The 114332-nt window shown below is 72.5% G+C and carries 110 protein-coding genes and 1 riboswitch (1 of these 111 running past the window's edge); of the genes, 73 read left to right on the top strand and 37 right to left on the bottom strand.

The genetic code is table 11. The annotated features are described in order from the left end of the window. A protein-coding gene (locus tag AB0M16_RS27045; RefSeq protein WP_365347299.1) for a hypothetical protein crosses the window boundary here: on the top strand, positions 1 to 714 show its 3' portion. 510 nt of this gene lie to the left of the window's left edge; the window shows 714 of its 1224 coding nt (coding positions 511-1224); its start codon lies beyond the left edge, outside the window; its stop codon occupies positions 712 to 714. Here the strand turns inward: AB0M16_RS27045 and AB0M16_RS27040 are convergent. Further along, the gene (locus AB0M16_RS27040) at positions 711 to 1316 is read right to left on the bottom strand and encodes a PadR family transcriptional regulator (protein WP_365347297.1); all 606 of its coding nucleotides are present in this window, start codon (positions 1314 to 1316) and stop codon (positions 711 to 713) included. The genes AB0M16_RS27045 and AB0M16_RS27040 overlap by 4 nt on opposite strands. 93 nt (positions 1317 to 1409) lie before the next feature. On the opposite strand from AB0M16_RS27040, the gene AB0M16_RS27035 reads away from it, so the two are divergent. Beyond that, the gene (locus tag AB0M16_RS27035) at positions 1410 to 2768 is read left to right on the top strand and encodes an MATE family efflux transporter (RefSeq protein ID WP_365347295.1); all 1359 of its coding nucleotides are present in this window, start codon (positions 1410 to 1412) and stop codon (positions 2766 to 2768) included. On the opposite strand, the gene AB0M16_RS27030 is transcribed toward AB0M16_RS27035, so the two are convergent. Next, entirely contained in the window at positions 2726 to 4000 is a 1275-nt protein-coding gene (locus AB0M16_RS27030) for a glycosyltransferase 87 family protein (RefSeq protein WP_365347293.1), read from the bottom strand. The two genes, AB0M16_RS27035 and AB0M16_RS27030, sit on opposite strands and share 43 nt — an antisense overlap. A gap of 87 nt (positions 4001 to 4087) precedes the next feature. Here AB0M16_RS27030 and AB0M16_RS27025 point away from each other — a divergent pair, with 87 nt between their 5' ends. Next, positions 4088 to 5230, top strand: a complete 1143-nt coding sequence (locus tag AB0M16_RS27025) for a glycosyltransferase family 4 protein (RefSeq protein WP_365347291.1) — start codon at positions 4088 to 4090, stop codon at positions 5228 to 5230. Between the two features lie 16 nt (positions 5231 to 5246). On the opposite strand, the gene AB0M16_RS27020 is transcribed toward AB0M16_RS27025, so the two are convergent. Together AB0M16_RS27020 and AB0M16_RS27015 are read right to left on the bottom strand one after the other, a co-directional pair. After that, positions 5247 to 5771, bottom strand: a complete 525-nt coding sequence (locus AB0M16_RS27020) for a hypothetical protein (RefSeq protein ID WP_365347289.1) — start codon at positions 5769 to 5771, stop codon at positions 5247 to 5249. A gap of 127 nt (positions 5772 to 5898) precedes the next feature. Further along, positions 5899 to 7695 (bottom strand): AMP-dependent synthetase/ligase, encoded by a 1797-nt coding sequence (locus AB0M16_RS27015; RefSeq protein ID WP_365347287.1) that lies wholly within the window; start codon positions 7693 to 7695, stop codon positions 5899 to 5901. 271 nt (positions 7696 to 7966) lie between these two features. Between AB0M16_RS27015 and AB0M16_RS27010 the strand changes: the two genes are divergently transcribed. The 6 genes from AB0M16_RS27010 to AB0M16_RS26985 all read left to right on the top strand — a co-directional run bounded on the left by AB0M16_RS27010 (position 7967) and on the right by AB0M16_RS26985 (position 12879). Further along, positions 7967 to 8722, top strand: a complete 756-nt coding sequence (locus AB0M16_RS27010; protein WP_365347401.1) for a metallophosphoesterase — start codon at positions 7967 to 7969, stop codon at positions 8720 to 8722. A gap of 69 nt (positions 8723 to 8791) precedes the next feature. After that, positions 8792 to 9235, top strand: a complete 444-nt coding sequence (locus AB0M16_RS27005; protein ID WP_365347285.1) for an SRPBCC family protein — start codon at positions 8792 to 8794, stop codon at positions 9233 to 9235. Between the two features lie 105 nt (positions 9236 to 9340). Next, positions 9341 to 10468 carry an ArsA-related P-loop ATPase gene (locus tag AB0M16_RS27000; protein ID WP_365347283.1) on the top strand — a complete coding sequence of 376 codons (1128 nt, stop codon included), beginning with the start codon at positions 9341 to 9343 and terminating at the stop codon, positions 10466 to 10468. Positions 10469 to 10519: 51 nt separating this feature from the next. After that, positions 10520 to 10984, top strand: a complete 465-nt coding sequence (locus AB0M16_RS26995; protein WP_365347281.1) for a DUF5304 domain-containing protein — start codon at positions 10520 to 10522, stop codon at positions 10982 to 10984. 66 nt (positions 10985 to 11050) lie between these two features. Next, positions 11051 to 11992: an ROK family glucokinase gene (locus AB0M16_RS26990; RefSeq protein ID WP_365347279.1), complete on the top strand. Its 942-nt coding sequence runs from the start codon at positions 11051 to 11053 to the stop codon at positions 11990 to 11992. Between the two features lie 101 nt (positions 11993 to 12093). Then, positions 12094 to 12879 carry an endonuclease/exonuclease/phosphatase family protein gene (locus tag AB0M16_RS26985; protein WP_365347277.1) on the top strand — a complete coding sequence of 262 codons (786 nt, stop codon included), beginning with the start codon at positions 12094 to 12096 and terminating at the stop codon, positions 12877 to 12879. Positions 12880 to 12896: 17 nt separating this feature from the next. On the opposite strand, the gene AB0M16_RS26980 is transcribed toward AB0M16_RS26985, so the two are convergent. Both AB0M16_RS26980 and AB0M16_RS26975 read right to left on the bottom strand, forming a co-directional pair. Continuing rightward, a complete protein-coding gene (locus AB0M16_RS26980; RefSeq protein ID WP_365347275.1) occupies positions 12897 to 13601 on the bottom strand; it encodes a hypothetical protein in 705 nt (234 codons plus the stop codon). Then, on the bottom strand, positions 13594 to 14394 hold the full coding sequence (locus tag AB0M16_RS26975) for an alpha/beta fold hydrolase (protein WP_365347273.1): 801 nt from the start codon (positions 14392 to 14394) through the stop codon (positions 13594 to 13596). Before AB0M16_RS26975 ends, AB0M16_RS26980 begins: the two co-directional genes overlap by 8 nt. A gap of 234 nt (positions 14395 to 14628) precedes the next feature. Here AB0M16_RS26975 and AB0M16_RS26970 point away from each other — a divergent pair, with 234 nt between their 5' ends. The 5 genes from AB0M16_RS26970 (at position 14629) to AB0M16_RS26950 (ending at position 19492) form a co-directional block, all read left to right on the top strand. After that, positions 14629 to 15375: a lysophospholipid acyltransferase family protein gene (locus tag AB0M16_RS26970; RefSeq protein ID WP_365347271.1), complete on the top strand. Its 747-nt coding sequence runs from the start codon at positions 14629 to 14631 to the stop codon at positions 15373 to 15375. Between the two features lie 30 nt (positions 15376 to 15405). After that, positions 15406 to 16638, top strand: coding sequence for a DUF5931 domain-containing protein (locus AB0M16_RS26965; protein ID WP_365347269.1), 1233 nt, complete (start codon positions 15406 to 15408; stop codon positions 16636 to 16638). After that, entirely contained in the window at positions 16635 to 17321 is a 687-nt protein-coding gene (locus AB0M16_RS26960) for a response regulator transcription factor (RefSeq protein WP_365347267.1), read from the top strand. The genes AB0M16_RS26965 and AB0M16_RS26960 overlap by 4 nt, the downstream gene beginning before the upstream one ends. Before the next feature lie 104 nt (positions 17322 to 17425). Further along, positions 17426 to 18424 carry an ATP-dependent 6-phosphofructokinase gene (locus AB0M16_RS26955; protein ID WP_365347265.1) on the top strand — a complete coding sequence of 333 codons (999 nt, stop codon included), beginning with the start codon at positions 17426 to 17428 and terminating at the stop codon, positions 18422 to 18424. A 72-nt stretch (positions 18425 to 18496) separates the two neighbouring features. Continuing rightward, complete coding sequence (locus tag AB0M16_RS26950; protein ID WP_365347263.1) at positions 18497 to 19492, top strand: 2-hydroxyacid dehydrogenase; 996 nt, start codon at positions 18497 to 18499, stop codon at positions 19490 to 19492. 14 nt (positions 19493 to 19506) lie between these two features. On the opposite strand, the gene AB0M16_RS26945 is transcribed toward AB0M16_RS26950, so the two are convergent. Both AB0M16_RS26945 and AB0M16_RS26940 read right to left on the bottom strand, forming a co-directional pair. Continuing rightward, complete coding sequence (locus AB0M16_RS26945; RefSeq protein WP_365347261.1) at positions 19507 to 21375, bottom strand: anthranilate synthase family protein; 1869 nt, start codon at positions 21373 to 21375, stop codon at positions 19507 to 19509. A gap of 111 nt (positions 21376 to 21486) precedes the next feature. Then, on the bottom strand, positions 21487 to 21546 hold the full coding sequence (locus tag AB0M16_RS26940; protein WP_365347399.1) for a trp operon leader peptide: 60 nt from the start codon (positions 21544 to 21546) through the stop codon (positions 21487 to 21489). A gap of 399 nt (positions 21547 to 21945) precedes the next feature. On the opposite strand from AB0M16_RS26940, the gene AB0M16_RS26935 reads away from it, so the two are divergent. Together AB0M16_RS26935 and AB0M16_RS26930 are read left to right on the top strand one after the other, a co-directional pair. Next, the gene (locus AB0M16_RS26935; protein ID WP_365347259.1) at positions 21946 to 23298 is read left to right on the top strand and encodes a class II 3-deoxy-7-phosphoheptulonate synthase; all 1353 of its coding nucleotides are present in this window, start codon (positions 21946 to 21948) and stop codon (positions 23296 to 23298) included. A gap of 122 nt (positions 23299 to 23420) precedes the next feature. Further along, the gene (locus AB0M16_RS26930; RefSeq protein ID WP_365347257.1) at positions 23421 to 23684 is read left to right on the top strand and encodes a (2Fe-2S)-binding protein; all 264 of its coding nucleotides are present in this window, start codon (positions 23421 to 23423) and stop codon (positions 23682 to 23684) included. Between the two features lie 31 nt (positions 23685 to 23715). Here AB0M16_RS26930 and bfr read toward each other — a convergent pair whose 3' ends face one another. Continuing rightward, positions 23716 to 24192: a bacterioferritin gene (gene bfr / locus AB0M16_RS26925; RefSeq protein WP_365347255.1), complete on the bottom strand. Its 477-nt coding sequence runs from the start codon at positions 24190 to 24192 to the stop codon at positions 23716 to 23718. A gap of 178 nt (positions 24193 to 24370) precedes the next feature. Between bfr and AB0M16_RS26920 the strand changes: the two genes are divergently transcribed. Continuing rightward, positions 24371 to 25018, top strand: a complete 648-nt coding sequence (locus AB0M16_RS26920) for a sulfite oxidase-like oxidoreductase (RefSeq protein ID WP_365347253.1) — start codon at positions 24371 to 24373, stop codon at positions 25016 to 25018. A gap of 25 nt (positions 25019 to 25043) precedes the next feature. On the opposite strand, the gene AB0M16_RS26915 is transcribed toward AB0M16_RS26920, so the two are convergent. The 6 genes from AB0M16_RS26915 to thiO all read right to left on the bottom strand — a co-directional run bounded on the left by AB0M16_RS26915 (position 25044) and on the right by thiO (position 30821). After that, positions 25044 to 25673 carry a DUF4396 domain-containing protein gene (locus AB0M16_RS26915; protein WP_365347251.1) on the bottom strand — a complete coding sequence of 210 codons (630 nt, stop codon included), beginning with the start codon at positions 25671 to 25673 and terminating at the stop codon, positions 25044 to 25046. 70 nt (positions 25674 to 25743) lie between these two features. Beyond that, positions 25744 to 26604, bottom strand: coding sequence for a deoxyribonuclease IV (locus AB0M16_RS26910; protein ID WP_365347249.1), 861 nt, complete (start codon positions 26602 to 26604; stop codon positions 25744 to 25746). Between the two features lie 6 nt (positions 26605 to 26610). Next, the gene (gene pknB, locus AB0M16_RS26905; RefSeq protein WP_365347247.1) at positions 26611 to 28500 is read right to left on the bottom strand and encodes a Stk1 family PASTA domain-containing Ser/Thr kinase; all 1890 of its coding nucleotides are present in this window, start codon (positions 28498 to 28500) and stop codon (positions 26611 to 26613) included. A gap of 100 nt (positions 28501 to 28600) precedes the next feature. Continuing rightward, entirely contained in the window at positions 28601 to 29395 is a 795-nt protein-coding gene (locus AB0M16_RS26900) for a thiazole synthase (protein ID WP_365347245.1), read from the bottom strand. A gap of 5 nt (positions 29396 to 29400) precedes the next feature. Next, the gene (gene thiS / locus AB0M16_RS26895) at positions 29401 to 29661 is read right to left on the bottom strand and encodes a sulfur carrier protein ThiS (RefSeq protein ID WP_365347243.1); all 261 of its coding nucleotides are present in this window, start codon (positions 29659 to 29661) and stop codon (positions 29401 to 29403) included. Then, positions 29658 to 30821, bottom strand: a complete 1164-nt coding sequence (thiO, locus tag AB0M16_RS26890) for a glycine oxidase ThiO (protein WP_365347241.1) — start codon at positions 30819 to 30821, stop codon at positions 29658 to 29660. Before thiO ends, thiS begins: the two co-directional genes overlap by 4 nt. Further along, positions 30819 to 30930: riboswitch (TPP riboswitch) on the bottom strand. It overlaps the preceding gene by 3 nt. A 190-nt stretch (positions 30931 to 31120) precedes the next feature. Here thiO and AB0M16_RS26885 point away from each other — a divergent pair. The 5 genes from AB0M16_RS26885 to AB0M16_RS26865 all read left to right on the top strand — a co-directional run bounded on the left by AB0M16_RS26885 (position 31121) and on the right by AB0M16_RS26865 (position 35541). Continuing rightward, entirely contained in the window at positions 31121 to 32314 is a 1194-nt protein-coding gene (locus tag AB0M16_RS26885; RefSeq protein WP_365347397.1) for an FAD-dependent oxidoreductase, read from the top strand. Between the two features lie 42 nt (positions 32315 to 32356). Beyond that, a complete protein-coding gene (locus AB0M16_RS26880) occupies positions 32357 to 32722 on the top strand; it encodes an Rv2175c family DNA-binding protein (protein WP_365347239.1) in 366 nt (121 codons plus the stop codon). A 95-nt stretch (positions 32723 to 32817) separates the two neighbouring features. Beyond that, positions 32818 to 33468 (top strand): thiamine phosphate synthase, encoded by a 651-nt coding sequence (gene thiE, locus AB0M16_RS26875; RefSeq protein WP_365347237.1) that lies wholly within the window; start codon positions 32818 to 32820, stop codon positions 33466 to 33468. Between the two features lie 339 nt (positions 33469 to 33807). Next, positions 33808 to 34725, top strand: coding sequence for a methylenetetrahydrofolate reductase [NAD(P)H] (metF, locus tag AB0M16_RS26870; RefSeq protein ID WP_365347235.1), 918 nt, complete (start codon positions 33808 to 33810; stop codon positions 34723 to 34725). A gap of 51 nt (positions 34726 to 34776) precedes the next feature. After that, positions 34777 to 35541, top strand: coding sequence for a hypothetical protein (locus tag AB0M16_RS26865; RefSeq protein WP_365347233.1), 765 nt, complete (start codon positions 34777 to 34779; stop codon positions 35539 to 35541). A gap of 92 nt (positions 35542 to 35633) precedes the next feature. On the opposite strand, the gene AB0M16_RS26860 is transcribed toward AB0M16_RS26865, so the two are convergent. From AB0M16_RS26860 to AB0M16_RS26840, 5 genes are all read right to left on the bottom strand, one after another. Then, positions 35634 to 37067, bottom strand: coding sequence for an NAD(P)/FAD-dependent oxidoreductase (locus AB0M16_RS26860; RefSeq protein WP_365347231.1), 1434 nt, complete (start codon positions 37065 to 37067; stop codon positions 35634 to 35636). A gap of 22 nt (positions 37068 to 37089) precedes the next feature. Further along, complete coding sequence (locus AB0M16_RS26855; RefSeq protein ID WP_365347229.1) at positions 37090 to 37728, bottom strand: DUF4126 domain-containing protein; 639 nt, start codon at positions 37726 to 37728, stop codon at positions 37090 to 37092. 294 nt (positions 37729 to 38022) lie between these two features. Then, positions 38023 to 38631, bottom strand: coding sequence for a TetR/AcrR family transcriptional regulator (locus AB0M16_RS26850; protein WP_365347227.1), 609 nt, complete (start codon positions 38629 to 38631; stop codon positions 38023 to 38025). A gap of 19 nt (positions 38632 to 38650) precedes the next feature. Beyond that, on the bottom strand, positions 38651 to 40738 hold the full coding sequence (locus AB0M16_RS26845; RefSeq protein WP_365347225.1) for a YhgE/Pip domain-containing protein: 2088 nt from the start codon (positions 40736 to 40738) through the stop codon (positions 38651 to 38653). Beyond that, positions 40710 to 41648, bottom strand: a complete 939-nt coding sequence (locus AB0M16_RS26840) for an ATP-binding cassette domain-containing protein (protein WP_365347223.1) — start codon at positions 41646 to 41648, stop codon at positions 40710 to 40712. Before AB0M16_RS26840 ends, AB0M16_RS26845 begins: the two co-directional genes overlap by 29 nt. Positions 41649 to 41818: 170 nt before the next feature. On the opposite strand from AB0M16_RS26840, the gene AB0M16_RS26835 reads away from it, so the two are divergent. The 3 genes from AB0M16_RS26835 (at position 41819) to AB0M16_RS26825 (ending at position 43927) form a co-directional block, all read left to right on the top strand. Next, a complete protein-coding gene (locus AB0M16_RS26835) occupies positions 41819 to 42349 on the top strand; it encodes an SAV_6107 family HEPN domain-containing protein (protein ID WP_365347221.1) in 531 nt (176 codons plus the stop codon). 72 nt (positions 42350 to 42421) lie between these two features. Then, a complete protein-coding gene (locus AB0M16_RS26830) occupies positions 42422 to 43210 on the top strand; it encodes a methyltransferase (RefSeq protein ID WP_365347219.1) in 789 nt (262 codons plus the stop codon). 321 nt (positions 43211 to 43531) lie between these two features. Further along, on the top strand, positions 43532 to 43927 hold the full coding sequence (locus tag AB0M16_RS26825) for a DUF3040 domain-containing protein (protein WP_365347217.1): 396 nt from the start codon (positions 43532 to 43534) through the stop codon (positions 43925 to 43927). A 480-nt stretch (positions 43928 to 44407) separates the two neighbouring features. Here AB0M16_RS26825 and AB0M16_RS26820 read toward each other — a convergent pair whose 3' ends face one another. The 4 genes from AB0M16_RS26820 to AB0M16_RS26805 form a co-directional block, all read right to left on the bottom strand. Continuing rightward, entirely contained in the window at positions 44408 to 46813 is a 2406-nt protein-coding gene (locus AB0M16_RS26820) for a DUF3488 and transglutaminase-like domain-containing protein (protein WP_365347215.1), read from the bottom strand. Then, the gene (locus AB0M16_RS26815; RefSeq protein WP_365347213.1) at positions 46810 to 48186 is read right to left on the bottom strand and encodes a DUF58 domain-containing protein; all 1377 of its coding nucleotides are present in this window, start codon (positions 48184 to 48186) and stop codon (positions 46810 to 46812) included. The genes AB0M16_RS26820 and AB0M16_RS26815 overlap by 4 nt, the downstream gene beginning before the upstream one ends. Continuing rightward, complete coding sequence (locus AB0M16_RS26810) at positions 48186 to 49214, bottom strand: MoxR family ATPase (RefSeq protein WP_365347211.1); 1029 nt, start codon at positions 49212 to 49214, stop codon at positions 48186 to 48188. Before AB0M16_RS26810 ends, AB0M16_RS26815 begins: the two co-directional genes overlap by 1 nt. A 212-nt stretch (positions 49215 to 49426) precedes the next feature. After that, positions 49427 to 50041, bottom strand: a complete 615-nt coding sequence (locus AB0M16_RS26805; protein ID WP_365347209.1) for a carbonic anhydrase — start codon at positions 50039 to 50041, stop codon at positions 49427 to 49429. 263 nt (positions 50042 to 50304) lie between these two features. Here AB0M16_RS26805 and rsmH point away from each other — a divergent pair, with 263 nt between their 5' ends. The 16 genes from rsmH to AB0M16_RS26725 all read left to right on the top strand — a co-directional run bounded on the left by rsmH (position 50305) and on the right by AB0M16_RS26725 (position 67950). Then, a complete protein-coding gene (gene rsmH, locus AB0M16_RS26800) occupies positions 50305 to 51264 on the top strand; it encodes a 16S rRNA (cytosine(1402)-N(4))-methyltransferase RsmH (protein ID WP_365347207.1) in 960 nt (319 codons plus the stop codon). After that, a complete protein-coding gene (locus AB0M16_RS26795) occupies positions 51261 to 51791 on the top strand; it encodes a cell division protein FtsL (protein WP_365347205.1) in 531 nt (176 codons plus the stop codon). Before rsmH ends, AB0M16_RS26795 begins: the two co-directional genes overlap by 4 nt. A 3-nt stretch (positions 51792 to 51794) precedes the next feature. Continuing rightward, complete coding sequence (locus tag AB0M16_RS26790) at positions 51795 to 53759, top strand: penicillin-binding protein 2 (RefSeq protein WP_365347203.1); 1965 nt, start codon at positions 51795 to 51797, stop codon at positions 53757 to 53759. Positions 53760 to 53913: 154 nt separating this feature from the next. Further along, positions 53914 to 55494, top strand: a complete 1581-nt coding sequence (locus AB0M16_RS26785) for a UDP-N-acetylmuramoyl-L-alanyl-D-glutamate--2,6-diaminopimelate ligase (protein WP_365347201.1) — start codon at positions 53914 to 53916, stop codon at positions 55492 to 55494. A gap of 4 nt (positions 55495 to 55498) precedes the next feature. Then, complete coding sequence (murF, locus tag AB0M16_RS26780; RefSeq protein WP_365347199.1) at positions 55499 to 56926, top strand: UDP-N-acetylmuramoyl-tripeptide--D-alanyl-D-alanine ligase; 1428 nt, start codon at positions 55499 to 55501, stop codon at positions 56924 to 56926. Beyond that, a complete protein-coding gene (gene mraY / locus AB0M16_RS26775; RefSeq protein ID WP_365347197.1) occupies positions 56923 to 57993 on the top strand; it encodes a phospho-N-acetylmuramoyl-pentapeptide-transferase in 1071 nt (356 codons plus the stop codon). The genes murF and mraY overlap by 4 nt, the downstream gene beginning before the upstream one ends. Beyond that, a complete protein-coding gene (gene murD, locus AB0M16_RS26770) occupies positions 57975 to 59411 on the top strand; it encodes a UDP-N-acetylmuramoyl-L-alanine--D-glutamate ligase (protein ID WP_365347195.1) in 1437 nt (478 codons plus the stop codon). Before mraY ends, murD begins: the two co-directional genes overlap by 19 nt. 55 nt (positions 59412 to 59466) lie before the next feature. Continuing rightward, complete coding sequence (gene ftsW / locus AB0M16_RS26765) at positions 59467 to 60807, top strand: putative lipid II flippase FtsW (RefSeq protein ID WP_365347192.1); 1341 nt, start codon at positions 59467 to 59469, stop codon at positions 60805 to 60807. Between the two features lie 6 nt (positions 60808 to 60813). After that, the gene (gene murG, locus AB0M16_RS26760; RefSeq protein WP_365347190.1) at positions 60814 to 61908 is read left to right on the top strand and encodes an undecaprenyldiphospho-muramoylpentapeptide beta-N-acetylglucosaminyltransferase; all 1095 of its coding nucleotides are present in this window, start codon (positions 60814 to 60816) and stop codon (positions 61906 to 61908) included. 27 nt (positions 61909 to 61935) lie between these two features. Continuing rightward, positions 61936 to 62733, top strand: coding sequence for an FtsQ-type POTRA domain-containing protein (locus AB0M16_RS26755; protein ID WP_365347188.1), 798 nt, complete (start codon positions 61936 to 61938; stop codon positions 62731 to 62733). A gap of 279 nt (positions 62734 to 63012) precedes the next feature. Further along, positions 63013 to 64227: a cell division protein FtsZ gene (gene ftsZ / locus AB0M16_RS26750; RefSeq protein WP_365347186.1), complete on the top strand. Its 1215-nt coding sequence runs from the start codon at positions 63013 to 63015 to the stop codon at positions 64225 to 64227. Continuing rightward, a complete protein-coding gene (gene pgeF / locus AB0M16_RS26745; RefSeq protein ID WP_365347184.1) occupies positions 64224 to 64952 on the top strand; it encodes a peptidoglycan editing factor PgeF in 729 nt (242 codons plus the stop codon). The genes ftsZ and pgeF overlap by 4 nt, the downstream gene beginning before the upstream one ends. An 8-nt stretch (positions 64953 to 64960) precedes the next feature. Then, positions 64961 to 65680: a YggS family pyridoxal phosphate-dependent enzyme gene (locus AB0M16_RS26740; RefSeq protein WP_365347182.1), complete on the top strand. Its 720-nt coding sequence runs from the start codon at positions 64961 to 64963 to the stop codon at positions 65678 to 65680. Between the two features lie 137 nt (positions 65681 to 65817). Then, the gene (sepF, locus tag AB0M16_RS26735) at positions 65818 to 66441 is read left to right on the top strand and encodes a cell division protein SepF (RefSeq protein ID WP_365347180.1); all 624 of its coding nucleotides are present in this window, start codon (positions 65818 to 65820) and stop codon (positions 66439 to 66441) included. Positions 66442 to 66524: 83 nt separating this feature from the next. Continuing rightward, on the top strand, positions 66525 to 66815 hold the full coding sequence (locus tag AB0M16_RS26730; protein ID WP_046907005.1) for a YggT family protein: 291 nt from the start codon (positions 66525 to 66527) through the stop codon (positions 66813 to 66815). Positions 66816 to 66882: 67 nt separating this feature from the next. Then, positions 66883 to 67950, top strand: a complete 1068-nt coding sequence (locus AB0M16_RS26725; protein ID WP_365347177.1) for a DivIVA domain-containing protein — start codon at positions 66883 to 66885, stop codon at positions 67948 to 67950. 281 nt (positions 67951 to 68231) lie between these two features. Here the strand turns inward: AB0M16_RS26725 and ileS are convergent, their stop codons facing one another. Both ileS and AB0M16_RS26715 read right to left on the bottom strand, forming a co-directional pair. Further along, positions 68232 to 71372: an isoleucine--tRNA ligase gene (ileS, locus tag AB0M16_RS26720; protein ID WP_365347175.1), complete on the bottom strand. Its 3141-nt coding sequence runs from the start codon at positions 71370 to 71372 to the stop codon at positions 68232 to 68234. Between the two features lie 517 nt (positions 71373 to 71889). Next, positions 71890 to 72336, bottom strand: coding sequence for a hypothetical protein (locus AB0M16_RS26715; protein WP_365347173.1), 447 nt, complete (start codon positions 72334 to 72336; stop codon positions 71890 to 71892). On the opposite strand from AB0M16_RS26715, the gene AB0M16_RS26710 reads away from it, so the two are divergent. From AB0M16_RS26710 to AB0M16_RS26685, 6 genes are all read left to right on the top strand, one after another. Beyond that, positions 72305 to 72772: a TraR/DksA C4-type zinc finger protein gene (locus AB0M16_RS26710; RefSeq protein ID WP_365347171.1), complete on the top strand. Its 468-nt coding sequence runs from the start codon at positions 72305 to 72307 to the stop codon at positions 72770 to 72772. The genes AB0M16_RS26715 and AB0M16_RS26710 overlap by 32 nt on opposite strands. A 63-nt stretch (positions 72773 to 72835) precedes the next feature. Further along, complete coding sequence (gene lspA / locus AB0M16_RS26705) at positions 72836 to 73417, top strand: signal peptidase II (RefSeq protein WP_365347169.1); 582 nt, start codon at positions 72836 to 72838, stop codon at positions 73415 to 73417. A gap of 73 nt (positions 73418 to 73490) precedes the next feature. Next, positions 73491 to 74432 (top strand): RluA family pseudouridine synthase, encoded by a 942-nt coding sequence (locus tag AB0M16_RS26700; protein WP_365347167.1) that lies wholly within the window; start codon positions 73491 to 73493, stop codon positions 74430 to 74432. Next, positions 74429 to 74896, top strand: coding sequence for a GNAT family N-acetyltransferase (locus tag AB0M16_RS26695; protein ID WP_365347165.1), 468 nt, complete (start codon positions 74429 to 74431; stop codon positions 74894 to 74896). The genes AB0M16_RS26700 and AB0M16_RS26695 overlap by 4 nt, the downstream gene beginning before the upstream one ends. 56 nt (positions 74897 to 74952) lie before the next feature. Then, positions 74953 to 76539 carry a Na+/H+ antiporter gene (locus AB0M16_RS26690; RefSeq protein WP_365347163.1) on the top strand — a complete coding sequence of 529 codons (1587 nt, stop codon included), beginning with the start codon at positions 74953 to 74955 and terminating at the stop codon, positions 76537 to 76539. Positions 76540 to 76577: 38 nt separating this feature from the next. Further along, positions 76578 to 77147, top strand: a complete 570-nt coding sequence (locus tag AB0M16_RS26685) for a dienelactone hydrolase family protein (protein ID WP_365347161.1) — start codon at positions 76578 to 76580, stop codon at positions 77145 to 77147. Positions 77148 to 77219: 72 nt separating this feature from the next. Here the strand turns inward: AB0M16_RS26685 and AB0M16_RS26680 are convergent, their stop codons facing one another. The 5 genes from AB0M16_RS26680 to AB0M16_RS26660 all read right to left on the bottom strand — a co-directional run bounded on the left by AB0M16_RS26680 (position 77220) and on the right by AB0M16_RS26660 (position 83338). After that, positions 77220 to 78173 (bottom strand): zinc metalloprotease, encoded by a 954-nt coding sequence (locus AB0M16_RS26680; protein ID WP_365347159.1) that lies wholly within the window; start codon positions 78171 to 78173, stop codon positions 77220 to 77222. 350 nt (positions 78174 to 78523) lie between these two features. Next, positions 78524 to 80173 carry an alkaline phosphatase D family protein gene (locus tag AB0M16_RS26675; protein WP_365347157.1) on the bottom strand — a complete coding sequence of 550 codons (1650 nt, stop codon included), beginning with the start codon at positions 80171 to 80173 and terminating at the stop codon, positions 78524 to 78526. Between the two features lie 164 nt (positions 80174 to 80337). Then, positions 80338 to 81153, bottom strand: a complete 816-nt coding sequence (locus AB0M16_RS26670) for a thioredoxin domain-containing protein (RefSeq protein ID WP_365347155.1) — start codon at positions 81151 to 81153, stop codon at positions 80338 to 80340. Between the two features lie 49 nt (positions 81154 to 81202). After that, on the bottom strand, positions 81203 to 81931 hold the full coding sequence (locus tag AB0M16_RS26665) for a hypothetical protein (RefSeq protein WP_365347153.1): 729 nt from the start codon (positions 81929 to 81931) through the stop codon (positions 81203 to 81205). A 72-nt stretch (positions 81932 to 82003) separates the two neighbouring features. Further along, entirely contained in the window at positions 82004 to 83338 is a 1335-nt protein-coding gene (locus AB0M16_RS26660; protein WP_365347151.1) for a DUF2252 domain-containing protein, read from the bottom strand. 194 nt (positions 83339 to 83532) lie between these two features. Between AB0M16_RS26660 and dnaE the strand changes: the two genes are divergently transcribed. After that, positions 83533 to 87072 carry a DNA polymerase III subunit alpha gene (dnaE, locus tag AB0M16_RS26655; RefSeq protein WP_365347149.1) on the top strand — a complete coding sequence of 1180 codons (3540 nt, stop codon included), beginning with the start codon at positions 83533 to 83535 and terminating at the stop codon, positions 87070 to 87072. 63 nt (positions 87073 to 87135) lie between these two features. On the opposite strand, the gene AB0M16_RS26650 is transcribed toward dnaE, so the two are convergent. After that, complete coding sequence (locus AB0M16_RS26650; RefSeq protein WP_365347147.1) at positions 87136 to 87312, bottom strand: hypothetical protein; 177 nt, start codon at positions 87310 to 87312, stop codon at positions 87136 to 87138. Between the two features lie 229 nt (positions 87313 to 87541). Here AB0M16_RS26650 and AB0M16_RS26645 point away from each other — a divergent pair, with 229 nt between their 5' ends. From AB0M16_RS26645 to AB0M16_RS26630, 4 genes are all read left to right on the top strand, one after another. Beyond that, positions 87542 to 88846 (top strand): NYN domain-containing protein, encoded by a 1305-nt coding sequence (locus AB0M16_RS26645; RefSeq protein ID WP_365347145.1) that lies wholly within the window; start codon positions 87542 to 87544, stop codon positions 88844 to 88846. Between the two features lie 20 nt (positions 88847 to 88866). Then, positions 88867 to 89838 carry an ABC transporter ATP-binding protein gene (locus tag AB0M16_RS26640; RefSeq protein WP_365347395.1) on the top strand — a complete coding sequence of 324 codons (972 nt, stop codon included), beginning with the start codon at positions 88867 to 88869 and terminating at the stop codon, positions 89836 to 89838. Between the two features lie 91 nt (positions 89839 to 89929). Beyond that, complete coding sequence (locus tag AB0M16_RS26635; protein WP_365347393.1) at positions 89930 to 90739, top strand: ABC transporter permease; 810 nt, start codon at positions 89930 to 89932, stop codon at positions 90737 to 90739. 62 nt (positions 90740 to 90801) lie between these two features. Then, a complete protein-coding gene (locus tag AB0M16_RS26630) occupies positions 90802 to 91434 on the top strand; it encodes a DUF2567 domain-containing protein (protein ID WP_365347143.1) in 633 nt (210 codons plus the stop codon). A 132-nt stretch (positions 91435 to 91566) separates the two neighbouring features. Here the strand turns inward: AB0M16_RS26630 and ybaK are convergent, their stop codons facing one another. From ybaK to AB0M16_RS26610, 4 genes are all read right to left on the bottom strand, one after another. Beyond that, positions 91567 to 92073, bottom strand: coding sequence for a Cys-tRNA(Pro) deacylase (ybaK, locus tag AB0M16_RS26625; protein WP_365347141.1), 507 nt, complete (start codon positions 92071 to 92073; stop codon positions 91567 to 91569). A gap of 28 nt (positions 92074 to 92101) precedes the next feature. Further along, positions 92102 to 92839 (bottom strand): LON peptidase substrate-binding domain-containing protein, encoded by a 738-nt coding sequence (locus AB0M16_RS26620; RefSeq protein WP_365347139.1) that lies wholly within the window; start codon positions 92837 to 92839, stop codon positions 92102 to 92104. Between the two features lie 5 nt (positions 92840 to 92844). Continuing rightward, complete coding sequence (locus AB0M16_RS26615) at positions 92845 to 93933, bottom strand: hypothetical protein (RefSeq protein ID WP_365347137.1); 1089 nt, start codon at positions 93931 to 93933, stop codon at positions 92845 to 92847. A 173-nt stretch (positions 93934 to 94106) separates the two neighbouring features. After that, positions 94107 to 95711 (bottom strand): oxidoreductase, encoded by a 1605-nt coding sequence (locus AB0M16_RS26610; RefSeq protein ID WP_365347135.1) that lies wholly within the window; start codon positions 95709 to 95711, stop codon positions 94107 to 94109. Positions 95712 to 95882: 171 nt separating this feature from the next. On the opposite strand from AB0M16_RS26610, the gene hisD reads away from it, so the two are divergent. From hisD to AB0M16_RS26560, 10 genes are all read left to right on the top strand, one after another. Next, positions 95883 to 97226, top strand: coding sequence for a histidinol dehydrogenase (gene hisD, locus AB0M16_RS26605; RefSeq protein ID WP_365347133.1), 1344 nt, complete (start codon positions 95883 to 95885; stop codon positions 97224 to 97226). Beyond that, positions 97223 to 98356, top strand: coding sequence for a histidinol-phosphate transaminase (locus AB0M16_RS26600; protein WP_365347131.1), 1134 nt, complete (start codon positions 97223 to 97225; stop codon positions 98354 to 98356). Before hisD ends, AB0M16_RS26600 begins: the two co-directional genes overlap by 4 nt. Beyond that, positions 98353 to 98946 carry an imidazoleglycerol-phosphate dehydratase HisB gene (gene hisB / locus AB0M16_RS26595; RefSeq protein WP_030492957.1) on the top strand — a complete coding sequence of 198 codons (594 nt, stop codon included), beginning with the start codon at positions 98353 to 98355 and terminating at the stop codon, positions 98944 to 98946. Before AB0M16_RS26600 ends, hisB begins: the two co-directional genes overlap by 4 nt. A 2-nt stretch (positions 98947 to 98948) precedes the next feature. Further along, positions 98949 to 99113 (top strand): hypothetical protein, encoded by a 165-nt coding sequence (locus AB0M16_RS26590; protein ID WP_365347129.1) that lies wholly within the window; start codon positions 98949 to 98951, stop codon positions 99111 to 99113. Continuing rightward, positions 99110 to 99757 carry an imidazole glycerol phosphate synthase subunit HisH gene (gene hisH, locus AB0M16_RS26585; protein ID WP_365347127.1) on the top strand — a complete coding sequence of 216 codons (648 nt, stop codon included), beginning with the start codon at positions 99110 to 99112 and terminating at the stop codon, positions 99755 to 99757. Before AB0M16_RS26590 ends, hisH begins: the two co-directional genes overlap by 4 nt. Positions 99758 to 99759: 2 nt before the next feature. Further along, entirely contained in the window at positions 99760 to 100497 is a 738-nt protein-coding gene (gene priA, locus AB0M16_RS26580; RefSeq protein ID WP_365347125.1) for a bifunctional 1-(5-phosphoribosyl)-5-((5-phosphoribosylamino)methylideneamino)imidazole-4-carboxamide isomerase/phosphoribosylanthranilate isomerase PriA, read from the top strand. Then, positions 100494 to 100919: a RidA family protein gene (locus AB0M16_RS26575; protein WP_365347123.1), complete on the top strand. Its 426-nt coding sequence runs from the start codon at positions 100494 to 100496 to the stop codon at positions 100917 to 100919. Before priA ends, AB0M16_RS26575 begins: the two co-directional genes overlap by 4 nt. Next, entirely contained in the window at positions 100919 to 101674 is a 756-nt protein-coding gene (hisF, locus tag AB0M16_RS26570) for an imidazole glycerol phosphate synthase subunit HisF (protein ID WP_365347121.1), read from the top strand. The genes AB0M16_RS26575 and hisF overlap by 1 nt, the downstream gene beginning before the upstream one ends. Positions 101675 to 101801: 127 nt before the next feature. Next, a complete protein-coding gene (locus tag AB0M16_RS26565) occupies positions 101802 to 102389 on the top strand; it encodes a helix-turn-helix domain-containing protein (protein WP_365347119.1) in 588 nt (195 codons plus the stop codon). Between the two features lie 5 nt (positions 102390 to 102394). Beyond that, complete coding sequence (locus AB0M16_RS26560) at positions 102395 to 103636, top strand: MFS transporter (protein ID WP_365347117.1); 1242 nt, start codon at positions 102395 to 102397, stop codon at positions 103634 to 103636. Between the two features lie 9 nt (positions 103637 to 103645). Here AB0M16_RS26560 and AB0M16_RS26555 read toward each other — a convergent pair whose 3' ends face one another. Further along, the gene (locus AB0M16_RS26555) at positions 103646 to 104287 is read right to left on the bottom strand and encodes a TIGR03085 family metal-binding protein (RefSeq protein WP_365347115.1); all 642 of its coding nucleotides are present in this window, start codon (positions 104285 to 104287) and stop codon (positions 103646 to 103648) included. A gap of 133 nt (positions 104288 to 104420) precedes the next feature. Here AB0M16_RS26555 and hisI point away from each other — a divergent pair, with 133 nt between their 5' ends. The 11 genes from hisI (at position 104421) to lgt (ending at position 114204) form a co-directional block, all read left to right on the top strand. Next, a complete protein-coding gene (gene hisI, locus AB0M16_RS26550; RefSeq protein WP_365347113.1) occupies positions 104421 to 104789 on the top strand; it encodes a phosphoribosyl-AMP cyclohydrolase in 369 nt (122 codons plus the stop codon). Positions 104790 to 104800: 11 nt separating this feature from the next. Next, on the top strand, positions 104801 to 106300 hold the full coding sequence (locus tag AB0M16_RS26545) for an anthranilate synthase component I (RefSeq protein ID WP_365347111.1): 1500 nt from the start codon (positions 104801 to 104803) through the stop codon (positions 106298 to 106300). A gap of 64 nt (positions 106301 to 106364) precedes the next feature. Next, positions 106365 to 107021 carry a TIGR02234 family membrane protein gene (locus tag AB0M16_RS26540; protein ID WP_365347110.1) on the top strand — a complete coding sequence of 219 codons (657 nt, stop codon included), beginning with the start codon at positions 106365 to 106367 and terminating at the stop codon, positions 107019 to 107021. Positions 107022 to 107134: 113 nt separating this feature from the next. After that, on the top strand, positions 107135 to 107395 hold the full coding sequence (locus AB0M16_RS26535; RefSeq protein ID WP_365347108.1) for an HGxxPAAW family protein: 261 nt from the start codon (positions 107135 to 107137) through the stop codon (positions 107393 to 107395). Positions 107396 to 107916: 521 nt separating this feature from the next. Then, a complete protein-coding gene (locus tag AB0M16_RS26530; protein ID WP_365347106.1) occupies positions 107917 to 108336 on the top strand; it encodes a DUF2752 domain-containing protein in 420 nt (139 codons plus the stop codon). A 111-nt stretch (positions 108337 to 108447) separates the two neighbouring features. After that, positions 108448 to 109257, top strand: a complete 810-nt coding sequence (gene trpC / locus AB0M16_RS26525) for an indole-3-glycerol phosphate synthase TrpC (RefSeq protein ID WP_365347104.1) — start codon at positions 108448 to 108450, stop codon at positions 109255 to 109257. Between the two features lie 109 nt (positions 109258 to 109366). Continuing rightward, the gene (locus AB0M16_RS26520; RefSeq protein WP_365347391.1) at positions 109367 to 109555 is read left to right on the top strand and encodes a tryptophan synthase subunit(beta); all 189 of its coding nucleotides are present in this window, start codon (positions 109367 to 109369) and stop codon (positions 109553 to 109555) included. 521 nt (positions 109556 to 110076) lie between these two features. Next, complete coding sequence (gene trpB / locus AB0M16_RS26515; RefSeq protein WP_365347102.1) at positions 110077 to 111360, top strand: tryptophan synthase subunit beta; 1284 nt, start codon at positions 110077 to 110079, stop codon at positions 111358 to 111360. Beyond that, the gene (trpA, locus tag AB0M16_RS26510) at positions 111357 to 112175 is read left to right on the top strand and encodes a tryptophan synthase subunit alpha (protein ID WP_365347100.1); all 819 of its coding nucleotides are present in this window, start codon (positions 111357 to 111359) and stop codon (positions 112173 to 112175) included. Before trpB ends, trpA begins: the two co-directional genes overlap by 4 nt. A gap of 64 nt (positions 112176 to 112239) precedes the next feature. Then, positions 112240 to 113076 carry a thioredoxin domain-containing protein gene (locus tag AB0M16_RS26505; protein WP_365347098.1) on the top strand — a complete coding sequence of 279 codons (837 nt, stop codon included), beginning with the start codon at positions 112240 to 112242 and terminating at the stop codon, positions 113074 to 113076. A gap of 75 nt (positions 113077 to 113151) precedes the next feature. Beyond that, complete coding sequence (lgt, locus tag AB0M16_RS26500; protein ID WP_365347096.1) at positions 113152 to 114204, top strand: prolipoprotein diacylglyceryl transferase; 1053 nt, start codon at positions 113152 to 113154, stop codon at positions 114202 to 114204. The last annotated feature ends 128 nt before the right edge of the window (positions 114205 to 114332 follow it).

Below are 114332 nucleotides of genomic sequence, written 5' to 3'. Positions count from 1 at the left end.
CCGGAGCGGCTGAAGGAGATCGCGGACGCGGCGGACCGGGCGGTGCCCGCCGTCGGCGACGCCTGGCCGTCGCCCTGGGCGGGCCGGGTCGTGGTCCTGGTCCCGGCGTCCGTGGACGCGATGGGCAGACTGCTCGGCGCGCCCGCGGCCTCGTACCGGGGGATCGCCGCGGTCACCACCGGCGCGGTCGGCGGCGGCGCCGAGGCGCCCGCGGACCGGGTGATCGTCAACCCGGACGCGTACGGCGTGCTCGGCTCGTTCGGCCGGAGCTTCGTGCTCACCCACGAGACCACCCATGTCGCCACCCGGACCCAGACCACCACGGCCACCCCGGTCTGGCTCTCCGAGGGCTTCGCCGACTGGGCCGCCTACCGCGGCACCGGCCGCACCGCCGAGCAGGCCGCCCCCGAACTGGCCCGCGCGGTCCGGGCCGGCCAGGGGCCGACGGCGCTGCCGGGCGACGAGGAGTTCGCCTTCGGCGGCGACGCGGACGCGATGGCCCGGGCCTACGAGAGCGGCTGGCTGGCCTGCGCGCTGATCGCCGACCGGTGGGGGGAAGCGAAGCTGACCGCGTTCTACCGTGCCGTCGGCGCCCATCCGGGGCGCGAGGGAGCGTTGGAGAAGGCCCTCGCGGACGTCCTGGGCACCACGCCGGAGGAGTTCACCGCGCGCTGGCGGGCGTATCTGGCCGAGCGGCTCGGCGAGACCCCTTAGGGCTTAGGGCCCGCCTTCCGGATCACCGGGCTCGCGGCGTCCGCTCCGTGGGACCGGCCCCGGTCCGCCGCCCCGGCACGCCGGTCCAGGTCGGCCAGCGTCTCGGTGAGCCACGCCTTCTCCTCCGTGCCCGTGGCGCGGGCGATCCGGAGCATCCCGCGCCGGAACGGGTCGGGCTCGTCCTCGGCGCGGACGGGCGCCCCGTCCGCGTAGAAGAAGCTGGCCGGCGCCTCCAGGAAGGCCTGGCGGCGGCGGAGGACCGCGGCCTGCTCGGCCGGATCGGGGAGCAGGCCCAGGAAGGCGAGCAGGGTGAAGAAGCGCTGGCCGTCGGTGATCTCGCCGTCCTTGGGGGAGCGCAGCCGGGCGAACAGCTCCGCGCGGCCGGCGTCCGTCAGCGAGAGGGTGCGGCGCGGGGCGGCGCCCGCGCCGGGCTCCGTCTGGCTGTCGACCAGGCCGTTCCTCACCAGCCGGGTGATCGCGGGGTAGAGCGCGCCGTCGCTGACCGGGCGGACGTGGCCGCTCAGGCCCTGGATGCGCTCCTTGAGCTCGTAGCCGTGCAGCGCTCCCCCGTAGAGGAAGCCGAGGATCGACAGCTCCAGCACCGTTCCGCTCCTTCGCGCTTGTCGGGGCCCGCTCCGCATGCTATCTCTTTTCGACATACCTCGAATCGAGGTACAGCGAAACGAGGGGGATCCATGAGTGCCGTCACCATCACCGCCGCCGCGCACCGCCGCACGCTCGTCCGGCTCGCGGGGCCCGTCTACCTCGAACTCCTCGCCGGGGTCGCCGCCGGAGTCATCAACATGGTCTGGGTCGCCCGGCTCGGCGGGGACGCCGTCGCCGCCGTGGCCGTCGCCACCCACGTCGAGAACCTGCTCCTCGGCGTCGTCCTCATGGCGGCCTCCGGCACCACCGTGCTCGTCGCCCGGGCCAGAGGGGCGGACGACCCCGGCGCGCTGCGCTCCGCCGCACGGGGCGGCGCCGCCCTCTGCGCCCTGCTCGTCCCGCCCGTCGCCCTCGGCGGGTTCCTGCTGCGCGACCAGCTCGCCGCGCTGCTGCTCGGCGGCTCCGGCCACCCCGCGCACGGCCTCGCGACCGCCTACTTCGCGATCTCGCTCCCGGGCACGGCCGTGTTCTTCGCGACGACGGTCCTCGACGGCGTCCTCAAGGGCACCGGCGACACCCGCACCCCCATGCGGCTCGCCTTCCTCGCCAACGGGCTGATCCTCGTCCTCGACCCGTTCCTCGTCCACGCCCACGGAGTGGAGGGCGCCGCCGTCGCCACCGTCGTCGGACGCACCGCGGCCCTCGCCGCGGGACTGCTCGCGCTGCGTCGCAACGCGCACCTGAAGGCCGCCCGCACGGCCCGCCCGGCCGGCGGCACCGCCGCCGCCCTGCGCCGCACGGCCGCCCTCGGCCTGCCCATGTCCGTCGACTTCGTGGTCCGCATGGCCGGCGCGCTCGCCCTCGTCTCCGTCGTCGCCCGGCTCGGCGTCACCGAGATCGCCGCCTACGGCATCGCCACCAAGGCCATGTACGTCGCCACCATGTCCTTCTACGCCGTCCGCCAGGCCGCCGCCATCCACACCGCGCACCTCCTGGGCGGCGGAGACGACCGGCGCGGGGCCGTCGGACGGCAGGCCCTCGTCCTCGGCGGGCTGCTCGGGGCGGCGGCCGGCGCCCTGCTGCTGCTCGCCGCGGGGCCGGTGATGCGGGGCTTCGGCGCCGAGCCGGCCGTCGCCGCGGCGGGCGCCCTGTTCCTGCGCTGCCTCGGCCCGTACCTGCTGCTCATGGCCGGGTTCATCGCCCTCGCCGGGGTCTTCGAGGGCAGCGGCGACTCACCGAAGCTCGCCCGGATCACGGTCGCCGGGGTGCTGCTCCAGCTGCCGCTCGCGCACGCGCTCTCGGCCGCCCTCGGCCTCGCCGGGATCTGCCTCGCCATGGCCCTCGCGATGGCCGCCCAGTGCACGGCCCTCGGCGTGCTGCGCCGCCGGACCGCACGGGCCGCGGCTCAGGACGAGACCGGGACCCGGACCTTCTCCCTGTCCGCCTGAGCCGGGATCCGCACCGGGCCGGCGGCCTCGAGCCGCGGCTCCGTGACCGTCTGGCGCCACAGGATCCGGCAGGCGGAGACGGACGCGGCGACGAGCAGCCCGTTCCGCACCAGCAGCAGCGCGATGCCCAGCGGGTCGCTGTGCGAGACGTGCGAGAACCACACGGGGAACTCGAACTGCGTCACCGCCGTCGCCCACAGCACCAGATACGCGGGCCGGCGCATCCGGCTCGCCCGGTACACCAGGCACACCGCGCCGAGCCCCACGAGCCAGATCATGTACTGCGGGCTGATCACCCGGCTCGTCGTCGTGAACAGCAGGACCGCCACGAAGGCCGCGTCCGCCGTGGTCGTCGTCGTATGGCGGCGGGCCCGCAGCCGCCACACGAGCAGCCAGCCGAAGGCGGCGATCGTCAGCAGCAGCGCCGCCGTGGACACCGCGGGGACGCCCGGGCCGAGGAACTCGATCGAGCCGTAGTTCATCCGTGCCTCGCCCGGCCAGCCGAAGTGCCGGGCCACGTGGAAGACCAGGGCGCCGAGCGACTCGACCTCGGTGCCCCGGTCCCGCTGGAAGCCCAGGAAGGCCAGCGCGCCCGGCGCGGCCAGGACGCACAGCGCGAGCACGCCGGCGGCCGCGCCCACAGCCGTGGTCCAGGAGCGGAGGGTGGCCCGGCCGCGCGCGGTGCCCGCGAGCACCAGCACCGGCCAGACCTTCAGCGTCGCCCCGAACCCGGCGAGCGCGCCGAGCACGGCCGGACTGCGCAGCGCCGCGAGCAGGCCCGCCACCGCCACGGCCGTCACCATCAGGTCGTAGCGGGAGTACGCGGTCGGGCCGAGCAGCGGCACCCCCGCGAGCCACAGCCACGCCCCGCGCATCGAGCGGCTGGGGCGCCGCCCCGTGTACACGAGGAGACCGAAGACGAACGCGTCGCAGAGCAGCGCGAGCACGAAGAAGGCCGACGAGTAGCCGAGGAAGGGCATCAGGGCGGGGGCGAGGATCGCCAGCGCGGCGGCCGGCGGGTACTGCCAGGTGACGTCGTCCAGCGGATACGTGCCGGTCCTCAGGACCTCGTACCAGCCCTGGTAGATCTGCTCGACGTCGCTGGTCACGTCCGGGCCGGGAATGACCACGATCTTGAAGACGCACAGCAGTATCAGCGCCCGGGTGAGGGCCCACAGTGCTATCGGCTTGCGCAGGCCGTCGTGCGACACCGTCCCCACCGCGCCCGTCATACCTGTCCTGTTCCTGTCCTGTCGGTCCGCCGGAGCGGAGGGTGGTGGTGCCGGGCTGGAGGCGCGACCACGGTACTGTCGGCCACGATGCACAAGACCCTGATCGTAACGAACGACTTTCCGCCACGTCCCGGCGGAATCCAGGCCTTCCTGCACAACATGGCGCTGCGCCTGGATCCCGAGCGGGTCGTGGTCTACGCCTCCACGTGGAAGCGCAGCCGCGAAGGGATCGAGGCGACCGCCGCGTTCGACGCGGAACAGCCTTTCACGGTGGTCCGCGACCGCACCACCATGCTGCTGCCCACTCCTCGGGTCACCGCCCGGGCGACGGCGCTGCTGCGCGAGCACGGCTGCGAGTCGGTGTGGTTCGGCGCGGCGGCCCCGCTCGGCCTGATGGCACCCGCGCTCCGCCGGGCCGGCGCCCGGCGGCTGGTCGCCACCACGCACGGCCATGAGGCCGGCTGGGCCCAGCTGCCCGCCGCCCGGCAGCTGCTGCGGCGGATCGGCGAGGGCACGGACACCCTCACCTACCTCGGCGAGTACACCCGCTCCCGGATCGCGAGCGCCCTCAGCCCGGCCGCCGCCGCGCGGATGACGCAGCTCCCGCCCGGGGTCGACGAGAAGACCTTCCACCCGGACTCGGGTGGCGCCGAGGTGCGCGAGCGGCTCGGGCTGAGCGACCGCCCGGTCGTCGTGTGCGTCTCCCGGCTCGTGCCGCGCAAGGGCCAGGACACCCTGATCCTCGCCATGCCGGAGATCCTGCGCCGGGTGCCCGAAGCGGTCCTGCTGATCGTCGGCGGCGGCCCGTACGAGCAGGAGCTGCGCAAGCTCGCGGTCTCGACCGGGGTGGCCGGATCCGTACGGTTCACCGGCGCCGTGCCGTGGTCGGAGCTGCCCGCGCACTACGGGGCGGGCGACGTCTTCGCCATGCCCTGCCGCACCCGACGCGGCGGCCTCGACGTCGAGGGACTCGGCATCGTCTACCTGGAGGCCTCCGCGACCGGTCTCCCGGTCGTCGCGGGCGACTCGGGCGGCGCGCCCGACGCCGTCCTCGACGGCGAGACCGGCTGGGTGGTGCGCGGCGGGGTCCCCGAGGAGACCGCCGACCGGGTCGCCACCCTGCTCCTCGACCCGGAGCTGCGCGCCCGCATGGGCGAGCGCGGCCGGCGGTGGGTCGAGGAGCGCTGGCGCTGGGACCTGCTGGCCGAGCGCCTCAGGGAGCTGCTCTGAGAAGCCGCTCCGGGGCTCAGCCCGGCAGGTAGTCGGTCAGCGCGCAGCCGTCGACGAGGAGCTTCTCGTTGCGGTAGCCGTCGGGCACCTTGAAGCCCTTCTCGCAGGTAAAGAGCAGCACGTCCGACTTCAGCAGGGCCTTGGCGGTGGACTCGTCGTGCGCGACGAGCGCGAAGTCCTGGCCCAGCAGGAAGCGGGTGCCGTTTCCGCCCGCCGCGGCCCGCCGGGCGGTCTGCTGGAACTTCTCCATGTCGGAGACGGACAGCAGCGTGACGGTGTCGCGGGCGTCGTCGCCGCACACCCCGCGCTCCTTGATCGCCCAGGCCGGGTCCTTCGCCTCGGAGCCCATCGCGCCGCTGTCGCCCACACCCGTCCGCAGGTCGCTGCACATCGTGTGTGAGCCGACCAGCTTCTCGATCGCCGCCATGTCGCCGGCCTCGGGCAACCCGGCGTCCGCTCCCCAGGAGCTGCTGCACCCGGTCAGGACGACCAGGGAGGTGAGGGCCGCGCCGAGAGCGGCGGCGGTGCGCTGGAGCCGCATGACTGCCTTTCGTGTCGTGTGTGCCGTGTGTGGTCGTGTGAGGGGAATTGACCATTCCGGCCCTGACGCGCGCGAACGCCCCCGGCCGCCCGTGACACGGGCCCGCCGGGGGCGTTCCGAAGAGCCGTCAGGCCCGGTAGATCGCCTCGATCTCGTCGGCGAAGTCCTTCGCCACGACGTTGCGCTTCAGCTTCAGGGACGGGGTGATGTGCCCCGCCTCCTCCGTGAACTGCGCCGACAGGATACGGAACTTCCGCACCGACTCCGCCTTCGAGACCGCCGCGTTGCCGTCGTCCACCGCGCGCTGGACCTCCGCGATCAGGTCCGTGTCCTCGCGCAGCGAGGCCGCCGTCGAACCGGCCGGCTTGCCGTGCTCCGCCGCCCAGCGGCCGAGGAACTCCTCGTCGACGGTGACGAGCGCGCCCACGAACGGGCGTCCGTCGCCGACCACCATGCACTCGGCGACCAGCGCGTGCGCCCGGATCCGGTCCTCGATGACCGCCGGGGCGACGTTCTTGCCGCCCGCCGTCACCAGGATCTCCTTCTTGCGGCCCGTGATCGCGAGGTAGCCGTCCTCGTCCAGGGTGCCGATGTCACCGGTGTGGAACCAGCCGTCCGCCAGCGCCTCGGCCGTCGCGGCCTCGTTGTTCCAGTAGCCGGAGAAGATGTGCTCGCCGTGGAGCAGCACCTCGCCGTCGTCGGCGATCCGCACCACCGAGCCCGGCAGCGGCTGGCCGACCGTGCCGATCTTCTGCCGGTCCCACGGGTTGAACGCGGTCGCCGCGCACGACTCGGTCAGGCCGTAGCCCTCCAGGACCGTGAAGCCGATGCCGCGGAAGAAGTGGCCGAGCCGCTCGCCCAGGGGCGCGCCGCCGGAGATCGCGTACTCGCCGCGGCCGCCGAGCACCGCCCGCAGCTTGCTGAACACCAGCTTGTCGAAGACCTTGTGCTTCAGCTTCAGGCCGAAGGACGGGCCCTGCGGGGTGCTCAGCGCACGGCTGTACGCGATGGCCGTGTGCGCGGCCTTGTCGAAGATCTTGCCCTTGCCGTCGGCCTGCGCCTTCGCCCGGGCCGAGTTGTAGACCTTCTCGAAGACCCGGGGCACGCCGAGGATCAGCGTCGGCCGGAAGGCCGCGAGCTCGTCGGTGAGGTTCTTGATGTCGGGCACGCAGCCGAGCTTGATCGGCGCCATCACCGAGGCGACCTCGACGAGCCGGCCGAAGACGTGGGCCGCCGGCAGGAACAGCAGCACCGAGCACTCGCCCGTGCGGAACAGCGGCTTCAGCCGCTCGACCACGTTGCCGCACTCCGCGAAGAACGCGCGGTGGGTCAGGACACAGCCCTTGGGGCGGCCGGTGGTGCCCGAGGTGTAGACGATCGTCGCCGGGTCGTCCGCGTGCGCGATCGACATCCGGCGGTCGAGCTCCTCGTCGGAGACGTCCGCGCCCTCGGCGGTCAGCCGGGCGACGGCGTCCGCGTCGATCTGCCGGACGCCCTTCAGACCGGGCAGGTTCACCCGCACCGACTCCACCGAGGCCTCGTGCGCCGCGGTCTCGACGAGCGCCAGGGAGGCGCCCGAGTCGCCGAGGATCCACTGGATCTGCTCCGGCGAGCTGGTCTCGTACACCGGCACGGTCACCGCGCCCGCGCTCCAGATCGCGAAGTCCAGCAGCACCCACTCGTAGCGGGTACGGGACAGCAGCGCGACCCGGTCGCCCGGCTCGACGCCGGCCGCGATCAGCCCCTTCGCCGCCCCCCGGACCTCGGCGAGGAACTGCTTCGCGGTGACGTCCGTCCAGGCCCCGGCCACCTTGCGTCCCATCACGGCGACGTCTGGGTGCTGAGAGGCGTTGCGGCGGATGAGATCCGTCAGGTTGCCGTCCGTGGGGACCTCGTACAGGGCCGGAAGGCTGAACTCGCGCAAGACTGCTGCTCCTCATCGGGCGCCGGCGCCACGACTCTGTGTGACGCGCCGGTGCGGTCCATGATCGGGCAGGTGCTCTGTGTGGGGGTGAGCACGACTGTGGACTGCCCGGACGTTACCCATCAGTACACGGATCCCGATAGGGGGTTCAGGCCAGATGTTCCGTGCGTCACACATGTATGGCGTTCCTTGGCGCACAGTAGTCCACCGCTTTCCCGACTCCCAAGTAACCGCAGGTCGTACCCCCTAGGCTGACGCCATGAGGATCAACGTGGTGAGCGACGTGCACGGCAACACCGGGGCCCTCGCCCGGGCGGGGGAGGGCGCCGACGCCCTGATATGCCTCGGCGACCTGGTGCTCTTCCTCGACTACGCCGACCACAGCCGGGGCATCTTCCCCGACCTCTTCGGCGTCGAGAACGCCGACCTGATCGTCGAGCTGCGCACCGCCCGCCGCTTCGACGAGGCCCGCGACCTGGGCCGCCGCCTGTGGGGCGAGCTCGGCATCGACCGCGCGACGGCCATCGAGTCGGCCGTCCGCCGCCAGTACACGGAGATGTTCGCCGCCTTCCCCACCCCCACCTACGCCACCTACGGCAACGTCGACATCCCCGGCCTCTGGCCCGAGTACGCCCGCCCCGGCACCACCGTCCTCGACGGCGACCGGATCGAGCTCGACGGCCTCGTCTTCGGCTTCGTGGGCGGCGGCCTGCGCACCCCGATGAGGACCCCGTACGAGATCTCCGACGAGGAGTACGCCGCCAAGGTCGAGGCCCTCGGCGAGGTCGACGTCCTCTGCTCCCACATCCCGCCGGACGTCCCGGAGCTCACCTACGACACCGTCGCCCGTCGCTTCGAACGCGGCAGCCGCGCCCTCCTCGACGCCATCCACCGGGTCCGCCCCCGCTACGCCCTCTTCGGCCACGTCCACCAGCCACTGGCCCGCCGCATGCGGGTCGGCGCGACCGAGTGCGTCAACGTCGGCCACTTCGCGGCGACCGGGCGCCCGTGGAGCCTGGAGTGGTGACAGGCCCGTGACGACGGCGCGATAGCCTGCACGCAGACACGGATCGCGTCCATACGAGGAGCCCCCGCGATGGCGGAACACACCAGCTCGAGCATCACCATCGAGGCGGCCCCGGCCGAGGTCATGAGCGTCATCGCCGACTTCGCCCGCTACCCCGAGTGGACGGGTGAGGTGAAGGAGGCCGAGGTCCTGGACACCGACGCGTCCGGCCGCGCGGAGAAGGTCCGCCTGCTCCTCGACGCCGGCGCGATCAAGGACGACCACACCCTCGCCTACACCTGGACCGGCGACAACGAGGTCTCCTGGACCCTCGTCAAGTCCCAGATGCTCCGCGCCCTCGACGGCTCCTACCGCCTCGCCCCGGCGGCGGGCGGCTCCCGCACCGAGGTCACCTACCAGCTCACGGTCGACGTCAAGATCCCCATGCTCGGCATGATCAAGCGCAAGGCGGAGAAGGTCATCATCGACCGGGCCCTGGCGGGCCTGAAGAAGCGCGTCGAGTCGCCGAAGTAGCCCCACGGGTCCGCGGGCGCCCTCCGGCTCGCCGCGGCCGCGCCGCGGGCGGCCGTGTCCGGACCGGTCGCGTGGGCCCGCCCGGGGCGCCGGTACCGTCGGCGTATGCGGATCATTCTTGTGACCGGTACGGGCGGGGCCGGCCGGAGCTCTGTGGCGGCCGGGACCGCGCTCGCCGAGTCCCGCGCGGGCCGGCGGGTGCTGCTGGTGTCGGCGGACGCCGAGGAACCGGGGCCCGGGGGGCCTCAGGTGCTCGTGCCCGACGCGGCCGCGGACTTCCGGCGCGAGTTCCTCGCGCTGCAGGCACGGTCCGGAGCCGCGTTCGACCTGCTCGGGGCCGCGCCCTTCGAGGACGCCGAACTGACCGAGCTCCCCGGCAGCCGGCACTTCGCCCTGCTGCGGGCCCTGCGGGACGCCGCAGCGGGCGACTGGGACCTCGTCGTCGTCGAGCTCCCGCCCGTCCCCGACGCGCTCGCGCTGCTCGCCCTGCCCGAGCAGCTCCGCCGCTACCTGCGCCGCCTGCTGCCGCCCGAGCGCCAGGCCGCCCGCGCGCTGCGTCCGATGCTGGCCCAGCTCGCCGGCGTACCGCTGCCCGCGCAGTGGCTGTACGGGACCACCGCCCGCTGGGAGACGGAGCTGGCCGCCGTCCAGGAGGTCGTGGACTCCCCGCGCACCGCCGTCCGGCTCGTCGTCGAGCCGGGGCCCGCCGCCGTGGAGGCGCTGCGCACCGCCCGGCTCGGGCTCGCGCTGCAAGGCCTCGCGCTCGACACCGTCGTCGCCAACCGCGTGCTGCCGGCCGACTCGCCCGACCCCTGGTTCGCCGGCCTCGCCGCCGAGCAGCACCGCCACCTCGCCGCCCTCCGCGAGGCCCACCCCGAGCTGCACGAGCTGCCGCACCTGGGGCGCGCGCCCCGCGGGCCCGAGGACCTGGTCCTGCTGGCCGTACCGGAGCCCGCCGCGCCCCCCGGGGCGCCCGCCTGGACCGTCGAGGACCGCCGCGCCGAGGACGGCATCCTCGTCTGGCACGTCCCGCTGCCCGGCGCCGTCAAGGACGGGCTCTCCCTCGTCCGCCGCGGCGACGAACTCCTCCTCGCCGTCGGCCCGTTCCGCCGCGGCGTCCCGCTGCCGGCAGTGCTGCGGCGCTGCACCGTCACCGGCGCCGGCCTCGTCGACGGCGACCTGCGCATCCGCTTCACCCCGGACCCCGGACTCTGGCCCAGGAGCACTCCCTGACCCGCGCGCGAGGCGTGTACCGTCGACCGTAGAAGCCTTAAGGAGTACGCCATGAGCGATTCGGACGCCTGGGCCGATGCCTGCGCCGAGGACCTGGAGGCCGAGAAGGCCCGCCGCCGCGCCCGTCGCGGGGAGGAGCCCGGCACTCCGGCCGAGGAGTTCCGCAAGCTCTTCGAGGCCGTCGCCGACAAGCTCGGCGGCACGTTCGGCGGCTCCCTCGCCGACGGGCAGGCCGCCGCCACCGTCCAGCAGGTCGTCAACCAGGCGAAGGCCCTCGTCGAGCCCGTCATCGAGCGCAATCCGCAGGTCTTCGACCACCTGGCCGCCGCCGGCAACGAGCTCCTCGCCGCCTACCGCTCGGCCGTCCAGGGGCAGGAGGCCCGCTGGACCCGCGGCGACAGCCGGCAGGCGACCGGCGCGGACGCCGACGACCTGAAGGACAAGGACAAGGACGAGGGCGAGGACGACGGCCGGGACGACGGACCCGCGACCGGGCAGCACATCGACCTGGACTGATCAGGAGGGGCGCCCTCCTCGGGTACGGTGGGCCCTAGCGGGGCTCGACCGAAAACTGAGGGACACATGGGACTCACCATCGGCGTCGACATCGGCGGCACCAAGATCGCGGCCGGCGTGGTCGACGAGGAGGGCAACATCCTCGACACGCACACCGTGCCCACCCCGCCGACCCCCGAAGGCATCGTCGACGCCATCTGCGCGGCGGTCTCCGAGGCCGGCAAGGGGTACCAGATCGAGGCCGTCGGCATCGGAGCCGCGGGCTACGTCGACGACAAGCGCGCCACCGTCCTCTTCGCACCCAACATCGACTGGCGGCACGAGCCGCTCAAGGACAAGGTCGAGCAGCGGGTCGGTCTCCCGGTCGTCGTCGAGAACGACGCCAACGCGGCCGCCTGGGGCGAGTACCGGTTCGGTGCCGGCCAGGGCCACGAGGACGTCATCTGCATCACGCTCGGCACCGGCCTCGGCGGCGGCATCATCATCGGCAACAAGCTGCGCCGCGGCCGCTTCGGCGTGGCCGCCGAGTTCGGCCACATCCGGGTCGTCCCCGACGGCCTGCTGTGCGGCTGCGGCAGCCAGGGCTGCTGGGAGCAGTACGCCTCCGGCCGTGCCCTCGTCCGGTACGCCAAGCAGCGGGCCGCGGCCACCCCCGAGAACGCCAAGGTGCTCCTCGCCCTCGGCGACGGCACCCCCGAGGGCATCCAGGGCAAGCACGTCAGCGAGGCCGCCCGCGCGGGCGACCCGGTGGCCCGCGACTCCTTCCGCGAGCTCGCCCGCTGGGCCGGCGCCGGTCTGGCGGACCTGGCGTCGCTGTTCGACCCGTCGGCGTTCATCGTCGGCGGCGGCGTCTCGGACGAGGGCGAACTGGTCCTCGAGCCGATCCGCAAGTCCTTCCGGCGCTGGCTGATCGGCGGCCAGTGGCGTCCGCACGCCCAGGTCCTCGCCGCACAGCTCGGCAACAAGGCCGGTCTGGTCGGCGCGGCCGACCTCGCCCGCCAGGGCTGAACAGGACCGGACAAGGGCCGGGCAGGAGCTCGGCAGGATCTCGCGACGGTGCCCGTCGCGCCCTCTGGGGCGCGGCGGGCACCGCGCCTATGGTGGGCCGCATGGCGAACAGTGCGATCGGCGAGTTGCCCAACTCCCGTACCGAGCCCGACGGTTCGGCCGTCGTCCGGATCCTCTCCTACAACGTGCGCTCGATGCGTGACGACGAGGACGCCCTCGCCCGGGTGATCCGGGCCTGCGCCCCGGACCTCGTCTTCGTCCAGGAGGCGCCGCGCTTCTTCCGCTGGCGCAAGCACGCGGCGCGGCTCGCCGCCAAGAGCGAGCTCGTCGTCCTCGGCGGCGGCGCCACCGCCGCGGGACCCCTGCTGCTGTCTTCGCTGCGGGCCACCGTGGAACGCACCGAGGACGTCCTGCTGCCCCTCGCCCCGGGCCGGCACCGGCGCGGCCTCGCCACCGCCGTGGTCCGCTTCGGCGGGGCGCGGGTCGGCCTGGTCAGCTGCCACCTGAGCCTCCACGAGGAGGAGCGCCACACCCAGGCGGGCCTGCTCCTCGACCGTGTCGCCGCCCTCGGCACGCCGTACGCGATCGTGGCCGGCGACCTCAACGAGCGCCCCGGCGGCCGTAGTTGGACCCGCCTGACGAAGGAGCTCCAGGACGGCTGGGCGACGGCGCCCTGGGGCACGGAGCTCACCTGGCCGGTCACCGCCCCGGACCGCCGCATCGACGCGGTCCTGGCGACCCCGGGCGTGGAGTTCCTCGGCTGCGGCGTCCCGACGGGCCTCGACCCCGGCGACCTGAGAACGGCGACGGACCACCTGCCCGTCCTGGCGGTGGTCCGTGTCCCGGCGGAAAAGCCCCGTCCGGCGGCTGTCGACCAGCGGGCGTGACACCTCCCGGCGGCCGACTACACCACGGCGCCCCGGCCCGGGTCGTCGAAGCCGTCGTCGTCCTCGTCGTCGTGCTTCATCCGGGCCACCAGCGTCACGAAGCCGCCCAGGAAGCCGCCCACGCACAGCGTGGTCAGCCACCAGGTCATGTCCCACTGGAGCAGCACGGCGAGCAGCATCAGGACCGGGCCGCCGACCACCGCGAGCCAGGCGAACCTGGTCGTGGTGTCGGCCTCCGGCAGCGGCGGCGGCTCCGGCGGCACGAAGTGGCCCTCGTCGGCCGCCCCGGAGGACTCGTCCGGCTCGGGCAGCGCGTAGTCGCGGGGGCCGCCGCCACCCAGGGCCACGCCCGGGGCGAAGACGACGGAAGACCCCAGGGCAGGCTTGTCCGGCTCGTCACCGGGGGACCCCGGCTCCGCAGGCGGGACCTCCGGCTCCCCGCGCGGGGCTTCCGGCTTCCGGAACTTGTCCGGCTTCTCCGTCGCCGTGGGGATGTCCGCGGCCGCCGGCTTCCCCGGGGCGTCCGGAGCCGTGCGGGCATCGCGGGCCGTGCCCTCGTCGTCCTCCGGCATCTCGGGGAGCTGCAGGTCCTCCACCGGGCGGAAGGGGCGCGCACCCGGAGGGTCCGCGGGCTCCTCGCCGTAGCCGGCGACGATCGCGGCCCAGGCCGCCGCCTCGTCGATGGGCTGCGGCTCGCGCTCCCCGTCCTGCTGTTCAGCCACCGCTCGCGCTTCCCTTCTCGCTGTTCCCGACGTGCTCGCCGACGGCCTCCGGAGCGAGCCGGGTCACCAACGCCCAGCTCTCCTCGAAAATCCGCTCCGCGTCGTGGTCCAACGTCGCCACGTGGTAGCTCTGTTCCAGCAGCACCTCCTTGACGTCCGTCGAGGAGACCCGGCTGAGCACGCGGGCCGAGTCGGCCGGCGGCACCACATGGTCCTGCGGGCTGTGCAGCAGCACCAGCGGCTGCGTCACCTGCGGCAGCTCCGCGTCGACGACCTGGAAGAGGCGCCGCAGCGAGTGCGCCGCGTGCAGCGGCACCCGGTCGTAGCCCAGCTCCTCCACGCCCTCCTTGGCGATGTCGCTGGCGATGCCCTTGGCGGAGGGCACGAGGTGGCGGACGACGGGCAGCGCGTGGGCCGCGAGGCCGTGCACCTTGTTGCCCGGGTTCACGAGCACGATGCCGCTGATCGCGTCGCCGTGCTTCGCCGCGAGCCGCAGGGTCAGCGCGCCGCCCATGGACAGGCCCATGACGAAGACCCGCCGGCAGCGCGCGGTCAGGTCGCGCAGCTCGCGGTCCACCTCGGCGTACCAGTCGTGCCACGTGGTGAGCTGCATGTCCTGCCAGCGCGTGCCGTGCCCGGGCAGCAGCGGCAGAGACACCGTCAGTCCGCGCCCGGCCAGGTACTCGGCCCAGGGGCGCATCGACTGCGGGGAACCGGTGAATCCGTGACAGAGAAGGACGCCGACCTCTCCGCCCTCGTGGCGGTACGGCTCGGCTCCAGGAAGGACCGGCACGGGGTCTCCTGTTCGGGTTCGACTCCGGACCGCGCTCTCGCGGACGACCCGAAGCGGCTTCGGTAAGGGGAAGGCTTTCACCGTACGCGACCGGACCGACACCGACCAGGGCCGTTCGCACGAAGGAAAGCCGAAGCCGCGCTTCCCCACGGCGGTCCGGCCGGTCCCGCACGGGATAAGGTCGTCGTGACGGCGCACGCAGAGGGTGTGGCGGCACACGGAAGGCTTGGCGAGTTGATCTACGGCGCAATGAAGTTCTCCATCGGAGGGTCCCTGAAGCTCGCCTTCAGGCCCTGGGTGGAGGGCCTCGAGAACGTCCCCTCCGACGGGCCGGCGATCCTCGCGAGCAACCACCTCTCCTTCTCCGACTCCTTCTTCCTGCCGGCGGTCCTCGACCGCAAGGTGACCTTCATCGCGAAGGCCGAGTACTTCACCACCCCGGGCGTCAAGGGCAAGCTGACGGCCGCCTTCTTCAAGGGCGTCGGCCAGCTCCCCGTCGACCGCTCCGGAGCCCGCGGCGCGGGCGAGGCGGCGATCAAGGCCGGCATCGAGGTCATCGAGAGCGGCGGGCTGTTCGGGATCTACCCCGAGGGCACCCGCTCGCCCGACGGACGGCTCTACCGCGGCAAGCCCGGCGGCCTGGCCCGCGTGGCGCTGGCCACCGGAGCGCCGGTGATCCCGGTCGCCATGATCGACACCGAGAAGATCCAGCCGCCCGGCAAGGTCGTGCCCAAGCTGATGCGCCCCGGCATCCGGATCGGCAAGCCGCTCGACTTCACCCGCTACCAGGGCATGGAGGGCGACCGCTTCATCCTGCGCTCGGTGACCGACGAGGTCATGTACGAGATCATGAAGCTGTCCGGCCAGGAGTACGTCGACATCTACGCGACGGCCGCCAAGCGCCAGATCGCGGAGGCCGAGAAGGCCGCCAAGGAAGCCGTCAAGGCCGAGATCGCGGCGCGGGAAGAGTCCGGCGCCTGACCCCTGAGGGGGCGCACGGGGGTGGGGGAGATGGCCAGGCGCGAACGTGTCGTGCGCATGTCGGTCGAGCAGCCGCTGTGGCGCGCGCTCACCGCCTACCGCGTCCTGACGATGGTCTACGCGGTGCTGATCGGCGTCCTCGGACGCGAGCGGTACGAGAGGCCGCTGGTCCTCGTCGCCTTCCTCGCCGTGATGTGCGTGTGGACCCTCGCCACCCTCCCCATGGTGGCGAACGCCAGGAGCTGCACCAAGCGCTTCCTCGTCGCCGACCTCACCGTCGCCCTCACCGGCATCCTGCTCACGCCGGTCGCCGACCTCGACGCCCAGTCGGTCGACGGCCCCACCCTGCCGACCATATGGACCGCCGGCGCCGTCCTCGCGTACGCGATCAAGGGCGGCTGGCGCTGGGCCGGCTTCGCGTCCTCCCTGGTCGCCGTGGCCAACATCATCGAACGCGCCGAGCCCAGCCGGGACACCCTGCACAACGTGCTGCTCGTCTGGGTCGCCTCCATCGCCATCGGCTACGTCGTCGAGGTCGCCCGCGCCTCCGAACGCACCCTCGCCCGGGCCCTGGAGATCGAGGCGGCCACCCGCGAACGGGAACGGCTCGCCCGCGACATCCACGACAGCGTGCTCCAGGTCCTCGCCATGGTGCAGCGACGCGGCACCGCACTCGGCGGCGAGGCGGCCGAACTGGGCCGTATGGCCGGCGAGCAGGAGGTCGCCCTGCGCACCCTGGTCGCCGGCGGCCTGACCCGTCCCTCGCACGTCTCCGAGGACGAGTCCGAGGGCGCGTTCGTCCGGCTGGTGGAGGAGCCCGACGAGGACGCCGCCACCGGCGGCGACGTCGACCTGCGCGGCCTCCTCGCGCCGCGCGCCGGGTCGCGGGTCACCCTCGCCGACCCCGGCACCCCCGTCGTCCTGCCGGCCCGGGCCGCCCGCGAACTGGCCGCCGCCGTGGGTGCCGCCCTGGACAACGTGCGGGTGCACGCGGGGGACGGCGCCCAGGCGTGGATCCTGGTCGAGGACTGGGGCGACGAGGTGATCGTGACGGTCCGGGACGACGGTCCCGGCATCCCCGAGGGCCGTCTCGACCAGGCCGAGGGAGAGGGCCGGATGGGCGTCGCCCTGTCCATCCGGGGCAGACTGCGGGATCTCGGCGGCAGCGCCGAGCTGATCTCGGTCCCCGGACAGGGCACCGAAGTGGAACTGAAGGTCCCGCGCACACCGCGGGAGCGGCGGGGGAAGGCAGGAGCGAAGTGAGCGAGCAGCAGGCGGACCGGCAGCCGGTCAAGGTCATGGTCGTCGACGACCACCCGATGTGGCGGGACGCGGTCGCCCGCGACCTCGCCGAGGCGGGCCTGGCCGTGGTCGCCACGGCCGGGGACGGGGAGCAGGCCGTGCGCCGCGCTGCGGCCGCCGCTCCCGACGTCCTCGTCCTCGACCTGAACCTGCCCCTCAAGCCGGGCGTCCAGGTCTGCAAGGAGCTCGTCGGCGCCGACCCGGCGCTGCGGGTCCTGGTGCTCTCGGCCAGCGGCGAGCACGCCGACGTCCTGGAGGCCGTGAAGTCCGGCGCCACCGGCTATCTGCTGAAGTCGGCCAGCACGGAGGAGCTCATCGACGCGGTGCGCCGTACGGCCGTCGGCGACCCCGTCTTCACGCCCGGCCTGGCCGGTCTGGTCCTCGGCGAGTACCGGCGGCTCGCCGCCGAGCCCGCCCCGGCCCACGGCGCCGACGAGCCCAAGGCCCCCCAGCTCACCGACCGGGAGACCGAGGTGCTGCGCCTGGTCGCCAAGGGCCTCAGCTACAAGCAGATCGCCGAACGGCTCGTCATCTCGCACCGCACGGTGCAGAACCACGTCCAGAACACCCTCGGCAAGCTCCAGCTGCACAACCGCGTCGAGCTCGTCCGCTACGCCATCGAGCGCGGCCTCGACGACGCCTGATCCCCCTTACGGGGGCGGGCGATTCACTCTCTTCGCCGTGTCAGGGTGACCCACGTCACCACTAGCGTGGGCGGCATCCCCCCACGTACGGCGAAGGAGTGCCCATGCGCGTCGGTGTGCTGACCGGCGGAGGAGACTGCCCCGGACTCAACGCGGTGATCCGTGCCGTCGTCCGCAAGGGCGTCCAGGAGTGCGGCTGGAGCTTCACCGGCTTCCGCGACGGCTGGCGCGGGGTCGTCGACGGTGACACCGCAACGCTGGACGTCCGGGCCGTCCGCGGCCTCCTGCCGCGCGGCGGCACGGTGCTCGGCGCCTCGCGCACCGACCCGTTCACCGCCCCCGACGGCATCCGCCGGATCCGCGAGAACCTGGCCAAGCACCGCGTCGAGGCCCTGATCGCCATCGGCGGGCGCGGCACCCTCGGGATCGCGGCCCGGCTGCACGCCGAGCACGGGCTGCCGCTCGTGGGCGTCCCCAAGACCATCGACAACGACCTCTCGGCCACCGACTGGACCTTCGGCTTCGACACCGCCGTCGGCATCGCCACCGAGGCGATCGACCGCCTCCACACCACCGCCGACTCGCACCGGCGGGTCCTCGTCGTCGAGGTCATGGGTCGGCACACCGGCTGGATCGCGCTGCACGCCGGACTCGCCGGCGGCGCCAACATCATCCTCGTACCCGAGCAGCGCTTCGACCTCGACCAGGTCTGCGCCTGGGTCGCCTCCCGCTTCCGGGCCACCTACGCCCCCATCCTGGTCGTCGCCGAGGGCGCGCGGCCCAGGGGCGGGGGAGCGGTCGAGGGGCACGCGGGATCGGTGGGGGCGTGGCTGGCCGCGGCGATCGAACGCCGCACCGGCAAGGAGGCGCGCACCACCGTCCTCGGGCACGTCCAGCGGGGCGGCAGCCCCAGTGCCTTCGACCGTTGGCTGGCCACCCGCTTCGGGCTGCACGCCGTGGACGCCGTACGGGACGGGGCGCACGGCACGATGGTCGCGCTGCGCGGTACGGAGGTGGTCCGCGTACCGCTCGCCGCCGCGACCGCCCGCCTCAAGACGGTCGACCCGGCGCTGTACGCGGAGGCAGGGGTCTTCTTCGGCTGAGCCACGGGCCTGACGGCCCGTATATTCGCTCCGTAAGCAGCGGAAAGCGGCATATCGCCATCGGAGGGGCTCGTGGAGATCCTGGCATTCGGTGTACAGAAGGACGAGAAGCCGCTCATCGAGAAGGCCTTCGCGGGGCACTGCGAGGTCCGCTGCGTGGGTCTCTTCCTCAGCGAGGACACCGCCCCCATCGCCGCCGGCCACGAGATCGTCTCCACCAGCGTCAACGCCGACCTCGACCACCAGGTGCTGCGGACGCTCGCGGACGGCGGCACCCGGATGATCGCCCAGCGCTCCACCGGCTTCAACAACATCGACCTCGATGCCGCCGAGCGCCTGGGCCTCACCGTCGCCCGTGTCTCGTACTACTCGCCGTACTCCGTCGCCGAGTTCGCCTGGACGCTCGCGACGGCGGTCAACCGGCGGATCGTCCGTGCCTCCAACCGGACCCGCGACTTCGACTTCCGGCTCGACGGACTCATGGGCCGCGACCTGCGCGGCCGCACCGTCGGCGTGCTCGGCACCGGCAAGATCGGCGAGGCCTTCACCCGGATCGCCCACGGCTTCGGCATGAACCTGCTCGGCTGGGACATCGCCGAGAACCCCGCCTGCGTCGAGCTCGGCATGAAGTACGTCGACAAGGAGCGGCTCTTCGCCGAGGCCGACCTCATCAGCCTGCACGTCCCGCTGCTCCCGGCCACCCGGCACCTCGTCGACGCCGCCGCCCTGCGGACGATGAAGGACGACGCGATCCTGGTGAACTCCAGCCGCGGCGGCCTCGTCGACACCGAGGCGCTCGTCGGCGAACTGCGCGCGGGCCGCTTCACCGGCGTCGGCCTCGACGTGTACGAGGCGGAGGCCGGGCTGTTCTTCTTCGACAAGTCCCTCGCGGGCGTCGAGGACGACACCCTGGCCCGCCTGGTGACCTTCCCGAACGTCGTGGTCACCTCCCACCAGGCGTACTACACGGTCGAGGCGGTCCGCCAGATCGTCGACGCCACGGTCCGGAACGTCCTCGACTACACCGCGGGACGGCGCAACGAGAACGTCCTGGTACCGAGGGCGTAGCGGTCTTCCGGGCCTCAGACGAGGACGCCCGCCAGCAGTGAGGCGGTGACGGCGGCCCCGTCCGTCGTCAGGACCGACTCCGGGTGGAACTGCACACCCGCGAAGCCCGGTCCGCGCAGCGCGTGCACCTCGTCCGTCGCCGCGTCCCGGCTCACCTCGATCCGGTGCAGGGCCAGTTCGGTCGCCGTCCGGTCGTCGCACCGTGCGGTGAAGCTGTTGTAGAAGCCGACCGTGCGCTCCTGACCGAACAGGTCGATCCGCACCTGCGCGCCCTGGAACGGGGTCTTCTTGCGGACGATCTCCAGGCCCAGCTCGGCCGCGATCAGCTCGTGCCCGAGGCACACCCCGAGCAGGCCGTACCGGTGGTCGCGCAGCAGTTCGGCCGTCAGGCCGCGCAGGAAGCGCATCTTCGGGTCGGCCGCGTCCTGGGGGTCGCCGGGACCGGGGCCGAGCACCACCGGGCCCTCGTGCGCGAGCGCCAGCGCCCGCAGGCCCGGCTCGTCGTAGCGGAGCACCGAGACCTCCAGGCCCGAGGAACGCAGCAGGTGCGCCAGCATCGCGGTGAAGGTGTCCTCCGCGTCGATCACCAGCGCGTGCCCGGACAGCTCCGCCGAGCGCGCCTGCATCCTCAGCCAGAACGGCGCCAGGTCCGCGCGCCGCGCGTCGAGTGCCGCCCGCACCCGGGGATCGTCGGCGAGGCGTGGCGGCACCGCGGTCCCGTCGCCCGGCCGGCCCTCGCGCACCCCGAGCGCCGCCAGCACGCCCGCCGCCTTGGCGTGGGTCTCGGCGACCTCGCCCGCAGGGTCGGAGTGCCGGACCAGCGTGGCGCCCACCGGCACCCGCAGCGTCCCGTCCGCCGCGATGTCGGCGGTGCGGATGAGGATGGGGGAGTCGAGGGTCTGCGCCCCGTTCCCGTCGTTCCCGAGGAGCGCCAGTGCCCCCGCGTAGTAGCCGCGCCCGCCGGCCTCGTGCCGCTCGATGACCCGGCAGGCGTTCTGCAGCGGGGAGCCGGTCACCGTCGCCGCGAACATCGTCTCGCGCAGCACCTCGCGCACGTCGAGCGACGACCGGCCGCGCAGCTCGTACTCCGTGTGGGCGAGATGGGCCATCTCCTTCAGGCGCGGCCCGATCACCACCCCGCCCCGGTCGCCGACCGTGCACATCATCTTGAGCTCCTCGTCGACCACCATCGACAGCTCCTCGGTCTCCTTGCGGTCGGCGAGGAACGCGAGCAGGTCCTCGGGGGTCGGCGCGGCGCCCTCCGGGTAGCGGTAGGTGCCGCTGATCGGGTTCATCACGACCGTGCCGCCGGCCATGCGCACGTGCACCTCGGGGCTGGCGCCGACCAGCGTCCGGTCGCCGGTGTGCACCACGAAGGTCCAGTACGCGCCCCGCTCGCCCGAGAGCAGCCGCCGGAACAGGGCCAGCGCGTCGGCCCGCCCGAAGCCCGGGATCCCGCCGGTGTAGGTGCGCCGGATGACGAAGTTGGCGCCCTCGCCGCCGCCGATCTCCTCGTCGATCACGCGCCGCACGATCCGCGCGTACTGCTCGTCGGAGACGTCGAAGCCGCCGCCCTCGACCCGGACGTCATGGGCCGGCAGCTGTTCGAGGGCTTCGGAGAGCGGCAGCTCGTACGCCTCCTCGGCGACCAGCACGGCGAGCGGGGTGCCGTCGTCGCGGACGTCGAAACCGCGCTCGCGGATCTGCCGGAACGGCACCAGGGCCAGCGTCGGCCGCGGACCCACCGGCAGGTCGGCCAGGCGCTCGGCCTCGTGCACCGGGCCGATCAGCACCTCGACGGTGTCGTGGTCCCGGCCGGGGGTGCGGCGGCGCAGCAGGGCGAACGGCGGGGCGGAGTCGTCGAGGAGGCGGGAGAGGTCCATGGGGCGTCGTTCCTTCCGTGGAGATCGGGGAGATCGGGGAGAGGAACGGCCTCGCGGGTACGAGAAAGGCCGCCCCTCGGGCGGCCTTCGCGTGGTTTCGTGTACGCGCAGTCAGTGGGCCGCCGGATGAGCGGTCCACCACCAGTTCTGGGTCTGGGTGGGCGTGTACATGGGGGCACTGTAGCGCGGTGACGGTCCGTCGCGCGCCCCGGTCCACGGTGCGGACCGGGGCGCCGCGGTCGCGGACCGGTGTCAGACGATCAGGTGGTACGTCTGCCGGCCGGGGGCCGACGCCCGTCCGGGTGGCGTGGGGGGCGGTGGCGCCGCCGGTGCCCTTGCAGAGCCAGAGGACGCCCGACGCCTCCCGGCCGACCTGGTCTGCGGTGGCGCCGCCGGTGCCCTTGCAGAGCCAGAGGACGCCCGACGCCTCCCGGCCGACCTGGTCGGCCGCGGCTACGGTCAACGCGCGAACCCACGGAAGGTGTCGGGCGCATGTCCGGATGGCGGGTCCGTGTCTCAGCCACTGGGCAGCGGGACGAGACGGGGCGAAGACCCCGTACTGTGGTCCACGTGACCGTGAACGCTGATACCCACGCCGTCGCCAAGGCGACCTGGCGAGACCTGCCCGCGGCGCAGCAGCCTGAGTACCCCGATGCCGAGGCTCTGCGCGATGTGATCGCGGACCTCGAGTCGTATCCTCCGCTCGTCTTCGCCGGCGAGTGCGACCAGCTGCGCGCCCGGATGGGAGCCGTCGCCCGTGGCGAGGCGTTCCTCCTTCAGGGCGGCGACTGCGCCGAGGCCTTCGACGCCGTGTCCGCCGACCACATCCGGGCCAAGCTGAAGACCCTGCTCCAGATGAGCGCCGTCCTCACCTACGCGGCCTCCGTGCCCGTGGTGAAGGTCGGCCGCATCGCCGGGCAGTACTCCAAGCCCCGTTCGAAGGGGACCGAGACGCGCGACGGCGTGACGCTGCCGACCTACCGCGGCGACTCGGTCAACGGCTTCGACTTCAACGAGAAGGCCCGCGTCCCGGACCCCGAGCGCCTGAAGCGGATGTACCACGCCTCCGCCTCGACGCTGAACCTGGTCCGCGCCTTCACCACCGGTGGTTACGCCGACCTGCGCCAGGTGCACGCCTGGAACCAGGACTTCGTGAAGTCCTCCCCGTCCGGGCAGCGCTACGAGCAGCTCGCGCGGGAGATCGACAACGCGCTGAACTTCATGAAGGCCTGTGGCACCGACCCGGCCGAGTTCAAGGCGGTGGAGTTCTACTCCTCGCACGAGGCGCTGCTGCTCGACTACGAGGGCGCGCTGACGCGCACCGACTCCCGCACCGGCAAGCTGTACGACACCTCCGGCCACATGGTCTGGGTCGGTGAGCGCACCCGGCAGCTGGACCACGCGCACATCGAGTTCTGCTCGCAGATCGCCAACCCGATCGGCATCAAGCTCGGTCCGACCACCACGGTGGACGAGGCGCTGACGTACATCGACCGCCTGGACCCCGAGCGCGAGCCGGGCCGGCTGACCTTCATCGTCCGCATGGGCGCCGACAAGGTCCGCGACAAGCTCCCCGAGCTGGTCGAGAAGGTCACCGCCTCGGGCGCGACGGTCGCCTGGGTGACCGACCCGATGCACGGCAACACCTTCGAGGCCGCCTCCGGGCACAAGACCCGTCGCTTCGACGACGTCCTCGACGAGGTCAAGGGCTTCTTCGAGGTCCACAAGGAGCTGGGTACCCACCCGGGCGGCATCCACGTCGAGCTCACCGGTGACGACGTCACCGAGTGCGTGGGCGGCGGCGACGAGATCTTCGTCGACGACCTGCACCAGCGCTACGAGACGGCCTGCGACCCGCGGCTCAACCGCAGCCAGTCGCTCGACCTGGCCTTCCTGGTCGCGGAGATGTACCGCGATCAGTAAGGAGCTTCCTACGACGATGGGGCGCGGATCCATGTGATCCGCGCCCCATCGTCGTAGGAAGGGCTTTTGCGCCACTCACCCGCCGGGTAAGGTTAGGTTAGCCTTATCGGTCTAGGCGGGAGGTGAACCGCGTGTACGTCTGCTCATGTTTCGCAGTCACGGAGAAGCAGGTCAAGGAGCACGCGGAGGCCGGTGCCTGCACGCCCCGCCAGATAGCCTCGGCCTGCAAGGCCGGTACCGACTGCGGTTCGTGTGTACGACGCATTCAGGCCATCCTCGGGCGCGGCAACTGCCCGCGACGTGAGCTCGTGGACCAGGGCATGCCGGCCCTGGCGGCCGAGGTCGCCGAGATCTCCGAGGTGACCGAGCTGCGGGAAGCCGCTTAGCCCGTCCGGGTGATGCGGAGGCTTCCTCGGGTCAGCTCGGCTGCTCGATGAGCGTCGAGCAGTACAGTGCCTCGCCCAGCTGCTCGATCAGCTCCAGCTGCGTGTCGAGGTAGTCGATGTGGTGCTCCTCGTCCGCCAGGATCTCCTCGAAGAGGTTGGCCGACGTGATGTCGCCCTTGGCCCGCATCACCTCGATCCCGCGCTTCAGCCGGTCGATCGCCTCCACCTCGACCAGGCGGTCGGCCTCGAACATCTCCTTGACCGTCTGGCCCACGCGGACGTGGAAGAGGCGCTGGTAGTTGGGCAGGCCGTCCAGCATGAGGATGCGCTCGGTCAGCTTGTCCGCGTGCTTCATCTCGTCGATGGACTCTTCGCGGGTGTACTTGGCGAGCTTCGTCCAACCCTTGTTGTCCTGGATGCGGTAATGCAGCCAGTACTGGTTGATCGCCGTCAGCTCGCCGGTCAGCTGCTCGTTGAGGAACTCGAGGACCTCGGGGTCGCCCTGCATCGCTTCAGGATCCTTCCACGCATGTCGGTGCCGCCACTGGGCAGGATGGCCGCATCCTTGCAGCGCTTATGGGTGGCGTCCAGTAAGTGCAGACTTACTATGGGTTGCCTAATTTGTCGGAATATCGCAGGGTTGTCGAGGCATGGCTGGTCATGACCACCCCTCGCGGTCTGTCACCATGGATGACATGGGTCAGCCGGAGGGCGGAGCACGCCGGGAAGAAGCAGCGGCGGCGTCGGATCTTCCTCCGGGGCAGCGGCTCCAGCGCGGCTGGCCGGTGACCCACTACGGTCCCGTTCCGCGCTTCAAGCCGGACCGCTGGGAGTTCCGGGTCTTCGGTGCGACCGCCGACGGCGACAAGCGCTGCTGGAACCACGAGGAGTTCTCCGCGCTGCCGTTCGCCACCGTCGTGGCCGATCTGCACTGCGTCACGAAGTTCAGCATGCTCGGGGCCGAATGGGGCGGCGTGCCCGCCCGGACGCTCCTGGAGCTCGCCCCGCCGGCGCCCGGGGTCACGCACGTGATGGTCTGGGCGGAGTACGGCTACAGCGCCAACATGCGGCTCGCCGACTTCGCGTCCGAGCGCACGATCTTCGCCACCCACAAGGACGGCGAGCTGCTCACCGCCGAGCACGGCTTCCCGCTGCGGCTCGTGGTGCCCCACCTGTACGCGTGGAAGGGCCCCAAGTGGGTCCGGGGCGTCGAGTACATGGCCGCCGACCGGCGCGGCTTCTGGGAGGAGCGCGGGTACCACAACATCGGTGACCCGTGGACGGAGCAGCGCTACTCGTACCAGGAGGAGCCGGGCGACGGCCCTGAGCTCTGACGGGCGTCGCGCCCGTCGGTTCGCCTCAGTGGTGGTACTGGTGGACGACGGCGTGGCCCTTGCCGCGGCCGATCATCCACTTGTTGACCGGCGTGGTCAGGACGAAGGCGACGCCGAGTGAGATCGCCAGGACGATCCAGAACAGCGGCTCCGACAGGTGGGCGTCCATGGCCCCCGGCCAGAGTGCGATGACGCCGTTGTCGATGATCTCCATGACGGCGATGGACAGGGTGTCGGCGGCGAGCGCGACCTTGAAGGCGGTCGCGAAGTCCACGCCGGCCTTCAGGATGCCGCGCAGGGTGAGCGCGTAGCCGAAGAAGAACGCCAGGACGATCGCGAGCGCCATCGTCGGCAGGTTCCCCCAGCCGAGCGCGGTGCCGATGATCATGCCGAGCACCTCGCCGATGGCGCAGCCGGTGAGGCAGTGCAGCGTGGCCTGGGCGGCCATGGCCCAGGAGACCTTGCCGTGCCCCTGGTGGTGGTGGCCTTGCGGATGCCCACCGTGTTCCTGGTGGCCCTGATGTCCACCGTGTTCCTGGTGATGGGCGTGGTGATCGTGGTGGTCGTGGCCCGCGTGCGTCTGGTGGTGCTGCTCGTGGTGACCTTCGTGGGCGACGGCTTCGGTGTGCTCGTGGTGACCGTGTGCGTCGTGCATGATGATGCCCCCAAAGCCAGGTGTACGGTTCCGCCTACTCACGGAACCGTATACCCCCCCAGGGTATTCCTCAACGGAGTTTCTTCAGCAGCTCCACGTCCGCCCGGTGCCCCTGGGGCCCGCCCGGCGTCTCGATGATCAGAGGTACGCCCTCGGTCGCGGGATGGCTCAGGATCTGGCGGAACCCGTCCTGGCCGATGTGACCCGCCCCGATGTTCGCGTGCCGGTCCTTGTGCGCGCCCACGACGTCCTTGGAGTCGTTGGCATGGATCAGTTTCAGCCGTCCTTCGCCGATCACCGAGACCAGCTCGTCCAGCGTGCGGGTCGCCCCGTCCGGGCCCGTCAGGTCGTGGCCCGCCGCGAAGATGTGACAGGTGTCGAGGCAGACGCCCAGCTTCGGGTGCCGGTCGAGCGCGTCGAAGTACGGTCCGAAGTCCTCCGCCCGCGAGCACAGCGAGAAGCCCTGGCCGGCCGTCGACTCGATGAGCAGGTCCGGGTCGTCCTCGTGGGTCAGCTCGTCGAGCAGCGGCAGCAGCCGCTCGCGCACCTGCGCCAGCGCCACGGCCCGCGGCCGGCCGCCGGTCGCGGAGCCGGTGTGCACGACCACGCCCCTGGCGCCGATCTCCCGGCCGCGCCGCAGTGAGTGCCGCAGCGATTCCACGGACCTGTCGACGGTGGCCTCGGTGTGCGAGCCGAAGTTGATCAAGTAGGGGGCGTGCACCCAGGCCGACAGGCCCTCGTCCGCGCAGGCGGCCCGGAAGAGCTCGTCCTGGACCGGATTGCCGGTCGGGGTGGCCCAGCCGCGCGGGTTGGCCACGAAGACCTGCACGGTCTCGGCGCCGAGCTCGCGGGCGTAGCCGAGCCCGGTCGCGGCGAGGCCGCCGGCCACCGGGACATGGCCGCCGACGGGGTTGCGCACGGGTTCGCGCATGAGTGCCTACAGTCCCTTGATCGTGATCGTGACGGTGGAGCCCTCGGCGGCGGTCGAGCCACCGTCCACGGACTGGCCCGAGACGGTGTCGCCGAGGAACGGGAAGGTCTTCTCGACCTTCACCTCGAAGCCGGCGCCCTCCAGCTCGGCCTTGGCCTCGCTCGTCGACATGCCGACGACGTCGGGCACCTCGATCATCCGCGGACCCTTGGAGACGGTCAGGGTGATCGTGTCGCCCTTGGCGGCGCGGCTGCCCTCGGCGAGGGACTGCGCGGCGACGGAGCCGACGTCCTCGGGCGAGTTGATCCGCTCCGGCGCGACGACGACCTTCAGTCCGGCGTCCTGGAGCGCGGCGGTCGCGTCGGCCACCGTCTCGCCCGTCACGCCCGGCACGTCGACCGGCACGCCCTTGCTGACGACCAGCGCGACGGCCGAGTCGGGGCTGCGCTCGGTGCCCGGCTCGGGGTCGGAGCTGATGACCGCGCCCTGGGCGACGGACTCGCTGAAGGCGTACGTGACGACCCCGGGAGCGAGCCCCTCGTCCGCGAGCCGCTTCCTGGCCTCGGGGAGCGGGGTGCCCTTGAGGTTCGGGACCTTCACGATCCGCGGTCCCCGGGAGAGGGTCAGCGTCACCGTGCCGTTGTCGCGGATCCGGTCGCCTGGTGCCGGGTCGACGTCCATGACCGTGCCGCGCTCGTACACGTCGCTGAACGCCCGCCCGGTCGTGCCCACGTCGAGCCCGGCGTCCGCGAGCCGCTTCGTGGCCTCCGCCTCGGTCTGGCCGAGGACGGCCGGGACCCGGGTGAACTGGCCGGAGTTGATGTACCAGACCCCGGTCCCGATCCCGAGCGCGAGCAGCACGGCCGCGACGATCAGCAGCGGCCCGCGCGGGCGCCGCCGGGACGCCGCCGGGGCGGCGGGCGGCGGCGGGGGCAGCAGGCTGGTGTGCTCGACGGGCAGGGGCTGCACGCGCGGAATGACCGACGTCCGGTCGTCCTCACCGCCGCCCTCCTGGGCCCGGGCCTGCGGAGGCACGGCGTCGAGCTGTTCGTCGCCGAGCGCGGCGCGGCCCGCCCGGACCTGGGCGAGCAGGGCGACGGCGTCGTACGGCCGCAGCTCGGGGTCGCGGGCCGTGGCGCTCGCCACCAGCTCGTCCAGTTCCCGGGCGAGCCCGGGGACGGCGCCGGAGGGGGCGGGCACGTCGGTGTTGAGGTGCTGGTAGAGCACCTGGGCCGGGGTGTCGCCGGAGTGCGGCTTGGCGCCGGTGAGCATCTCGTACAGCACGACCCCGCACGCGTACACGTCGGCGCGGGTGTCGGCGGTGCCGTGCTCGATCTGCTCCGGGGCGAGGTACGAGACGGTGCCGAGGACGGCACCGGTGGTGTCGGTGGCCGAGCCGACGGCCCGGACGAGCCCGAAGTCGGCGACCTTCACCCGGCCGTCGTCCCCTATCAGCACGTTCTCCGGCTTCATGTCGCGGTGCACGAACCCGGCCCGGTGCGCGGCGCCCAGCGCGGCGAGCACCGGCTCCAGGATGTCGAGCGCCGCCCGCGGCCGCAGGGCGCCGCGTTCGCGCAGCACGTCGCGGAGGGTGCACCCGGCGACGTACTCCATGGCGAGGTACACGTAGGCGCCGTCCGCGCCCTGGTCGAAGACCCCGACGACGTTGGGGTGCGCCAGGCGGGCGACGGACTTGGCCTCGCGCATGAACCGCTCCACGAACGCGGCGTCCGTGGCGAGGTCCGGGTGCATCACCTTGAGCGCGAGTTCCCGGTCGAGCCGGGTGTCCAGGGCCCGGTAGACCGTGGCCATCCCGCCGACGGCGATGCGCGCGTCGACGCGGTAGCGGCCGTCGAGCAGCCGCCCGACGAGGGGGTCCTGAAGGGTCGTGTCCACGGCGTCGAGTCTACGAGGGCCCGCACCCGCCCCCCGCCCGTCGCCCCGGGACTGCAGCCCAGCTGTGACGCGGGCCGCGGCCCCGGGGCGCGCGGAGCGGTCAGAAGGCCGGGCGTTCCGGATCCAGCCGGGCGCGGCCGTCGCGGGGCGAGGAGGCCTCCGCGAAGTGGCGGCGGGGGATGCGGCCCGCGCGGTGCGCGAGGCGGCCGGCCTCGACCGCGTGGCGCATGGCCTCCGCCATGAGGACCGGCTCCTGGGCCCGGGTCACCGCGGAGGCGAGCATCACCGCCGCGCAGCCCAGCTCCATCGCGAGCGCCGCGTCCGAGGCCGTTCCGGCTCCGGCGTCCAGGATCACCGGTACGCCGGCCCGCTCCACGATCAGCTGGAAGTTGTGCGGGTTGCGGATGCCGAGGCCGGAGCCGATCGGCGAGCCCAGCGGCATGATCGCCGCGCAGCCCACGTCCTCCAGCTTCTGTGCGACGACCGGGTCGTCATTCGTGTACGGAAGGACGACGAAGCCGTCGTCGACCAGCGTCTCCGCCGCGTCGAGCAGCTCCACCGTGTCCGGCAGCAGCGTCCGCTCGTCGGCGATGACCTCCAGCTTGATCCAGTTCGTGCCCAGGGCCTCGCGGGCCAGCCGGGCCGTGAGCACCGCCTCGCCGGCCGTGAAGCAGCCCGCCGTGTTCGGCAGCACCCGGATGCCGAGCCGCTCCAGCACGGACAGGACCGAGCCGCGCACGTTCGGGTCCAGGCGGCGCATGGCCACCGTGGTCAGCTCCGTACCGCTCGCCACGAGGGAGCGTTCGAGCACGTCGAGGCTGGGAGCCCCGCCCGTGCCCATGATCAGGCGGGACGAGAAATCCGTGCCGCCGAGCGGGAAGACGTCGTCGGACATGGCGCTCAACCTCCCTGCACCGCGGTGAGGACCTCGACCCGGTCGCCGTCGCCGAGCAACGTCGTGGCCCACTCGCCGCGCGGGACCACCGTCTCGTTGAGGGCGGCGGCCACCCCGGAGGGCGCCGCGGTGAGGGTCGCCACGAGTGCGGCGAGGGAGACGGGGCCGGTGAGGGTGCGGGCCTCACCGTTGACGGACACGGTCACGGAGCCGCGCACGGACGCGTGCGCGGTGGCGTTCGGGGACTCGTTCAGGGGCGCGTTCATGCGTGCTCCAGGTGCGCGGGGGAGAAGCGGCGGGCGGTGAAGGCGCGTGCCTCGTCGGGCAGCGTGCCGGAGGTCAGCGCGTCCGCCATGACGTCGCCGGTGACGGGGGTCAGCAGGACCCCGTTGCGGTAGTGGCCGGTGGCCAGGTGCAGCCCGGGCAGGGCGCTGGGGCCCAGCAGCGGCGCGTTGTCGGGTGAGCCGGGCCGCAGCCCGGCGCGGGTCTCGGTGAGCGGCAGCTCGGTGATGCCGGGCACCAGCTCGTGCGCGTCGCGCAGCAGCTCGTACACCCCGCCGGCGGTGACGGTGGTGTCCCAGCCGAGCTCCTCGCTGGTGGCGCCGACGACCAGTTCGCCGTTCTCGCGCGGCACGAGGTAGACGTGGCTGCCGCGGACGACCGCGCGGACGGTCCGGGAGAGGAACGGGGCGTAGGCGGGCGGCACCCGCAGGCGCAGCACCTGACCCTTCACCGGCCGCACGGGCGGCAGGACCTCCGCCGGTACGCCGTCGAGCCGGCCGCTCAGGCTGCCCGCGGCCAGGACCACCTGCTCGGCGTCGAGCGCGGTGCCGTCGGCCAGGGAGGCGCCCCGGGCCCGGTCCCGCTCCACCGTCAGGCGCTCCGTCAGGGCCCGGTGGAAGACCACGCCGGCCCGCTCGCAGGCCGTCACCAGCGCGTCGGCGAGCCGGCGCGGGTCGACCTGGTGGTCTCCGTCCACGCGCAGTCCGCCCCGGACGCCCGGGGCCAGCATGGGCTCCAGACGGCGGCACTCGCGGCCGTTCAGCCACTCCGAGGACAGCCCGCAGCGGGTCTGCAGGGCGTGCAGCTCCCGCAGGTGGGCCCGGTCGTCGGCGTCGAGCGCGACGGCGAGGGTGCCGCAGGCGCGGTAGCCCACGTCATGACCGGTGGCCTCGGCGAGCTCGTCGACGAAGCCGGGGTAGCGTCGGGCGGACTCGAGATTGAGCCCGAGCAGGGTCTCCTCGCCGTAGTGGAGTTCGGTGACGGCGGCGAGCATCCCCGCCGCCACCCGGGCGGCCCCGCCGCCCGGTTCGGGGTCGGCCACGGCGGTGCGCAGTCCGCGTTGCGCGGCCCGCCAGGCCGTGACCAGGCCGATGATGCCGCCCCCGATGACGAGGACGTCAGACGTGGTGCGTGTACGCGACATGGGCGTCCAGCCCCTCCCTTCGCCGGCATGACCCGGATCAGGTTCGTACGGTCGGAGGCCGGCCAGCCTCCCTCTCAGCCCGGTCGTCCGGGCTCCCGCGAGTGCTTTACGGCGGCCAGACTAACCGCCGTCGACCGAGCGCCACAGGGCCCCTCCCTTCCTGACGGTCCGTCAGATGCGTAAGGTGGTCGGGTGAGCGAGCGGAGGCGGACACAGTGAGCGAGCAGCAGCAGGCACCGGCGGACGAGCGGCGGGCGCCGCGCCCGGCCGGACGGCACGTCGTGATCGTGGGCGCCGGGATGGCGGGCGTCCAGACCGCCGTCGCCCTGCGCGAGCAGGGCTTCGCCGGCCCCGTCACCCTCATCGGCGCCGAGCCCCACCAGCCCTACGACCGCCCGCCGCTCTCCAAGGCCGTCCTCCTCGGCAAGGCCGAGGACTCCGCCTTCGACGTCGACTTCGAGGCCCTCGACGTCGAACTCCGCCTCGGCGTCGAGGTCACCGGCCTGCGCGCCGCCGACCACGAGGTCGACACGGAGACCGGCCCCGTCCCTTACGACACGCTCGTCGTCGCGACCGGCGCCCACCCGCTCACCCTGCCCGGCAGCGAGGGCGTCCCCGGTGTCCACCTGCTGCGCACCCTCGACGACGCCGCCCGGCTCAAGCCCGTCCTGGAGAGCCGCCACGACATCGTCGTCGTCGGCGCCGGCTGGATCGGCGCCGAGTTCGCCACCGCCGCCCGCCAGGCAGGCTGCGCCGTCACCGTCGTCGAGGCCGCCGACCGCCCCCTCGCCGGCGCCCTGCCCGCCGAGGTCACCGCCCCCATGGGCGCCTGGTACGCCGAGAGCGGCGCCGAACTCCGGCTCCACGCGCGCGTGGAGCACGTCGAGGAGGGCAGGGTGGTCCTCACCGCCGACTCCACGGACTTCGGCGCCACCGGCGCGCCGCGCGAGCTGCCCGCCGACGCCGTCGTCGTCGGCATCGGCGCCCGCCCCGCCACCGGCTGGCTGGAGCGCTCCGGCGCCGCCCTCGACCCGAGCGGCGCGCTCACCGCCGACGACCGCCTGCGCACCTCGCTGCCCGACGTCTACGCCGTCGGCGACTGCGCCTCCTTTCCCTCCGCCCGCTACGGCGAGCGGCTCCTCGTCCACCACTGGGACAACGCCCTCCAGGGCCCCCGCACCGTCGCCGCCGACATCCTCGGGGCGGCCGCCGCGCCCTACGACCCGGTGCCCTACTTCTGGTCCGAGCAGTTCGGCCGCTTCGTCCAGTACGCGGGCCACCACGGCGCCGCCGACACCCTGCTGTGGCGCGGCGACCCGGCCGACGAGGCCTGGACGGTGCTGTGGCTGCGCGAGGACGCGCTCATCGCCCTGCTCGCCGTCGGCCGCCCCCGCGACCTCGCCCAGGGGCGCAAGCTGATCGAGCAGGCCGCGCCACTCGATCCGGCGAAGGCCGCCGACCCCTCCGTCCCCCTGAAGGCGGCAGTCCGGTAGGCCCGACTACCGACTGTCAGTCCGGGATGGCACGCTTGTCACGTGACCGAGATTGACGCAAAGACCGATGCTCTCGTCCCCGCCTGGCTCTACCTCCCCGACATCGCGGAAATGCTCGACGTCGAGGTGACGCGCGTGCGGCAGCTGGTCAAGGAGGGCCAGCTCATCGCCGTCCGCCGCGGTGAGCGCAAGGTGCTGCAGGTGCCTGCCGCCTTCATCCAGGGCGACAAGGTGGTCAAGGGCCTCGCCGGGACCCTGACCCTGCTGCGGGACGACGGCTTCAGCGACGAAGAGATGCTGGAGTGGCTCTTCACTCCGGACCCGACCCTGCCCGGCACCCCCGCGCAGGCCCTCGGCGAGAATCGCGGCACGGAGGTGAAGCGCCGCGCCCAGGCGCTCGCCGTCTGACGCACGCTCGCCGAGCAGTCCCACAGCACCCGCGGGTGCCGGGCCGGCCCTCGTGGCCGCCCGGCACCGGCACCACCCACCAGGGGGGAACGATCATGTCCACGCCTCGCGCACAGCTCGCCGACGCCCGGCTCTATCTGTGCACCGACGCCCGGAAGCGGCAGGGCGACCTGCCCGCCTTCCTCGACGCCGTCCTCTCCTCCGGCGTGGACATCGTGCAGCTCCGCGACAAGGGCATGGAGGCCGGCGAGGAGCTGGAGCACCTGGCCGTCCTCGCCGAGGCCTGCCGCCGCCACGGCAAGCTCCTCGCGGTGAACGACCGGGCCGACGTCGCCCACGCCATCGGCTCCGACGTGCTCCACCTCGGCCAGGGCGACCTGCCCGTGCCGGCCGCCCGCGCGATCCTCGGCGACGACGTGCTCATCGGGCGGTCCTGCCACGCCGAGGAGGAGGCGGCCGCGGCCGCCTCCGAGCCGGGCGTGGACTACTTCTGCACGGGCCCCTGCTGGCCCACCCCCACGAAGCCGGGGCGGTACGCGCCCGGCCTCGACCTCGTGCGCTACGCGGCCGGCCTGGCCCAGGACCGGCCCTGGTTCGCCATCGGCGGCATCGACGAGACCAACCTGGACGAGGTCCTGGACGCGGGCGCCCGCCGGATCGTCGTCGTCCGCGCGATCACCGAGGCCGACGACCCGGCCGCCGCCACGGCCTCCCTCGCCAAGCGGGTCCGCGAGCGCCTCGTCTGAGCACCGCAGCGACAGGAGGCGGCCCGGGGAACCCCGCGCCGGTCCGAAGATCGTCTGACGCGTCCTGCGGACCGCACGGCGAGCCCCGAAGATCGTCCCGGCGCGGCGTGGAGATCGTCCCCGCCGGGGGCGAAGATCGTCCCCCCCGGGGGTGAAGATCGTCCTCGCCGGGGGTGAAGATCGTCCTCGCCGGGGGTGAAGATCGTCCTCGCCGGGGGTGAAGATCGTCCCGGTCCGTGCGGAAGATCGTCCGAACGGAGGGCGTCTCGGTGTCCGGAAAGGTGTCCATTTCGCGGACACGGCTTCACCCGGCCCTTGGACCCCGTCTAACCTGCCCGTATGGCCCTTGGTACCGCTTCCGTCCGCTCGGACCGTGCTCGCACGGTCCGCGACATCCTTGCCGCCGGTCGGACCTCGTACTCCTTCGAGTTCTTCGCCCCCCGGACCGAGAAGAGCGAGCAGAGCCTCTGGAACGCGATGCGCCGGATCGAGGCGGTCGCGCCGAGCTTCGTCTCCGTGACCTACGGCGCGGGCGGCACCACCCGCGGCGGCACCGTCAAGGCCACCCAGAAGATCGCCTCCGACACCACCCTCACCCCGGTCGCCCACCTCACCGCCGTCGACCACTCGATCGCCGAACTCCGCAACATCCTGGGGCAGTACGCGGACGCCGGCATCAGGAACATGCTCGCCGTCCGCGGTGACCCGCCGGGCGACCCGCTCGGCGAGTGGGTCGCCCACCCCGAGGGCGTGCGCTACGCCGCCGACCTCGTCCGGCTGATCAAGGAGTCGGGCGACTTCTGCGTGGGCGTGGCCGCCTTCCCGGAGATGCACCCGCGGTCCACGGACTGGGACACCGACGTCCGCCACTTCGTGGACAAGTGCCGGGCCGGCGCCGACTACGCGATCACCCAGATGTTCTTCGACCCCGAGGCCTATCTGCGGCTGCGCGACAGCGTCCAGGCGGCCGGCTGCGAGACCCCGATCATCCCCGAGGTCATGCCGGTGGTGAGCGTGAAGACGCTGGAGCGACTGCCCCAGCTGAGCAACGCCCTCTTCCCCGAGAATGTGAAAGAGCGCATCCTCGCCGTCAAGGACGATCCGGCCGCTGTACGCTCCATCGGTATCGAGTTCGCGACGGAGTTCTGCGCGCGTCTGCTCTCCGAGGGTGTCCCCGGACTGCACTTCATCACGCTGAACAACTCCAAGGCGACGCTCGAGATCTACGAGAATCTCGGACTGCACCAGCAGTCGTGACCGGCCACACCCGCCCCGACCCGCGGCGGTGGCCGTAGGAGAGGGGCGGGCATGGGGTGGACGGTCCTCTACGTCGCGTTCGGCGTCGTGGCCTTGTGGCTGCTCGGTGAGGTGCTGCTGCAGTACAAGGCGCGGCTCCGCTGGCGGCTGCTCGCGTTCGGCGGCTTCCTCGGCGTGGTGATCGGCGTGCTGCTGCCGTCGGTCCTGGTCATCGTGATCGGAGCCGTCGCCTTCGCCGTCGGCCAGACCTATGTGACCCTTTCCTTCCGGCGCGGCTTCTCCACCGGCTGGGCCCTGGGCGGCAGCCCGGGCGCCAGCCGCCGCCGCAGGTCCGGCAATCCCGAGGCCCAGGCCGCCGGACCCACGCTGGAGGTCAGCGACCTCGCGTACGAGCCGGCGGACCACGCCGACGAGGACCTCCTGGCCGCCGCCGGGACGACGTCCGTGTACGAGCCCCAGCCGATGCCCGAGGACACCGGCCAGTACGCCGTCTACGGCACCTCGTACGAGCAGCAGCAGTACGCCGACCCCTACGCGACCGGGTACGAGCAGCAGCCCGCCTACGACTACGGCGCGGGCGCCCAGCAGCAGTACGCCGCCTACTCGGACCCGTACATCGGCCAGCAGTACGCCGACGCCGGCCAGCAGTACGGCGCCTACCAGCAGCAGCCGTACGCCGACCCGTACGCGCCCTCGTACACCTACGACACCCCGCCCGGCGGCGTCTGGGTGCCGCAGCAGCGGGACACCGACGAGCAGCACCAGCAGCACCAGCAGCAGTACGGGTACGGCGAGGACCAGCAGTACCGCTACTAGGGGGTGCTGCGAAGGCCGCGGGCGACCTTCGCGACATCCCTCCGAGGCCTGTCGTGCGGATCGGGCCGACCAGGCCCTGTTGCCCCGGCCGGCTACCGCGAGCCGCGGAAGTCCGCACCCTCCACGATGAGCCCGGTGACCAGCGCCCCCGACATCCCGGCGTGCGCGAGCCCGCCGCCGGGGTGGGCCCAGCCGCCGGCGAAGTAGAGGCCGGGGAGCAGGGAGGCGTTGCCCTCCGGGAGGTACCGCCCGCCCGCTCCCGCCAGGGCGGGCCCGGGCACCTCGGCCACGCCGGTCTCGTGGACCGTGTGCTCCGGGGTGCGGACCTCCTGCCACAGCAGCCGCTCCCGGAGTTCCGGCACGGCCGCCTCCGTCTGCCGCAGCATCCGCTCGGCGAACGCGTTCCAGTCCTGGCCGCCCCCGGTGCGCACGGTCGCGGTGACGGTCGCCGACTCGTGGGCGTCGTCCGGCCGGAGGGCCGCGTCGTCCGGCCGCAGCACGGTCACCGTCGGCAGCTCGCCGGAGCCGTGCACGAGCGTGCGGTGCGCGGCGCCGGGCTCGCGGGCCCCGCGCAGCGCCAGACAGACCGTCACCCGCCCGGTCGCGTCCGGGGCGAACGGCCGGAGCTCCGTGCCCTCCGGCACGATCAGCCGGTCCTCGGCATGGTGCGAGGGCACCGGCGCGCCCGACACCACGTGGTCCGCCTCGACGAGCTCGCCACCGGCCACTTCCACCCCGCACGCCCGGCCGTCCTTCTCCAGGACCCGCTCGACGGACGCGTCGAAGACGAACTCCACCCGCCGCTGCCGGCACCGTTCGTACACCGCGTCCGCGAGCGCGCGGACACCCCCGGCCACGTACCAGCTGCCGAAGGTCTGCTCCATGTACGGCAGCACGGCCGCCGCGGCAGGAGCCTCGGCCGGGTCGAAGCCGTAGCTCCAGGCGTACGAGTCGAGCAGCGCCATCAGGCGTGGGTCGCGCAGCTCGCGGGCGCCGATCCGGGCCAGGGTGGTCGTCGGGCGGCGCAGCAGGCCCGCCTTGAGGGCCGGGTAGGGCTCGCGGCCGAGCGGCGTGAGGTCCTCGGGCTGCGGCTCCTCCAGGAGCGGGCGGCGCGTGCGGTCCCAGGCCTCGCGGGCGCGCACCATGAAATCGCCCCAGCGCTCGCCCGTACCCTCGCCGAGTGCCGCGTCCAGGGCGGCGACCGTGCCCGCGCGCGAGGCGTTCGGCAGGTCGACGCGGGTGCCGTCGGCGAAGACGTGCCGGCTCGCCGGGTCGACCTGGGTGAGCGTCACGCACTCCTCCAGCGGCTGCTTGCCGGTCTTCACGAACAGATCGCGGTAGACGGCGGGCAGGTGCAGCAGACCGGGGCCGGTGTCGAAGCCGAACCCGTCCCGCTCGAAGCGCCGGACCGCGCCTCCGTACGTCCCGCTCCGCTCGTACACCGTCACCCGGTGCCCCGCGACGGCCAGCCGGGCGGCCGCCGCCATGGCGCCGAGTCCCGCGCCGATCACCACAATCCGTGCCATGTGAGCGACCCTATCCGGCCGCTCAGAAATGCTCCGAACCGTCCGTCGCTGCCGGCTGCCGCCCGCCCGGGGGCGACAGGCGGCGCTCCTCGCGGCGCTGGGCGCGGCGGCGCCAGAAGCGCCGGATGCGCTGGGCGAGGAAGGCCACCACGGCCAGACCGACCGCGAGCAGCGTCGCCGCGATCACGGCGGCCGCGACCGGATGGAAGACGGCGAAGGTGATGACCCCGGCGACGGCGAGGTCCTCCGCCGTGGACACGGCGATGTTGGAGAGCGGCTCGGGCGAGGTGTTGACCGCCATCCGCGTCCCGGCCTTGACGAAGTGACTCAGCAGGGCGGTGGTGCCGCCGACCGCGCCGGCGGCCAGCTCCGGCAGCGAGCCGGACTGGCCGGCGAGCAGCGCGGCCACCACCGCCCCGCTGACCGGCCGGATCACCGTGTGGACCGAGTCCCACACGGAGTCGACGTACGGGATCTTGTCCGCCACCGCCTCGCACAGGAACAGCACCGCGGCGGCGATCAGGACGTCGGGCCGTTGCAGCGCCTCGGGCACCTCGTCGGAGAGACCGGTCGCGCCGAAAACGCCGAGCAGCAGGACCACCGCGTACGCGTTGATCCCGCTCGCCCAGCCGCTCGTGAAGACCAAGGGGAGTACGGACACGTCCGCGATCGTAGCCAGCCCTGAGTACCCGTACCTAGGAGTCGAGATGAGTAGGTACGCGGATGGGCCGTGACCTGCGCGGAAGGGAGAGTGGAGGCACGGAAGGGGCGCGGCTCCGGGACCGCCGGCACGGGGCGGCGGAACGGGGTCGCGCGCCTGCCGGTACGGGGGAACGGGGGTGCCTCGGACGCGCCGGAAGGTGCGGAGGGGTACGGAACGAGCGCCGGTCCGGCGAGGCTCGGGGGGATCGAGCCTCGCCGGACCGGCGTCTTCTCCTGCGGGCCGCCGGTTGCCTCAGCAGCCGCTCACCCGTCCGTGCAGCAAGCGCGAGAGCGCCGCGTGCACGTCCTCCAGGGAGCGTTCGCTCTGGAAGGCCTGCCAGTCGAGCGCGGCCACGAGCACCATGCCGACGAGGGCGGACGCGGTCAGCGGCACGTCGATCTCGTCGGTGAACTCACCGGCCGCCACACCGTCGCGCAACACGTTCTCGACGACCGCGACGGCCTCCTGACGGACCACCAGCAGGGTGGAGTTCCAGGCCCGTCCGGTGCGCCAGAGCTCGGCCACGTACAGCTGGGTGAAGGCCGGGTAGCGCTGGATGAACACCAGACCGGCCTTGATCATCGCGTCCAGCGCCTCGATCCGGCTGCCGCCGCGCCCATCGGTCTCCTCGGCCGCCGCCCTGAGGGAGGCGGCGAGGAGCGAGACGCCGTGCCGCAGCAGCTCCTCGAAGAGCTCGGTCTTGCTCTTGAAGTTGTAGTAGACCGTGCCCTTGGCCACTCCCGCCCGCTCGGCGATCTCGTCGACCGTGGTCGCCGAGAAGCCCTGCTCCGCGATGAGGGTGACGGCCGCTTCGTAGAGCTTCGCGCGGGTGGCCTGCCGTCTGGTGCTGCTGCTGTCCATGGGCTCGATTCTCACAGGTTCAGAGCGACAGTTCCGGGTGGAGCCGGTCCAGCGACCACACCTGCTTCTGACGGGCGGACAGGGCGGTCAGCGCCAGCGCGCCCACCGTGAAGGCGCCGAGGACGGCGACGGCCTGCCAGACCGGTCCGACCCCGCCGCCCGTGATGAGCCGGCGCAGTGCCTCGACGACGTACGTCATCGGCAGGTACGGGTGGATGGCGTTGAAGAAGCCCGGGCTGGTCTGCACGGGGTACGTGCCGCCCGCCGAGGTCAGCTGGAGCATCAGGACCGCGAGCACCAGGATGCGTCCCGCCGCGCCGAACTTGGCGTTCAGCCACTGGATGATGGCGGCGAAGCAGCAGGTCACCAGGACGAGGAAGCCGACGGTCCCGGCGGCCCGCGCCATCTGGAGCCCCAGGCCCCAGTGGAGCACGGACATCAGCGCGCCCACCTGCAGCACGCCGATCGCGGCGACCGGCAGCCAGCCCGCGAGCGCGATCCGCCAGGCGGAGGCGCCGGCGGCGAGGGCGCGTCGGTTGAGCGGCTGGATGATCATGTACGCGACCATCGCGCCGACCCAGAGGGAGAGCGGGATGAAGTACGGGGCGAAACCGGTGCCGTAATTGGGTGCCTTGTGCATCGACTGGGCGGCGAGCCGGACCGGGTCGGCCATCACCTCGGTGCGGCGGTCGCGGTCCTGCTTGTCGTAGTCCGGGATCTTCTTCACGCCGTCGCTGAGACCGGTCGCCAGCTCGCCCGAGCCGTCGGCCAGCTTGAACAGGCCGCCGTCGAGCGCGCCCGCGCCCTTCTTCAGCTTGCCGACGCCCGTGTCGAGGCTGCCGGCGCCGGTGCGGGCGCTCGTGAGGCCGGTGTGCAGCCGGTCGGCGCCGTCGGCGACCTGGTGGGCACCCTTGTTGAGCTCGTTGATCTTCTTGATGGCGCCCTCGATGTCCTCGTCGAGGTGCGGGGAGCGCCGGGCCAGTTCGTCGGCGTCCTTCTTCAGCTTGGCGAGCCGGGCGTCCAGGGTCTTCAGGTCGCCCTTGCTGTCCTTGGTCAGCTCGTGCAGGTCGTCGGCGATCTTCGCCACGTCGTGGGCCGATACCGAGGCCTTCTTGAGGATCTCGCAGCCCTTGGTGTCGGGGAGCAGGTTGTTCACGCACTGCTTGCGGTAGTACGCGGACAGCTCGTCGTCGGCCACGTGCGCGGCGCTGCGGGCGACCGGGGCGCGGCGCACCAGGTCGTCCAGGTTGTGCCGGACGGCGGTGGCCGAGTCGGAGACGAGCCGGGCGGTGTCGCGGATCGACTTGCCGTTGTTCGCCAGGTACGGGCGGACCTTGTCGGCGGTGCCGTTCACCTTGTCGGCCAGCTGCTGGGTGCCGTCGGCGACCTTGCGGGAACCGGCCTCCAGGTCCTTGGAGCCCTTGTCGAGCTTCTTGATGCCCGAGGACAGCTCGCCACTGCCCTTCTTGGCGTCCTTCAGGCCGTCGGCCAGGCTCTTGGAGCCGGCCTTCGCCTTGTCGACGCCCTCCTTGAGGTCACCGGCGCCCTTCGCCGCCTCGGCGGTGGCGTCGTGCAGGTCGGAGAAGGAGATGAAGATCTTGTCGAGGAAGGTGCGCGAGGACTTCGTGGAGGCGGCGGTGCGCACCTCGGAGAAGACCGTGCGGGAGATCTGCCCGACGATGTAGTTGTTGGCGTCGTTCGTGCGCACCTTCAGGGCGCCGGTCTCGGGGGAGGCGCCGGAGCTGGAGGCGATCCGCTCGCTGAAGTCGGACGGCATGGTCAGGGACAGGTAGTACGTCCCTTCCTCGACGCCCTCGCGCGCCTCCTCGTCGCTCACCTCGTGCCAGTCGAAGACGGCGCTCTCGCGCAGCTTCTCGGTGATGTCGGCGCCCGCGGTGATCTTCTGACCGCCGGTGGTGGCGCCCTTGTCCTCGTTGACGAGGGCGACGGGGATCTTGTCGAGCCTGCTGTACGGGTCCCAGAAGGAGCACAGGTACAGCGCGCCGTACAGCAGCGGCAGCAGCAGGATCGCGACCAGGGCGGCCGCCGGGAGCTTCCCCCTGCCGAACCGCTTCAGCTCAAGCGCGGCCAGTTTCGGCGAGCGCATCGGCCTCCCCCTCCTCGGTCTTCACGGTCTTCTCGGTCTTCGCGGTACTGGTGGTGTCCGCGGTCTTCGTGGTCTTCGTGGTTTTCGTGCTCTTCGTGCTCTTTGCCGTGTCGTCCCCGGCGTCGGCGGCGGGCTCCGCCGCGGGGGCGTCGGCGTCCCCGGCCGGGACGTTCTCGGCGGCGGCCGCCCCGGTGGCCGCCCTGCGGGTGGCGGTCGAGACGCGCAGGGCGCCCTCGGGGGCCTCGCTGCAGACGGCGAGGACGGTGGTGCCGGACGCGGCGACGGAGCGCAGCAGGGCCCAGGCCTCGGCGCGGTCGGCGTCCGACAGCTTGAGGTCGGTGTCGTCCAGGGCGAGCAGCCGGGGCCGGCCGACGAGGGCCAGCGCGACCGACAGGCGCAGCGCCTCCAGGCGCTCCAGGTCCCGTACGGAGGTCCGGTCGCCCTTCGGCAGCGTGGCCAGGTCGAGTCCGGCGGCCGCCAGGGCCTCGTCGATCCGGGCCCGCGCGGCGGCGGAGCGCTCGGCCGGGCGGCGCAGCAGGGCCTTGAGGGAGCCGTCGAAGCGGCGCTGCAGCAGGGCCCGCTCGCGCAGGTGCTCGGCGACGGTGAGCGCCGGGTCGAGGTCGCTGACGCCCGGCACGGGGCCGAGCGCGCTGATCCGACGCACGGCCGCCATCCTGCGGGGCAGCGCGAGCCCCGCCACCTCGGCGTGCCCCTCCTGGGTCTTCATGCGGCCGCTGAGCGCGAGCAGCAGGCAGGTCCGGCCGGAGCCGGAGGGGCCCTCGATCGCGACCAGGCTGCCGGGCGCGGCCTCGAAGCCGATCTCGCGGAACACCCAACCGCGCGGGCCCTTCAGGCCGAATCCGTCCGCGACGACGGCGGCGCCGTGCGGCTCGTCCGGGTTCGCTTCCACGATCCCCCCTGGGAACTCTTCGGGACTCTTTTGAACTGACTGGTCAGTTCAAAAAGTTACCCCTCGGTTGTCTTTCGCGCAAAACCCCAGGTCAGCCGGATTGTCAGTGGGGGCGTGCACGATGAACACATACGGCCACAGCGCCGTCACTCGACGACAGGAGGCTCGTCATGGCCGGCCACTCCGCCGCAGCCACGCCCCGGCGCCGCACCGGCGCGCGCCCTGCCCCCGCCCAGCTCGGACCCGCGTCCGACGTCCACCCGGTCCTGCGCCGCACCTCGGCACCGCCCGCCGCCCTCGACCTGCTCGCCAAGGCCAGGTCCGGACTCGACGAGGCCGCCGCCCTCGACGTGCCCAACGAGGCCTACGCCACCGCGCACCTCGCCGCCCTGCGCACCGCCGCCGCCGTGCTCGCCGCACGCGGCCGGCCCGAACGGGACCCGCGCAAGCGGGCCCGGATCCGCAGCACCTGGGAGGTGCTGCCCGAGATAGCGCCCGAGCTCACGGAATGGAGCGCCCTGTTCGCCGCGGGCGCCGAGCGCCGGGCCCGCGCCGAGGCCGGGATCACCGGCGCCGCGAGCCGTCGGGACGCCGATGACCTGCTGCGGGCCGCCGCCGTGTTCCTGCGCCTGGTCGAGCGACTGCTCGTCCTCCAGCCGGTGCTGCCGCGCCAGCCGGGCGCGGAGGAGGCCACGGGATGACCAGGGGATTCCTTCCGAGGCCATAGGGTGGGGGGCCGGACGTTCGTACCCGTCACCGAGGAGTCAGCAGCCGTGTCGGACCCTTCCCCCGTCTCCGGTCGAGAGGCGACCTCGCGCCCGTCGCGCGCCTCCCTGCGCACCGCCGTCGTCTGGGACGTCCTCCAGGACGCGCTCGACCGCCGCGTCGAGGCCACGGGGAAGAAGAGCCTCGACGTCCTCGACACGGGCGGCGGCGCGGGGAACTTCGCGGTGCCGGTGGCCCGCCTCGGCCACCGGGTCACCGTCGTCGACCCCAGCCCCAACGCGCTCTTCGCCCTGGAGCGGCGCGCCGCCGAGGCCGGCGTCGCCGACCTGGTCCAGGGCGTCCAGGGCGACATCCACGGCCTGTTCGACGTCGTCGGCCGCGAGGGCTTCGACGCCGTGCTGTGCCACGGCGTCCTGGAGTACGTGGACGACCCGGCCGAGGGCGTGCGCAACGCGGCCGCCGCGCTGCGCCCCGGCGGCAGCCTCAGCGTGCTCGCCTCCGGGCTCGGCGGCGCCGTGCTGGCCCGCGCCCTGGCCGGCCACTTCACCGAGGCGCGGCACGCGCTGAGCGACCCGGCGGGCCGCTGGGGCCACGGCGACCCCGTGCCGCGGCGCTTCACCGCCGAGCAGCTCACCGAGCTCGCCGCGGCCGCCGGACTCGACGTCGGCGCCGTCCACGGCGTCCGGGTCTTCGCCGACCTGGTGCCCGGCGTCCTCGTGGACACCGAACCCGGCGCGGCCGAGGCCCTGCTGCGCCTGGAGGCCGCGGCGGCCGAACTGCCGTCCTTCCACGCGATCGCGACCCAGCTGCACGTCCTGGGCGCGAAGCGGGCCTGAGGCCCGCCCGTCAGGCCACGCGCACGGCTGCGCCCCGGGTGCTCCTGACCCGGGGCGCAGCCGTGCGCGCTGAGCAGCGGCGCAGCCGCAGATGGAGTACGCCACAGACCGCCCGGACGGGGACTTGTCCCCGTATGATCGGGAGACACGATCCGGCATGACGGGCAGGGGGCTGGGGAATCAACGCCTCAGCATCCGAACCGCATGGCGGCCCGGATTGGCGATTTGGCATTGAGGGCGGGTTTCACGGGGGCGATTCCCTGCCTATCCTGAAAGGGCCGCAAACCGGTCGCCCCCGCGACCGACGACTAGGAGGACTCCGTGCCGCTCTCGGAGCACGAGCAGCGAATGCTCGAGCAGATGGAGCGAGCGCTGTACGCCGAAGATCCCAAGTTCGCGACAGCGCTCGAGGGAAGCGGACTGCGTACGTACACCCGGCGACGGGTCTACCAGGCAGTCGCCGGCTTCCTGGTGGGTATCGCGCTCCTCATGGCCGGAATGGTCGCCCAGCAGATCTGGATCAGCGTGGTGGGGTTCCTCGTCATGCTGGGCTGCGCGGTCCTGGCGGTCACCGGCTGGCGCAAGGCGCCCAAGCCGGGCGAGCACGTGCAGGCCGCCGGAGGCGGCCGTCGGACCCGGCAGCGACGCTCGATGATGAACCGCATCGAGGAGCGGTGGCAGCGCCGCCGCGACGAGCAGCAGGGCGGCCCCCACTGACGGCCCCCGCTCGGACGATGACCTGACATTCGTGGGCCCGCGCCTTCCGGCGCGGGCCCACGAATGTTTCCGGGCCTGCCGGACGTGCTTTCACCGCCCCTCGCGGATCGACCCCGAGGCTCTGCGCCGGACCGTGCTCTGCCCGACCGCGCTCGGCTCGACCATGCCCGGCCGGATGCGCCGGCCGGGACGTGCTCGGCCGAGACGTGCCGGCCTGACCGTCCTCGGTCTCCCGAGCCGCCAGGTCCGGCCCGGCGTTCCGGGCCCGTCGTGCTCGTACTGCCGGACTCCCGGACCGGAACTCCGGCCCGTCGTGCCCGGGCTCCCAGACTTCCGGACCGCCCGGCCACCGGACTCCCAGACCTCCGGCCCACCCGGCCCCCGGACTCCAGCACACCCAGAGCCACCGGGCCCCGGACCACCAGGCCCCAGGCCCCCGGAGCCCCCGCCCTGCTGGACGGGGACCCCAGGAGCCCGGCGTCAGCTCGCGTCGCGGGACGGGCGGCGGCGGGGTACCGAGTCGAGCAGCGCGCGGGTCTTCGCCGACCAGGCGTTCCCGAGCGCCGTCGTGCTCTCCTGCGCCGCCCGGACCACCCGTGCGGCCGAACGCGGTGCGAACCGTGCGCGCAGCCGGGTGCCGCGGGAGGACACGGTGTGGAAGCCGCGGCGGATGACGGCCACGTGCTCCGTCAGGCCCGTGGCCGGCAGGGGGCGCGGGGCGTAGAGGGCTTCCTCGACGGCCCGGGCCACCCGGTGCACCGCGTCGGCGGCGTCCTGCGGCAGCTCGGCCTCGCGGACGAGACGTGCCGCCGTCCTGCGGGGCGTCCGCGACTCGTCCGGGGCCACACCGTGGTCCCAGGCCAGGTCGTTGATCTCCTGCCACACCGCCAGGACCCGGGCGACCGGGTCGCCCGCCGGGCCGAGGCGCCTGGCCCGTACCTGCGTGCGCCACAGCAGGGGCAGCAGGAGGAGGGCGAGGAGGACCAGCAGGATCCCCAGGCAGATCAGGGCGATGACGTACGGGGGCAGGCCGCCGTCGTCCGAGGCCGCACCGCCCGCCGCCTGGTCCTGCCCGCACTCGCCGAGCCGCTTCAGCTGCGGCGGGCAGCTCTCCGAGCTGCTCGGCATCGCCGACGGCTGGGCCGAGGCGCTGGTGGACGGCTGCGCCGACGGGGTCGCCGCGCCACCCGAGGACTGCTCACGGGCGTAGTCCGGGACCGTGCCGCGCGAAGGCGTGGGCTCGAAGCGGGTCCAGCCGGCCCCCTCGAAGTACAGCTCGGGCCACGCGTGCGCGTCCCGGATGCCGACCGATACGGAGCCGTCGGACTGCGGGGTCCCCGGCATGAAGCCGACCGCGACCCGGGCCGGGATGCCCAGGGAGCGGGCCATCGCCGCCATCGAGAAGGAGAAGTGGACGCAGAAGCCCTCCTTGTCCTTCAGGAAGCGGGAGATCGCCTGGACGCCGGTGCCGGACTTGACCTCCACGTCGTAGCGGAAGCCGCCGTCCTCGGCGAACCAGTCCTGGAGCTTCACCGCCCGCTCGTAGTCGTTGCGCGCTCCCCGGGTCACCTCCAGGGCCGTCGACCGCACGTCGGCCGGGAGGGAGGCCGGGACCCGGGTGTACTCCCGGCGCAGCTCGTCCGGCGCGGCGGGGGCCGCCGACAGCTGCTCGGTGCTGGGCCGCACGTCCAGGCTGGTCACCGTGTAGCGGGCGCCCCGGGTGTTCTGCCCGCTGTCACCGACGAGCATCCGGCCGGCCGGCTCGTAGCGCCAGCTGCCCCCGATGGAGACCTTCGCCGCCGGGTACGGCATCGGCAGCCACTTCTGCTCGTACGCCGTGGAGGCGACGAAGTTGGTGGTGATCTGCGTGGTGCGGACCTCCTGCGAGAGGCCGACCGGCCAGGGCAGCTCGTCGGGCACGTCCTCGATCGGGCGGACCGAGGACTTCCAGGCGGTGCCGTCGAACTGGTCGAGCGCGACCAGCCGCAGATACATGTTCCCGGTGTCGGTGGCGTTGGTGCGGTAGCGCAGGACCTCGCGGTCCTCCGGCTGCCGCAGGTCGTTCTGGAGCGAGACCAGCGGGTTCACCGCCGAGATGGTGCCGCCCTTGCCGCCGGTGTCCTCGCCGCTGCCGCCACCGCCGAAGACGCCGCCGCTCAGTCCGGGCAGCGCGAACGGCACCACGAGGGCGATGCCCATCGCGACCGCGCCGATCCGGCGCCCGGTACGTGCCGGCGCGAACGCCGGGCCGCCCTCGCCGGGGGCGGAACCGGGCCGGCCGGAGCGCTGGGCGCCGCCGAAGACACGGCCCCACGCCGAGAGCCGGTCCCGGCCCTCGGCCAGGAGCAGCAGCAGGTAGCCGGCGGCGGCGAAGAGGAAGTACAGCCAGCCCGCGCCCCCGCCGGACAGCCCCGCGGCCACCGAGTACAGCGCGAGCAGCGGGAGTCCCGCCGGGGCCGCGCTGCGGAAGGTCACCGCGAGGGCGTCCACGACGAGTCCGACCACCGCGACGCCCGTCACCAGGAGCAGGCGGATGCCGGGCGTGTTCGGCGCCGGGATCGCGTACGTGCCGACGTCGTCCACCCCGGCCTGGAAGAGCGTGTCGAAGGCGGCGAAGACGTCCGGTCCCGGCAGCACGAGCAGGATCGCCTGCTCGCGGGCGAAGACCAGCGTGAGCACGAGCAGCGTGACGAGCGCCTGGGCGGCGATCGTCAGCGGCCGGGCGAGCGGCACCCGCCGCGTCACCGTGCCCACCGCGCTCTGCAGACCCAGCAGGAGCGCCGCCGTGAAGATCCAGGTGGCCGGCTTCACGAGCGGCACCAGGGCCGTCGCCGCCGCCAGCGTCGCGCCGAAGGCCGCGAGCGTCAGCCGCGCGCGCCCGCTCATGCCCAACCTCCGTACGTGTCGGCCGCGGGGGCCTGGACGGCCGCCCCGCCGGCCTGCTGCCACAGATCAGCGAGCCGGACGCCGGGGGCCACCGGGATCGCCTGCCACCCGGCCTCCCGCAGGGTCCGCAGCCGGTCCTCCACGGCCCCGGCGACGGCGCCGCCGGTCAGCCAGGTCCCGGAGTCGAGCACGAAGGCGATCGCCGCCCCGCCGCGCTGCCGCATCCGGGCCAAGAGCGCCGCCTGCTCCTCGTCGAGGTCGCCGACGAACGCGACGAGCAGTCCCTCGTGCCCGCCGCGCAGCACGTCGAACGCGCGGGAGAGCCCGGCTCCGTCGGAGTGGTCGACGACCGCGAGGGTGTCCATCATCAGCCCGGCGGCGTCCGTCGAATCCGCGGCGGAGCGGCCGGCCCCGGTGAAGCCCTCGGCGCCCTCGCCGGGCACGCTGCTGCCGGTGTCGGTGAGCAACCGGACCGAATAGCCGCGCTCCAGCATGTGCGTGAGCACGGAGGCGGCGCCGGAGACGGCCCATTCGAAGGCCGAGTCGGGCCCGGCGCCCTCGTAGGCGATGCCCCGGGTGTCCAGGAGCACCGTGCAGCGGGCACGCTGCGGCTGCTCCTCGCGGCGCACCATCAACTCGCCGTAGCGCGCGGTGGAGCGCCAGTGGACCCGGCGCAGGTCGTCGCCGTGCCGGTAGGCGCGCGGAATGATGTCGTCGTCCCCGGCGAGCGCGAGGGACCGCTGCTGCCCGTCTCCGTATCCGGCGGACTCGCCGGACAGCTTCACCGGCGGCAGCGGCTCGGTGCGGGGGACGACGGTCAGCATGTCGTAGGCGCTGAAGGAACGGGTCAGCTCACACATCCCGAAGGGGTCGTTGAGCCGCAGCTGGAGCGGGCCCAGGGGAAAGCGTCCGCGCAGGTCGGAGCGGACCCGGTAGGACACCTCGCGGCGGCCGCCCGCCTCGACGCGGTCGAGCACGAAGCGCGGGCGCGGCCCCAGCATGTACGGCACGTGGTCCTGGAGCATCAGCAGGCCGGTGGGCACCCGCGAGACGTTGTCCACGCGCAGGTGCACCCGGGCCTCGGCACCGGTCTCGACCCGCTGCGGGGCGAGCCGGCGGCTGCCGGCGACCCGGTAGCGGGTGCGGTGCAGCACGACGACGCAGATCAGCGGCAGCACGGCGAGCAGCAGCCCGACGCGCAGCAGATCGGCCTGGCCGAGCACATAGGCGCAGACGGCGGCCGCGACCCCGGCGGCGAGGAAGGACCGGCCGCGGGTGGTGAGCCCGCCCAGGGCGGCCCGCAGGCTGCCCCGGTCGCCGTCGTCCGGACTCCCCTGGGGACCGGCCCCCGGCGGAGCGGCGGCGGTGCTCATCACAGCCGCCGCGCGCCGGGCTGCTGCTGGCCGTAGAGCGGGCCGGGCTGCTGCACCGGGGGAGCGGCGGCCGGAACGGGGGTGCGCTGGAGGATGTCGTGCACGACCTGCTCGGACGTGCGGCGGCTCAGCTGGGCCTGCGCGGTGGGCAGCAGCCGGTGGGCGAGCACCGGGGCGGCGAGCGCCTGGACGTCGTCCGGCAGCACGTACTCCCGGCCGCTCAGCGCGGCGGACGCCTTCGCGGCCCGCAGCAGGTGGAGCGTGGCGCGCGGGGAGGCGCCGAGCCGCAGGTCGGGGTGGCTACGGGTGGCGGCGACGAGGTCGACCGCGTACCGCTTGACCGCGTCGGCGACGTGCACCGCGCGCACGGCCTCGATCAGCTTGAGGACGTCGTGGGCGTGGGCGACCGGCTGGAGGTCGTCCAGCGGGGAGACCGCGCCGTGCACGTCGAGCATCTTGAGCTCGGCCTCGGCGTTCGGATAGCCGATGGAGACGCGGGCCATGAAGCGGTCCCGCTGCGCCTCGGGCAGCGGGTACGTCCCCTCCATCTCCACCGGGTTCTGGGTGGCGACCACCATGAAGGGGCTCGGCAGTTCGTAGGTCTGGCCGTCGACCGTGACCTGGCGCTCCTCCATGGACTCCAGGAGCGCGGACTGGGTCTTCGGCGAAGCCCGGTTGATCTCGTCGCCGATGACGATCTGGGCGAAGATCGCGCCCGGCTTGAACTCGAACTCGCGCCGCTGCTGGTCGAAGATCGACACACCCGTGACGTCCGACGGCAGCAGGTCGGGCGTGAACTGGATACGGCGTACCGAGCAGTCGATGGACCGCGCCAGCGTCTTGGCCAGCATCGTCTTGCCCACGCCCGGGACGTCCTCGATGAGGAGATGTCCCTCGGCGAGCAGCACGGTCAGCGCAAGCCGTACGACCTCGGGCTTCCCCTCGATCACACCCTCCACCGACCTGCGGACCCGCTCCGCTGTGGTGGTCAGATCTGTGAGGCTCGCTCGATCGTCATAGGTCGTCACCCGGCCCTCCTCGGCCCTTTCCGCAGCACCGACACCTGCCCCCGGCGGATGGGCCGGGGGGTGTCACCCGTGCATTCTTGTTGGCGTGACCGGGTCGTGTCACTTGCCAACGGCGGGCCTGTGGATAACTCCGGTCGAATTGCCGGGGTTTGTGGCCTTGTGCCGGACCGGTCCGGGCCGAATCGACGGCCCGGACCGGGAGCGGCGGCGGGTTATTCGGCCGCGTCCACCGGGTCGATCTCGCGCAGCAGACCCGTCGTCACGTCGAAGACGAAGCCCCGCACGTCCTCGGTGTGCAGCAGGAACGGCGAGGTGCGCACCCGCTGCATCGACTGCCGGACGTCCTGGTCGACGTCCCGGAAGGCCTCCACGGCCCAGGCCGGACGCTGGCCGACCTCGTCCTCCAGCTCGTGCCGGAAGTCCTCGGTCAGCGACTCCAGGCCGCAGCCGGTGTGGTGCACCAGCATCACGCTGCGGGTGCCGAGCGCCCGCTGGCTGATCGTGAGCGACCGGATCACGTCGTCCGTGACCACACCACCCGCGTTGCGGATCGTGTGGCAGTCGCCGAGCTCCAGGCCGAGCGCGGCGTGCAGGTCGAGTCGGGCGTCCATGCAGGCGACCACGGCGACGTGCAGCACGGGCCGCGCGTCCATTCCCGGGTCGGTGAAGTCGGCGGCGTAACGGCGATTGGCCTGGACGAGACGGTCGGTGACCGCGCTCTCGTTGCGTATCGCGGCGGCTGAGGCGTGCGCAGAGGTCGACATGCCTCCGACGGTAATGGTCACGGGCCGTCCGAGCCTGCTGTGAGAGCGGACAAAGAGCGTCATTGAACCTTGTTGTGAGCGAACCCACAGGCCGTCGAGAACGGGGCCGACCGGGTGAACGGCACGAATCGTCCGGCCGTCGCCGCCCTGGCACGCGACGCGCCAGCCGGTTGGTTGACCGGCCGGTCCGGTGGACTAAAGTGGCGCGAAGTTCACGGAGACATCGCGCGATTTCTGCCGTTTCTCCCCGTAAGTGCGGCGGTACCCACGGCTCGGCCCTCCCGCTCGCCGGTGGTGCCTGTTCCCGCCGGATCTGAGAGGGCGCATTGAGCAACGACCGACACGTCCCGGTGATGCTCCAGCGGTGCCTGGACATGTTGGCGCCCGCCCTGGAACAGCCCGGCGCGGTCGTCGTCGACTGCACCCTGGGTCTCGGCGGACACAGCGAGGCGCTCCTGCGCCGCTTCCCCGAGGCGCGGCTCGTCGCCCTCGACCGGGACAAGGAGGCCCTGCGCCTGTCCGGCGAGCGGCTCGCCCCGTACGGAGAGCGCGCCACCCTCGTGCACGCGGTCTACGACGAGCTGCCCGAGGTCCTCGACCGGCTCGGCGTCCCGCGCGTCGACGGCGTCCTCTTCGACCTGGGCGTGTCCTCCATGCAGCTGGACGAGGCCGACCGCGGCTTCGCCTACGCGCAGGACGCCCCGCTCGACATGCGCATGGACCAGACGACCGGCATGAGCGCCGCCGAGGTCCTCAACACCTACCCGGCCGGCGAGCTCGTCCGCATCCTGCGCGCGTACGGCGAGGAGAAGCAGGCCAAGCGGATCGTCTCCGCGATCGTGCGCGAGCGCGAGAAGGAGCCGTTCACCAACAGCGCCCGCCTGGTCGAGCTGATCCGCGACTCCCTGCCGCAGGCCGCCAAGCGCACCGGCGGCAACCCGGCCAAGCGCACCTTCCAGGCGCTGCGCATCGAGGTCAACGGCGAGCTCTCGGTCCTGGAGCGGGCGATCCCGGCGGCGGTCAAGGCCCTCGCCGTCGGCGGCCGCATCGCCGTCCTCTCGTACCACTCCCTGGAGGACCGGCTGGTCAAGCAGGTGTTCGCGGCCGGGGCCGCCAACACCGCCCCGCCCGGCCTCCCGGTCGTCCCGGAGCGCTACCAGCCCCGCCTGAAGCTGCTCACCCGCGGCGCCGAGCTCCCCACCGAGGAGGAGGTCGCCGAGAACCGCCGGGCGGCCCCCGCGCGTCTGAGAGGTGCACAGCGGATCAGGGAGGACGAGCCGGCATGAGTCAGAAGGGGCCCCTCAAAGGACGGGCCGCGCGGCTCGGACGGCTCATGCCGTCCGGACCCAGTACCGCGGCCCGCACCCCCTTCGTCCTGCTCGTCGTCGTCCTGCTCGGCGGCGGTCTGATCTCCCTGCTGCTGCTCAACTCCGCCCTCAACCAGGGCTCCTTCAAGCTCAGCGAGCTGAAGAGGAAGACCACCGAGCTCACCGACGAGGAGCAGGCCCTCCAGCGGGACGTGGACGACAGCTCCGCCCCCGACGCCCTGGAGCGCCGGGCCCGCGAACTCGGCATGGTGCCGGGAGGCAGCCCCGCCTTCCTCGACCCCGACGGCAAGGTCCGCGGCGTGCCCTCCGAGGCGGTCTCCCCGAAGCCTTCGCCCCGGCCGGCCGTGACCCCCGACCGCACGCCCCCGGCGCCCGGCGGCCCGTCGAAGGCCCCGGACACGCCGAAGCCGCCCGTGTCGAAGCCGCCGGCCACCCCCGACACGCCGAAGAACACCGCGACCGCCCCGACGACCTCCGGCAGGTGACCCGTGCCCCCCAAGGAGCCCCCGCCCCGCCGTGTCCCCGGCCCCGCGCGGCCCGCACGCCCCCGCCCCGCAGCCTCCGGCAGGCCCGCACCCAGGCCCGACCGGCCCCGGCGTCCCGCCCCGCGGCCGGCCCCCAGGGCCCGCACGATCCGGCTCGGCAAGCCCAAGCCCCGGCTGCGCCTGGTCTCCCTCGGGCTGACCCTCGTCATGCTCGCGTTCGTCGTCCGGCTGCTCCAGGTCCAGGCCGTGGACGCCAGCGCGTACGCCGCCAAGGCGGAGAAGCACCGCTACCAGGAGTACACGCTCTCCGCCGACCGCGGTGAGATCACCGACCGCTCCGGGGTGGCCCTGGCCGCCAGCGTCGACGCGTACGACATCACCGCCGACCCCAAGCTCTTCACGCCCGAGGAGTCCAGGCTCCCGGACGCCCCGGAGCAGGCGGCCGCGCTGCTCGCCCCGATCCTCGGCAAGCAGCCCGCCGAGCTCGCCAAGAAGCTGCGCACCCCCAAGTCCCGCTACACCCTGCTCGCCCGCAAGCAGACGCCCCAGGTGTGGAACCAGATCAAGGACCTGAAGAAGGTCTACGAGCAGAAGGCCAAGCCCGCCAACGGCGGCAACGGCGTCAACCTGCTCGGCGGCGTCCTCAGCGAGCCCAGCAAGAAGCGCGTCTACCCCAACGGGGAGCTCGCCGCCGGGATACTGGGCTACGTCAACGCCGACGGCCGCGGCGCCGGCGGCGTGGAGTCCATGCTCGACACCGAGCTGGCCGGCAAGGACGGGAAGATCCGCTACGCCCAGTCCGGCGGACGGCGGGTGCCCACCGCCGGTTCCCAGGGCACCCCGGCCGTGCCCGGCTCCGACATCGAGCTGACCATCGACCGGGACATCCAGTGGGCCGCCCAGCAGGCCATCACCGAGCAGGTGAAGAAGTCCAGGGCCGACCGCGGCTACGTCATCGTCCAGGACACCCGGACCGGTGAGGTGCTCGCCATGGCCAACGCCCCCGGCTTCGACCCCAACGACCTCTCCCAGGCCAACTCCACCGCCATGGGCAACGCGGCCCTCCAGGACGCCTACGAGCCCGGCTCCACCAGCAAGGTGATGTCCATGGCCGCCGTCCTGGAGGAGGGCGTCGCCACCCCCGGCACCCGGGTCACCGTCCCCAACCGGCTGCACCGCGGCGACCGGCTCTTCAGCGACGACATCGACCACATCACCTGGTACCTGACCCTCAACGGTGTCCTGGCCAGGTCCAGCAACATCGGCACCATCCTGGCCACCGGGCAGCTCGGCAAGACCCAGGCCGAGTCCAACCGGGTGCTCTACAGCTATCTGCGCAAGTTCGGCCTCGGCAGCCCCACCGGCCTCGACTACCCCGGCGAGACCCCCGGCATCCTGGCCCAGCCGCAGGACTGGTCGACCTCGCAGCAGTACACGATCCCCTTCGGCCAGGGCCTCTCCGTCAGCGCCATGCAGGCCGCCTCCGTCTACTCGACGATCGCCAACGGCGGCGTCCGGATCGAGCCGACCCTGATCCGCGGCACCAAGGGCCCCGACGGACGCTTCACCGCGGCCCCGGCGCCCAAGGAGTCCCGGGTGATCAGCGAGAAGACCGCCAGGACCCTCGCGCAGATGCTGGAGTCCGTCGTCGACGACGAGGACGGCACCGGCAACAAGGCCGCCATCCCCGGCTACCGCGTCGCCGGCAAGACCGGCACGGCCAACCGCGTCGACCCCGAACTCGGCCGCTACAAGGGCTACACCGCCTCCTTCGCCGGCTTCGCCCCCGCCGACCAGCCCCGCGTGACGGTCTACTGCGCCATCCAGAACCCCACCAAGGGCAGCTACTTCGGCGGCCAGATCTGCGGACCCATCTACAAGAAGGTCATGGAGTTCGCCCTCAAGACCCTGCACGTCCCCCCGACCGGCAGCGGGCCCGCCCGGCTCCCGGTGACCTTCAAGCCGTGATCCCCCCGAAAGCCGTACGACCGTGACACCCCGTGACACTCCGGGAGCTCCAGTGACAACGATCACCCCTCGTTCCGGGAACCGGAAATCGAACTCCGGCGACGACGCGGCCCGATTTAGCCCCCCGGCGGGTGCGCCCGGTACGCTCACCGCCGTGCCACACGCTGATCAGTACCGAACCTCCCCGCCCCGCCCGGAGCGGCTCCGCCCGACACCCCTGGGCGAGCTCGCCGCACGGCTGGGCGTCGAGACCACCGGCGCCGGACCCGACGCCGAGGTCTCGGGCATCACGCACGACTCGCGGGCGGTCCGCCCCGGCGACCTGTACGCGGCGCTGCCCGGCGCCCGCGCGCACGGGGCCGACTTCGTCGCCCAGGCCGCAGGCCTCGGCGCCGCCGCCGTCCTGACCGACCCGGCCGGAGCCGAGCGCGCCGCCGCGACCGGTCTGCCGGTCCTCGTCGTCGAGGACCCGCGCGGACGGATGGGCGAGCTCGCCGCCGAGATCTACGGGAGCCCCGGCGCGGACCTCCTCCAGATCGGCATCACCGGCACCTCGGGCAAGACCACCACCGCCTACCTCGTCGAAGGCGGACTGCGCGGCGCGGGCAAGGCCACCGGCCTGGTCGGCACCGTCGAGATGCGCATCGGCGACGAGCGCATCAAGTCCGAGCGGACCACCCCCGAAGCCACCGACCTCCAGGCCCTGTTCGCCGTCATGCGCGAACGCGGCGTCGAGGCCGTCGCGATGGAGGTCTCCAGCCACGCCCTCGTGCTCGGCCGGGTCGACGGCTGCGTCTTCGACGTCGCCGTCTTCAACAACCTGAGCCCGGAGCACATGGAGTTCCACTCCGACATGGAGGACTACTTCCAGGCCAAGGCGCGGCTGTTCACGCCCCGGCGCAGCAGGCGCGGCGTGGTGAACCTCGACGACGAGTACGGCCGCCGGCTCGCGAAGGAGGCGTCCGTCCCGGTCGTCACCTTCTCCGCCGCGGGCGACCCGAACGCCGACTGGCGCGCCGAGGACGTCGTCACCGGAGCCGCCGACTCCACCTTCGTGGTGGTCGGTCCGGACGGCGCGCGGATCTCCGCCACCGCCCCGCTGCCCGGCCCGTTCAACGTGGCCAACACACTCGCCGCGATCGTCACCCTCGCCGCCGCGGGCATCGACCCGCAGACCGCCGCCGACGGCATCGCCGCCGTCCCCGGCGTTCCCGGGCGCCTGGAGCGCGTCGACGCCGGCCAGCCGTACCTGGCGGTCGTCGACTACGCGCACAAGACGGACGCCGTCGAGTCGGTCCTGCGCTCGCTGCGCGAGGTGACCCGCGGGAAGCTGCACGTCGTCATCGGCTGCGGCGGCGACCGCGACACCACCAAACGCGGCCCGATGGGCGCGGCCGCGGCCCGGCTCGCCGACACCGCGGTCCTCACCTCGGACAACCCGCGCTCCGAGGACCCGCTCGCGATCCTCACCGCGATGCTCGCAGGCGCCTCCGAGGTGCCGGCGTACCAGCGCGGCGAGGTCCTGGTCGACGCCGACCGGGCCGCCGCGATCGCCGCGGCCGTGGCCCGAGCGCAGCCGGGCGACACCGTCCTCGTCGCGGGCAAGGGCCACGAGCAGGGCCAGGAGACCGCCGGCGTGGTCCGCCCCTTCGACGACCGTCAGGTCCTGCGCGAGGCGATTCTCAGCCGGCAAGGCCAGCAGGACGCACCCCGTCACCAGAACAGTCAGGGATGAAGCAGTGATCGCCCTCTCCCTCGCCGAGATCGCCGAAATCGTCGGCGGGCAGCCGCACGACATACCGGATCCGGCCGTCCAGGTCACCGGCCCCGTCGTGATCGACTCCCGCGAGGTGCGGCCCGGCAGCCTCTTCGCCGCCTTCGCGGGCGAGCGCGTCGACGGCCACGACTACGCGCAGCGGGCCGTCGAGGCGGGCGCCGTCGCCGTGCTGGCGACCCGCCCCGTCGGCGTGCCCGCGCTCGTCGTGCCGGACGTCCAGGCAGCGCTCGGGGCCCTCGCCCGGGCGGTCGTCGGACGCCTCGGCACCGATGTCGTCGCGCTCACCGGCTCGGCCGGCAAGACCTCCACCAAGGACCTGATCGCCCAGGTCCTCGACAGCCACGCGCCCACCGTGTGGACGCCCGGCTCCCTCAACAACGAGATCGGCCTGCCGCTGACCGCGCTCAGGGCCGACGCCGGCACCCGGCACCTCGTCCTGGAGATGGGAGCGCGCGGAATCGGCCATATCCGCTACCTCACCGGCCTCACTCCGCCGCGCATCGGGCTCGTCCTCAACGTGGGCAGCGCGCACATCGGCGAGTTCGGCGGGCGCGAGCAGATCGCCGAGGCCAAGGGCGAACTGGTCGAGTCCCTGCCCGCGGCCGAGGACGGCGGCATCGCCGTGCTGAACGCCGACGACCCCCTCGTACGCGCCATGGCCGGAAGGACCAAGGCGCGTGTCGTCCTGTTCGGAGAGGCGGACGAAGCGGCCGTACGTGCCGAGAATGTCCGGCTCACAGATAACGGACAGCCCTCTTTCAGGCTTCACACACCCACCGGGTGCAGCGACGTGACCTTGCGCCTGTACGGTGAGCACCACGTGTCGAACGCGCTCGCCGCGGCCGCCGTCGCCCATGAGCTGGGCATGCCCGTGGAGGAGATCGCCACCGCGCTCTCCGAGGCGGGCACCCTGTCGCGCTGGCGCATGGAGGTCACCGAGCGTCCGGACGGCGTGACGATCGTCAACGACGCCTACAACGCGAACCCCGAGTCCATGCGAGCCGCTCTTCGCGCGCTCGCGGCCATGGGCAGGCCCGCCCAGGCCAGGGGGTGTCGTACGTGGGCGGTGCTCGGCAAGATGGCCGAGCTCGGAGACGAGTCGCTCGCCGAGCACGACGCGGTCGGACGGCTCGCCGTCCGGCTCAACGTCAGCAAGCTCGTCGCGGTCGGGGACAGGGAAGCGTCCTGGCTGCAACTGGGCGCCTATAACGAGGGTTCGTGGGGTGAGGAGTCGGTGCACGTGTCCGACGCGCAGGCGGCGGTCGACCTGTTGCGCAGTGAGCTGCGCCCGGGGGACATCGTCCTGGTGAAGGCTTCCAGGTCGGTCGGTCTGGAGCGGGTCGCTCTGGCACTGCTCGAGGGCTTCGAGGGTGAGGTCGCCGGCCGATGAGGCAGATCCTCTTCGCGGGGGCCATCGGGCTCTTCCTGACCCTGATCGGCACCCCGCTGCTCATCAAGCTGCTCGCCCGCAAGGGATACGGACAGTTCATCCGCGACGACGGCCCGCGCGGCCACGCCGGGAAGAAGGGCACGCCCACCATGGGCGGCATCTCCTTCATCCTGGCCACCCTCATCGCGTACGCCCTGGCCAAGGTCATCACCGGTGAGGACCCGACGTACTCGGGCGTCCTGGTGCTGTTCCTGATGGCCGGCATGGGCCTGGTCGGCTTCCTCGACGACTACATCAAGATCGTCAAGCAGCGTTCGCTCGGTCTGCGGGCCAAGGCGAAGATGGCCGGCCAGCTCATCGTCGGCATCGCCTTCGCCGTGCTTTCGCTGCAGTTCGCCGACCTGCGCGGCAACACCCCGGCCTCCACGAAGCTCTCCTTCATCACCGACTTCGGCTGGGCCATCGGCCCGGTGCTGTTCGTGGTCTGGGCGCTCTTCATGATCCTGGCCATGTCCAACGGCGTGAACCTGACGGACGGTCTGGACGGTCTGGCCACCGGCGCCTCGGTGATGGTCTTCGGCGCCTACACCTTCATCGGGCTCTGGCAGTTCCAGGAGTCGTGCGCCAACGCCATGACCCTGACCAACCCCAACGCCTGCTTCGAGGTACGCGATCCGCTCGACCTCGCGGTCGTCGCCTCCGCGCTGATGGGCGCCTGCTTCGGCTTCCTGTGGTGGAACACCTCGCCCGCCAAGATCTTCATGGGTGACACCGGCTCGCTGGCCCTGGGCGGCGCGCTGGCCGGTCTCGCCATCTGCTCCCGTACGGAGCTGCTGCTCGCCCTCCTGGGCGGCCTGTTCGTGATGATCACGATGTCCGTGGTCATCCAGGTCGGCTCCTTCAAGATGACGGGCAAGCGCGTCTTCCGGATGGCGCCCCTGCAGCACCACTTCGAACTCAAGGGGTGGTCCGAGGTCCTGGTCGTCGTCCGCTTCTGGATCATCCAGGGCATCTACGTGATCGTGGGCCTGGGCATCTTCTACGCGGGATGGGCGTCCGAAAAGTGAGCGAGCTGGACTGGCAGGGCAAGCACGTCACCGTCGCCGGACTCGGCGTGAGCGGCATCCCGGCCGCCCGTGTCCTGCACGGCCTCGGCGCGGTCGTCACGGTCGTCAACGACGGCGACGACGAGCGCTCCCGGGCCCAGGCGGCCGAGCTGGAGGCGGAGGGAATCACCGTCCGCCTCGGCGACGGGGCCACCCTGCCGCCCGGCACCGAGCTGATCGTCACCGCGCCGGGCTGGCAGCCCGACAAGCCGCTCTTCCAGGCCGCCCGGGCGGCCGGCGTGGAGATCTGGGGCGACGTCGAGCTCGCCTGGCGCCTGCGCGGCCCTGACGCCGCGCCCTGGCTCGCGGTCACCGGCACCAACGGCAAGACCACGACCGTGCGGATGCTCGCCTCCATCCTGGAGGCGGCCGGTCTGCGGACCGCCGCCGTCGGCAACATCGGCGTCTCGCTCCTCGACGCCGTGCTCGGCGAGGAGCGCTACGACGTGCTCGCCGTGGAGCTCTCCAGCTACCAGCTGCACTGGGCGCCCTCGCTGCGCGCCCACTCGGCCGCCGTGCTCAACCTGGCGCCGGACCACCTCGACTGGCACGGCTCCATGGAGGCGTACGCCGCCGACAAGGGGCGCGTCTACGAGGGCAACCAGGTCGCCTGCGTGTACAACGTGGCCGACGAGGCCACCGAGGACCTGGTCCGCGAGGCCGACGTCGAGGAGGGCTGCCGTGCCATCGGCTTCACCCTCGGCACCCCCGGCCCCTCGCAGCTCGGCATCGTCGAGGACATCCTCGTCGACCGCGCCTTCGTCGAGAACCGGCAGAAGAACGCCCAGGAGCTTGCCGAGGTCTCCGACGTCCAGCCGCCGGCCCCGCACAACATCGCCAACGCGCTCGCCGCGGCCGCCCTCGCCCGCGCCTTCGGCGTCGAGCCGAGGGCCGTACGGGACGGGCTGCGCAACTTCCGGCCCGACCCGCACCGGATCGAACTGGTCGAGGAGATCCAGGGCGTCGTCTACGTCGACGACTCCAAGGCCACCAACACCCATGCCGCGGAAGCCTCGTTGGCGGCCTACGACCCGATCGTCTGGATCGCCGGCGGCCTCGCCAAGGGCGCGACCTTCGACGAACTCGTCGCGAAGTCCGCGAAGCGGCTGCGCGGGGTCGTCCTGATCGGCCAGGACCGGGCGCTGATCCGCGAAGCCCTGGCGCGACACGCCCCCGAGGTCCCGGTGGTCGAGCTCGACCGGACCGACACTGGGGCGATGTCCGCCGCGGTCCAGGAGGCGGCCGCGCTCGCCGGACCCGGGGACACGGTCCTCCTCGCCCCGGCCTGTGCGTCGATGGACATGTTCGCCAATTACAACAAGCGGGGCGAGGCCTTCGCGGACGCCGTCCGCGCCCTCGCCGCCACCGGGCGCGCCTGACCTGACCAGCCAACAGGTCCGGCGCGGCCGGGCACGACTGGAGGGGACAGCGACCATGCCGAGCAGAACCGCCGGGACGCGGAAGGCCCCCGCCGTACGCGGCGGCGGCCGCGCCCCCGCGGCGCCGAGGACCCGGCGCGCGGGGGGAGTGCGAGGGCTCTACGAACGGGCCCGCCGGGCCTGGGACCGGCCGCTCACCGCGTACTACGTGATCGTCGGCGCCGGGCTGCTCATCACCGCGCTCGGCCTGGTGATGGTCTACTCCGCCTCGATGATCACGGCGCTCCGCTACGACCTGGTGCCCTCGTACTTCTTCCGCAAGCAGTTCTTCGCGGCGCTGCTGGGTGCCGGGCTGCTCTTCGCGGCCTCCCGGATGCCGGTGAAGCTGCACCGGGCGCTCGCCTACCCGATCCTGGTCGCGGCGATCTTCCTGATGGTGCTCGTGCAGGTGCCCGGGATAGGGGTCTCGGTCGGCGGCAACCAGAACTGGATCTCCCTGGGCGGACCCTTCATGCTCCAGCCCAGCGAGTTCGGCAAGCTGGCGCTGATCCTGTGGGGGGCCGATCTGCTGGCCCGCAAACAGGACATGAAGCTGCTGACCCAGTGGAAGCACATGCTCGTGCCGCTGGTACCCGGAACGTTTCTGCTGCTCGGGCTCATCATGCTGGGCGGTGACATGGGCACGGCGATCATCCTCACCGCGATCCTGTTCGGCCTGCTGTGGACCGCCGGCGCGCCCACGCGGCTCTTCGTCGGCGTGCTCGGCGTCGCCGCCGTGATCGGCGTCCTGCTGATCAAGACCAGCCCGCACCGGATGGAGCGGCTCGGCTGCATCGGCGCGAGCGACCCCGGCGGCGCGGGCGACCCGTGCTGGCAGGCCGCACACGGAATCTACGCGCTGGCCTCCGGCGGATGGTTCGGTTCCGGACTCGGGGCAAGTGTGGAAAAATGGGGTCAACTCCCCGAAGCCCACACCGACTTCATCTTCGCCGTCACCGGGGAGGAACTGGGTCTGGCGGGGACGCTGTCGGTGCTGGCCCTGTTCGCGGCTCTAGGCTATGCGGGTATCCGCGTGGCCGGAGGTACGGAGGACCCCTTCGTCAGGTTTGCCGCGGGAGGCGTGACCACCTGGATCACGGCGCAGGCCGTGATCAACATCGGTGCGGTGCTCGGTCTGCTGCCGATCGCCGGAGTCCCGCTCCCGCTGTTCTCCTACGGAGGGTCGGCCCTGCTGCCGACCATGTTCGCCGTCGGGCTGCTGATCGCCTTCGCGCGACAGGAACCCGCCGCGAAAGCGGCCCTGGCCATGCGCCGCCCCGGCTGGGGCAAGCGGGCCGGGGGGAGATGGAAGTCGATGCGACGGCGCGTCAAGAAGCGTCCGTCCGGAGAGCGGTGAATTTCGGTGCATGTCGTACTCGCCGGCGGAGGTACTGCCGGTCACATCGAGCCCGCGCTCGCCCTCGCGGACGCCCTGCGCAGGCAGGATCCCTCCGTGGGGATCACGGCGCTGGGCACGGAGAAGGGCCTGGAGACCCGGCTGGTCCCCGAGCGGGGCTACGAGCTGGCGCTCATCCCGGCCGTACCGTTGCCCCGCAAGCCCACCCCCGAGCTGATCACCGTCCCAGGACGGCTGCGCGGCACCATCAAGGCCGCCGAGCAGGTCCTGGAGCGCACCAAGGCGGACTGCGTGGTCGGCTTCGGCGGCTATGTCGCGCTGCCGGGCTACCTCGCCGCCAAGCGGCTCGGCGTGCCGATCGTGGTCCACGAGGCCAACGCCCGGCCCGGCCTGGCCAACAAGATCGGCTCGCGGTACGCGGCCGGGGTCGCCGTCGCGACCCCGGACTCCAAGCTCCGCAACGCCCGTTACATCGGCATCCCGCTGCGGCACACCATCGCCACCCTCGACCGCGCCCGCATGCGCCCCGAGGCGCGCGCCGCCTTCGGCCTCGACCCGAACCTGCCGACCCTGCTGGTCTCCGGCGGCTCCCAGGGCGCGCGCCGGCTCAACGAGGTGGTCCAGCAGATCGCCCCGGTGCTCCAGCGCTCCGGCATCCAGATCCTGCACGCGGTCGGCCCGAAGAACGAACTGCCGCGTGTCGACAACATGCCCGGAATGCCGCCGTACGTGCCGGTACCGTACGTGGACCGGATGGATCTCGCGTACGCCGCCGCCGACATGATGCTCTGCCGCGCGGGCGCGATGACCGTCGCCGAGCTCTCCGCCGTCGGACTCCCGGCCGCCTACGTCCCGCTGCCCATCGGCAACGGCGAACAGCGGCTCAACGCCCAGCCGGTGGTCAAGGCCGGCGGTGGACTCCTCGTCGACGACGCGGAACTGTCGCCGCAGTGGGTGCAGGGCAACGTCCTGCCCGTACTGGCCGATCCGCACCGGCTGTACGAGATGTCCCGCGCCGCCGCCGAGTTCGGCCGCCGGGACGCCGACGACCTGCTCGTCGGCATGGTGTACGAGGCGATCGCCGCCCGCCGTCAGGCGTAGCGGCGCCGACGGGCAGGAGACGCCACTGTGGCAGCCGGACCGGCGACCCAGCAGAAGAGCGGAACGAGCAGGTCCAGGAACTCGCCGCAGCGGCCGTCCCCGCCGGGCACCCGGAACCTCCGGGTGCCCGGCCCGCGTACGCTCCTGATCGCTTGTGCCGCCCTCGCCCTCGTGGTCGGCGGCAGCTGGGCGCTCTACGGCTCCAGCTGGTTCCGGGTCGAGAAGGTCAGCACCTCCGGAACCGCGGTGCTCACCCCGGCCGAGGTCGAGCGTGTCGCGGCCGTACCGGTCGGCGCGCCGCTCGTCTCCGTCGACACCGACGCCATCGAGGCCCGGTTGCGCGCGGAGCTGCCGCGGATCGCGAGCGTGGACGTCGTCCGTTCCTGGCCGCACGGAATCGGTCTGAAAGTGACGGAACGTCGGCCCGTCCTGGTCATCGAAAAGGGCGGAAAGTTCGACGAAGTGGACTCCGGTGCCGTCCGGTTCGCCACCGTGCCCACCCCGCCCCAGGGGGTGCCGCGGCTGGTCCTCGACGTCGCCGCGTCCCCGAGCCTGCGCCGCTTCGACGCGGACCGGCTGCTGCGGGTGGCGGTAGGCGTGACGGGCGAACTCCCGGAGAAAATCGCCCAGGACGTCCGTGTCGTCCGGATCACGTCGTTCGACTCCATCACTCTGGAGCTCGGCAGGGGGCGCAGCGTCTTCTGGGGCAGCGGCGAGGACGGGCCCGTGAAGGCCCGCGTTCTCACCGCCCTCATGAAGGCGACTCCCAAAGCGGGGCACTTCGATGTAAGTGCCCCCACGGCGCCCGCTTCGTCGGGAAGTTGACGCCCATCGGCCCTGGCCAGCACCCTGGTTGGCCAGCGCTACGGGTGATCACATAGGGTGAAAAGAAAAACGGGAGGTTCGGCGTGTTCGTTGAACGTGCGCCACTTGTCGACTTAGTGTCCTGTTCGGAAGAGTCCAGCGAACAGAGACACTGGTAACCCTAAACTTCAACGTTAGGGTTTGGGTCGGCGTTCGGACCGTCCCAATCGGCATCCGTCGTCGCGGCGCGCTTACCACCGCGAAGCGGCGACACGTAACTCGAGGCGAGAGGCCTTCGACGTGGCAGCACCGCAGAACTACCTCGCAGTCATCAAGGTCATCGGTGTCGGCGGCGGTGGTGTCAATGCCATCAACCGAATGATCGAGGTCGGTCTCAAGGGCGTCGAGTTCATCGCCATCAACACCGACGCACAGGCGCTGTTGATGAGCGACGCCGACGTCAAGCTCGACGTCGGCCGTGAACTCACCCGTGGCCTCGGGGCCGGGGCGAACCCGGCCGTCGGTCGCAAGGCGGCAGAGGACCACCGTGAGGAGATCGAGGAGGTCCTCAAGGGGGCCGACATGGTCTTCGTCACCGCCGGCGAGGGCGGTGGCACCGGCACCGGTGGCGCGCCCGTCGTCGCCAACATCGCGCGCTCGCTCGGCGCCCTCACGATCGGTGTGGTCACCCGGCCGTTCACCTTCGAGGGCCGCCGTCGCGCCAACCAGGCGGAGGACGGCATCGCCGAGCTCCGCGAAGAGGTCGACACCCTCATCGTCATCCCCAACGACCGACTGCTCTCGATCTCGGACCGCCAGGTCTCCGTGCTCGACGCCTTCAAGTCGGCCGACCAGGTGCTCCTCAGCGGCGTCCAGGGCATCACCGACCTCATCACCACCCCCGGTCTGATCAACCTCGACTTCGCCGACGTCAAGTCGGTCATGTCCGAGGCCGGTTCGGCCCTCATGGGCATCGGCTCCGCCCGCGGCGACGACCGCGCGGTGGCCGCCGCCGAGATGGCGATCTCCTCGCCGCTCCTGGAGGCGTCCATCGACGGCGCCCGCGGCGTGCTGCTGTCCATCTCCGGCGGCAGCGACCTCGGTCTCTTCGAGATCAACGAGGCAGCCCAGCTGGTGAGCGAGGCCGCCCACCCCGAGGCCAACATCATCTTCGGCGCCGTCATCGACGACGCCCTCGGCGACGAGGTGCGGGTCACCGTCATCGCGGCCGGCTTCGACGGCGGCCAGCCGCCGGCCCGGCGCGACAACATCATCGGCTCGGTCTCCGCCAAGCGCGAGGAGCCCGCGCCGGCCCCCCGCGTCACCGAGACCCCCCGCCCGCTGGGCGGACTCGGCACGGTGAGCCCGCGCGAGGAGCCCGTCGCCCCCGCCGAGCCCGCGCCGGCCGTCAGCGAGAGCGCGCTGCCGCCCGTCGCCCCGCCGGTGGTCCCGCCGGCCCGCCCGTACCCGGACACCCAGGCCGAAGAGCTGGATGTCCCGGACTTCTTGAAGTGATAGGGCAGCGTTTCGACACGAGCGGCGCGCACTTCGCCTTCACCGACCGGTGGGGCGGAGTGAGCGCCGTTCCGTACGAGGAGCTCAACCTCGGCGGCGCGGTGGGGGACGACCCCGAGGCCGTACGGACCAACCGGGGGCGCGCCGCAAAGACGCTCGGGCTCGACCCGGCGCGGGTGGTCTGGATGAACCAGGTGCACGGCGCCGACGTCGTCGAGGTCGAGGGCCCGTGGGAGACCGGGGCGATCCCGTCCGTCGACGCCGTCGTGACCGCCCGCCGGGGCCTCGCCCTCGCGGTGCTCACCGCGGACTGCGTCCCGGTCCTGCTCGCGGATCCCGTCGCCGGGGTCGTCGGAGCCGCCCATGCCGGGCGGCCGGGCATGGTGGCCGGGGTGGTCCCCGCCGCGGTCGAGGCGATGCGGAAGCTCGGCGCCGATCCGGCCCGGACGGTCGCCCGCACCGGCCCCTCCGTCTGCGGGCGCTGCTACGAGGTGCCGGAGGCGATGCGCGCCGAGGTGGCCGCGGTCGAACCGGCCGCGTACGCCGAGACCTCGTGGGGCACCCCCGCCGTCGACGTCGCCGCCGGAGTGCGCGCCCAGTTGGAGCGGCTCGGGGTCCGGGACGTCGAGGACGCCGGGGTCTGCACCCTGGAGTCCCGCGACCACTATTCGTACCGCCGCGATCGCACCACAGGGCGACTCGCGGGATATGTCTGGTTGATCTGAGAAGAGATATGACGGACCGCAAGTCGGAACTCGCCGCGAACCTCGCCCGGGTGGAGGAGCGCATCGTCGCCGCGTGCGCCGCCGCCGGGCGGAAGCGGGAGGACGTGACCCTCGTCGTGGTCACCAAGACCTACCCCGCGAGCGATGTGCGACTCCTGCACGAACTCGGCGTGCGGCACGTGGCGGAGAACCGGGACCAGGACGCGGCCCCCAAGGCCGCCGCGTGCGCGGATCTCGATCTGAGCTGGCACTTCGTGGGCCAGTTGCAGACCAACAAGGTCCGATCCGTGGTGGCTTATGCCGATGTGGTGCAGTCCGTCGACCGTTTGAAGCTCGTTTCCTCTCTCTCCGCGGCCGCGGAGAGAGAGGGGCGCGAGCTCGGCTGCCTGATCCAGGTCGCCCTCGACGCCGAGTCCGGCCACCGGGGCGAGCGCGGCGGGGTGGCCCCGGACGGGATCGAGGAGTTGGCGGCGGCGGTGGACGCCGCACCCGGACTGCGGCTCGACGGACTCATGACCGTCGCACCGCTGGCCGGTCCGTACGCGGGCCGGCAACAGGCGGCCTTCGAGCGCCTGATGGATTTGTCGACTGCCCTGCGCGCGACCCGTCCGGCTGCGAACATGGTGTCAGCAGGGATGAGCGCGGACCTCGAGGAGGCCGTCGCGGCCGGAGCGACACACGTGCGCATCGGTACGGCGGTGCTCGGAGTCCGCCCGAAGCTCGGGTAACGTCGCGAAGCAAGTCGGACCACAGCAGAAAATATGGTCATTCCGCCGAGGGGCGGACGGACCCGTGGATCGCGGGCACTTGGTGACACTGCGACATTCGGTAAGGGCGATCCACCACAGAGCGGAGGATGCAGAGAATGGCCGGCGCGATGCGCAAGATGGCGGTCTACCTCGGCCTCGTGGAGGACGATGGCTACGACGGCCGGGGATTCGATCCCGACGACGACTTCGAACCCGAGCTGGAGCCGGAGCCGGAGCGTGACCGGCGCCACCACCAGCCCCCGCGCCAGGTGGAGCGGGAGGAACCGGTGCGTGTCGTGAGCCCGCCCGCACCCCGTGAGCCCGTGTCCCATTCTGTCCCGGTACTCGCCGAGAGTGGACGTCCGGCCCGAATTGCCCCCGTGGCATCCATCACACCCGAACGTCCCAGCTTGGAGAAGAACGCACCCGTGATCATGCCCAAGGTCGTGTCCGAGCGGGAGCCGTACCGCATCACCACGCTGCACCCGCGGACCTACAACGAGGCCCGTACCATCGGGGAACACTTCCGTGAGGGCACCCCGGTGATCATGAACCTCACGGAGATGGACGACACCGATGCAAAGCGACTTGTCGACTTTGCCGCCGGACTCGTCTTCGGGCTCCATGGCAGCATTGAGCGCGTGACGCAGAAGGTGTTCCTGTTGTCGCCTGCTAACGTCGATGTCACGGCGGAGGACAAGGCCCGCATCGCAGAGGGCGGATTCTTCAACCAGAGCTGAGAACACGAGACCGAGAACGGCCCGGCCGCAGAGGGCGGCCGGACAAGTGAGAGCTAGAGAGCCAGGGGAGAGGGAAGCGCGGGATGGGCGTCGCACTGCAGGTGGTCTACATCGCGCTGATGTGCTTCCTCGTCCTTCTGATCTTCCGGCTGGTCATGGACTACGTCTTCCAGTTCGCCCGTTCATGGCAACCCGGTAAGGCGATGGTGGTCGTACTGGAGGCCACCTACACTGTCACCGATCCACCGCTCAAGCTTCTGCGGCGGCTCATCCCGCCGCTGCGTCTCGGGGGCGTGGCACTCGACCTGTCCTTCTTCGTTCTGATGATCATCGTTTACATCCTGATCTCCATCGTGAGCGGCTTCGCGAGGTGACGATGGAGGTGAATGTGGACGATACGGTCTTGCCGACTGCCGACGACTACGTAGAGGTGAAGAAGAGATGCCGCTGACCCCCGAGGACGTGCGGAACAAGCAGTTCACGACCGTCCGCCTTCGAGAAGGCTATGACGAGGACGAGGTCGATGCCTTCCTCGACGAGGTCGAAGCCGAACTGACCCGACTGCTCCGCGAGAACGAGGACCTGCGCGCCAAGCTGGCCGCCGCGACCCGTGCCGCCGCGCAGAACCAGCAGCAGGGCATGCGCAAGCCGCCGGAGCCTCAGGATCGTCCCGTCGGTCCCGGTGCTCCCGTGCCCGCCGCCATATCCGGACCGCCGGCCCAGCAGCAGCCCCCGCAGATGGGCCCGCCGCAGCTGCCGTCCGGTGCTCCCGCGCTGCCCGCCGGCCCGATGCAGGGCGGCCCGATGCAGGGCGGCCCCATGGGTCCCGGCCCGATGCAGGGCGGCCCGATGGGTCCCGGCCCGATGCAGGGCGGCCCCATGGGTCACCCGCAGCAGCAGATGCAGCCGATGCAGCCGGCCCAGGGCCCCGGCGGCGACAGCGCCGCGCGTGTCCTCTCGCTGGCCCAGCAGACCGCCGACCAGGCGATCGCGGAGGCCCGTTCCGAGGCCAACAAGATCGTCGGCGAGGCGCGCTCGCGCGCCGAGGGCCTGGAGCGGGACGCCCGCGCCAAGGCCGACGCCCTGGAGCGGGACGCGCAGGAGAAGCACCGCGTCGCGATGGGCTCCCTGGAGTCCGCCCGTGCCACCCTCGAGCGCAAGGTCGAGGACCTGCGGGGCTTCGAGCGTGAGTACCGGACCCGCCTGAAGTCGTACCTGGAGTCCCAGCTGCGTCAGCTGGAGACCCAGGCCGACGACTCGCTGGCCCCGCCGCGCACCCCGGCGACCGCGTCCCTGCCGCCGTCCCCGTCGATGGCCCCGGCCGGCGCGAGCGCCCCGTCCTTCGGCGGCAACGGCCCGATGGGCGGCGCCCCGTCCTACGGTGGCCAGCAGCAGATGTCCCCGGCGATGACCCAGCCCATGGCTCCGGTCCGCCCGCAGGCTCCCCAGCCGATGCAGCAGGCTCCCGCGCCGATGCGCGGCTTCCTGATCGACGAGGACGACAACTGAGGCCGGCGGATCAACGCGTGTTGAACGCGTAGCCGTCGTCGGCAGTCCTGAAGGGCCGACCCCCCGAACCGGGGGGTCGGCCCTTCGGCGTTCGTGAGGGTGCGGGGCGCCTGCGGCGGCCCCCACCCCGCCCGTTCCCGCACCCGGGCTCCCTCCCAGAGCCCTCGCGGGCGTCGCAGCGCCCCGGAGGGGCTGCGGGGTGGGCCCCTGCGATGATCGTCCGGCGGTACGCGGAAGGGCCCGGCTCCTGGGAACAGGAGCCGGGCCCTTCCGTGTGACCGCTACGCCTTGCGGAGGCGGAAGGTGAGGGCGAGGCCCTCGTCCTCGAAGGGGGAGCCGTACGTGTCGTCGGCGTCACCCTCCGCGTAGTCCGTGGACAGGACCTCGTCCGCGATCAGGGCCGCGTGGGCCGTCAGGGCCTCCGTCGTCTCCGGGGACGCGGAGGTCCAGCGGAGGGCGATCCGGTCCGCGACGTCCAGGCCGCTGTTCTTGCGGGCCTCCTGGATCAGGCGGATCGCGTCACGGGCCAGGCCCGCCTTGCGGAGCTCCGGGGTGATCTCCAGGTCGAGGGCGACCGTCGCACCCGAGTCCGAGGCGACCGACCAGCCCTCGCGCGGGGTCTCCGTGATGATGACCTCCTCCGGGGTGAGGGTCACCTGCTCGCCGTTGACCTCGATGCTCGCCTCGCCGCCGCGGAGGGCGAGCGACAGGGCCGCCGCGTCCGCCGCCGCCACGGCCTTCGCCACGTCCTGGACGCCCTTGCCGAAGCGCTTGCCCAGGGCCCGGAAGTTGGCCTTGGCCGTGGTGTCGACCAGGCTGCCGCCCACCTCCGAGAGGGAGGCGACGGTCGAGACGTTCAGCTCTTCGGTGATCTGGGCCTGGAGCTCCTCGGACAGGTCCGCGAAGCCCGTCGCCGCCACCAGCGCCCGCGAGAGCGGCTGGCGGGTCTTCACGCCCGACTCCGCGCGCGTGGCGCGGCCCAGCTCGACCAGGCGGCGCACCAGCACCATCCGCTCGGAGAGGGACGGGTCGATCAGGGCCGGGTCCGGCTCCGGCCAGGTCGACAGGTGGACCGACTCGGGGGCGTCCGGGGTCACCGGGGCCACCAGGTCCTGCCACACCCGCTCCGTGATGAACGGGGTCAGCGGGGCCATCAGGCGCGTGACCGTCTCCACGACCTCGTGGAGCGTGCGCAGGGCCGCCTTGTCGCCCTGCCAGAACCGGCGGCGGGAGCGGCGCACGTACCAGTTCGACAGGTCGTCGACGAAGGCCGACAGGAGCTTGCCGGTGCGCTGGGTGTCGTACGACTCCATCGCCTCGGTGGCCTCGGCCACCAGCGTGTTCAGCTCCGACAGCAGCCAGCGGTCCAGGACCGGGCGGTCCGCCGGTGCCGGGTCGGCCGCCGACGGGGACCACCCCGACGTCCGGGCGTACAGGGCCTGGAAGGCGACCGTGTTCCAGTAGGTCAGGAGGGTTTTGCGGACGACCTCCTGGATCGTGCCGTGGCCCACCCGGCGGGCCGCCCACGGCGAGCCGCCGGCCGCCATGAACCAGCGGACCGCGTCGGCGCCGTGCTGGTCCATCAGCGGGATCGGCTGCAGGATGTTGCCCAGGTGCTTGGACATCTTGCGGCCGTCCTCGGCGAGGATGTGCCCCAGGCAGACCACGTTCTCGTACGACGACTTGTCGAAGACCAGGGTGCCGACCGCCATCAGCGTGTAGAACCAGCCGCGGGTCTGGTCGATGGCCTCGCTGATGAACTGCGCCGGGTAACGGGACTCGAACAGCTCCTTGTTCTGGTACGGGTAGCCGTACTGCGCGAACGGCATCGAGCCCGAGTCGTACCAGGCGTCGATGACCTCCGGCACGCGCGTCGCGGTCTTCCCGCAGCCCTCCGCCGGGCAGGCGAAGGTCACGTCGTCGATGTAGGGGCGGTGCGGGTCGAGGTCCGACTGGTCGGTGCCCGTGAGCTCGGACAGCTCCGCGCGCGAGCCCGCGCACGTCAGGTGGTCGTCCTCGCAGCGCCAGATCGGCAGCGGGGTGCCCCAGTAGCGGTTGCGGGAGAGCGCCCAGTCGATGTTGTTGTTCAGCCAGTCGCCGAAGCGCCCGTGCTTGACCGAGTCCGGGAACCAGTTCGTGTTCTCGTTCTCTTCGAGCAGCCGGTCCTTGACCGCGGTCGTGCGGATGTACCAGGACGGCTGCGCGTAGTACAGCAGCGCCGTGTGGCAGCGCCAGCAGTGCGGGTAGCTGTGCTCGTACGCGATGTGCTTGAACAGCCGGCCGCGCGCGTCCAGGTCGGCCGTCAGCGCCTCGTCGGCCTTCTTGAAGAAGACGCCGCCGACCAGCGGCACGTCCTCCTCGAAGGTGCCGTCCGGGCGGACCGGGTTCACCACCGGCAGGCCGTAGGAGCGGCAGACCTTGAGGTCGTCCTCACCGAAGGCGGGGGACTGGTGGACCAGACCCGTACCGTCCTCGGTCGTCACGTACTCCGCGTTGACCACGTAGTGGGCCGGGGCCGGGAACTCGATCAGCTCGAACGGGCGCTCGTACGTCCAGCGCTCCATGTCCTTGCCGGTGAAGGACTCACCGGTGGTCACCCAGCCCTCGCCGAGCGCCTTCTCCAGCAGCGGCTCGGCGACGACCAGCTTCTCGTCGCCGTCCGTCGCGACCACGTACGTCACCTCGGGGTGCGCGGCGACGGCCGTGTTGGACACCAGGGTCCACGGGGTCGTCGTCCAGACGAGGAGCGCCGCCTTGCCGGCGAGCGGGCCGGAGGTCAGCGGGAAGCGCACGTAGACCGAGGGGTCGACGACCGTCTCGTAGCCCTGCGCGAGCTCGTGGTCCGAGAGGCCGGTGCCGCAGCGCGGGCACCAGGGGGCGACACGGTGGTCCTGGACGAGCAGGCCCTTGTCGAAGATCTGCTTGAGCGACCACCAGACCGACTCGATGTACGAGGGGTCCATGGTGCGGTAGGCGTCGTCGAGGTCGACCCAGTAGCCCATCCGGGTGGTCAGCTCGGCGAAGGCGTCGGTGTGGCGGGTCACGGACTCGCGGCACTTGGCGTTGAACTCGGCGATGCCGTACGCCTCGATGTCCTTCTTGCCGGAGAAGCCGAGCTCCTTCTCGACGGCGAGCTCGACCGGCAGGCCGTGGCAGTCCCAGCCGGCCTTGCGGGCGACGTGGTAGCCGCGCATGGTGCGGAAGCGGGGGAAGACGTCCTTGAAGACGCGGGCCTCGATGTGGTGGGCGCCGGGCATGCCGTTGGCGGTCGGCGGGCCCTCGTAGAAGACCCATTCCGGGCGTCCCTCGGACTGCTCCAGGGTCTTGGCGAAGACCTTGTTCTCGCGCCAGAAATCGAGCACGGCGTGCTCGAGCGCGGGCAGGTCTACCTGGGCGGGTACCTGGCGGTACTGCGAAGACATCGATCTTCCTCCGGCGGATGTTCCTCGTTCCGTCCGGAGGGACGAGAGCACGGCTCCCGCGGTACCACCCTCCTTGGCCCCGGGCGCGGACGCCCTGAGCCCCCTCATTGGGGTCGCGACGCCGGTTCTAGTCGCCACGGTCGACCGCGGCTTTCTTCCGGCAGCTCCGGGGTGATGCTTCACATCGGGCTCGCCCCCGGGCTCTCACCGTCCCCGGGTCGCTCATGGCTGCGTACGACGCTACTCGTCCCCATCCAAGCCTTTCGCTGTGCCCAGTGTAAGGGCCCGCCGTGACGTCGGCCGACCGATTTCCGGTGACCCGAATGGCCACACGGGTCCGCGCGGACTTCGGCTGCGGCCAAGTGGGGGAGGGGCGGCGCGGATAACCGGCCGGTGAGCTGGGCACAACCGAGTCAGGTCCGCCCCGCAGGGCGCCGGGGTGGACGGAACGGGCGGCGTGCCCCGTTGCCGCGGGCCCTGGGCCGATTTATCGTCCCAGCACGATTCGCGAGCAAGATCACAAAATGTGAAGGGGCCGCGACATGGTGGCGAAGAAGACCGCCGCGAAGAAGACGACGGCCACGAAGACGACGGCCGCGAGGGCACCGGCCGCCAAGAAGTCCGCGCCCGCGAAGAAGTCGGCGACCACGAAGGCGCCGGCGAAGAAGACGGCGGCCACGAAGGCCCCCGCCGAGAAGGCGGCCACGAAGAAGGCGGCGGCGAAGAAGGTGGCGACGAAGAGCACGGCCGCCGGGAAGACGGCGGTGGTCGACGCGACGGCCCCCGTGGCGGCGCAGGCGGCCCCGGTGGCGAAGACGACGGCCGAGGCGTCCGGGAAGGCCCCCGTGAAGAGGAACGCCAAGGCCACGCAGCCCGAGAAGACGGCGAAGACGGCGAAGACGGCGACCGAGAAGAAGACAGGAGCCAGGACGGTGGCAGCGAAGAAGACCGCGGGTGGCGTCACGACGGCCGAGGACGACGCCGCGGTGCCCCAGGCCCGCGCAGGCGAGCTCGCCGTGCGCCCCGGCGAGGACCCGTGGACCCCCGAGGAGGTCGCCGAGGCCCGCAGCGAGCTCCAGTCGGAGGTGCTGCGGCTGCGCAGCGAGCTGGTGCACTCCCAGGAGGAGCTGACCGGCCTGATGCGTGACTCCGGCGACGGTGCCGGCGACGACCAGGCCGACACCGGCACCAAGAACATCACGCGCGAGCACGAGCTGGCCCTGGCGGCGAACGCCCGCGAGATGCTGGAGCAGACCGAGCACGCCCTGGAGCGGCTCGACGCCGGCACGTACGGCCTGTGCGAGGTCTGCGGGAAGCCCATCGGCAAGGCCAGGATGCAGGCCTTCCCGCGGGCCACGCTCTGTGTGGAGGACAAGCAGAAGCAGGAGCGCCGGGGCTGACGGCGCCGTACGGGTGTGCCGTACCCTCGGGGCACAGGCAGGCACCTAGGTTGAGGGACTCACGTGGCAGAGGCGGAGCGCGTCATCGGTACGCCGGATTCAGCAGGGGCCGACGAGGCAGGGGCCGACGAGACGGTCGTTCCCGAGGAGCGGCCCAGGGGCAGGCGGAAGATCGTCGCGCTGTTCGTGGTCGCCGTGCTCGCCTACCTGCTCGACCTCGGCAGCAAGATGATCGTGGTGGAGAAGCTGGAGGGCCACGAGCCGATCAAGGTGATCGGCGACCTGCTGCGCTTCGAGGCCATCCGCAACCCGGGCGCCGCCTTCGGCATGGGCGAGGCCTTCACGATCATCTTCACCGTGATCGCGGCCGTGGTCATCGCGGTGATCATCCGCCTGGCGCGCAAGCTCTACAGCCTCCCGTGGGCCATCGCCCTCGGCCTGCTGCTCGGCGGCGCGCTGGGCAATCTGACCGACCGGATCTTCCGCTCGCCGGGCGTCTTCGAGGGCGCGGTGGTCGACTTCATCGCGCCCGCGCACTTCGCCGTCTTCAACCTGGCGGACTCGGCGATCGTCTGCGGCGGCATCCTGATCGTCCTCCTGTCCTTCCGCGGCCTGGACCCGGACGGAACCGTGCACAAGGACTGAAACCCTTGCTGCGGCCGCCCGCGAGGATCCGGCGAGGACCGCGGGCGCCTCGCGGCAAGGCATACTCGTACGGGTGAGCACGAGTCCCGAGATCCGCACGCTGCCCGTTCCCGACGGCCTGGAGGGCGAGCGCGTCGACGCCGCCATCTCGCGCATGTTCGGGTTCTCCCGTACGAAGGCGGCCGAGCTGGCCGCCGCAGGCAAGGTCCTGGTCGACGGTTCCGTCGTCGGCAAGTCCGAGCGGGTCAGCGGCGGCGCGTGGCTCGAGGTCGAGATGCCCGGCGCGCCCGCCCCGGTGCAGGTCGTGGCCGAGCCCGTGGAGGGCATGGAGATCGTCCACGACGACGACGACATCGTCGTGATCATGAAGCCGATCGGGGTGGCCGCCCATCCCAGCCCCGGCTGGACCGGCACCACCGTCATCGGCGGCCTCGCCGCCGCCGGCTACCGGATCTCCACCTCCGGCGCCGCCGAGCGCCAGGGCATCGTGCACCGCCTCGACGTCGGCACCTCCGGCCTCATGGTGGTCGCGAAGTCGGAGTACGCGTACACCTCGCTGAAGCGCCAGTTCAAGGAGCGCACGGTCGACAAGCGCTACCACGCCCTGGTGCAGGGCCACCCGGACCCGCTCAGCGGCACCATCGACGCACCCATCGGCCGGCACCCGAACCACGACTACAAGTGGGCCGTGACCGCCGAGGGCAAGCCGTCGGTGACGCACTACGACCTGATCGAGGCCTACCGGGCCGCCTCGCTGCTCGACATCAAGCTGGAGACCGGCCGCACCCACCAGATCCGGGTGCACATGTCGGCCCACCGCCACCCCTGCGTCGGCGACCTCACCTACGGCGCCGACCCGACCATGGCCAAGCGCCTCGGCCTCACCCGGCAGTGGCTGCACGCCGTCCGCCTCGGCTTCGAGCACCCCGGGGACGGGCAGTGGGTCGAGTTCGCGAGCACCTACCCGGCGGACCTGCAGACCGCCCTGGACCGGATCGCCTCGGAGAGCCGGTGACCGCCGCCTACTCCGTGCGGGAGGCCGTGGGCCACGACGACCGGGACGCCTGCTTCGAGGTGCGGCGCGAGGTCTTCGTCGGCGAGCAGGGAGTGCCGCGCGAGCTGGAGTACGACGCGTACGACGAGACCGCCGTGCACGTGCTCGCGGTCCGCGCCGACGGGGTCCCGCTGGGCACCGGGCGGCTCCTGCACGGGGCGGACGCGACCGGCAAGACCGGCGCCGACGCCTCGGTGGGCTCCCTCGGGCGGCTCGCGGTGACGAAGGCCGCCCGCGGTCTCGGGGTCGGCGCGGCGCTCGTGCGGGCCATCGAGGACGCGGCCCGCGACCGCGGGCTCGCCGCGGTCGACCTGCACGCCCAGACCCACGCCCTGGGCTTCTACGAGCGTCTCGGGTACGTCGCGTACGGCCCCGAGTTCCCGGACGCGGGGATGCCGCACCGGGCCATGCGCCGCACGCTGTAGCAGCGTCCAGCGAGGGCAATCGCCGCCAAAAGGGACGTACGTGGCAGGGTGGGGCCGTGGATCAACTGGCCCTGCTGTTCCTGCTGCTGCTCGGCGCCGTGCTGACCGTGCCCCTGGGGGACCGGCTCGGGCTGCCGGCACCCGTCCTGATGACCCTCGTCGGGACGGTGCTGGCCTTCCTGCCCTTCGTGCCGAGCGTCGACATCCCGCCCGAGTTCATCCTCCCGCTGGTGCTGCCGCCGCTCCTCTACGCGTCGGTGCAGCGCACCTCCTGGCGGCAGTTCGCGGCGAACAGGCGCCCGATCTTCCTGCTCGCGGTGGCGCTGGTCTTCGTCACCACGGCCGCCGTCGGCGCGGTCGCGGACGCCCTCGTACCCGGCATCCCGCTCGCCGCGGCCCTCGCACTCGGCGCCCTGGTCGCGCCGCCCGACCCGGTCGCGGCGACCGCCGTGGCCGGCTCGCTCGGGCTGCCCCGGCGGCTCGTGTCGATCCTGGAGGGCGAGGGGCTCTTCAACGACGTCACCGCGATCGTGCTCTACCACGTGGCGATCACCGCCGTGGTCACCGGGACGTTCTCCTGGCCCGAGGCGCTCGCCGAGCTCGTCCTGTCCGCCGTCGTCGCGGTCGCCGTCGGCCTCGTCCTCGGCTGGGCCACCAACAAGCTGATGGGCTTCCTCGGCGACGCCACGCTGCAGACCGGACTCACCCTCCTCGTGCCGTTCGTCTCCTACGTCATCGCCGAGGAGCTGCACGGCTCCGGCGTGCTCGCGGTCCTGATCACCGCGCTCTTCCTCGCCGAGCACGCGGTCGACGCCGACGACGTGATGGGACGGCTCGCCGGGCAGACCTTCTGGGAGATCGTCGACACCCTCGTCACCGGCATCGCCTTCGGCCTCATCGGCCTGGAGCTCGTGCACGTCTTCGGGGTGGCCGAGGGGCGCGGCGGGCAGATGCTCGGCTGGGGTGCGGCCGTGGTCGGAGTGGTGGTCGTGGTCCGGCTGCTGTGGCTGCTGCCGGCCACGTGGCTGGCGAAGCGCCTGCACGACCGGCGCGACGTCGCCGAGGAGATCCCGATGAGCTGGCGGGAGACCGTCGTCATGTGGTGGGCGGGGATGCGCGGAGTGGCCTCGGTGGCGCTGGCCCTCGCCATCCCGCTCCGTACGGACGACGGCTCGCCCTTCCCCGGCCGTGACGAGCTGGTCTTCATCGCCTTCTGCGTGATCCTCGGGACGCTCGTGGTGCAGGGGCTCACCCTGCCCCGGCTGGTGAAGCGCCTGGGCGTGAAGGCGGACACGGACGCCGAGCGGGCCTTCGAGCGGGACCTCGCGATCAGGGCGGCCAAGGCGGCCAAGCACCGCCTGAAGGAGATCGAGGAGATGGAGGAGCTGCCGGAGGAGGTCGCCGAGCGGCTGCAGCGCGGGGCCTTCGACATCGGCGCGCGCATCAGCCCGGACATGGTGGACGAGGAGCGGCGGGCGGCGTTCCGGCAGCGGGTGGACCGGGTGAAGAAGGTCCAGCAGATCCAGCGGGAGATGATGTCCGCGGCCCGGCACGCGGTCCTCTCGGCGCGCAGCGAGCCGGGGGCCGACCCGGAAGTGGTGGACCGGGTGCTGCGCCAGCTGGACGTCCGCAGCATGCGCTGAGGCGGGTGCCCGGGCGGCCTGGTGGGAGGATGGGCCGCATGGACATCATGCTCTTCCACTCGGTCTACGGACTGACCCCTTCCGTCGAGGCCGCCGCCGAGCAGCTCCGGGCCGCCGGGCACCGGGTCTGGACCCCGGACCTCTTCGACGGACGGACGGTCGGGACCGTCGAGGAGGGCGCGGCGCTCCGGGACGAGATCGGCAAGGACGAGCTGCTCAGGCGCGCGGTCCTGGCCGCCGCGCCCTACTCGGAGCGGGGCCTGGTCTACATGGGCCTCTCGCTCGGGGCCTCGATCGCGCAGACGCTGGCGCTCGGCGACGAGAAGGCGCGCGGGTTGCTGCTGTTCCACGGCACCTCGGACATCGCCGAGTCGGCCTCGGCGGACGACCTGCCGGTCCAGCTGCACGTGGCCGAGCCCGATCCGTTCGAGACGGACGACTGGCTGTCGTCCTGGTACCTGCAGATGCGCAAGGCCGGTGCGGACGTGGAGGTCTACCGCTACCGCGGCGCCGGGCACCTGTACACCGACCAGGAGCTCCCCGACTGGGACGCGGAGGCGGCGGAGCGCACCTGGGCGGTGGCCCTGTCGTTCCTCGACAGCCTGTAGGACCGTACGCGGGAAAGGGGCGTGGCCCCCGGGGAGTCCCCGGGGGCCACGTCGCTGTGTCCGGACGGCCCGTCAGGCGCGGTACGCGGTCCAGGCGTCGTTCATGCGGGTCACCTGGCCCGACGTGAACTGGTACATGCAGGAGTCGTACGTGTAGTCCATGAAGTTGTGGATCGGGTCCACGCCGGCCTTGGAGGCGCAGGAGTCGCGGCCGGTCGGGCACTCGTAGGCCGGGCTCTTCTCGGCCGGGGTGTCGGCGACGTAGTCGCCGTTGCCGTTGCAGCCGCCCTGGAACGTGTGGTACAGGCCCAGCCAGTGGCCGACCTCGTGGGTGGCGGTGTCACCTTCGTTGTAGTTGGCGGCGGAACCGCCGGGCAGCGAGGTGTCGAGGACGACGACACCGTCCATCGACGGGTTGGACTGGTAGGAGGACGGGAAGGTCGCCCAGCCGAGCAGGCCGCCGCTGAGGTTGGCGGTGTAGAAGTTCAGCGCGTTGGCGCCGCCCTTGCGCAGGGTCTGCTTCATCTGCTTCTCGGCGGTGGAGCCGGAGGCCAGGTTGTACCAGCTGGCGTTGTCCGTGTAGTCGGTTCCGGCCAGGGTGAACTGGAAGCCCGTGTTCACGTTGCCGGTGCCCTGGCCGCCGTAGGCGGCGTTGAGGACGGCGAGCTGGTTGTTGATGTCGGTCGCGGTCAGCTTGCCCGTCGTACCGCTGTGGACGACGTGGAAGTAGACGGGGATCGAGACCGCGGTGGCGCCCTCGGCCACGGAGGGGCCGAGGCGGCTGTCGGTCCAGGCGGCGGCCACTCTCTTCTTCAGGTCCGCGTCCATGGCCTTGGCCTGGTCGGCGGTGACCTCGTTGGGCTCGGCCTTGTGGGCATCGCCCTTGGCCTTGCGCGCGCCGGACAGGGCGGAGGCGTCGTCCGCGCACTTCTCGGCGGAGGCAAGGGTGGTGGTGGAGGGAGAGGCCGCCGGGGCGGACAGCGGGGCCAGGGCCAGGGTTCCGGCCATGACGGCAGTGCCGAGCATACGACGTGACATACGCGGCGATATACGAACAAGAGCACGCACGGGTGACTCCTCGCGGGGGGTGGTGGAGAGGTACTTCCTCGCCACTGGCGGGGAGATTACGCGTCCATGTCAGACGTCGTTGAGGATTGATCAAGCCCAATCATTCATGCGGCAAATCGGGGCATCGGGAAGAAAAACTTGTGCTGATTCCGGAGTTTGAGACGTGGACGTAACAGAAGAGACGCCGAAGGCGGGTGGTGTGTCCGGTTTCGATCTCCCGAACTCGCCACCCGCCGTAGCCGTGTGATCTCCCGTTAACAAAGGGGATCATGGCTGAAAATCGTCGTCAGGATGTCCGACAGGGCGTGTCAGTGCACCGGCTGGTACACCCGCTCGACACGCTGCGTTCCGTTCAGCGTGCGGTACGAGCGCGCCCAGGACGCCGACGCGTCGCGGTCCGTACGGTCGGAGACCGTGTAGTAGTCCATCTGCGAGCGCTCGGCCGTCACGTCCAGCACGCCGTAGCCGTGGTGGTCCATGTCCACCCACTTCACATGGCGGTTGGCGGCCTTGATCGCGCCCGCCGCCACCACCGAGAGGGTGCCCGGCGCCACGTGCAGCAGGTCGTCCAGGTTGTCCGAGGTCACCGAGGTCACCACGAACTCCGTCGCGGCCGAGGCGGACAGCGGGTACGTCGCCGCCTTCACCGGCACGTCGTTGGCCCAGGCCATGTGGATGTCGCCGGTCAGGAAGACCGTGTTGCGGATGCCCCGGTCCGTCAGGTGCTTCAGCAGCTCCTTGCGGTCGTCCGTGTAGCCGTCCCACTGGTCGACGTTCACGGCGAGCCCGCCCTCGGGCAGGCCCAGCAACTCGGCCAGCGGGCCCAGGAGGTCGGCCGGAAGCGCGCCGAAGGCCACCGGCGAGATCATCACCGAGGTGCCCACCAGCTGCCAGGTCGCGTCCGAGGCCGCCAGCCCCGACTTCAGCCAGTCCAGCTGCGCCCGCCCGGTGACGGTGCGCTCCGGGTCGTCCACCTTGCCGCTGCCCACGCCCGCCTGCTGCGAGCGGAAGGAGCGCAGGTCCAGCAGATGCAGATCGGCCAGGCGGCCGAAGCGCAGCCGCCGGTAGACCGTGCCCTCGGTGGACGTGCGCACCGGCATCCACTCGAAGTACGCCTGCTTGGCCGCCGCCACGCGCTCCGCCCAGACGCCCTCGGCGCCCGGCGTGTGGTTCTCGGCCCCGCCCGACCAGGCGTCGTTGGCGAACTCGTGGTCGTCCCAGATGGCGACGATCGGGTGGGTCGCGTGCAGCGCCTGGAGGTCGGCGTCGGTCTTGTACGTGGCGTGCCGCAGGCGGTAGTCGGCGAGCGCGACGATCTCGTGGGCCGGCTGGTGCTGCCGGACCGTGAACTTCGCCTCCGGGTAGGAGCCGGTCGCGTACTCGTAGATGTAGTCGCCGAGATGGAGGATCGCGTCCAGGTCGGTACGGGCGGCCAGGTGGCGGTACGCGGAGAAGTAGCCGGCCTCCCAGTTGGCGCAGGACACCACCCCGAAGCGGATCCCGGGAGCGGCCGAGTCGACGGCGGGCGCGGTGCGGGTGCGGCCGGTCGGGGAGACGGTGCCGCCCGAGGTGAAGCGGAACCAGTAGGACGTGGCGGGGCGCAGGCCCCGCACGTCCACCTTCACCGTGTGGTCGGTGGCGGCGGAGGCGACGGCCGTGCCGCTCGCCACGGTCCGGGCGAAGGAGCGGTCCTCGGCCAGCTCCCAGCCGACGGAGGCGTCGGGGCCTCTGCCGGAGCCGGGCGTGGCGTCGGAGGTGGGGGTGACGCGCGTCCAGAGGAGGACGCCGTCGGGCAGCGGGTCTCCGGAGGCGACACCGTGGAGGAATGCGGGTGCCCCGGCGTCCGCGAGTGCGGGCGAGGCGGCGGCCACCAGGGCCGGCGCGGCGACGGCGGTCACGGCGGCGGCCTTCACGACAGTGCGGCGGCTGGGAGTTGATATCAGGTCACGACTGGTCACGGACCGTCAGATTACTGACCAGTACTCAGAAAGGGCAGCCCCCTGCGCAAAGTTCGCCGAAGCTTCTTCGGGAATTCCTTCGATCCGCCGGGCTCCGCGCTCCCCGCCCCCGCCCCCCGCCGGCGTCGCGGCGGGGGCGGGGGCGGGGAGAGGGCGGGCGGACGTCAGCCCTTGAGCGCCTTCGTCAGCGCGGTGGTGAAGGCGTCCACCGTCAGCGGCGGGTTCTCGCTGCCCTCGGCGGTGAGCGTCTTGCCGTCCATCTTCAGGGTCGGCGTGCCCCTGACGCCGCTCTCGTCGAAGGCCTTCGACATCTTCATGGCCCAGGCGTCGAAGGTGCCGTTCTCGACGTTCTTCTTGAACTCCGCGTTGCCCTTCAGGGCCGGCACCGAGTCGGCCACCTCCAGGAGGTAGGAGTCCTTGGCGAACTTGTCCTGGCTCTCCTCCGGGTGGAACCGGGTCGAGTAGAGCGCCGCCTTGTACTTCATGAAGGCCTCGGGGCTCACGTCGAGCGCCGCGCCCAGCGCCGACAGGGCGTTCTTCGAGCCCTCGCCCTGGTCGGCGTTGTCGATGAAGGTGGCGCCCACGTACTTGAGCTTGTACTTGCCTTCGGTGACGTCCTTGTCGACCGTGGCGCCCACGCCCTGCTCGAAACTCGCGCACACCGGGCAGCGCGAGTCCTCGTAGATCTCCAGGGTCTTCTTCGCCTCGGGCTTGCCGATCACGACGGTGGTGCCGTCCTGGCCCTCGGTGTTCTTCGGGGCGGTCACGTTCTTCGCGTCCGCCGCCGCCTCCCACGCGGAGGGCTTGTTGGCCTGGACGACGGCGAAGCCGACGCCGCCGGCGACCGCGAGGACGGCGACCGCCGTTCCGGCGACGATCACCTGCCGGCGGGCCTTCTCCTTCTTGGCCTGCTTCTCGCGCTCGATCCGCAGCCGCTCGCGGGCGGCTGCCTTGTTGGCCTGGCTGTTGCGCTTGCTCATGGGTGTGGACTCCGTGACTGAGGAGGAAAGGTGGGGATACGCGTGCCGCTCAGACGAGGGCGAGCGCGGGCGCTACGGCCGGAGCCGGGCGCCGCGGGCTCGCGCAGCACGGCGGTCCCCGCCGTCCCACGGAGTGCACGAGCAGTCGGGCACGCGACCGGCGCGGCCGGTCGGCCAGGTGCCCGGCGCGCCGCGGGAGGGACCCCACGGCACGGAAGAAGGCCGTCGCGAGCAGCAGCGGCCGGAACGCGAAGGCGACGGCCGCCCGCAGCAGCCGGGCCAGCGCCCGCTCGCCGCCGCGCAGCCAGGAGGCCGCCGAGAGCCCGACCGCCACGTGGGCCGCGAGCAGCAGCCACGGCACGGCCGGGTCGGGGGAGGACAGCAGGGCCGCGGCGGTCCCGGTGCCGGGAGCGGCCACGCCGGGCAGCGGGGTGCCGACGGCGCCGCCACACAGCGCGTCCATGTCGAGGCCCACCGCGCGCAGGGAACCGGCGACAGGACCGCCGGCAGGGCCGTAACAGGCCGCCTGACCGCTGGTGAAGAGCGTGTCGGCGGCCAGCTGCAGTGGGACGAGCAGCCCGGCGATCGGGCCGAAGCCGCGCTCGCGGCCGGCCAGGGCGTACGCCACGGCGAAGACGGCCGCCGCGACCGGGACGACCGTCCCGAGCGGCAGCGGCACCCCGGACAGCAGGACGTGCGAGGCCACGGACAGCGTCACGACCAGTGCCGTGAAGAACGCCGCCCGGAGGGCTCTCAGCTGCGTGCCTGCCATGTCCATTGCCGTGGAAGTGTCCCACGCCCGGCCGTAAGGCGTCCCTAAGGCCGAGCTGTGAGGCTTCTCCGCCGCTGCCTACAGGCCCGGGATGCGCCCGTTGCGGAACAGGTCCACGAAGATCTGGTGGTCGGCCCGCGCGCGTGCGCCGTACGCGTGCGCGAAGTCCACCAGGAGCTCGGCGAAGCCCGCGCCGTCGTCGGAGTCCGCGGCGATCGCCGCGTCGATGGCGCGCTCGGTGGAGAACGGCACCAGGGAGTGCCCGCTGGAGTCGTCCGCCGCCGCGTGCATGGTCGCCGTCGCCCGGCCCAGGTCGGCGACGGTCGCCGCGATGTCCTGCGGATCGTCGATGTCCGACCAGTCCAGGTCCACCGCGTACGGCGAGACCTCCGCCACCAGCTGTCCTGCCCCGTCGAGCTCCGTCCAGCCCAGCCACGGGTCGGCGTGCGCCTGCAGCGCCCGCTGCGAGATCACGGTCCGGTGACCCTCGTGCCGGAAGTAGTCCCGCACCGCCGCGTCCGTCACATGGCGCGACACCGCCGGGGTCTGCGCCTGCTTCATGTAGATGACGACGTCGTTCTCCAGGGCGTCGCTGTTGCCCTCCAGGAGGATGTTGTACGAGGGCAGGCCGGCCGAGCCGATGCCGATCCCGCGCCGGCCGACGACGTCCTTGACCCGGTACGAGTCGGGGCGGGCCAGGCTCGACTCCGGCAGCGTCTCCAGATAGCCGTCGAAGGCCGCCAGCACCTTGTAGCGGGTGGCCGCGTCGAGCTCGATCGAGCCGGCACCCGAGGAGAAGCGGCGCTCGAAGTCGCGGATCTCGGTCATCGAGTCGAGCAGCCCGAAGCGGGTCAGCGAACGGGCCTCGCGCAGGGCGCCGAGCAGCGCGCCGTCGGCGGTGTCCAGGGTGAAGCCGGGCACCTCGTCGCTCTTCGCGCCGGTCGCCAGGGCGTGGATCCGCTCCCGGTAGGCGGCGGCGAGGATGCGCACCAGGTGGCTGATCTGCTCGTCGCTGAGCGCCTTCGCGTAGCCGATCAGCGCGAGGGAGGCGGCGAGCCGCTTGAGGTCCCAGGTGAAGGGGCCGACGTAGGCCTCGTCGAAGTCGTTGACGTTGAAGATCAGCCGGCCGTTGGCGTCCATGTACGTGCCGAAGTTCTCGGCGTGCAGATCGCCGTGGATCCACACCCGGCCGGTGCGCTCGTCCAGGTACGGCCCGCCGTGCGCCTCGTGCTCCAGATCCTTGTAGAACAGGCACGCGGTGCCCCGGTAGAAGGCGAAGGCGGAGCCGGCCATCTTGCGGAACTTGACCCTGAAGGCGGCGGGGTCGGCGGCGAGCAGCTCGCCGAAGGCCGTGTCGAAGACGGCGAGGATCTGCTCGCCGCGCTCGGCCGCGGTGGGCTGGGGGACCGACATCGAAGGAGCCTCCTGGGGGGGGGCGGCACGGCGTGCGGGCCGCGCGGGGTATGGCTGAAAATTGTGCATGACAAATGGGACAGGTGTTCCCCGTGTCCAACGCGCGACGGTACCGGCGAGTGCCCGCCCTCTGTCGGTGGAGCGACGTAGACTTCCCCGCTGACCCCCCAGAAATTCATAGGAGGCTTCCCACCGTGACCCGGCCGCCCTTCACGCACCTCCACGTCCACACCCAGTACTCCCTGCTGGACGGTGCCGCGCGGCTGAAGGACATGTTCAACGCGTGCAACGAGATGGGCATGACCCATATCGCCATGTCCGACCACGGCAATCTGCACGGGGCCTACGACTTCTTCCACTCGGCCAAGAAGGCCGGTGTGACGCCGATCATCGGCATCGAGGCCTACGTCGCCCCGGAGTCCCGTCGCAACAAGCGGAAGATCCAGTGGGGCCAGCCGCACCAGAAGAGGGACGACGTCTCCGGCTCCGGCGGTTACACCCACAAGACCATCTGGGCGGCGAACGCCACGGGTCTGCACAACCTCTTCCGGCTCTCCTCCGACGCCTACGCCGAGGGCTGGCTGCAGAAGTGGCCGCGCATGGACAAGGAGACCATCTCCCAGTGGTCGGAGGGCCTGATCGCCTCCACCGGCTGCCCGTCCGGCGAGCTCCAGACCCGGCTGCGCCTCGGCCAGTTCGACGAGGCCCTGAAGTCCGCCTCCGAGTACCAGGACATCTTCGGCAAGGACCGCTACTTCCTGGAGCTGATGGACCACGGCATCGAGATCGAGCGCCGGGTCCGCGACGGCCTCCTGGAGATCGGCAAGAAGCTCGGCATCCCGCCGCTGGTCACCAACGACTCGCACTACACCTACGCGCACGAGGCCACGGCCCACGACGCCCTGCTGTGCATCCAGACCGGCAAGAACCTCTCGGACCCGGACCGCTTCAAGTTCGACGGCACCGGCTACTACCTGAAGTCCACGGACGAGATGTACGCCATCGACTCCTCGGACGCCTGGCAGGAGGGCTGCGCGAACACCCTCCTGGTGGCCGAGCAGGTCGACACCGACGGCATGTTCGTCGAGAAGAACCTCATGCCGAAGTTCGACATCCCCGAGGGCTACACCGAGGTCACCTGGTTCCGCGAGGAGACCATGCGGGGCATGCACCGGCGCTTCCCCGGCGGCATCCCCGAGGACCGCATGAAGCAGGTCGAGTACGAGATGGACACCATCATCTCGATGGGCTTCCCGGGCTACTTCCTCGTCGTCGCCGACTTCATCATGTGGGCGAAGAAGCAGGGCATCGCCGTGGGCCCCGGCCGAGGCTCCGCGGCCGGCTCGATCGTCGCGTACGCCATGGGCATCACCGACCTCGACCCCATCCCGCACGGCCTGATCTTCGAGCGCTTCCTCAACCCCGAGCGCATCTCGATGCCCGATGTCGACATCGACTTCGACGAGCGTCGGCGCGTCGAGGTGATCCGGTACGTGACCGAGAAGTACGGCGCCGACAAGGTCGCCATGATCGGCACCTACGGAAAGATCAAGGCCAAGAACGCGATCAAGGACTCCGCCCGCGTCCTCGGCTACCCGTACGCGATGGGCGACCGGCTCACCAAGGCCATGCCCGCCGACGTCCTCGGCAAGGGCATCGACCTCGACGGCATCACCAACCCCAGCCACCCGCGCTACAGCGAGGCCGGCGAGATCCGGGGGATGTACGAGAACGAGCCGGACGTGAAGAAGGTCATCGACACCGCCAAGGGCGTCGAGGGCCTGGTCCGGCAGATGGGCGTGCACGCCGCCGGCGTGATCATGTCCAGCGAGACCATCACCGAGCACGTCCCCGTCTGGGTCCGGCACACCGACGGCGTCACCATCACCCAGTGGGACTACCCGAGCTGCGAGTCGCTCGGCCTGCTGAAGATGGACTTCCTCGGCCTGCGCAACCTGACGATCATGGACGACGCCGTCAAGATGGTGAAGTCCAACAAGGGGATCGACATCGATCTCCTGGCCCTCCCGCTCGACGACCCCAAGACCTTCGAACTGCTCCAGCGCGGCGACACCCTCGGCGTCTTCCAGTTCGACGGCGGCCCCATGCGCTCCCTGCTCCGGCTGATGAAGCCGGACAACTTCGAAGACATCTCCGCCGTGTCCGCGCTCTACCGCCCGGGCCCGATGGGCATGAACTCGCACACGAACTACGCCCTGCGCAAGAACAAGCAGCAGGAGATCACCCCGATCCACCCGGAGCTGGAGGAGCCGCTCAAGGAGGTCCTGGACGTCACCTACGGCCTGATCGTCTACCAGGAGCAGGTGCAGAAGGCCGCCCAGATCATCGCCGGCTACTCGCTCGGCGAGGCCGACATCCTCCGCCGCGTCATGGGCAAGAAGAAGCCCGAGGAGCTGGCGAAGAACTTCACCATCTTCCAGGCCGGCGCCAAGAAGAACGGCTACAGCGACGAGGCCATCCAGGCCCTGTGGGACGTCCTGGTCCCCTTCGCCGGCTACGCCTTCAACAAGGCGCACTCCGCCGCCTACGGACTGGTCTCCTACTGGACCGCCTACCTCAAGGCCAACCACCCGGCCGAGTACATGGCGGGCCTGCTCACCTCGGTCAAGGACGACAAGGACAAGTCCGCCGTCTACCTGAACGAGTGCCGTCGCATGGGCATCAAGGTGCTCCCGCCGAACGTCAACGAGTCCGAGGCGAACTTCGCCGCCCAGGGCGACGACGTGATCCTCTTCGGCCTCACCGCCGTCCGCAACGTGGGCGCCAACGTCGTCGAGTCGATCATCAAGACCCGCAAGGCCAAGGGCAAGTACAGCTCCTTCCCGGACTTCCTCGACAAGGTCGAGGCCGTGGTCTGCAACAAGCGCACCGTCGAGTCGCTGATCAAGGCCGGCGCCTTCGACACCATGGGCCACACCCGCAAGGGCCTGGTCGCCCAGCACGAGCCCATGATCGACACCGTGGTGGCGGTCAAGCGCAAGGAGGCCGAGGGACAGTTCGACCTCTTCGGCGGCATGGGCGACGAGGACAGCAGCGAGCCGGGCTTCGGCCTCGACGTCGAGTTCTCCGACGTCGAGTGGGAGAAGACCTACCTGCTCGCCCAGGAGCGAGAGATGCTCGGTCTCTACGTCTCCGACCACCCGCTCTTCGGTCTGGAGCACGTCCTCTCCGACAAGACGGACGCCGGCATCTCCCAGCTCACCGGCGGCGAGCACGCGGACGGCGCGGTCGTCACCATCGGCGGCATCATCTCCGGCCTCCAGCGGAAGATGACCAAGCAGGGCAACGCCTGGGCCATTGCCACGGTCGAGGACCTGGCCGGCTCCATCGAGTGCATGTTCTTCCCGGCCACCTACCAGCTGGTCTCCACCCAGCTGGTCGAGGACGCGGTCGTCTTCGTCAAGGGGCGGCTGGACAAGCGCGAGGACGTCCCCCGTCTGGTCGCCATGGAGCTGATGGTCCCCGACCTGTCGAACGCGGGCACCAACGCGCCCGTCATCCTCACCATCCCGACGGTCAAGGTGACCCCGCCGATGATCAGCCGGCTCGGCGAGATCCTCAAGCACCACAAGGGCAACACCGAGGTGCGGATCAAGCTCCAGGGCCCGCGCTCGACCACCGTGCTGCGGCTCGACCGGCACCGGGTGCAGCCCGACCCGGCGCTCTTCGGCGACCTGAAGGTGCTGCTCGGCCCGTCGTGTCTCGCCGGCTGAGCTGATCGGTACGCGCCAGGGGCGCGCCCGTCGTCACGGGCGCGCCCCTCAGCCGTCGGCTCGTCAGTTGTGGCCGAAACGCTTCTGCCGTCCCTTGCGCGCCATGTCGCCGGGGGTGACCTGGCTCATGCGCTGTTCGGCCTGGGACTCCATCGAAGACTGCTGGGCCTGCTGCTGGCCGCGCTCGGCCTGCGAGCTGCGCGGCTGCTGACTGCGATCCTGCTTGCGGTTCTTGGCCATGGTGATGATGCCTCCTCAAGGGGGTGTGGGGGCCAGGGCCGCTGTCAGACTCACATACGCCAAGAACCGCCGCATTTTGGATCATTACGGACAGTAGGCGCCGTCCTCGCGTGAGATCCGCCACGCCGATGATCCAGTTCCGGACGTCAAGCCCACCCCGGTCGGGCAGACTCGGAGGAACCCGGAGCACTTCCGATCCCGAGGTTCCCGAAGAGCGACCCGAAAGAGGGTGGAACACGTGGACCGATGCGTCGTCCTGGTGGACGCCGGCTATCTGCTCGGCGCCGCCGCCAGCCTCCTCGCAGGGGAACCGGCCCGCTCGCGGATCACCGTCGACCACGCCGCCCTGGTCCAGCAGCTGCGCGCACGGGCCGAGGCCGACACCCAGCAGCCGCTGCTGCGGATCTACTGGTTCGACGGCGCCCCCGACCGGGTGCCCCAGCCCGAGCACCGCAGACTGCGCGTCATGCCCCGGGTCACCGTCCGGCTCGGCGCCCTGACCCGCAGCGACGGACGCTGGGCCCAGAAGGGCGTCGACGCGGCCATGCACACCGAGCTCACCGAGCTCGCCCGCAACCGCGCCTGCTCCGACATCGTGCTCGTCACCGGCGACGGCGACCTGCTGCCCGGCCTCATGTCCGCCAAGGAACACGGCGTCGCCGTCCACCTCTGGGCCGTCCAGGCCGCCGACGGCGACTACAACCAGTCCGAGGACCTCGTCGCCGAGGCCGACGAACGCCGCGTCCTCGACCGGTCCTGGATCACCCGCGCCGTCCGCGCCAAGGACCTCACCGGACTGTGCGCCCCGCCGCCCGCCCCGCGCCCCGAGATCGCCGCCATCCTCTCCGCGCCGCTGCCCGAGTCCGCCCTCGCCGCCTCCGCCGAACGGGCGGCGGCCGCGGCGGCGGCCGCCGCGCACAACAGCGCCACCGCCCCCACCGCTGTACCGCCCGCCGACCCGACCGGCCCGGCCGAGGCCGCCGGAGAGCCCGTCGACGGCGCCGGCGTCCCCGCGCCCGCGGGCGGCCGCGCCGTGCCCACCCCCAAGGACCTCGCCGGACTGCGGGGTCCCGCCGCCCCGCACGCCACGGGCGCCACCCTGCGCTGGTCCTCCGACAAGGGCTGGATCGACCGCCCGCCGGCCGCCCTCGGCGAACCCGCCGAGACCGCCTCACTGCCCACCCTCGCCCAGCTCACCAGCGCCGAGCAGCGCTGGGCGGACCGCGAGGAGGACATCACCACCGTCGGCGGCGACCCCTACGAGGTCGGCCAGGTCTTCGCCCGCCGCTGGCTCGACCGGCTCCCCGAAGCCGGCCACGTCCCCAAACTGGCTACCATGTACCCGCGCATCCCGCACCGCATCGACGGCGAACTCCTCCGCTACGCGGCCCGCTTCGGCCTGCTCGCCCACAAGGACGACCAGATCGACGAGCACGACCGGTACGCGATCCGGGCCGGCTTCTGGCGCGAGATCGACGTCCACGCCGCCGCCCAACACGCCCCCGCGCCCGAGGAGGCCCGCGGGACCCCGTAGGCTCATACCTCGTGAGTACGGTGTGCGTGGTGCGGGATCTGGTCAAGACGTACCCCGCCACACGCGGCAGACGCGGAGCGCCCGCGACCCCCGAGGTGCGGGCCACCGACGGGATCAGCCTCGATGTGTGCGGCGGCGAGATCTTCGGCCTGCTCGGCCCCAACGGCGCCGGCAAGTCCACCCTCGTCCGGCAGCTCACCGGACTGATGCGCCCCGACTCCGGCACCGTCCGGATGCTCGGCCACGACCTGGTGCGCCACCCCGAGCGCGCCGCCCGGCTCCTCGCGTACCTCGGCCAGGAGTCCACCGCGCTCGACGAGCTGACCGTCGCCCTCGCGGCCGAGACCACCGGCCGGCTGCGCGGGCTCGGCACCCGCGAGGCCCGCGCCGCGCGCGACGCCGTCCTCGACGAGCTCGGCCTCGGCGAGATCGCCGGCCGGCCCCTGAAGAAGCTGTCCGGCGGACAGCGCCGGCTCGCCTGTGTCGCCGCCGCCCTCGTCGGCGAGCGGCCCGTGCTCGTCCTCGACGAGCCCACGACCGGCATGGACCCGGTCGCCCGCCGCGCCGTGTGGGCCGCCGTCGACCGGCGGCGCGCCGAACACGGCACGACCGTGCTGCTCGTCACCCACAACGTCATCGAGGCCGAGACCGTCCTCGACCGGGTCGCCGTCATCGACCGCGGCCGGGTCATCGCCTGCGACACCCCCGCCGGGCTCAAGGAACGCGTCGCGGGGGAGGTCCGGGTCGAGCTCGTCTGGCGCGAGCGGGCCCCGCTGGAGGTCCCCGAGGTGGCCGCGCTGCGCGGCGCCGCCCAGGAGGCCGGCCGGCGGTGGGTGCTCCGGCTCGCCCCGGACGAGGCGCGGGCGGCGGTGGCCGCGGTGACCGGCGGGGCGGCCTTCGCGGCCCTGGACGACTTCACCCTGGCGACGCCCAGCCTGGAGGACGTCTATCTGGCGCTCGGCGGCGAGACGCGGGGGCTGGTGAAGGCATGACGTACGAGGTGACGTGCGACGTGACGCACGACGAGAGCGACGAGTCGACCGTCAGGAGCTGGACGAGTTGAGCACCCTGCCCGCCGAGACCCTGGCGGTCGGCGTTCCCGTCGACCCGGGCCAGGACGCCGCGGACGCGGCCGGCGCCGCGCCGCTCGCCCCCCGCGCCCGGCTCCTGCCCGCGCTGGGCGCGGTCTACCGCGCCCAGTTGTCCCGCGCCCGGGTCGCCCGCATCCCGCTGCTCTTCGTCGCGACCTTCCAGTCGATCGGGATCATGGTCCTGATGCGGGGGGTCGTGGACGGCGGTGCGGAGGCGCGGGCCGTGGTGGCCGGCTCCGCCGTGCTCGTCGTCGCCTTCGTCGCGCTCAACCTGCTCGCGCAGTACTTCGGGCAGCTGCGCGCGGGCGGTGGGCTCGACCACTACGCGACGCTGCCGGTCCCGCCCGCGGCGGTGGTGCTCGGCGCGGCCGGCGCGTACGCCTCCTTCACCGTGCCCGGGACCGTGGTGACCGCGGTCGTCGGCTCCGTGCTGTTCGGGCTGCCGCTCGGCCATCTGTGGATCCTGGCGGCGGTCGTGCCGCTGTCCGGGGCGGCGCTCGCCGGGCTCGGCGCCGCGCTCGGGCTGCTGGCTCCGCGCCAGGAGCTGGCCACCCTGCTCGGACAGCTCGGCATGTCGGCGGCGCTGCTGCTCGGCGTGCTGCCGCCCGACCGGCTGCCCGGCCCGATCGGCTGGGCGCGGGACCTGCTGCCCTCCACGTACGGGGTGGAGGCCCTGGCCCGTACCTTCGACCCGCACCCGGACTGGACGGCGGTCACGCTCGACCTCGCGGTCTGCGGCGCGGTGGGCGTCGCGTCGCTCGCGGTGGCGACCTGGGCGTACCGGAGGGCGGCGGTCCGCTGAGACGCTCACGCCGCCTGCGGTCCGCTGAGGCGGCGCACAGCCGGACCTGGCACGATGGCGTCGTGACCGCACCTCTGACTCCGCCGCATCAGCCGACCCCGCACGACTCCGCCTGGCCCGCGCCCCATCCGGCGCAGCCCGACCCGGACGGCGCCCCCAGCACGGCCACCGAGCTGCGGCAGGCCGCCGTGGTGACGGGCGTCTCCGCGGTCGCCGGGGTCCTGCTCGGACTGCTGTGGCTGTGGCTCGCGCCGCGGGTGCAGCTGGTCTCGGACGGCAAGGCGGTCTTCCTCAAGGACGGCGAGGGGGAGTCGGCGATCGGCACGGACGGAACGTTCGTCCTGCTCGCCCTCGGCTTCGGCGCGCTGGCCGCCGCCCTGGTCTTCCTGATCCACCGGCACGGCGGTATCGCCCTGGTCCTGGGCCTCGCCCTGGGCGGGGTGCTCGGCTCGCTGCTCGCCTGGGGAGTGGGCGTCTGGCTCGGGCCGGAGCGCGACGTCGTCGCACACGCCAAGCGCGTCGGCCCCGACGTGTTCTTCGAGGCGCCGCTCGAACTCAACATGGCGGCCGCGGCGATGCTGGCCTGGCCGATCGCCGCGATGATCGTCCACCTCGCCCTGACCGCGCTGTTCGGGCCGCGCGACCCGGAGCCGGAGGACGGCCCCTGGCCGCCGGCGCCCACCCGGCAGGGCTGAGCCGAGCGGCCCCGTCGCTCCTCACGCCCCCCGGGTCCGGCCGCTCCTCACGCCCTCCCGGTCCGGCCGTGCCTCACGCCCTCCGGGTCCGGCGGTGCCTCACGCCCTCCCGGTCCGGCGTCCGGCCGTCGCTCAGGCGCGGCCGATCGGGGCCACCACCGCGGCGGTGAGAGCCGCCAGGTCCGTGGGGGAGAGCTCCACCTCCAGGCCCCGGCGGCCCGCCGAGATGCAGATCGTCGCGTGCCCGGAGGCCGAGGAGTCCAGGACCGTGCGCAGCCGCTTGCGCTGCCCCAACGGTGAGATGCCGCCGCGGACGTAACCGGTGGTGCGCTCGGCCGCCGCCGGGTCCGCCATCGCCGCCTTCTTGCCGCCGACCGCGGACGCGAGCGCCTTCAGGTCGAGCTGGCCGGCCACCGGGACCACGGCGACCGTCAGCTCGCCGTCCACGTCCGCGACCAGCGTCTTGAACACCCGGTCGGGGGAGACCCCCAGGGCCTCGGCGGCCTCCTCGCCGTACGAGGGGGTCGCCGGGTCGTGCTCGTACGTGTGCAGCGTGTACGGCGTACCCGCGGCCGTCAGCGCCACCGTCGCCGGGGTGCCGCCGCCACTCCCGCCGTTCTTCTTCTGCTTCTTCGCCACGGAGGGCTCTCCTCGGTCGGGACGTCGCTCAGTTCGGGCTGGTCGGTGCGCGGGTCAGTTCCACCGCCGGGAGCGACGGCAGGTGCCGGAGCACGGCGGTCTCCGAGCGGAGCAGCGTCAGCTCCTCGCGCAGGCGGGTCGCCGTGTCCGGTGCCTGCAGCAGCCGCTGCTTGGCCGGGGTGTCGAGGACCGCCGCGGCGGCGACCAGATAGGACACGACCGAGGGGTCGTCCGGCAGCTCACTGGTGGTCAGCGAGCGCTCCCGCGCCCCCGCGAGCCGCTTCTGGTACGTGCGGAAGGCCCGCAGCACGCCCTCCGCGAGCGTCCCCGCCTCGTCGCCCTGCTCCTCCGGGATCTCCTCGATCTCGGCGGTCAGGAACGGTCCGCTCGCGTCCACCGAGAGCAGCTTCACGCGGGTCGTGCCGGTCGCCATCACCTCGAAGCCGCCGTCCGCCCGCTCCCGGATCGACGCCGCGTCGGCCACACAGCCGACCCGGTGGAAGGCCTGGATCGGGTCGGCGCCGAAACCGGCCGCGGGACCCTTCTCCGGCAGCGCCGTCTGGTCCGGCATGCCCGGTGCCGTCGGCGCGACCTCGCGGCCGTCGCGGATCGCCACGACGGCGAAGCGCCGCGGCTCGGAGTCGTCCGTCGTGAGCAGTTCGCGCATCATGACGCGATAACGCTCCTCGAAGACGTTCAGGGGCAGCACGAGGCCCGGGAACAGCACCGTGTTGAGCGGAAAGAGAGGCAGACGGGCGGTGGTCACAGCGGTCAAGCGTAATGGCCGCCGGGACCGCCCCGACCGGGCCGTCCCCCATCGTCCGCACCGGCCGTTCCGGAGGGGTTCCCGGGATCCGGCGCGCCCCCGCGCAGCGGAGTGCGCCGGGCCACCTCGCGGACGGTCGTGGCTCGGGCCTCCAGGAAGCCGCGCAGCGGGTCCTCGGCGACCAGCGCCCAGGGGAACGTGGTGGCCTGCGGCCCGATCCGCCCGAACTCCGCCAGGGCGTCGTGCCGGCGGCCCCGTTCCACCAGGACGTGCACCAGCAGGTTCCGCACCTCGGCCGGCCACGGGTCGCCGGCCGGGTACTCCGCCGACAGCGCGAGCGCCCGGTCGAGCGCCGCGTCGATCCGGCCGCCGCCCACCCCGTGCCCCGGTCCGGGCCCGGCGAGCAGCTGCGCGAAGGCCGCCCGCACCGGCAGCGCCTGGACCAGCGAGCCGGGCAGTGCGTCCTCGGCGGCCTGCTCCGCGAAGTCGAAGCACTCGCGGTGCGAGCCGTACCACTGCGCCGACAGGTACTTGAGCGCGGCCACGTGGCTGCCGTAGTGGTGCGGGGCCCGCCGCACGGCCTGCTCCCACAGCACCTCGAAGGCCGTGTGCCCGGCATGGGTGCCGCGCGCGTGGTCCAGGGCCAGGCGCCACGGCACCGGATCGCGCGGCGCGGCCTCGGCCGCCGCCTCGATCAGCGGCCCGAGCTCGCGCAGCCGTTCGGCCCTGGCCGGTGATTCCCAGGCCCTGCGGACCGCGAGCTGCGCCTTGACGAGGAGAGCGTCCGGATCGCGCGGCGCGACCGCGAGCCAGTGGTCCAGCCAGCCGTCCCGGCTGTACGCGAAGGCCGCCAGCCGGGACACGTAGCGGTCCCGGTCCTCCCACTCGGCGGCGTCCCGGGTGGTGGCGAGGAGCTTGGCGGCCGGCTCCGGGTCGGCGAGCGCGGCGGCGACCAGCGCCGGCGCCATCCGCGCGTCCGGCGCGTCGAGCAGCACGTCGTCGTCCGGCACGAGCCCGGCGGTGAGCCGGGGGGCGTGCCGGACCATGCGGGTGGTGCCGATCAGGGCGCGGAGCAGTGACATGGTGCGAAACATTGAAAACCGCAGGTGAGAGCCGCGCCAGTAGCGGACTGTGAAGCTTTCGTAGCGGCGGGAAGGTTGTGCTGACAGGGGTCAAGACAGCGTAAAGAAAGGGGCGGAGCAGTGCACACACGCCCCCGTCCCTTCACCTCGTCCGCCCCCTGGGCGCGCCCCCTCCGCGCGCCCCCTCACCCCCGGCGCAGCGTCCGCGAGGCCCCCGCCGCCACGGTCGTCGCGAGCACCCAGCCGAGCAGGATCAGGGCCGTCGAGGCCCACTGCCAGAAGCCCTCCAGGCGCCAGACGCCGACCTGCCCCAGGTCGATCACCGGCAGCAGCAGGTCGAGCGCGTACAGCGTGGCGTTCCAGTGCGGGGCCTCCTCCGGTTTGAGCGGCACGGCGTCGTAGCGCGAGAAGGCCAGCGTGCCCGCCGCCCACAGGACCGCCATCCACAGCGCCGCCCGGCCCGGCCGGTAGCCGTAGGCCACGGTCCAGTCCTGGAGGTAGCCCCACAGCTTCCCGGCCACCGGCAGGGTCTCCCGGCGCCGCCGCTGCTTGGCCAGCAGCACCTCCCTCGCGTCCGCGTCCTCGCCGCTGTTGCGCAGCACCGTCGCCAGCCGCTCGTAGGGCTCCGGCGCGTACTCCGGGGTGGCCGCCGCGACCCACTCCAGGCGCCGGGCCAGCGGGAAGTGCCCGTACGGCACGAGGTTCTCGTAGACGAAGCCGCCCATCGCGAGGCCGCCCGGGCCCGGCCAGCTGCTCGACAGGTCGATCAGCGTCACCACCTTCGCGCCGTTGAGCACCACCCGGCCCTCCTCGGGGCGCTCGCCGTTGAAGCGCAGCTCCGGGGTCACGATCCGGCGCAGCGACAGCTCCTCGCGGCGTGAGCCGTCGAGCAGGAAGCGGGCGTAGTGCAGGTCCACCGAGTCGCCGAACCGCCCGTCGTCGAGCCGTACCCCGCCGTGGCACTCGACCGGCTTGCGCCGCGCGCCCTGGGCCGGCGTCACTCCGTACGGCGGGGTGGCCGTGGAACGGTCCGAGGCGTCGTACACCCACGCCGCGTTCAGATAGAGCGTGCGCTCCACCGTCAGCTGCGGCGCGTTGAGCGCCCGGCGCTGCTGGGCGCCGCGCAGGACGCTGCCCCGCAGGCTGAGCGACACGCCGACCTTCGCGCCCCGCAGGCTCAGCTCCCCGTAGGTCTCGATCAGCTCGGCCTGCAGGTCCTGGGCCACCACCAGGCCGTCGGCCGTGATCGCCCGGCCGCGCCGGTCCGGCCACACCCGGATCTGGTTGATCAGCAGGTCCGTGCCGATCTGCGCGTCCGTCAGGCGGATGCCCCGTTCGACCCGGCAGCGCGGCAGGTGCAGGTCGCCCGCCGTGTGCAGCCGTGCCGCCTCCAGCCGGGGGATCGCGCACTCGACCATCCGCAGCGTGCCGAAGTGGGCCTCGGGCAGCACCACCTCGCCGTCGAAGCGACAGCCGTTCAGTTCCACGTAAGGCCCTATCGTGCCGCCCGCGAGATTGAGCACGCCGGTGATCCGCACCCCGCGCAGCTTCAGTGCCGCGACCCGCCCGGACCGGGCCGGCGGTCCGTCGAGCAGCAGCAGTGCGACGACCTCCGCCCGCACACTGCGCTGCGCGCCCCATTCCACGTGCACGGCGAACGGATCGTCCCGCTCGGCGACCCCCTCCCTCAGATCACAGCTCCGGCCGACCCGGAACGCCCGCCACATCGCCCGCTCCGGCCCGGTCAGGCCCTCCGGCATCCCGTCGTCCTCGACGTGCGGCTCGGTCACGCCGCCCCCTCGCTTCCCACGATTCCGTTTCCCGGATTCGTACAGCCGTTCTTCCCGCTGAGTGACGGACTGAACGCTAACGGTCAGGAGTGGCGACAAGACGCCAGTGTGGCCCGTATCAGCCAGTGATACGGGCGTCCGGCGCTGTGGGCCGTCTGCGAGAATTGACCCGTGATCTCTCGAATCGATCTGCGCGGCGAGGCCCTCCCCGAGGGTTCCGCCCTGCGTGACCTGCTGCCCCGTGCCGAGTTCGACGTGGAAGCCGCCCTGGAGAAGGTGCGGCCGATCTGCGAGGACGTCCGGCATCATGGCGCCGCAGCGGTGATCGACTACGGGGAGAAATTCGACGGCGTGCGGCCGGAGAGCCTGCGCGTCCCGGCCGAGGCGCTCACCCGCGCCCTCGACGAGCTCGACCCGGCCGTCCGCGCCGCCCTCGAGGAGTCCATCCGCCGCGCCCGCCTGGTCCACCGGGAGCAGCGCCGCACGACCCACACCACCCAGGTCGTCCCCGGCGGCACGGTCACCGAGAAGTGGATCCCCGTCGAGCGCGTCGGCCTCTACGTGCCCGGCGGCCGGTCCGTCTACCCGTCCTCGGTCGTGATGAACGTCGTCCCGGCCCAGGAGGCCGGCGTCGAGGGCATCGCCGTCTCCTCCCCGCCGCAGAAGGAGTTCGGCGGCCTGCCGCACCCCACCATCCTCGCCGCCTGCGCCCTGCTCGGCGTCGACGAGGTGTACGCGGCCGGCGGCGCCCAGGCCGTCGCCATGTTCGCGTACGGCACCGAGGGCACCGCCGACACGCCCGGCTGCGCCCCCGTCAACCTGGTCACCGGACCCGGCAACATCTACGTCGCCGCCGCCAAGCGCCTCCTCAAGGGCCGCATCGGCATCGACGCCGAGGCCGGCCCGACGGAGATCGCGATCCTCGCGGACTCCACCGCCGACCCGGTGCACGTCGCCGCCGACCTGATCAGCCAGGCCGAGCACGACCCGATGGCCGCCTCGGTCCTCGTCACCGACTCCGCCGAGCTCGCCGAGGCCGTCGAGGCCGAGCTCAAGACCCAGGTCGCCGCGTCCAAGCACGTCGACGACCGGATCGCCCCGGCCCTGGCCGGCAAGCAGTCCGCCGTCGTCCTCGTCCGGGACCTGGCCGACGGGCTCAAGGTCGTCGACGCCTACGGCGCCGAGCACCTGGAGATCCAGACCGCCGACGCCGCCGCGGTCGCCGACCGGGTCCGCAACGCCGGCGCGATCTTCGTCGGCCCCTGGGCGCCGGTCTCCCTCGGCGACTACTGCGCCGGCTCCAACCACGTGCTGCCCACGGGCGGCTGCGCCTGCCACTCCTCGGGCCTCTCCGTGCAGTCCTTCCTGCGCGGCGTGCACATCGTGGACTACACGCGCGACGCGCTGGCCGAGGTCGCCCACCACGTGGTCACCCTCGCCGAGGCGGAGGACCTGCCCGCGCACGGCGCCGCCGTCAAGGCGCGGTTCGGATGGAAGGTGCCCGGGAGCAAGTGAGCGACACGAACGACACCATCGGGATCGACGACCTTCCGATCCGTGACGAGCTGAAGGGCAAGTCCCCCTACGGCGCGCCCCAGCTCGACGTGCCCGTCCAGCTGAACACCAACGAGAACCCGTACCCGCTGCCCGAGCCCCTGGTGGCCCGGATCGCGGAGCGGGTCGCCGAGGCCGCGCGCGGCCTCAACCGCTACCCCGACCGTGACGCGGTCGAGCTGCGCACCGAGCTCGCCCGCTATCTGACCCGTACGGGCAAGCACCCGGTCGCCCGGGAGAACGTGTGGGCCGCCAACGGCTCCAACGAGGTCCTCCAGCAGTTGCTGCAGACCTTCGGCGGGCCCGGCCGCACCGCGATCGGCTTCGAGCCCTCGTACTCGATGCACGCCCTGATCGCCCGCGGCACCGGCACCGGCTGGATCTCCGGCCCGCGCAACGAGGACTTCACCATCGACCTCGCGGCGGCCGAGCAGGCCATCGCCGAGAACGCGCCGGACGTCGTCTTCGTCACCTCGCCCAACAACCCCACGGGCACGGCGGTCGAGGCGGAGACGGTCCTCGCGCTGTACGAGGCCGCCCAGGCCGCCAAGCCCTCGCTGGTCGTGGTGGACGAGGCGTACGTGGAGTTCAGCCACCGGGACTCGCTGCTGCCCCTCATCGAGGGCCGCCCGAACCTGGTGGTCTCCCGGACCATGTCCAAGGCCTTCGGCGCCGCCGGACTGCGCCTGGGCTACCTGGCCGCCCACCCCGCCGTGGTCGACGCCGTCCAGTTGGTGAGACTGCCGTACCACCTCTCGGCCGTCACCCAGGCCACCGCGCTGGCCGCCCTGGAGCACACCGACACCCTCCTCGGGTACGTCGAGCAGCTCAAGGCCGAGCGCGACCGCCTGGTCGCCGAACTGCGGGCCATCGGTTACGAGGTCACCGAGTCCGACGCCAACTTCGTCCAGTTCGGGCACTTCGGCGGAGCCGAGGGCTCCCACGAGGCCTGGCAGAAGATCCTCGACCGGGGCGTCCTGGTCCGGGACAACGGCGTACCGGGCTGGCTGCGGGTCACCGCCGGCACCCCCGAAGAGAACGACGCGTTCCTCGACGCGGTTCGTGAGCTGAAGAAGGAGCAGAACGCATGAGCCGCGTAGGCCGCGTTGAGCGCACCACCAAGGAGACCTCCGTCGTCGTCGAGATCGACCTCGACGGCACCGGAAAGGTCGACGTGTCGACCGGGGTCGGCTTCTACGACCACATGCTCGACCAGCTCGGACGGCACGGTCTGTTCGACCTGACCGTGAAGACCGACGGCGACCTGCACATCGACTCGCACCACACCATCGAGGACACGGCCCTCGCCCTCGGCGCCGCCTTCAAGCAGGCCCTCGGCGACAAGGTCGGCATCTACCGCTTCGGCAACTGCACCGTCCCGCTGGACGAGTCCCTCGCCCAGGTCACCGTCGACCTCTCCGGCCGCCCCTACCTGGTGCACACCGAGCCCGAGAACATGGCGCCGATGATCGGCTCCTACGACACCACGATGACCCGGCACATCCTGGAGTCCTTCGTCGCCCAGGCGCAGATAGCGCTGCACGTCCACGTCCCGTACGGGCGCAACGCGCACCACATCGTCGAGTGCCAGTTCAAGGCGCTCGCCCGGGCCCTGCGCTACGCCTCCGAGCGCGACCCGCGCGCCGCCGGCATCCTCCCCTCGACGAAGGGCGCCCTCTAACCGTGAACGGCCTCTCCACCGTCCTGATCGTCGTCGGGCTCTTCCTCCTCGGCGGCATCTACTCCTTCGTCAAGCAGCAGATGCCCAAGGGCCTGATCGTGCTGCTCTCCATCGGTGCCGCGATGTGCCTCTCGGCCGGCGTCCTGCGTCTGGGCGTGTGGTCATGACGGCAGCGGCTCCCAAGAAGGTCGTCGTCTTCGACTACGGCTTCGGCAACGTGCGCTCCGCCGAGCGCGCCCTCGCCCGGGTCGGCGCCGACGTCGAGATCACCCGCGACTACGACAGGGCGATGAACGCCGACGGACTCCTCGTCCCCGGCGTCGGCGCCTTCGCCGCCTGCATGCAGGGCCTCAAGGAGGCCCGCGGCGACTGGATCGTCGGCCGCCGGCTCTCCGGCGGGCGGCCCGTCATGGGCATCTGCGTCGGCATGCAGATCCTGTTCGCCCGCGGCATCGAGCACGGCGTCGAGACCGAGGGCCTCGACGAGTGGCCCGGCACGGTCGGACCGCTCGACGCGCCGGTCGTGCCCCACATGGGCTGGAACACCGTGGACGCGCCCGCCGGCAGCGAGCTGTTCGCGGGCCTGGACGCCGACGCCCGCTTCTACTTCGTGCACTCCTACGCGGTGCGCGAGTGGGACCTGGAGGTCGGCAACCCGAACATCCGCGCCCCGAAGGTCACCTGGGCCACCCACGGCGAGCCGTTCGTCGCCGCCGTCGAGAACGGGGCACTCTGGGCGACCCAGTTCCACCCCGAGAAGTCCGGCGACGCCGGCGCCCAGCTCCTCACCAACTGGATCGGAACCCTGTGACTGTGTCGCCCCAGAGCGTGCTCGAACTCCTCCCCGCCGTCGACGTCCGCGACGGCCAGGCCGTCCGCCTCGTCCACGGCGAGTCCGGCACCGAGACGTCCTACGGCTCCCCCCTGGAGGCCGCCCTCGCCTGGCAGCGCTCGGGCGCCGAGTGGCTGCACCTGGTCGACCTGGACGCCGCCTTCGGCACCGGCGACAACCGCGCCCTGGTCGCCGAGGTGACCCGGGCCATGGACATCAAGGTCGAGCTGTCCGGCGGCATCCGCGACGACGCCACGCTCGCCGCCGCCCTCGCCACCGGCTGCACCCGGGTCAACCTGGGCACCGCCGCCCTGGAGACCCCCGAGTGGGTCGCCAAGGTCATCGCCGAGCACGGCGACAAGATCGCCGTCGGCCTGGACGTGCGCGGCACCACCCTGCGCGGCCGCGGCTGGACCCGCGACGGCGGCGACCTGTACGAGACGCTGGCCCGCCTCGACGCCGAGGGCTGCGCCCGCTACGTCGTCACCGACATCGCCAAGGACGGCACCCTGCAGGGCCCCAACCTGGAGCTCCTGCGCAACGTCTGCGCGGCCACCGACCGGCCGGTCGTCGCCTCCGGCGGCGTGTCCTCCCTGGACGACCTGCGGGCCCTGGCCGGCCTGGTCCCGCTGGGCGTCGAGGGCGCGATCGTCGGCAAGGCGCTGTACGCGAAGGCCTTCACCCTGGAGGACGCCCTGGAGGCGGTGGCGGGCGCATGACCGGATCCGCTGACCGCTCGGTCCGCAAGGTGGTGACGGGCGCTCCCTGGGAGGAGCTGTTCGGCTACTCGCGCGCGGTGGAGCTGCCCAACGGCACCGTCCTGGTGGCCGGCTGCACGTCGGTCGTCGACGGCGCCATCGCCGACGGCGGCCCGTACGAGCAGACCGTCAACTCCTTCAACGTGGCCTTCGGCGCCCTGAAGGAGCTGGGGCTGGGCCCCGAGGACGTCGTACGGACGCGGATGTACATCACCCACGCCCGGGACGTGGACGAGGTCGGCCGGGCCCACAAGGAGCTGTTCGACGCCGTCCGCCCGGCCGCTTCGATGATCATCGTCTCCGGCTTCGTCGACCCGCGCCTCGTCGTCGAGGTCGAGGTCGAGGCGTACCGCCCGGAGGGCGAGAGGGAGGAGGGATCCTGATGGGTCTCGCCGTACGAGTGATCCCCTGCCTGGACGTGGACAACGGCCGGGTCGTCAAGGGCGTCAACTTCCAGAACCTGCGCGACGCGGGCGACCCCGTCGAGATGGCCAAGCTGTACGACGCCGAGGGCGCCGACGAGCTGACCTTCCTCGACATCACCGCCTCCTCCGGCGACCGGGAGACCACCTACGACGTGGTGCGCCGCACCGCCGAGCAGGTCTTCATCCCGCTGACCGTGGGCGGGGGCGTCCGGTCGGCGGAGGACGTCGACAAGCTGCTGCGGGCCGGTGCCGACAAGGTGGGCGTGAACACGGCCGCCATCGCCCGTCCCGAGCTGATCCAGGAGATCGCCGAGCGCTTCGGCCGCCAGGTGCTGGTCCTGTCGGTGGACGCCCGGCGCACGCCGTCCGGCTCCTTCGAGGTGACGACGCACGGCGGCCGCCGGGGCACCGGCATCGACGCCGTCGAGTGGGCGCACCGGGCCGCCGAGCTGGGCGCGGGGGAGATCCTGCTCAACTCGATGGACGCCGACGGCACCAAGGACGGCTACGACATCGAGATGATCGCGGCCGTGCGCAAGCACGTGACCGTGCCGGTGATCGCCTCCGGCGGCGCCGGCAAGCTGTCCGACTTCCCCCCGGCCGTCGCGGCCGGCGCGGACGCGGTGCTCGCCGCCTCCGTCTTCCACTTCGGCGATCTGCGGATCGGCGAGGTCAAGCAGACACTGCGGGAGGCGGGCCAAGAGGTCCGCTGAGCCGGATTCCGCTTTCTGAAGGGCCCCCTCGGGGGCCCTTCGTCGTGCCCCGCCCTTCCACAGAAGCGCAACTTCAGTTGCGCAATTTTTATTGCGCAAGTTTTCTTTCGTATCTATGGTCGTGGACATGACCTCGCCGGAGAACCGCCGCATCGACGACCTGGGCACCCTCAAGGCCATCGCACACCCGCTGCGCATGCGCCTCTACCGCGCCCTGTTCGTCGCCCGCACCGCCACCGCCTCCCAGCTCGCCGAGCAGGTCGACGAGGCCGTGTCCCTGGTCAGCTACCACCTGCGCAAGCTGGCCGTGCACGGCCTCATCGAAGAGGCCGGCACGCAGTCGGCGGACGGGCGGGAGCGGTGGTGGCAGCCCAGCTCCTACGGCCTCAGCATCCGGGACGAGGACGTACGGACGTCTCCGGAGATGGCCGCCGCGAGCGACGCCGTCGGCCGCACCATCCACGAGCAGCGCGCCGAACTGCACCGCCGCTTCCTCGACGAGCGCCTCACCTGGTCCGACGAGTGGCGCTCCGCCGTCATCAGCTCCGAGTGGCTGCCCCGGCTGACCGCGGCCGAGCTCGCCTCCCTCGGCGCGGAGCTCGACGCGCTGCTGAAGAGGTACGACCAGGCGGCCCGCGCCGCCGAGGCCGCCGGCGACACCGAGGGCCGCGAGAACGTCGCCGTCCACCTCCACGGCTTTCCGTACCGGGGCTGAGCGCGATGACCACGACCGCCGCGACCGTCACCGCCCCCGTCCGCCCCGCCCACCGCAACCCCCAGGTGCTGCGCTGGCTCGGCGCGTACACCGCCTCCACGCTCGGCGACAGCGTCTACTACCTCGCCCTGTCCTGGGCCGCCGTCAGCAACGGCAGCCCCGCCCAGGCCGGGCTGGTCATGACCGTCTCCGCCGTCCCCCGCGCCCTGCTCATGCTCGCCGGGGGAGTGATCGCCGACCGGCTCGGTCCGCGCCGGGTCGTGATCGCCTCCGACGCGGTCCGCTGCCTGTCCACCTTCGGTCTCGCCGGGCTCCTTTTCCTCGCCTCGCCCGGCCTGTGGGTGCTCGCCGTCGTCGCCCTCGTCTTCGGCACCGTCGACGCCCTCTTCCTGCCCGCGGTGGGCGCCCTGCCGCCCCGGATCGCCGACCGCGAGCAGCTCGCCCGGGTCCAGGGGATGCGCGGCCTCTCCTACCGCATGGGCGCCGTCCTCGGCGCCCCGCTCGGCGGCCTCGCCGTCGCCGTCGGCGGCTCCGTCACCGCTTTCGCCGTCGCCGGTGTGCTCTTCGCGCTCTCCCTGCCGCTGCTCTGTTCCCTCAGGCTCCGGTCCCTCCCGGAAGGCACCGGAGAGAGCCGGGGCACCGCCCTGCGCGACCTCGCCGACGGCCTGCGCCACCTCCGCGGCCACCGCGTCCTCGGCCCGTTGATGATCGTCATCCTGCTCGCCGACCTCGGTTTCGTCGGACCGCTCAACGTCGGCCTCGCGCTCCTCGCGGAACAGCGCGGCTGGGAGGCCGCCGGCATGGGCTGGGTGCTCTTCGGCTTCGGGGCGGGCGCGGGCACCGCCTCCCTGCTCGTCACCGTGCGCGGCCGCGTCCCCCGCGCGGGCGCCGTCATGGGCTGGAGCATGACCCTCGGCGCCGTGTCGATCGGGGCCCTCGCGTTCGTGCCCCAGCTCCCGCTCGCCGTGCTGGTCGCCGCGTCCGTCGGCCTGCTCGCCGGACTCAACGGAGTACTGTGCGGCTCCCTCGTCCAGACCGAGGCCGACCCCGCCTACCTGGGGCGCGTCACCGCCGTCTCGAGCCTCGGCAGCCTCGGCATCGCCCCGCTGAGCTTCCCCCTCACCGGCGCCGCCATCGGCCTCTGGGGCCCGGGTCCCGTCTTCGTCCTCAGCGCCGCGGTCTGCGCGCTCAGCGGTGTGTACGCCCTCGCGGTCCCGGCCCTGCGCAGGGCCGAGCTGCCCCGCTGACCCCCCGGCTCAGATCCCCAGCTGCTTCGTCCCGTGCAGACGCTCCACGGCTTCCGGCTCGCCGTCCACGTCCACCTTGGCGGCGTCCTGGCGGCCGAACAGGAACATCGTCAGCTCGCCCGGCTCCCCGGACACCGTCACCACCGGGGTGCCCCGGTGCGCCACTGCCGTCTGCCCGTCCGGCCGGCGCAGCACCAGCCCCACCGGCACCTTCCGGGCGAGCAGCCGGGCCGACTTCTCCAGGCGCGACCACAGGGCGTCGGCGAACACCGGGTCCAGCTCGCGCGGCGACCAGTCGGGCTGGGCCCGCCGCACGTCCTCGGCGTGGACGTAGAACTCGACGGTGTTCGCGCCCTCGTCCACCTGCTTGATCGTGAACGGGGACAGCTTCGGCGGCCCCGTACGGATGAGCTGGACCAGCTCCTCGTACGGCTTCCCGGCGAACTCCGCCTGCACCCGGTCGAGCCTCGCCTTCAGCGCCGGCACCGGTACGACGGCACCCGCCGCCGCGTCCGGACGGCGCTCCCGCACCACCACGTGCGCCGCCAGGTCCCGGGTCCGCCAGCCCTCGCAGAGCGTCGGGGCGTCCGGACCGGCCGCCTCCAACAGGTCGGCGAGCAGAAGGCGTTCACGCTTCGCATGGGTCGACATGACCGCCAGCGTACGGCGGTGGGCGGCGCTCCGCCCAGGGGACGCACCGCCGACCGTTCCACCGGCCGGGCGCACCGGTCCGCCCACTGGACGCACAGCCGGACGACACCCCCGGTCACGGCACAATGGCGCCATGAGCAGCACGCCCCGGACCCCCAGCGACCTCGACCCGGCCATCGCCGCCCGCCTCAAGCGCAGCGAAGACGGCCTGGTCCCCGCCATCGCCCAGCAGTACGACACCGGCGAGGTGCTCATGCTCGGCTGGATGGACGACGAGGCGCTCCACCGCACCCTCACCACCGGCCGCTGCACCTACTGGTCCCGCAGCCGCCAGGAGTACTGGGTCAAGGGCGACACCTCCGGGCACGTCCAGCACGTCAAGTCCGTCGCCCTCGACTGCGACGCCGACACGCTGCTGGTGAAGGTCGACCAGGTCGGCGCCGCCTGCCACACCGGGGCCCGCACCTGCTTCGACGCCGACGTCCTCCTCACGGCACAGTAGGGTCTGGCGCCATGGATCTCGAGACCTTCCGCAAGCTGGCGGCCGACCGCCGCGTCATCCCCGTCAGCCGCAGGCTCCTCGCGGACGGCGACACCCCGGTCGGGCTCTACCGCAAGCTCGCCGCCGAACGCCCCGGCACCTTCCTCCTCGAATCCGCGGAGAACGGGCGCAGCTGGTCCCGCTACTCCTTCATCGGCGTGCGCAGCGACGCGACCCTGACGGTGCGGGACGGCCAGGCCCACTGGCTCGGCACCCCGCCGGTCGGCGTCCCCGTCGACGGCGACCCGCTCGCCGCCCTGCGGGCCACCGTCGAGACCCTGCACACCCCGCGCGACCTCGCCGCCGGCATGCCGCCGTTCACCGGCGGCATGGTCGGCTACCTCGGCTACGACATCGTCCGGCGCCTGGAGCGCATCGGCGAGCACGGCGGCGACGACCTGCAGCTGCCCGAACTCACCATGCTGCTCACCAGCGACCTCGCCGTCCTCGACCACTGGGACGGCTCGGTGCTCCTGATCGCCAACGCGATCAACCACAACGACCTGGAGACCGGCGTCGACGAGGCGTACGCGCACGCCGTCGCCCGCCTCGACGCGATGGAGGCCGACCTGGCCCGCGCCGTCGAGACCGTCCCGGTCGCCCTGCCCGCCTCCGAGCTGCCCGAGTTCTCCGCCCTGTGGGGCGGCGAGGCCTACCAGGAGGCCGTCGAGGACATCAAGGAGCGCATCCGGGCCGGCGAGGCCTTCCAGGTGGTGCCCTCGCAGCGCTTCGAGACCCCCTGCGGCGCGTCCGCCCTCGACGTCTACCGGGTGCTGCGGGCCACCAACCCGTCCCCGTACATGTACCTCTTCCGCTTCGAGAACGGCTTCGACGTCGTCGGCTCCTCGCCCGAGGCGCTGGTCAAGGTCGAGGACGGGCACGCGATGGTCCACCCCATCGCCGGCACCCGGCACCGGGGCGCCACCCCGCAGGAGGACCACGACCTCGCCGAGGAGCTGCTCGCCGACCCCAAGGAGCGCGCCGAGCACCTCATGCTCGTCGACCTCGGCCGCAACGACCTCGGCCGGGTCTGCGCGCCGGGCTCCGTCGAGGTGGTCGACTTCATGTCGATCGAGCGCTACTCGCACGTCATGCACATCGTCTCGACGGTGACCGGGCGGGTCGCCGAGGGGAAGACGGCCTTCGACGTCCTCACCGCCTGTTTCCCGGCCGGCACCCTCTCCGGCGCGCCGAAGCCGCGGGCCATGCAGATCATCGAGGAACTGGAGCCCTCGCGCCGCGGCCTCTACGGCGGCTGCGTCGGCTACCTCGACTTCGCCGGCGACTCCGACACCGCGATCGCCATCCGCACCGCCCTGCTGCGCGACGGCACCGCGTACGTGCAGGCCGGAGCGGGTGTCGTCGCCGACTCGGACCCCGTGGCCGAGGACAACGAGTGCCGCAACAAGGCCGCGGCCGTCCTCCGGGCCGTCCACACCGCCAACCGGATGACCCGCGCGAGCGGGCGTTGACCGGGCCGGTGTGACGGACCGCATGACACGACCGGATGAACGGTTCGTGAGCCGGTAGGGGATAGTGGGGTACGTGAGTGCTGTACCCGTACCCCAGCCCCGAGCCGCCCGAACGGGCGGCGCCGTCTCCTCCGGCGCCCGTCGCAGTCTCGCCGCGGCCCTGCTGCTCGGCGCCCTCGGAGCCACCGTCGTACTGCTCTCCGCGGGCCAGATCTGGGCCGAGGGCACCGCGGCCGTCGGCGGCGGCACCGTACCCGTCGAGGCCGACGGCGGCGCCGTCACCGGCGTGCCGACCGCGCTCGCGATCGTCGGCCTCGCCGCGCTTGTCGCCGTCTTCGCCGTCCGCCGCACCGGCCGCACCATGGTCGCCGCGCTGCTCGCCCTGAGCGGCGCGGGAGCGGCCCTGGCCGCCGTCCTCGGTGCCTCCGACAGCGCCGCCCTGGACGCCGAGGCCGCCCGCATCAGCGGCAACACCGCCGCGGTCGTCGGCGGCCTCAGCCACACCGTCTGGCCGTACGTCACCGCCGCCGGGGCCGTCCTCATCCTGGCCGCAGGGCTCTTCGCCCTCCGCTTCGGCAAGACCTGGCCGGCCATGGGCGGACGCTACGAGCGCTCCGGCGCGCCCCGCGCCGCGCGGCGACCGGTGACCACGGACCCCGACCGCCCGGAGGACCTCTGGAAGGCCCTCGACCGCGGTGAGGACCCGACCCGCGGCGACTGAGCCGCCGCGGCGGGCGCCACGCGTGATCGTTCGGGCACCCCGATGCATCACGGCACCCGCATGTGCGGAAGAATGAGGCGTCACCACCGAGCAACACCAACGAGGAGCAACTCATGGCGGGCAGCGCCCACGGACACACCCCGGCCGCCTGGACCGGTGTCATCATCTCCTTCATCGGCTTCTGCATCGCCGGAGTCTTCATGGTGGCGGCCAATGTGCCCGGTTTCTGGGCCGGCATGGGCGTCATCCTCCTCGGCGGTGTGGTCGGCGGTGCGATGAAGGCCGCCGGCATGGGCATGCCGAAGGAGTCGGCCGCCGTCGCCGCCGCTCGCGAGGCCGCCACGGCGACCGCCCTCGAGAGGGCCCACGCCTGATCCCTCCGCTTCACCCCGAAGGCGCAGCCCGGCACGACCGGGCTGCGCCTTCGCGCGTGAACGGCGAGAATCGCGGCGTGGACGACGACAAGGCGACGGCGGGAGCCGTGACGGAAGCGGGCCGCTCGGGAACGACGGACGCGGCCGCGCTGGGCGGAGCGGGCTCGGCGCCCGGCGCGCAGACCGCGCAGGGGGGCGGGACGGAGGCGCGCGGGGCCGGCATGGGCATGCGCCCCTCGGCGGACGCGCGCGTGGCCGCCGGGGAGCCGGCGTCGGCCGGTCCGGCCGGACCGCCGGGCGGTCACGGGTCCGGGACCGGGCCCGGAACCGCCACCGGAGTCGGGACGGGAACTGCGATCGGAGCCGGGCCCGGAAGCGCCACCGGAGTCGGGACCGGAACCGCGACCGGAGTCGGGACCGGAAGCGCCACCGGAGCCGGAACCGGAGTCGCGACCAGCCTCAGGCCGGAGACCGGGCCCGGGCCCGGGCACCCGGGCGTGACCGGGGCCTGGGGGCCGCCCGTGCACGCGCCCCGGCCGCCCCGGGGGCTCGCCGTACGGCTGCTCGCCCCGCTCGGCACGCTCGCCGGGGTCGCCGCCGCCTTCGCCTACGTCGGGGCCGTCGACCCCAACGAGCCCGGCCACTACCCCGTCTGTCCGCTCCTCCGCTTCACCGGCGTCTACTGCCCCGGCTGCGGCGGCCTGCGCAGCGCGCACGCCTTCGTGCACGGCGACCTCGGCGCCGCCCTCGGCTCCAACGCACTCGCCGTCGTGGGCTACGTGCTCTTCGCCGTCGTCATGGTCCTGTGGCTGGTTCGCGCCGTCCGCGGCGTGCCCATGCGGCTCGCGATCTCCCCGGCCTGGTGGTGGGGGATCGGCGCCGTGCTGGCCCTTTTCACCCTCGTACGGAACCTTCCGTTCGGGTCCGTACTGGCCCCCTGAAGTCCCACGAAGTGGGACGCGGCTCCGACCGATGCGATTCCGGAGCCCACCTGCGGATACCATCGACGTGGCTGAACAACACCGTCACCGTCCCGGAAGGGGGCCTCTCGCGTGAGTGTGCTCGACGAGATCATCGAAGGCGTGCGCGCCGACCTCGCAGAGCGGCAGGCGCGGGTCTCCCTCGAGGAGCTCAAGGAGCGCGCTGCCAAGGCGCCGCAGGCCAAGGACGGCGTCGCCGCACTGCGCGGGGACGGCGTCAAGGTGATCTGCGAAGTCAAGCGCTCCAGCCCGTCCAAGGGCGCGCTCGCCGCCATCGCCGACCCGGCCGGCCTCGCCGCCGACTACGAGGCGGGCGGCGCCGCCGTCATCTCCGTCCTGACCGAGCAGCGCCGCTTCGGCGGTTCGCTCGCCGATCTGGAGGCCGTGCGCGCCCGGGTCGACATCCCGGTCCTGCGCAAGGACTTCATCGTCACGGCGTACCAGCTGTGGGAGGCCCGGGCGTACGGCGCGGACCTCGCGCTGCTCATCGTCGCCGCCCTGGAGCAGGAGGCCCTCGTCTCCCTCATCGAGCGCGCCGAGTCCATCGGGCTCACCCCGCTCGTCGAGGTCCACGACGAGGAGGAGGTCGAGCGGGCCGTCGACGCCGGCGCCCGGATCATCGGCGTCAACGCCCGCAACCTGAAGACCCTCAAGGTCGACCGCTCCACCTTCGAGCGGGTCGCCCCCGAGATCCCGGCCGGCATCGTCAAGGTCGCCGAGTCCGGCATCCGCGGGCCGCACGACCTGATCGCCTACGCCAACGCCGGCGCCGACGCGGTCCTGGTCGGCGAGTCCCTGGTCACCGGCCGCGACCCGAAGGCCGCCGTGGCCGACCTGGTCGCCGCCGGCGCCCACCCGGCCCTGCGGCACGGCCGGAGCTGAGCCGGTCATGACCCCCCGCCACGACACGCCGCCGTACGTCCCGGGCCCCGGCGCCCGGGGCGCGGTCGGCGCGCCGTCGGCGGTCGGTGCGGCGCCCGGACGCCGCACCCTGCTCCGTACCGCCTCCGTGCCCGCTCACGCCCCGCTCGCCCGCGGCTGCCGCCCACGCGGCTGCCGTGCGCCGGCGCGCCGTGTGCACGGGCGTCGGGTGCGCTACGTGATCGGCGACGAGCCGGGTCAGGTCAACGGCATGCGATGGCGCCCGCGCCTCGCGCGCACCATCACGTACGACACCTAGCCACCACCACGTCCCCGTGGCCTCCACCCGCTCCCTGCGGGCTTCCACCCGACTCGTACGGGCCTCGCCCACACCATGCGGGCCTCTGGCCCACTCCGTGCGGGCGTTCGCCCCACACCGTGCGGGCCTCGCCCACTCCGTGCGGGCCTCGCCCACTCCGCGTGGGCGGTCGCCCCACTCCGTGTGGGCAATCGTCCCGCAGGGCGGGACGGGTGGGCACACGGGACGGCACCCTTGCGGGTGCTTCCGCTCCCTGTTCCTGCCCGCACCACACGGCGCGCGCCCTCTTGGTCGGCGTCAAGGCGGTAGGGGCCTGGGCGCGGCAAGGCGCTGCGTTCCGTTGTGCCCACCCGTTCCGCCCCAGCGGAACGACTGCCCACAACGGGGCGGCGGAGCGCCCGCCACGCGGGGCGCGGGCTTGCCCGCGGCGAGGCGGCGGTGACGTACGTGGACGGCTCGCGCGCATAACGTGACCATCGACCGCACGTTTTCGGGGCGATCGCCCCGCGAGGAGCAACCGCATGTCCAGCGAGTTCTTCATTCCCGACCCGGAGGGTCGGATCCCGACCGCCGAGGGCTACTTCGGCGCCTTCGGCGGCAAGTTCATCCCGGAGGCCCTCGTCGCCGCCGTCGACGAGGTGGCCGTCGAGTACGACAAGGCCAAGAGCGACCCCGAGTTCGCGCGCGAACTGAACGACCTGATGGTCGACTACACCGGCCGGCCGAGCGCCCTCACCGAGGTCCCGCGGTTCGCCGAGCACGCCGGGGGCGCCCGGGTCTTCCTCAAGCGCGAGGACCTCAACCACACCGGCTCGCACAAGATCAACAACGTGCTCGGCCAGGCCCTGCTCACCAAGCGCATGGGCAAGACCCGCGTCATCGCGGAGACCGGCGCCGGTCAGCACGGTGTCGCCACCGCCACCGCCTGCGCCCTGTTCGGCCTCGAGTGCACCATCTACATGGGTGAGATCGACACCCAGCGGCAGGCCCTCAACGTCGCCCGCATGCGCATGCTCGGCGCCGAGGTCGTCGCGGTGAAGTCCGGCAGCCGCACCCTCAAGGACGCGATCAACGAGGCGTTCCGCGACTGGGTCGCCAACGTCGACCAGACGCACTACCTCTTCGGCACCGTCGCCGGACCGCACCCCTTCCCGGCCATGGTCCGCGACTTCCACCGGGTGATCGGCGTCGAGGCGCGCCGCCAGATCCTGGAGCGCGCGGGCCGCCTGCCCGACGCGGCCGTCGCCTGCGTCGGCGGCGGCTCCAACGCGATCGGCCTCTTCCACGCCTTCATCCCCGACGCCTCCGTCCGGCTGATCGGCTGCGAGCCGGCCGGCCACGGCGTCGAGACCGGCGAGCACGCCGCCACCCTCACCGCCGGCGAGCCCGGCATCCTGCACGGGTCCCGCTCCTACGTCCTCCAGGACGAGGAGGGCCAGATCACCGAGCCGTACTCGATCTCGGCCGGCCTCGACTACCCCGGCATCGGCCCCGAGCACGCCTTCCTCAAGGACAGCGGCCGCGGCGAGTACCGGGCCGTCACCGACGACGCCGCCATGCAGGCGCTGCGCCTGCTCTCCCGTACCGAGGGCATCATCCCGGCCATCGAGTCGGCGCACGCCCTCGCCGGGGCCCTGGAGGTCGGCAAGGAGCTCGGCAGGGACGGCCTGATCGTCGTCAACCTCTCCGGGCGCGGCGACAAGGACATGGACACCGCCGCTCGCTACTTCGGCCTGTACGACACCGACGCAGCGGTGGCCGCCGACGCGGCCGACATCGCGGAGATCGAGGGGGACGCCAAGTGACCGGGAACATCCAGCTGCTCGGCGACACCCTCGCCAAGGCGAAGGCCGACAACCGGGCCGCCCTCATCGCGTACCTCCCGGCCGGCTTCCCGACCGTGGACGGCGGCATCGCGGCGATCAAGGCCGTCTTCGACGGCGGCGCCGACGTCGTCGAGGTCGGCCTGCCGCACAGCGACCCGGTCCTCGACGGGCCGGTCATCCAGACCGCCGACGACATCGCCCTGCGCGGCGGGGTCAAGATCGCCGACGTCATGCGGACGGTGAAGGAGGCGTACGAGGCCACCGGCAAGCCGGTCCTCGTCATGACCTACTGGAACCCCATCGACCGGTACGGCATCGAGCGCTTCACCGAGGAGCTGGCCGCGGCCGGCGGAGCGGGCTGCATCCTGCCCGACCTGCCGGTCCAGGAGTCGGCGGTCTGGCGGGAGCACGCCGCGAAGCACGGCCTCGCCACGGTCTTCGTCGTCGCCCCCAGCAGCAAGGACGAGCGCCTGGCCACGATCACCGCGGCCGGTTCCGGCTTCGTCTACGCGGCCTCCCTCATGGGTGTCACCGGCACCCGGGAGTCGGTCGGCGAGCAGGCGGCCGACCTGGTCCGCCGGACCCGCGCCACCAGCGACCTGCCGGTGTGCGTCGGCCTCGGCGTCTCCAACGCCGAGCAGGCCAAGGAGGTCGCCGGCTTCGCCGACGGCGTCATCGTGGGCTCCGCCTTCGTCAAGCGGATCCTGGACGCCGACGGCGACGAGGCCGCCGGCCTCGCCGCCGTAAGGGAACTGGCGGCCGAACTCGCCGAGGGCGTCCGCCGCAGCTCGTAACCCATACGGGTGGATTCGTCACCGGGGAGGCACGCGCGTGCCTCCCCGGTTCGTTGCTGTGGGCGTGAGCGAGAAGAACCGTGACGGTAGTAACCGGAGCGCGCGGGAGCGCCTCCAGCAGCAGCGCGAGCGCGAGCGGGCCCGCGAGAAGCAGCGGCGTGTCCTCATCGTGTCGGCCGCGGTCGTCGGCGTGCTGGGCCTGGCCGCGGTCGTCGGCGTGATCGCCGCCAACAGCGGCGGCAAGGACAGCTCCGACAAGGCGGGCCCGGTCGTCGAACCGGCCGGCTCCATCGGCGGCGACAAGCCGGCCATCCCCCAGGGCAAGCCCGACGCCCCGTCCACGCTCGCGATCTGGGAGGACTTCCGCTGCCCCGCGTGCGCCCAGTTCGAGACATTCTTCCGGGACACGATCCACGAACTGGAGGCCTCGGGCGCCGTCAAGGCGGAGTACCACCTCGCCACCCTCATCGACGGCAACATGGGCGGCAGCGGCTCGCTGCGCGCCGCCAACGCCGCCGCCTGCGCCCAGGACGCCGGGAAGTTCACGGCGTACCACGACACGCTCTACACCAACCAGCCGCAGGAGACCGACGACGCCTACGCGGACAACGCCAAGCTCATCGAGCTCGCCGCGAAGGTCCCCGGCCTCGACACGCCCACCTTCCGCAGCTGCGTCGAGGACGGTACGCACGACAGCTGGGTGAAGAAGTCGAACGACGCGTTCCGCGCCAGTGAGTTCCGCGGCACTCCGACCGTCCTGCTCAACGGGGAGCCGATCTTCCCGTCGAAGGGCGACGAGCAGATCTCCCCGGAGAACCTGAAGAAGTGGGTCGCCGAAGCCAACAAGGGCAAGAAGGCGGGCACCGCCTCCCCGGCCGCGGGGTCGCCCGTCGGCCACTGAGACCGGTGGCGTTACGGAGAAGTTGCCGGGCTGGCTGCCGCAGGGCCCGCCCGGCAAGGTAGCGTCGGTCCTGCCATGGACCTTGCCTACATTCCCAGCCCGTCGACCGGCGTGATCCACCTCGGACCGATCCCGCTGCGCGGCTATGCCTTCTGCATCATCATCGGTGTCTTCGTCGCCGTCTGGCTCGGCAACAAGCGCTGGATCGCCCGGGGCGGCACCGCCGGCACCGTGGCCGACATCGCCGTCTGGGCGGTGCCCTTCGGCCTCGTCGGCGGCCGGCTCTACCACGTGATCACCGACTACCAGCTGTACTTCAGCGAGGGTGAGAACTGGGTCGACGCCTTCAAGATCTGGGAGGGCGGCCTCGGTATCTGGGGCGCCATCGCGCTCGGTGCCGTCGGCGCCTGGATCGGCTGCCGCCGTCGCGGCATCCCCCTCCCGGCGTACGCGGACGCCATCGCGCCCGGTATCGCCCTCGCCCAGGCCATCGGCCGCTGGGGCAACTGGTTCAACCAGGAGCTGTACGGCAAGCCGACCGACCTGCCCTGGGCGCTGAAGATCACCGCGGGCCCCAACCGCGAAGCCGGCCTCTACCACCCGACCTTCCTCTACGAGTCGCTGTGGTGCGTCGCCGTCGCGCTCGTGGTCATCTGGGCCGACCGACGCTTCAAGCTGGGCCACGGCCGCGCCTTCGCGCTGTACGTCGCCGCGTACTGCTCGGGCCGCGTGTGGACCGAGTACCTGCGCGTCGACGAGGCGCACCACGTGCTCGGCCTCCGGCTGAACGTGTGGACCGCGATCATCGTCGGCCTGCTGGCCATCGCGTACATGGTCATCTCGGCGAAGGTGCGTCCGGGCCGCGAGGAGATCGTGGAGCCCAGGAAGGACGCCGACGCGAAGGACGCGAAGGGCGGAAAGACCGCGGACGACGCCGAGGACAAGGCCGCGGGCAAGGCCGGGACCGAGGTCGAGGACGGCGAGGACGCGGCCGCGGCTTCGGCGGCGTCCACCGCTCCGGACGGCGAGGCGGACGCCGTCGAGGACGCCGCTCCCGCGGACGACGTCCCCGCTCCCGCCACCGCGAAGGACGGTGCCGACAACGGCGCCGGCGCGGGCGGGCGCTGACCCCGTAGACACGCGGCGGAGGGCCGCCGGGACCGATCGGTCCCGGCGGCCACCGAAGGGAGAACCGCCCGTGCTCGGGAACACCACGGCATTCAGCAGCTTCTCGGTCGACGACCTCGACGCCGCCC

The sequence above is a fragment of the Streptomyces sp. NPDC051921 genome, from assembly GCF_040680975.1.
Taxonomy (GTDB): Bacteria; Actinomycetota; Actinomycetes; order Streptomycetales; family Streptomycetaceae; genus Streptomyces.
Note: the sequence above shows the minus strand (reverse complement) of the source record. Positions and strands in the feature narration are given on the sequence as shown.

Coding starts and splice junctions, on each gene's coding strand:
- AB0M16_RS27005 (WP_365347285.1), top strand. CDS start 8,792: ATGGCGGAACACACCAGCTCGAGCATCACCATCGAGGCGGCCCCGGCC.
- AB0M16_RS26985 (WP_365347277.1), top strand. CDS start 12,094: ATGGCGAACAGTGCGATCGGCGAGTTGCCCAACTCCCGTACCGAGCCC.
- sepF (WP_365347180.1), top strand. CDS start 65,818: ATGGCCGGCGCGATGCGCAAGATGGCGGTCTACCTCGGCCTCGTGGAG.
- AB0M16_RS26795 (WP_365347205.1), top strand. CDS start 51,261: ATGAGTCAGAAGGGGCCCCTCAAAGGACGGGCCGCGCGGCTCGGACGG.
- AB0M16_RS26725 (WP_365347177.1), top strand. CDS start 66,883: ATGCCGCTGACCCCCGAGGACGTGCGGAACAAGCAGTTCACGACCGTC.
- AB0M16_RS26545 (WP_365347111.1), top strand. CDS start 104,801: ATGGATCTCGAGACCTTCCGCAAGCTGGCGGCCGACCGCCGCGTCATC.
- AB0M16_RS26555 (WP_365347115.1), bottom strand. CDS start 104,287: ATGTCGACCCATGCGAAGCGTGAACGCCTTCTGCTCGCCGACCTGTTG.
- ileS (WP_365347175.1), bottom strand. CDS start 71,372: ATGTCTTCGCAGTACCGCCAGGTACCCGCCCAGGTAGACCTGCCCGCG.
- AB0M16_RS26915 (WP_365347251.1), bottom strand. CDS start 25,673: ATGCACGACGCACACGGTCACCACGAGCACACCGAAGCCGTCGCCCAC.
- lgt (WP_365347096.1), top strand. CDS start 113,152: ATGGACCTTGCCTACATTCCCAGCCCGTCGACCGGCGTGATCCACCTC.
- AB0M16_RS26575 (WP_365347123.1), top strand. CDS start 100,494: ATGACCGGATCCGCTGACCGCTCGGTCCGCAAGGTGGTGACGGGCGCT.
- AB0M16_RS27020 (WP_365347289.1), bottom strand. CDS start 5,771: ATGCGGCTCCAGCGCACCGCCGCCGCTCTCGGCGCGGCCCTCACCTCC.
- AB0M16_RS26860 (WP_365347231.1), bottom strand. CDS start 37,067: ATGGCACGGATTGTGGTGATCGGCGCGGGACTCGGCGCCATGGCGGCG.
- AB0M16_RS26900 (WP_365347245.1), bottom strand. CDS start 29,395: ATGTCCGACGACGTCTTCCCGCTCGGCGGCACGGATTTCTCGTCCCGC.
- thiE (WP_365347237.1), top strand. CDS start 32,818: ATGTCCACGCCTCGCGCACAGCTCGCCGACGCCCGGCTCTATCTGTGC.
- AB0M16_RS26955 (WP_365347265.1), top strand. CDS start 17,426: ATGCGCGTCGGTGTGCTGACCGGCGGAGGAGACTGCCCCGGACTCAAC.
- trpB (WP_365347102.1), top strand. CDS start 110,077: ATGTCCAGCGAGTTCTTCATTCCCGACCCGGAGGGTCGGATCCCGACC.
- hisF (WP_365347121.1), top strand. CDS start 100,919: ATGGGTCTCGCCGTACGAGTGATCCCCTGCCTGGACGTGGACAACGGC.
- AB0M16_RS26650 (WP_365347147.1), bottom strand. CDS start 87,312: ATGGCCAAGAACCGCAAGCAGGATCGCAGTCAGCAGCCGCGCAGCTCG.
- thiO (WP_365347241.1), bottom strand. CDS start 30,821: ATGTCGCGTACACGCACCACGTCTGACGTCCTCGTCATCGGGGGCGGC.
- AB0M16_RS26615 (WP_365347137.1), bottom strand. CDS start 93,933: ATGTTTCGCACCATGTCACTGCTCCGCGCCCTGATCGGCACCACCCGC.
- AB0M16_RS26820 (WP_365347215.1), bottom strand. CDS start 46,813: ATGAGCGGGCGCGCGCGGCTGACGCTCGCGGCCTTCGGCGCGACGCTG.
- AB0M16_RS26680 (WP_365347159.1), bottom strand. CDS start 78,173: ATGCTCGGCACTGCCGTCATGGCCGGAACCCTGGCCCTGGCCCCGCTG.
- AB0M16_RS27000 (WP_365347283.1), top strand. CDS start 9,341: ATGCGGATCATTCTTGTGACCGGTACGGGCGGGGCCGGCCGGAGCTCT.
- bfr (WP_365347255.1), bottom strand. CDS start 24,192: ATGCAGGGCGACCCCGAGGTCCTCGAGTTCCTCAACGAGCAGCTGACC.
- AB0M16_RS26730 (WP_046907005.1), top strand. CDS start 66,525: ATGGGCGTCGCACTGCAGGTGGTCTACATCGCGCTGATGTGCTTCCTC.
- AB0M16_RS26685 (WP_365347161.1), top strand. CDS start 76,578: ATGGACATCATGCTCTTCCACTCGGTCTACGGACTGACCCCTTCCGTC.
- AB0M16_RS26845 (WP_365347225.1), bottom strand. CDS start 40,738: ATGCGCTCGCCGAAACTGGCCGCGCTTGAGCTGAAGCGGTTCGGCAGG.
- AB0M16_RS26995 (WP_365347281.1), top strand. CDS start 10,520: ATGAGCGATTCGGACGCCTGGGCCGATGCCTGCGCCGAGGACCTGGAG.
- AB0M16_RS26560 (WP_365347117.1), top strand. CDS start 102,395: ATGACCACGACCGCCGCGACCGTCACCGCCCCCGTCCGCCCCGCCCAC.
- AB0M16_RS26965 (WP_365347269.1), top strand. CDS start 15,406: ATGGCCAGGCGCGAACGTGTCGTGCGCATGTCGGTCGAGCAGCCGCTG.
- metF (WP_365347235.1), top strand. CDS start 33,808: ATGGCCCTTGGTACCGCTTCCGTCCGCTCGGACCGTGCTCGCACGGTC.
- AB0M16_RS26835 (WP_365347221.1), top strand. CDS start 41,819: ATGGCCGGCCACTCCGCCGCAGCCACGCCCCGGCGCCGCACCGGCGCG.
- ftsW (WP_365347192.1), top strand. CDS start 59,467: ATGCCGAGCAGAACCGCCGGGACGCGGAAGGCCCCCGCCGTACGCGGC.
- murD (WP_365347195.1), top strand. CDS start 57,975: ATGGGCGTCCGAAAAGTGAGCGAGCTGGACTGGCAGGGCAAGCACGTC.
- AB0M16_RS26815 (WP_365347213.1), bottom strand. CDS start 48,186: ATGAGCACCGCCGCCGCTCCGCCGGGGGCCGGTCCCCAGGGGAGTCCG.
- AB0M16_RS26865 (WP_365347233.1), top strand. CDS start 34,777: ATGGGGTGGACGGTCCTCTACGTCGCGTTCGGCGTCGTGGCCTTGTGG.
- AB0M16_RS26990 (WP_365347279.1), top strand. CDS start 11,051: ATGGGACTCACCATCGGCGTCGACATCGGCGGCACCAAGATCGCGGCC.
- AB0M16_RS27030 (WP_365347293.1), bottom strand. CDS start 4,000: ATGACGGGCGCGGTGGGGACGGTGTCGCACGACGGCCTGCGCAAGCCG.
- AB0M16_RS26910 (WP_365347249.1), bottom strand. CDS start 26,604: ATGCGCGAACCCGTGCGCAACCCCGTCGGCGGCCATGTCCCGGTGGCC.
- AB0M16_RS26665 (WP_365347153.1), bottom strand. CDS start 81,931: ATGGACATGGCAGGCACGCAGCTGAGAGCCCTCCGGGCGGCGTTCTTC.
- AB0M16_RS26885 (WP_365347397.1), top strand. CDS start 31,121: ATGGCGGGCGTCCAGACCGCCGTCGCCCTGCGCGAGCAGGGCTTCGCC.
- AB0M16_RS26920 (WP_365347253.1), top strand. CDS start 24,371: ATGGATGACATGGGTCAGCCGGAGGGCGGAGCACGCCGGGAAGAAGCA.
- hisH (WP_365347127.1), top strand. CDS start 99,110: ATGACGGCAGCGGCTCCCAAGAAGGTCGTCGTCTTCGACTACGGCTTC.
- AB0M16_RS26805 (WP_365347209.1), bottom strand. CDS start 50,041: ATGACGCTCTTTGTCCGCTCTCACAGCAGGCTCGGACGGCCCGTGACC.
- AB0M16_RS26660 (WP_365347151.1), bottom strand. CDS start 83,338: ATGTCGGTCCCCCAGCCCACCGCGGCCGAGCGCGGCGAGCAGATCCTC.
- AB0M16_RS26945 (WP_365347261.1), bottom strand. CDS start 21,375: ATGGACCTCTCCCGCCTCCTCGACGACTCCGCCCCGCCGTTCGCCCTG.
- AB0M16_RS26850 (WP_365347227.1), bottom strand. CDS start 38,631: ATGGACAGCAGCAGCACCAGACGGCAGGCCACCCGCGCGAAGCTCTAC.
- AB0M16_RS27035 (WP_365347295.1), top strand. CDS start 1,410: ATGAGTGCCGTCACCATCACCGCCGCCGCGCACCGCCGCACGCTCGTC.
- mraY (WP_365347197.1), top strand. CDS start 56,923: ATGAGGCAGATCCTCTTCGCGGGGGCCATCGGGCTCTTCCTGACCCTG.
- hisB (WP_030492957.1), top strand. CDS start 98,353: ATGAGCCGCGTAGGCCGCGTTGAGCGCACCACCAAGGAGACCTCCGTC.
- hisI (WP_365347113.1), top strand. CDS start 104,421: ATGAGCAGCACGCCCCGGACCCCCAGCGACCTCGACCCGGCCATCGCC.
- thiS (WP_365347243.1), bottom strand. CDS start 29,661: ATGAACGCGCCCCTGAACGAGTCCCCGAACGCCACCGCGCACGCGTCC.
- AB0M16_RS26535 (WP_365347108.1), top strand. CDS start 107,135: ATGGCGGGCAGCGCCCACGGACACACCCCGGCCGCCTGGACCGGTGTC.
- AB0M16_RS27025 (WP_365347291.1), top strand. CDS start 4,088: ATGCACAAGACCCTGATCGTAACGAACGACTTTCCGCCACGTCCCGGC.
- AB0M16_RS26565 (WP_365347119.1), top strand. CDS start 101,802: ATGACCTCGCCGGAGAACCGCCGCATCGACGACCTGGGCACCCTCAAG.
- AB0M16_RS26670 (WP_365347155.1), bottom strand. CDS start 81,153: ATGAGCAAGCGCAACAGCCAGGCCAACAAGGCAGCCGCCCGCGAGCGG.
- AB0M16_RS26740 (WP_365347182.1), top strand. CDS start 64,961: ATGACGGACCGCAAGTCGGAACTCGCCGCGAACCTCGCCCGGGTGGAG.